Source organism: Pseudomonas sp. UF-293 (assembly GCF_058245595.1).
Genome location: NZ_JBSICA010000010.1, coordinates 1 through 112,381 on the forward strand (window position 1 = coordinate 1; position 112,381 = coordinate 112,381).

A 112,381-nucleotide genomic window follows, 5' to 3' on the forward strand; every position below is an offset into this window, starting at 1 on the left:
CACCGCAAAAACCTCAGGAACCCACCATGCCCGCCATCCACAAATCCCGGGTCGAAATGATTCCAAGTGTGGGAGCGAGCCTGCTCGCGAAGAGGCCATCCAACCCACCGCAAAAACCTCAGGAACCCACCATGCCCGCCATCCACAAATCCCGGGTCGAAATGATTCCAAGTGTGGGAGCGGGCTTGCTCGCGAAGAGGCCATCCAACCCACCGCAAAAACCTCAGGAACCCCACCATGCCAGCCATTCAGAAAATCCTGATCGCCAACCGCGGTGAAATCGCCTGCCGCATCCAGCGCACGGCCCAGGCGCTGGGTTATCGCACCGTCGCCGTTTTCAGCGACGCCGACGCCGGTGCGCTGCACGTGCAAATGGCCGACCAAGCCGTGCACATCGGCCCGGCACCAGTGCAACAGTCCTACCTCAACATTCCGGCGATTCTCGACGCCGCCCGCCGCAGCGGTGCCGACGCCATTCACCCCGGCTACGGCTTCCTCTCGGAAAACGCCGATTTCGCCCGCGCTTGCGCCGCAGCCGGGCTGATCTTCATCGGCCCCAGTGTCGAAGCCATCGAGCTGATGGGCAGCAAACGTCTATCGAAGATCGCCATGCTTGACGCCGGGGTTCCATGCATTGCCGGCTATCAAGGCGCAGCGCAGGACGACGCGACCCTATTGGCCGAAGCCGAGCGCATCGGTTATCCGCTGATGATCAAGGCCAGCGCCGGTGGCGGTGGACGCGGCATGCGCCTGGTGCACGAGGCCAGCGAACTGGCGGCGCAACTGCGCACCGCGCGGTCCGAAGCAATGAACGGTTTCGGCAGTGACGAGCTGATCCTCGAACAGGCGCTGATCGAACCGCGCCACGTCGAAGTGCAGCTGTTCGGCGACCAGCACGGCAATCTGGTCTATCTCGGCGAACGCGATTGCTCGATCCAGCGCCGCCATCAGAAAGTCATCGAAGAAGCACCGTGCCCGGTGATGACCGCCGAGCTGCGTCAGGCCATGGGTGAGGCGGCGCTCAAGGCTGGGCGCGCGGTGGATTATGTCGGCGCCGGCACCGTGGAGTTTCTGCTCGACGCGCGCGGGCAGTTCTATTTTCTGGAGATGAACACCCGTCTGCAGGTCGAACATCCGGTGACGGAAATGATCACTGGGCAAGACCTCGTCGCCTGGCAGTTGCTGGTCGCCGAAGGCCAGCCGCTGCCACTGACCCAGGAGCAAATCCGCCTTGACGGTCATGCCATGGAAGTGCGCCTCTACGCTGAGGATCCCGCAGCGGATTTTCTCCCGCAAACCGGCCGGGTTGCCGCATGGCAGCCAGCGCTGGCGCACGGCGCGCGGATTGATCACGGCCTGTTTGAAGGTCAGTTGGTCAGCCCGTTCTACGATCCGATGCTGGGCAAACTGATCGCCCACGGTGCTACTCGTGAAGAGGCGCGGCGCAAGCTGTTGCGTGCGGTGCAGGACACCGTGCTGCTTGGCGTGCAGAGCAATCAGCGCTTGCTCGAAGGCCTGCTGCAACATCCGCAGTTCATCAGCGGCGACTTCAGCACAGCGTTCATCCAGCAACATTTCTCCAGCCATGCCAGCCTCAACACTTATGTGCCGACCACGGCGCAACTGGCGATTGCCGTGGTGTTGTTCTATCAGGCGAGCGCCCTGCCCCATCGCGCCCCTCTGAATGGTTGGCGCAACAACGCCAGCGTGCCGCTGCACTATCGGCTGGGCAGCGACGAACAGGACTGGACGCTGTCGGTGCTGGCGCGCAAAACCGGTAAATATGTCGTGCAGGTCGGCGATCGCACGCTGGAGTTGGAAATCATCGAGCACACCGCCCAATCGGTGACCATGGAGGTCGACGGCCTGCGCCAGCGCCACGCCTACCGTCTGCACGATCGGCAACTGTGGCTGTTCACCCAACCGGGCAGCCTGCGCCTGGAGGATCGAACTCATGCGCCGATCGGCAGTCAGACCAGCGTCGCCTCCGGCACCCTGAAAGCTCCGATGGACGGCGCCATTGTCGACGTGCTGGTCAGCGAAGGCAGTACGGTCAGCAAGGGTCAATTGCTGGTGGTGCTCGAGGCGATGAAAATGGAGCATCCGTTGAAGGCCGGCATTGATGGCGTGCTCAAAAGGGTGCAAGTGAAGGTTGGCGATCAGGTAAAAAATCGTCAGGTTCTGTTGCAGGTCGAGTAGTCGCCCGGACACAAGCGCGGGGTTTGACTACGCTCTGATAAATCAGAACGCGGAAATCAGGAACCCTGCGATGCCCCATTGGCTGGTCATAGATCTGGAAGCCACCACAGACGAGGGTGGCTGGCCGGTCACGGAAATGGAAATTATCGAGATCGGTGCGACCCTGGTCGACCGTGCCGGGCGCGAGCAGGATCACTTCCAGCGCTTCGTCAAACCGACCCGCCGTCCATTGCTGACGTCATTCTGTCGGGAGCTGACGCACATCACTCAAGCCAACATCGATTCGGCACAACCGCTGAGCGAGGTCTGGCCAGCCTTTGAGCGCTGGCTGGCGCAGCATCAGGCTCGCCTTGAAGGCTGGGCCAGTTGGGGCGGCTATGACCGCCAGCAGTTGCTGCAGGAATGGCAGCGCCTGAACATCAACAGTGGCCTGAGCAAAGTGCAGCACATGAACCTCAAACAGCGCTTCGCCAAAGCCCGGCGCCTGGAGCGACCGCTGGGCCTCAACGGCGCGTTGCAACTGGCGGGCATGCAGTTCAACGGCCAACAACATCGCGCGCTGGAAGATGCCCGCAACACCGCACGATTATTACCGCTGGTCCTGCCACTTTAGGCGCGTGACGGCGCGAAAAGCCTTGTGCATACTGGCCGCCCCCTTTTAAGCCCTTTTCGAGGAATCCGCCCATGTTTAAAGTCAACGAGTACTTCGACGGCACCGTCAAGTCGATCGCCTTTGGCACCGCCGAAGGTCCGGCGACCATTGGCGTCATGGCCCCGGGCGAATACGAATTCGGTACCAGCCAGCGCGAGATCATGCACGTGGTTTCCGGCGCGCTGAGCGTAAAACTGCCAGACAGCAACGACTGGGAAACCTTCGCCGCCGGCAGCCAGTTCAACGTTCCGGCCAACAGCAAATTCCAGCTGAAAGTCGCCGTCGATACTGCTTACCTGTGCGAATACCGCGGCTGATCCCGCAGTTTTCACAGCGCAAAAAAATGCCCGTGTCCAAAAGACCCGGGCATTTTTCGTTTGAGCGACAACCTATTCGAGGATTTCCACCGGCATGCCGACTTCCAGGCGGCCGTTGCCGTCGTTGACCAGATTCTGCCCGAACATCGCGCCGTCAGCGGTGCTGCGAAGTTTCTGCAACGTCGCGAACGGTTCACGATCAGCACTGCGCTCACCGGTTTGCGGGTCAACAGTGGTCATGATGCAACGCGCACACGGCTTGACCACACGGAATTCGATTTCCCCGATGCGAATACGTTTCCAGTTGTCCTCGGCGTAAGGCGCGCTGCCTTCGATGACCAGATTCGGACGGAAGCGCAGCATCTCCAGCTCTCGCCCTACCGTTTCCGAGAGCGCCAGCCGCGAGGCTTCGCCGATCAGCAGTAATGGATAACCGTCGGCGAACGCCACTTGATCGTCATCCTTGCCGAAACCCGACTGCGTGGTGCGCGCCCGCTCGAGCGGCATTTGCACCAGGCGTGTCGGCTTGCCGAGGAAGTCGCTGACAAAACGCGCGGCTAGATCACCGGCGTCCGGCACACGCAGGGTGTCGCGCCAGATCGTCACACCACGCAGCTCGGCGTCGGCAGCCGGTAGCGCGACTTCGATAGAGCCCTGTGCGGGAGCGCTGAGGGTCAGACCGCCGCCGGCATTCCATAATGCCGACAACTGACTCATCTTCGCTTCGGCACGCTGGGTCAGAAAGCGCCCGCTGGCCTCGTCCACCAGCATCCAGCGTCGGTCGCCCGCCAGCCCGAGCTTGTCCAGCTCGATGCTTTGCAGGATTTCGCCCTTGCCGGATTTCAACGGGTAACGATAAAGCGCGCTCAGACGCAGCATGGCCAGCTTCCTTGGAGGGAAAAACGCCACCCTATACGAGCTTCAATACCGAATCAAAGCCGTCATTAATGTAAAAACACTTCTGTGAGAGCGAGCCAGCTCGCGAACAGGCCGACACATTCACCATCAATGTGTCCGATCCTGCGCTTTCGCGAGCAGGCTCGCTCCCACAGGAAGCAAGATGTGCGTGCTTCAGGCCGGCACGGCGTCGAGCATCAGACGCTGGCGCACCACGTCGACCAGTTTGTCCGGCTGGAATTTGGAGAGGAAGTTGTCGCAGCCGACCTTCTTCACCATCGAGTCGTTGAAACTGCCGGACAACGAGGTGTGCAGCACGACGTAAAGGCCGCGCAGGCGCGGATCGTTGCGGATCTCCGTGGTCAGGCGATAGCCGTCCATTTCCGGCATTTCCGCGTCGGTGAAGATCATCAGCAGTTTGTCAGTCATGTGCACGCCGGTATCGGCCCAGGCCTTGAGCATGTTCAAGGCTTTCAGACCATCACTGGCAATGTGCATTTTCACCCCGAGCTGGCCGAGGGTATCGCGCAATTGCGAAAGCGCTACGTTGGAGTCGTCCACCAGCAACACTTCGCGGCCACGGGCGCGCTCCAGTACCGGGTCGTCGAGCTTCTCGCGCGAGACCTTGGCGTTGTACGGGACAATTTCAGCGAGGACTTTCTCGACGTCGATGATCTCGACCAGTTGATCGTCGACCTTGCTGATCGCGGTCAGATAATGCTGACGGCCGGCACTGGTCGGCGGCGGCAGAATGGCTTCCCAGTTCATGTTGACGATGCGGTCGACACCGCCAACGAGGAAGGCCTGCACCGAACGGTTGTATTCGGTGACGATGATCGTGCTGTTCGGCCCCGGCACCAGTGGGCGCATGCCGATTGCCTGGGACAGGTCGATCACCGGCAATGTCTGGCCGCGCAGATTGACCACGCCGCAAACAAAGGGATGACGCTGCGGCATCAGGGTCAGCTTTGGCAGTTGCAGCACTTCCTGAACCTTGAACACGTTGATCGCGAACAGCTGGCGTCCGGCCAGGCGAAACATGAGGATTTCCAGGCGATTCTCACCCACCAGTTGCGTGCGTTGGTCTACCGTGTCGAGAATGCCGGCCATCAATGACTCCTGGGCTTGTTCTGATGAATTCACTATGGGGGTTTATCGGCTGCATTCAGCTAATCTTGATTGCTGTAAAGCGCGCCGCTAAAAATGCCATAAACGGCCATTGATGTCACACTGACATCATGCTTTACTGGCAATCGTGATTTCATCTGCTAGATTCATTGCGGCGCGACCTCGGTTTGCACGTTAGGTTCCCGCGCCTAAGGGATTCCCCTAGGATCAATCAGGCCCAACCTGATATTCGCCATTTCCAATAGCCATTACTGTGACGCCATTCTCATTGCATGAACGGAGTCAGGCTATTGTGTGCGATCGCAATTCAGTGGCAACCCACCCTCTGGAACCTCTCGGTCTGTGCACCTGCACCGCCGGGCGCGATCTGCCGACGATTCACGATCGTCGCCACACCCGGCCATCCGTCAACCAACACGACGTGGTGGAGATGAACATGCCAATCGACCGTAAAGACTGGGCGCAACGCTTCCCCGAATTTCTGGTCGAGGCCGAAACGCTTCTCGCCAAGTCCGAAGAATGCCTGAGCCATCTGCAACTGATCAGCAATGACAAGGACGCCATCGACTGTATGCTCGGCACTCTGCTGAAGTTGGCAGGCCGCGCCGAAGCGTTGGCACTGGAAGCAATCTCCGAGTTTTCCCTGCATATCTACAGTCTGCTCAATTTGAAGCAGGACCACGTCGATCTGCACGAACAGGCCCTCGATGCGCTTCGCGACTGCTTGACCCTGATGGCCTGGCAGCTTGAGCTGGTCGATCACAAGACCGGGCAGTTGAGCCTTGATGAAAGTGAACAGACTGATCTGCTCGAAGCCTTCGCGGCACAAATGGGCCAGGACACATTTGAGCCGAAAATGAGCAGCAAACGTTTGCTCTCAGCCTCTCTCACGGTGCGCCAGGCTTGATGACACAGGCGACGATATTGTCGTAAATGAATAGTTCTTACCCACCAGCGACAATCCGGGTGAAATAATCAGCCCGACCAACGGTTAATTTGCAAGTGCCCCCATCAGGGTTTTCCCTGTGTGTACCCAGCGACACTTCCCGGCACATCGAAGTGACCCAAATACAGCAACTCCAACTTTTTCCAATATGGAACTTGCGTCCACGATCCAGTATTTCCTGACTGAATGGACATATATAGCGATCGCGACCAACGGTATGTTAAGTGGTATTATGCCGCCGGTTAATGGCCCGCCGGTTAATGGCACAGTGATTCCAGCGTTTGCTTGACAATATTATTGCCAGTCAATGATTGCTTAATGAATGCGGTTTGAATCAATAACATAATTGACAGTATTTCCACACAGAGATCCGCCAGCCACCGGCCGGTCTGCCCGCAGCGAACATCCATTGGCTCCATCCGTTATGTACGCCAGTCTCAAGTCACTCACCACATGGCCACCCTCGCGGGAAAATGCCCGACGCTTCACACTAGTCATGTGTGTTCTGGCGACCCTGGGCAGCCTGTTGGCTTATATTTTCTCCGCGCGCATTCCGCTGGGGTTGTTGGCTCTCGACGTCGCCGCCACCGCTTGCGTCTGGGTGCAATATCGCTTGTCGCGCAAGTCGATCAAGTTTCAGCCGCAAGAGCTGGCTGACCGTCTGTTGCAAGTGCAGGAAAATGAGCGCCATCGCCTCAGCCGTGAATTGCACGACGATATCGGACAATTGTTGACCGCCGCCAAGCTGCAAAGCGACTGGCTCAAACGTCGCCTGCCGGCAGAACTCCAGGAGCAGTGCACAATACTTTGCGACACGCTGGATGAAACCCTGAACAAAGTGCGTGACGTCTCGGCCATTCTCAATCCGCGCCAATTGACCAGCCTGGGCCTTGAAGCCAGCCTGCGTGCACACTTGCTCAAGACCCTCGCCAACACGCCGGTGAACTGGAGCCTCGACTGTCAGCAACGGCTCAATGGCATTCCCGAGGAAATGGCCGTCGCGGCGTTTCGCATCGCTCAGGAAGCCGTAACCAACATCCTGCGGCACGCACAGGCGAAAAACCTGTTGATTCAGGTACAGCGTCTGCCGCAAGGTCTGACTTTGTTGATCAGCGATGACGGTCTCGGTTTCACCCCGGCAGCCGATCCGGCCAGAGAAGGCCAACGCGGCATGGCCGGAATGGCCGAGCGCATCGAACAGTTGGGCGGCACATTGAGTGTTATAAGCGAGCCGGGCAAAGGCACAAGAATCGAAGCACTTTTCCCATGGGCGCCTCGGTCGCTCGAACGGGCCAGTACGAATAAGGTTATGCGTTGACTTGTAACTTACTTCTGGTGGATGACCACTCGCTGATCAGAGCCGGCGTGCGCGCTCTGGTACTGGATATTCCCGGTTACGCGGTAATCGGCGAAGCCAGTGATGGTTCGCAATTGCTTGAAATGGTCGAGCAACTGAGCCCGGACATCGTATTGCTGGACATCTCCATGAGAGAAACCGGTGGTCTGGAAGCGCTGCAACGCCTCAAGCGCGTGCGCCCGCAGAGCAAGGTTCTGATCCTGTCGATGCACACCGATCCGGCACTGATCATGCAGGCACTGGAGTCCGGCGCCCACGGCTACCTGCTCAAGGACACCACGGCCACCGAGCTCGAGCACGCGCTGGAGGCCCTGCGCAACAACGAACGCTACCTTAGCCCGGCCATTGCTCATACCGTGATCAACCAGGCGCTGACCCGTAACCAGAAAAGCCAGCCGGACATCGCCGACTCGCACAATTTGACGGCGCGCCAGTTAGAGATCCTCAGGCTGATCGTACGAGGCAAGTCCACACGGGAAATCGCCAACGGTCTGGGCCTGAGCGTCAAGACCGTGGAAACCCATCGCGCGCAGATCATGAAGCGCCTGCAAATCTACGACGTGGCCGGTCTGGTACTGTTCGCCGTACGTGAGCAGATCATCAGCCTGGATGACTGATCGCCGCTTGCTGGCCCAATAACGGCGAGTCCTTCGGCAGGTGCACCTGCAACGCGGCAGGTTTGGCGACAAAACGCAGACTGTCGCCTTCCAGCGGCTCGCCATCGAGATTGATGCTCAACCCTTCGGCAACCTTGATCTCGACCCACGGCAAGCGAGCCCGCACAAACATGTTATCGAGGCCGAAGCCCTCGCTCAGCAGATTCTTCAGCGTGCCGACCAGCTCCTGCGGTGCCGGCAGAATGCTGACGTCGAGCAGACCGTCGTTGACTTGCGCATCCGGACACAGCACATGACCACCGCCCGCCTGTCGACCGTTGCCGATGCCCAGCGCCAGCAGCTCACCCTGCCAATGGAAATCCGGCCCCTGCAACTCGCCGTAAGCGGCGTGCAGCTCACTGAACCGGGTCAGGCCGGTGAACAGGTACGCAGCGCCACCCAAGACCTTTTTCAGGTCTTCCGACGTATTGGCAGTGACCTGGCTGCCGAATCCGCCCGTGGCCATGTTCAGGAAAATCTGTCGGCCCACTTCGCCCAGATCGATATCCGAAGGCTCGACGTCGAGCAAATCCAGCGCCTGCGCAGGCTCCAGCGAAATACCGGCGGCGCGGGAGAAATCGTTGGCAGTGCCCAACGGTAGCAGGACAAGACTGGCTTTTTGCGGATGCTGAGCCAGCGCTTCGGCAATATCGCGCAAGGTGCCGTCGCCGCCGCCGGCAATGATCTTCGTGTAACCCGCTGCCAGCGCCTCTTCGACCAGACGCTGAGCGTCACCGGCCTCCCAGGTCACTCGGACGGCCAGCTCCCAGCCTTGCTCGCGCCTGGCTTCGACGGCGGTGCGGACATCCTCGTTGAGTGCCTGTTTGCCATGCAGGATCAGCAGTGCCCGGCGTTCACTCATAACGTCACTCCAAGAATTGAAATCGATTGAAACATCTTGACCACTGTGCGCCTTAAAAAAGCCATGGAGCTGGCAATTAATTCCTCTTCCAACAACTGGCGTCCTACACGGCGGTATTTTTTCTTACGAAACAAGAGGAATCGGCTTAATTGACCCCGCCCGCCCCTTGGGTCACCGTATGCCGGCAGCATCGACCTTCAACCCAATAACACAAGGATGTGCCGGTAATGAACGGATACCCCCCGATTTATTTTCATGAATCGAGCAATGGACAAACCAGCAGGCATGCAGTTGATACGATCAGCGGGTACTTCCATGCGCAGCAATGAAACCAAGGCACCGGTGAGTCCGGTCGCCGCTCTCGCCGAAAGCCGTGCCAGCAAAAAACCAGAATTCTGTAACAGCGCCAAGACCAGTGGAGAGTTTGATATGGAACCCCGCGTCAGCGAGCTGGAAACCCACTTCAAATACATCCGCCGCGACATGGACGAAGTACTCAATGATGTGCGGACGATAAAACATCGTCTCGCGTATTCGGCGGGTGCAACTGCTGTCATCCTGGGACTGCTGGGATGGGTGGCCAACAGCCGATTCGACCAGTTGGTGTCACTGATCAGCAACTGACCGGATCAATCGTTGCACGCGCCGCGCACACCAGCCGACGCGTGCACAGGCAAGTCCAGTCAGCCCAGGAGCTCACTGAGCGCAATGAAGTTCACTTCATCACCCTCGCTCAGCGTACGGCCCTCTCGGACTTCCACCAATCCGTCGGCCCACGCCGCGCTACGCAGCACACCCGAGCTCTGGTTGCGATAAATGATTGCTCGCCCTTGCTCCAGACGCCCGCGCAGATATTCACGTCGGTTGCCGGCCATCGGCCAGACAAAACCTGCAGGCACCGCGAACTTGAGCGGTTCGACGTCTTGCACACCCAGGCGTCGCAACAGATATGGGCGCGCGAGCAAGGCGAACGTCACCAGCGTCGACGCGGGATTTCCGGGCAGGCCGATCACCGGCACGTTGCGGAAATGGCCGAACGTCAACGGTTTCCCCGGCTTGATGGCGAGTTTCCACAAGGCCAACTCGCCTTCTTCACGCAAGGCAATGCCAAGGAAATCCGCTTCACCGACCGAGACACCGCCGGTGGACAGAATCAGATCGACATTCTGTAGCTCGCCCAGCCGGGCCCGCGTGGCGGGAAGATCATCCGGAAGGATTCCGCCATCGATGACTTCACAACCCAGACGCAGCAGCCAACTGCACAAAAGCACTCGGTTGCTGTTGTAGATCTGGCCCGGCCCCAATGCCTGACCGGGTTCAACCAGCTCGTCTCCGGTGGACAAAACAGCCACGCGTGGCTTGCGCACGACGTTGAGCCCGGCGCAGCCCAATGATGCAGCCAGGCCCTGCTCGATCGGCCCCAATCGGGTGCCTGCCTGCAGAACCAGTTCGCCGACGGTGGTTTCCTGGCCTTGCGGACGAATGTTCTGTCCAGCTTTCAAAGGCTCGAGAAAACGCACGCTTTGATCGGCCTGAACGTCGGCGTTTTCCTGCATCTCGACACAGTCGGCGCCCGGCGGCAGCGGCGCCCCGGTGAAGATGCGTGCGCAAGTGCCGGGCTCCAACGGTTGCGGCGACTGCCCGGCAAACACTTTCTGGCTGACCGGCATCGGCTCACCTTTCCAGTCAGCCAGGTTCAAGGCATAGCCGTCCATGGCACTGTTGGGCCATGGCGGCAGATCCAGTGTCGAAATCAGATCTTCAGCCAGCACCCGCCCTTCGACTTGAGCCAGCGGCAAGTGCTCGCGCTCGACAATCCGCGACGCATCAGCCATTGCCAGCAAGCGCTCCAGCGCCGTTTCGACGGGCAGCAAGCTGCCGGTCTTGCCCGGCTTACCCACGGGATTCACAAGGTGCCGCCTGCTTCAGATGGGTGACGAAGTTGCACGGTCGATGACGGGCGTCGAGTTGCTCTGCGAGGATGCCATCCCAGCCGGTGCGTACCGCATTGGTCGAACCCGGCAGGCAGCACACCAGCGTGCCGTTGGCCAGACCTGCCAGGGCACGGGACTGCACGGTTGAAGTGCCGATATCGGCCACGGAGATCTGGCGGAACAATTCGCCGAATCCGTCGACCTGTTTGTCGAGCAGGCACGCCACCGCTTCCGGTGTGCTGTCACGCCCGGTGAAGCCGGTGCCGCCGGTGATCAGCACGACCTGAACCACATCGTCGGCAATCCAGTTGGCGACTTGCGCGCGAATTTTATACAGATCATCTTTAAGCAGAACCCGCTCGGCGAGCGCATGGCCGGCCGCGATCAAGCGATCGACGAAGACCTGACCGGAGGTATCGGTTTCCAGGGTCCGGGTGTCGCTGACAGTCAGCACCGCAATATTGAGCGGCACGAAAGGTACATCAGCCTTGGCTTTCATAGGCTCTTCCAGTTGTAGGGGAAACAGCCCGGTGTTATATCACAGCGGCTCATTTTTCTGCCGCCCCTCTGGAGAGTCGTCATGCCCTTGAACAGCCCGTTGCCACCCTGCTCCGTCCTGCTTTTGGCCGGTGGACGCGGCCAACGCATGGGCGGTCAGGACAAAGGGCTCATCGAGTGGCACGGCGAGCCGTTGATAGCGCATCTGCAGCGCAAGGTACGGCCGCTGACCGACGATCTCATCATCTCGTGCAACCGCAATCGCGAGCGTTATGCCACGTTTGCCGATCAACTGGTCATGGATGACGAGGGCGACTTTCCGGGGCCGCTGGCCGGTATTCGTGCAGGACTGAAAGCGGCGCGCCATGCGCACTTGCTGGTGTTGCCGTGTGATGTGCCGCGAATCGACAAGGCGTTGCTGGAAGACATGTTGATTACTGCCGACCAGCAACGTGAAAAACCTTTAATGCTGCGCCACGGCGAGCATTGGGAACCACTGCTGTGCGTGATCCCCGTGGCGCTGTTGCGCGCATTCGAAGCAGCCTGGAATGCAGGCGAGCGCAGCCCTGGTCGGGTGATGCGCAGTCTCGACGCCATCGCATTGCAATGCCCTGAAAACGACCCGCGACTGGCCAACCTCAACACCCCCGATTTGTTACATCTGCACAACACTGTGTCAGACTGACATTATCCAAGGAACTCTCAAGCCTTGTTTACGTCTCAAGCTCAGTAACCAGAAGATTTCCCATTCGGAGACACACTCATGACTCAACGGACCCTCGCCACTTTCATGCTCGCACTGGGCCTGGCAACCCTCGCCGGTTGCTCCTCGCCGACAGTGATCACCTTGAATGACGGTCGCGAAATCCAGGCCGTCGACACCCCGAAATACGATGATGATTCGGGCTTCTACGAGTTCCAGCAGCTGGACGGCAAAGAGACCCGCATCAACAAGGATCAGGTTCGTACCGTTAAAGAGCTGTAAGGCTCCGCGTCGATACCGGATACAGAAAAGCCCGCATTGTCATGCGGGCTTTTTCATGGGCGCTCGAAAAGCGGGTTCAGCTTCACCACTGCAAAGTGATTTGACTCTCGAACTCTCGTGCCTCGCCCGTCACCGGATCAACGAAGCGCAGCCCTTGGGCGAGCAGCTTCAACGGATTGGTGTAGTCGTCCAGGACATCTTTCAATACGGTCGGATAAAACGGATCGTTGCAAATACTCGCTCCCAGCGACGTCATGTGCACACGCAACTGATGTTTCTTGCCCGTCATGGGATACAGGCCATAGCGCCACAGATCACCATTTTTCTCACGCACCTCCACCGCCGTTTCGGTGTTGCTGGCGCCGGGCCCTTCTTGCATGCGGAAGAACGGCTCGCCATCAACCAGGCGGCTCTTGTGCACCAAAGGGAAATTAAGCTCGGGCAGCGCCGGGGCAATCGCTTCGTAGCGCTTGTCGATCTGCCGGGTTGGAAACAATGACTGATAGGCCGAGCGGGTCTGCGGATTGGCCGAGAAGATCACCAGCCCTGCGGTGTGCCGATCGATGCGGTGCAGCGGCACCAGATGCGGATTGTCCAGCCGACGGATGAGCCGCCGCAGCAGGGTTTGTTCGACATACTCCCCTGCCGGCGTCACCGGCAGGAAATGTGGCTTGTCGGCCACCACCAAATGCTCATCGGCATAAAGAATCGATTCGACCACCGGAATCGGCTTCTCGTCCGGCACTTCGCGAAAGTAATGAATGCGCAAACCTTCCTTGTACGGCAAGTCCAGCGCAATCGGCTGGCCCTGCGCATCCAGCACCCGGCCGCGAACAATCCGGTCGAGCCATTGCTCCCGCCCGATGGCACTGAAGTGCTCGCAAAGGCAATCGAATACCGTCAGCCAGGAACCGGGCGGCAAGTACAACGTGCTGGCCTGATTGTGCGCAGCGGAAAATACGGGGCTGGTCATACGAAACAGAAGTCCTCAATGCAGGCCGGCATTATCCAACAGTGAGGCAAAGCCACCTAGCGCAGTTTGATCAGGCCGGAATCGATTTGAGGGCCGCCGCTTCGGTGAACTCCTTCAGCCAGCGCAACACATCGACCGCCTCCCAACGACCCGGATCGTACAAGGCGTACAGCAAACCCTGATAACCCACGACATCCAGCTGCTTGTGATAACCGGCGCGCTGAAACAACGCTTCGATCTCGGCAAAGCAGGTATTGAAATGCAGCTTGTTGAACGGCGTCTTGCCTTCCGTGACCAGCCCGTCCAGGCGCAATTCGAGGACGGCCTCGCGCACCACGTCGACCGACATCCGGTTAACGCTGCTCTTCAACTGTTCGACATTGACCACGGTTAATCCCTCTGACTCGATTGCTGTATGGACATACAGTAACCGAAGAAACCAGCGAGCGCCAACGCAAGGATGGGTTGCCGCGACCAGCGGAGGCATCCAGGCACAACCCCATCAACCTAAAAACGCCACCACCTGGTCGGCACTGAAAGGCCAGTCCAGCTCCGCGCCAGTGTCGATGCGCCGCAGTACCGGAATGCGCAGGCTGTATTTTTCAAACCACGATTCGTCTTCGGCAATGTCCACCAGTTCCACCAGCAAACCATGCTCGACGAAGGGCATCAGTTCGGCTTCAGCGACTTCACACAGATGGCACCCGAGGGTGCCGAACAGCTGACATTCTGGAGGCATGGCGGCATTACCGGAAAACAAGTGAGCCCATTCTAGGACGCCACCAAACCCTCGTCGACCCAGCGCCGCCCAAAGGGCCCAGCACTCCCGGCGCAAAATCCTGACGCAAATCATTCGGCGCAGATTGCAATTGCGCCATCCTCGCTGACTTTTTGCCTCTACGCTTCAGAGGCCAACGCCCTGACAGCGGAGTGTCCCGTGTTTGCAAATCTGTTGATCATCCTCGCCTCATCCCTGGTGGTGATTGCCCTGTTCCGGCGCCTGCGACTACCACCGGTGCTGGGTTACCTGTGCGTGGGATTGCTGGTCGGGCCGAACGCTTTCGACTGGGTCAACGAGAGCGAACATCTGCCGGATGTCGCCGAACTGGGCGTGGTGTTTCTGCTGTTCTCGCTGGGCCTGGAATTTTCCCTGTCAAAGATGATTGCGCTGCGTCAGGTGGTGTTTCGCCTCGGCAGTCAGCAAGTGCTGCTCAGCACAGCGTTGCTCGGCACACTGTTGATCGCGCTGGGCATGCCGCTGATGCCGGCACTGTTGCTCGGTGCCGGGTTATCGTTGTCATCCACGGCGATTGTAACCAAGGAGCTGGGCAGTCTCGGTGAGGTGTTCAGCAGCCACGGCCAGAATGCGGTCGGCGTACTGCTGTTTCAGGACGTGGTCGCGGTGTTGCTGCTGACGCTGGTCCCCGTGTTCGCCGGCACCAGCGAGCAGGCCTGGTACTGGGCCTTGCCGTTGACGCTGGGGAAAACCGTGCTGCTGTTCTTCGGCCTGCTGCTTGCCAGCCGCTGGTTGCTGCCACGACTGTTTCACGAAGTGGCGGCCTCGCGCTCGCCCGAGCTGTTCGTCCTGTTGGCGCTGGTGATCGTGCTGCTGACTGCCTGGCTCACACACCTGTTGGGCCTTTCGCCTGCCCTCGGCGCTTTTCTCGCCGGTATGCTGCTCGGGGAAAGCCACTACAGGCACCAGATCGAGGCCGACATCCGGCCGTTCCGCGACATCCTGCTTGGGGTGTTCTTCGTCAGCATCGGCATGCTGATCGACCTGCAATTGTTCGTCAGCCACAGCCTTTTGATCGTCGCCCTGACCCTCGGCCTGATGCTGATCAAAGGCATCGTCGTGGCGCTGCTGGTGAAATGGCGCGGCAGTGACAGCGAAACCGCATGGCGCAGCGGTCTGGCGTTGGCGCAGGGCGGCGAATTCTGCTTTGCGCTGATGGCGCAGATGCAGCAGAACAGCCTGTTGCCGGCCGAACCGGGCGCCCTGCTGCTCGCGGCGACGTTCTGTTCGATGCTGCTCACGCCACTGCTTTTGCGTGCGGCGCCGCGCATTGCCGCCGTGCTGCATCGCAAGCCTAATCAGGAGGCGCAGATCGAGCAGATCAGCGCGCTCAACGCCGACCTCGATCAGCATGTGGTGATCTGCGGCTACGGTCGCGTCGGCCAGTCCATCGGTCGTTTCATGGGCAACGCTGGCCAAGCCTATGTCGCGCTGGACAACGACCCGGTGCGGGTGCAGGAAGCCGCGTCCGGGGAAAGCGACGTGCATTACGGCGACTCGGCGCGCGGCGAGCTGCTGACTGCCGTGGGCCTGTTGCGCGCCAGGCTTTTGGTGATTGCCGTGGATCAAAGCGATGTGGCGTTGCGCATTCTTCGTGAAGCCCGCCGGCTCAATCAACAAGTGCCGATTCTGGTGCGCACCCGTGATGACAGCCAATCGGCCGAGTTGCGAGCCGCCGGCGCCACCGAGGTGGTGCCGGAGCTTCTGGAGTCGAGCCTGATGCTCGCTTCACACGCGCTGATCATGCTCGGCTTGCCCGCGCACAAAGTGCAGGAGAAGGTCGATCAAGTGCGCATCGATCGCTATCGCCTGCTCCACGGTTTCTATCCCGGAGCCAATGATGAGGAAATCTAGTCCTGACTCACCGCGCCGATCTTGTGCAGCGACAGGTCGGCGCCGTAATACTCTTGTTCCTGACTCAGGCGCAGCCCATGCAATGCCTTGATCGCGCCGTAGACGACAAAGCCGCCAACCAGCGCCACCACAACGCCGAGCGCAGTGCCGATCAACTGGCTGATCAGGCTGACGCCGCCCAGGCCACCCAGCGCGGTCTGGCCGAAGATGCCGCAGGCAATCCCGCCCCATACGCCACACAAGCCATGCAACGGCCAGACACCCAGCACATCGTCGATGCGCCATTTGACTTGCGCAGCGGTAAAGCACCAAACGAACAAGGCCCCGGCAATTGCCCCTGTCACCAGCGCACCGACCGGATGCATCAGATCGGATCCCGCGCAGATCGCCACCAGACCGGCCAGCGGGCCGTTGTGCAGAAAGCCCGGGTCATTGCGCCCGACGATCAACGCCGCGACGGTACCGCCAACCATGGCCATCAGCGAGTTGACCGCGACCAGGCCACTGACACCTTGCAGCGTCTGCGCGCTCATCACGTTGAAGCCGAACCAGCCGACAATCAGGATCCACGAGCCCAGTGCCAGAAACGGAATGCTCGACGGCGCAAACGCGACCAGACGTCCATCGCGATAGCGCCCGTTGCGCGGGCCGAGCAACAGCACTGCGGCCAACGCCAGCCAACCGCCCATGGCATGCACCACCACCGAGCCGGCGAAATCATGGAATGCCGCGCCAAACTGCGCCGTCAGCCAGCCTTGCAAGCCGAAGTTGCCGTTCCAGATCAGCCCTTCGAAAAACGGATAGATAAACGCCACGATCAGCGCCGTCGCGCACAACTGCGGGACAAAACGCGCGCGTTCGGCAATGCCGCCGGAAATGATCGCCGGGATCGCGGCAGCGAAAGTCAGCAGAAAGAAAAACTTCACCAGTCCATAGCCATGGTCAGCCGTGAGCACCGCCGCCGGTTGCATGAAGGTGACGCCATAGGAGATCCAATAGCCTATAAAGAAATAGGCCAGGGTCGAGACGGCGAAGTCGCTGAGGATTTTCGCCAGTGCATTAACCTGGTTCTTCTGCCGGACCGTGCCGACTTCCAGAAAGGCGAAACCGGCGTGCATCGCCAGTACCATCACCGCACCGATCAGGATGAACAATGTATTGGAGCTGTGAACCAGTGTATCCACAGCGCTTTGCAGATTTTCCATGAGGAGGCAGACCCAAGCTAAAAGGCACCAAAGCGGTTCATGCGGGCATTTCATGCACCAAATCAAGACTCACCAGTCATGCAACGGCAGGGTTGATGAACTGATTTGGCGCATATATCGATGTCCGGTCACGAACCACGGGCAAATGAATTAGAGTTTTTCTGCTGGGACGCCCGGCAACAGCGCACACATCCCGGGCGACGCACCACGACACAGCAAAAGTTGTACCAGGCATTTGCACTGAACCTTCGCGCAAGGCTCATACTCGAACGCTTCAAAGCCACCTACGGAGATCCACCAATGGCCAGCATCAAGGCAAAGACTGCTCAAGAAATCCTGATGAACGACTTCCAGACTCTGGTCGCCGATACCGAGCGCTTGCTCGAGCACACCAAGACCCTCGCTGGTGATCAGGCCGATGAGCTGCGAGCACAGATTCATGACAGCCTGCTGCGCGCCCGGGAAACCCTGAAAGTGACTGAAGACACGCTGCGCGAACGCGGTCAGGCGGCGGTCACCGCCACTGAAGATTATATGTCGGCCAACCCATGGCAGTCGGTGGGCATCGCTGCCGGCGTCGGCTTTCTGATCGGCCTGCTGGCCACTCGGCGCTGATCATGTCGATCGGTGAATCCGGCCCGACTGCGGGCACTGCCTCCTCCACGCGTCGCCTCGGCGCTGCCGTTCTGGGCCTGCTGCACAGCCATGTCGAGTTGTTCGGCATCGAATTGCAGGAGCAGAAATCACGCACCGTCAGCCTGTTGCTGTTCGCCGGCCTGGCGCTGGTGTTTGCCTTGCTGTTGCTCGTAGGCCTGTCGACGCTGGTGATGATCATCTTCTGGGACACTTACCGCCTGGCAGCGATCATCGGCCTGTGCGTGTTTTATACGCTGGCGTCGATCTTCTGTGGCCTGCGCCTCAAAGCGGCGATTTTCGATGAGTCCTCGCCTTTCCACGGCACGCTCGAAGAGCTGGCCAACGACCGGGAGCGCCTGTTGCCATGAGCCTGCCTGAACTTCCACACAACAGCTCGCGTCGGGAAATGCGCAAGGCTCTGATCCGCCTGCGCATGGAAATGCACCGTCAGGAAATCCGTCACGAAACCGCGCAAGTGCTGCAACCGTTGCAGCGCATGCGCGGCATGAAGCAGAACGTGCAGGACGGTTTCGGCATCAAGCACGCGCCGTTGTGGGGCGTGGCGGCGGTAACGCTGCTGGGTTTCCTCACTGGCAAAGGCTCGAAACGCAGCAGTGGTGGCGGTTTGACGCGACTGCTGCGGCTGGGCACGACGCTTGGACCGCTGATCAGACTGGTCATGCACAGCTCGGGCAAACGCTGAAGCGCCCATCTGGCTACATTCTTGCAATAGCGCCGGGATGAATCTCCTTATCGGGAGATTCAATCCCGCGTGCCTATCCGGCAAACGCGGCCAAACCAAAAACAAGATTAAGGACTTGCCGTGATCGACGGGCAACCGCTCGCCTGTTTTCAGCCTTTCATCGATACCGCCACCGGCCGCATTGCTGGTGTCGAAGCACTCGGTCGCTTGCGCCAGAGCGATGGCCAACTGACCTCGGTCGGGCCATTGTTCGCCGACCCACGGACCCCGGCCACCGCCTTGCGCCGTCTCGATCGACAGATCCGTGACCACGCCCTCAGTCGTCTGCATGAAGCCCCAGCGGACTGGTTTCTCAGCCTGAACATGTCGCCACGCTGGATCAGCCGCCTGCGCAGCGACCAAGCGCTGCCAAGTCTCAAGCAATTGGCGCGACACGAGGTTGATCCGCAGCGCATCGTTTTCGAGATCACCGAACTGGGTGGTAACAGTGAACGCCTGGCCCACGTGGTCGGGCGCTACCGCGAGGCTGGAGCAAGAATCGCCATCGATGATTTCGGCGCCGGCTATTCGCAGCTGGATCGGGTGCTGGCCCTGCAACCGGACATTCTCAAGCTCGACATGCGTCTGTTTCAGGCAGCGGCCCTCGGCGGCCCGAGCAGTGACGTGGTCAAAGCACTTGCGCAGATGGCCGAAAAAACCGGCTGCTGGATCATCGCTGAAGGCGTCGAAACCGAGGCGCAGCTGAATTTCGCGCTGGAATGCGGCTCACGCTATGTACAGGGATTTCTTTTCGCCCGGGCGCAGGAAGAGTTCTTCGCTACGGATGCCTTCGTCGCGCATTTCGCGCAATTGCGGCAACGCTACGTGAAACAGAAACTCAGCGAGCGCGGGCGGCTGATGCAAATGCGTCAGCAGCTCAGCGAGTTGATGGCGATCCTGCAGCAATGGGCGCAGGCCCGCGCACCGCTCAGTGCGTTGCCACAATTGCACGCGTTTCCCTGGCTGCTGCGCTTTTATCAGTGCGATCGGCACGGCACGCAGCTGACGCCCAACCTGGAATGGCGCCATGACGGCTGGTTCGCCGATGATCGCTATCTGGGGCACAACTGGTCGTGGCGACCGTACTTCTATCATCTGCTGGCCGAAGGCTGGGAAGAACGCCGCCTGACCCTGTCCAACACCTATCGCGATGCCACCAGCAACCAGTATTGCCTGACTGCCGGACAGTTCTTCGATAACGGTGAACGGCTGTTGTTGATCGATATCGATGCGGCAGGCCTGTAGTTCTGCTTGCAGGCGCCGGGCCGAACCGGGAAGCTAGGGCGATCAGTCACCAGACGGAGAGAATCAGCCTTGGATTGGCCTACCCTGCTCAACCGCGAACGCCTCGGCAAGCCGCTGCACAGCCCGCAAGAACTCGGCCGCAGCCCCTTTCACAAAGACCATGACCGCATCATTTTCTCCGGCGCCTTCCGCCGCCTCGGGCGCAAGACTCAAGTGCATCCGGTCACCAGCAACGATCACATTCACACCCGCCTGACCCACTCGCTGGAAGTCAGCTGCGTCGGCCGCTCGCTGGGCATGCGTGTCGGTGAAACCTTGCGCAGCGCGCTGCCAGACTGGTGCGACCCGGCCGACCTCGGCATGGTCGTGCAATCGGCCTGCCTGGCGCATGACATCGGCAACCCGCCATTCGGCCATTCCGGCGAAGACGCCATTCGCCACTGGTTTCAACAGGCCGCGGGGCGCGGCTGGCTGGACGGCATGAGCGATGCCGAGCGCGGTGACTTCCTCAATTTCGAAGGCAATGCTCAGGGCTTTCGGGTGCTGACGCAGCTGGAATATCACCAGTTCGATGGCGGCACGCGCCTGACCTACGCAACCCTGGGCACCTATCTGAAGTACCCGTGGACCGCGCGCCACGCTGACTCTCTTGGCTACAAGAAACATAAATTCGGTTGCTACCAGAGCGAACTGCCGTTGCTCGAACAGATCGCCCACAAGCTCGGCCTGCCGCAGCTCGAAGATCAGCGCTGGGCACGCCATCCACTGGTGTATCTGATGGAGGCCGCCGATGACATCTGCTACGCGTTGATCGATCTCGAAGACGGCCTGGAAATGGAGCTGCTCGAATACGCCGAAGTCGAATCGCTGCTGCTCGGTCTGGTCGGTGATGACTTGCCGGAGACCTATCGCCAGCTCGGCCCGCAGGACTCTCGGCGGCGCAAACTGGCGATCCTGCGCGGCAAAGCCATCGAGCACCTGACCAACGCGGCAGCGCGGGCATTTGTCGAACAGCAGGACGCCCTGCTCGCGGGCACGCTGCACGGCGACCTGGTCGAACACATGCACGGGCCGGCGAAGCGTTGCGTCTTGAATGCCAAGGACATCGCGCGCAAGAAGATCTTCCAGGACAAACGCAAGACGCTGCATGAGATCGGCGCCTATACCACGCTGGAGATTCTGCTCAATTCGTTCTGCGGCGCCGCACTGGAACAACACAACGGCCGCACGCCGTCGTTCAAGAGTCGGCGCATCCTCGATCTGCTCGGCAACAATGCGCCGGATCCGCAGGGCTCGCTGCACAGCTCGTTTCTGCGCATGATCGATTTCATCGCCGGCATGACCGACAGTTACGCCAGTGATATGGCACTGGAAATGACCGGGCGTTCAAGTCACTGATCGCGCCGTATCTGGCCTGCTGCTGATCGGGCCGGCCAAATACGGTGACGTTCTGCGGCCCGACTGAACCAACCTCAAATGGATTGTGCTTTCTCTCGCTGGATGCAGTCGGGCTATCGTCAAGTAATCAGATAAAACAGACAGCGTGGGTTAAACACAACTTTAAACACATGCAAATAATGGAGATCGATATTAGCCAAGGAACCAGATTCCGCTAATAGCCAGCAACGACCGCGCACTTCCTTACGTCAAACCTAATTTCAACGTAGTCCGATTCTTCATTATGCGTAGGATTAATCCGATAGCGTAGTGGAGCCCCCGGCAGTCCATGCGAGTGTTCATTCAACTGAGCTAAGGTGCGCGCTTTATTCATGCTTGCATGGGACTCTATTTATGAACTCCGTTTTTATTGTGGACGATCACCCGGTCATCCGTCTCGCCGTGCGAATGTTGCTGGAACATGAAGGCTACAAGGTCGTCGGTGAGACGGATAACGGAGTTGATGCCATGCAAATGGTCCGTGAATGCATGCCCGACCTGGTCATTCTCGATATCAGCATCCCCAAGCTGGACGGCCTGGAAGTACTGGCGCGTTTCAATAGTATGGGATCGAATTTCAAGATCCTTATTCTGACCGCACAGTGTCCTACGCTGTTCGGCATCCGTTGCATGCAATCGGGAGCATCGGGCTATGTCTGTAAACAGGAAGATTTGAGCGAACTGGTCAGCGCAATTAAAGCGGTACTTTCCGGTTACAACTATTTCCCCAGCCAGGCGCTCAATCCGGTTCGCAGTGACGATATCAGGTACACCGAGCTGGAGTTATTCAAAGCCGTCAACGATCGCGAATTAATGGTGTTGCAGTTATTTGCCCAGGGACGTACCAACAAGGAAATCGCCAAGGGCATGTTTCTGAGCAACAAGACCGTAAGCACCTACAAAAAGCGCCTGATGCAAAAACTCAAGGCCAGGTCCCTTGTAGAACTTATCGAAATGGCCAAACGCAACGCACTCGTGTGAGACCCCGCATGCCCAGCCGTTTGAAGGACTATCTAATCGCCTTGAGCGCAGGTCTGTGCCTGAGCGCCAACGCGTCTGCCATGCCGGGCGAATCAGCGGACTACGCCTTGCTCAGCCGGGCGACCGCAGCCATTCCGGTTGCCTTGCAGCCGGTCCAACGGCAGTGGCTGCAGACACGCAAAGAATTGATTCTGGGAACTTCCGCACCTGACTATCCGCCGTTCGACATGACCGTCAGCGGTACGGAGTACGAGGGACTGACCGCCGACTACGCCGGGATTATCGGCAAGGCCACCGGTTTGCCGGTTCGGGTGCAACGCTTTGCCTCACGCGACGCCGCAATCAGCGCATTGATCAATGGCCAGGTCGACTTGCTCGGCACAGCCAATGGATACGAAGCCGGTAACGCCAACCTGGCGCTCTCCATTCCCTATGCAGTCGATCAGCCGGTGCTGGTGACGCGCGAGGACGAAACCCGCTCTTTGACCGAAGGTCTGGCAGGCCTGCGCCTGAGCATGGTCTATCACTACCTGCCGCTGCCCGAGATCAGAGCGATCTATCCCAAGGCGCTGATCACCTGCTATCCGTCCTATCAGAACGCAATCAACGCGGTGGCCTTCGATCAGGCCGATGTGTTTCTCGGCGACACCCTCTCCACCCATTACATGATCAACAAGGGCTATCTCAACAATGTACGCATGGCCAACTTCGGCAAGCAGGAAGCCCATGGCTTCAGCTTCGCAGTGCGGCGCGGCAATCCACAGTTATTGGGCATTATCGACACAGTGCTTGCAGCGATCCCGCGCAGCCAGCGCGATGACATCGCCAAACGCTGGAGCGCCGGCAGCGACCTGCTGCTCACCGACAGTAAACTCCAGCTGACCGATCGTGAGGAGAACTGGCTCAAGCAGCATCCCGTCGTCAGCGTGGTGGTCAATGAAGCTTACGCACCACTGACCTTCTTCGACAGCGCCGGCAATTTCCGTGGCATCAGTGCCGACCTGCTCGAGCTGATCCGCTTGCGTACGGGCCTGCGTTTCGAAATTCAGCGCAGCCGCAACGATGCAGAAATGATCAGGCAGATCGACAACCACAAGGCCGATCTGATTGCCGCCCTGCTGCCCAGCGCCGAACGTGAAAAAAACCTGAGTTTCAGTCGCCCGTATCTGGAAAATTCCTACGTACTGCTGACCCGCAAAAGCGCCGACAGTCCGACCAATCTGGCCCAACTCAAAGGCAAGCGACTGGCGATCGCTCAAGGCAATCCTCTGGTTGCTTATCTGCACGAGAATTTTCCGGGCATCGAACTGATCGAAACGCCCGACACGTTCAGTGCCGTGTCGATGCTTGCCGAAAACCATGTCGAGGGTGCGGTGAATTCGCTGGTGATTGCCAACTACTTCATCTCTTCGCGCATCTTTGATCGGCCGTTGCAGATCACCACCACGATCGGCACCGACCAGGCCGCTTTCTCGCTGGCGACCGCCCGGGACAATACTGAACTGGCCTCGATCATCAACAAGGCACTATTGAGCATCGCCCCCGAAGAACTCGGCGTTATCAACGGTCGCTGGCGCGGGTATTCCACTGCCTCGCAAAACATCTGGCAAAACTACCAGCGCCTGTTCTATCAAGTGGTCGCCGCCGCTGCCCTGGTACTGCTATTGCTGTTGACCTGGAATGCCTACATGCGTCATCAGATCAAACAGCGCCAGGCCGCCGAACGTGCATTGAGCGACCAACTGGAATTCATGCGCTCGCTGGTCAATGGCACACCGCATCCGATCTATGTCCGTGACCGGCAGGGTCTTCTGCAAAGTTGCAACGACAGTTATCTCGAAGCGTTCAATGCCCGGCGCGAGGACATCATTGGCAAAGGTGTCATGCAGGGCACGCTGAGCAATGCCTTCGAAGCCCAGGCATTCCATGCCGATTACCAGAGAGTCATCGCCGAAGGCAATCCGTTGATACTTGACCGGCCGCTGCATATCGGCAACCGGCGCCTGACCATCTATCACTGGATTCTTCCCTATCGCGACTCCAGCGGCGCGGTCCAAGGCATCATCGGCGGCTGGATCGACATCAGCGAACGCCGCCAATTGTTCGATGAGCTGCGCGCGGCCAAGGAGCGGGCGGACGAGGCGAATCGGGCCAAGAGTACATTTCTGGCGACCATGAGCCATGAAATACGTACGCCGATGAATGCCGTGATCGGGATGCTTGAACTGACCCTCAGACGTATCGATCCGCACCATCCTGATCGCGCGTCGATCGACACCGCCTACCATTCGGCCAAGGACCTCTTGGGGTTGATCGGCGACATTCTCGACATAGCGCGCATCGAATCGGGGCGCCTTGGCCTGTGTCCGGAATGGATCAATCTGGTCGACACGGTGAATTCCGTTGCGCGCATCTTCGACGGTCTTGCCCGACAGAAGAATCTCGCCTTGCAAACTGTCTTCAACCCTCGGGATCCGGCCATAGATGTGCACCTGGACCCACTGCGCTTCAAACAAGTGCTGTCCAATCTGGTCAGCAATGCCATCAAATTCACCGAACACGGGCATGTGCGGATTACCCTGGAAATGCTCACGCCGGACGCCCCCGGACGCACCTTGATGCAGTTGACCGTGCAGGACAGCGGTACCGGTATCAGTGCCGAGGACCAACAGCGTTTGTTCGAACCTTTCGCACAGGCGGAAAACGGCAGCCGGCAAGCCAAAAACGGCGCGGGGCTTGGACTGGTCATCAGTCGTAACCTGTGCGAAATGATGGGCGGGCAGCTGCAGTTGAGCAGCCAGCCCGGCATCGGCACTCAAGTCTGCGTGTCGCTGCCACTGGACAGCCTGCCGGCGAAGATCAAAGCGCAGAAAGGCGAACCGTTGATCAAGACCGCGACAACACCATTACACGTACTGGTCGTCGACGATCATCCCGCCAATCGCCTGCTGATGTGCCAGCAACTGGAATTTCTCGGTCATCGCTTCAGCCTCGCCGAGGACGGCTGCAGCGGCCTCGAACTATGGAAGTCAGGGCATTTCGATCTGGTGATCGTCGACTGCAACATGCCTTTGATGAACGGCTATGAGATGACCCGCGCGATACGCCAACTGGAACTGCACAACCGCCGGCCGCCGTGCACCGTGCTGGGCTTCACCGCCAATGCCCAGCCTGAAGAAATCCAGCGCTGCAAACTTGCCGGCATGAACGATTGCCTGTTCAAACCCTTGAGCCTGACCCTGCTCGGGCAGTGGATCGATGAAATCACACCGAACTCCCCCGCGCCGGTATTCGACCTGCAAAGTCTGAGCGTGCTGACCGGCGGCAACCCGGCGCAGACGCGTCGCATGCTCGCGGAACTGCTTAAAAGCAGCCGTCTCGACCGCGAGGAACTGCTCACTCTGTCGCCCGAAGATGATCGCGAAGCATTGGCCGTGGTTGCGCACAAGATCAAGGGCGCGGCACGCATCGCCCAGGCCGCACGGTTGATCGAATGTTGCGACGCCCTCGAGGAAGCTTGCCAGCAAGCCTTCGCATCGCAGGAGATAGCCCGCCGCTGGGCGGCAACCAGTCAGGCAATGCTCGAACTGGAACAGGCCCTGCAGAATCAATTGACCCTGGCCGACCAAGGCACATTGAGCGAGTCTTAACTATGCTTTGGCGCTGAGCAGTGAGTTAAACATTCATGGAGAGCCTGCAATGCACAGCCCACTGCGCCCCGAGCAACGCCGGTTGCCGCTGCACGTGCACATCAGCGTCATGTTCACCTTTCTCTTGTTGCTCACGGGCGTGGTGCTGGGCCTGTTCAATTACCACCAGACCACGCAGATCATTCTGTCGAGCAGCGAGAAACTGTTTGATCGCATCGAACAGGACGTACGCAACGACTTGCAGGCGACTTATCAGCCGATCCGCAACCTGCTGAGCCTGCTGGCAGACACCCCGGCCACCCATACTGGCAATCTCGAGCAACGCCTGTCTTTGCTCAAGCCCTTCAGCCAGTCACTCAGCGACAACCCGGCACTGGCGTCGCTGTATCTGGGTTATGCCAGTGGCGACTTCTTCATGGTGCGGGCACTGCGCTCTGCGGCGATCAAAGCACAGTTGCAGGCGCCGGACGCGGCGGCATACCAGGTCTGGAGCATCGAGCACGACCCGCAAGGCGCCGTACGCTCGCAATCACTGTTCTTTGATCAGGCTCTGTCGTTGATCAGCCGGCGCGAGCATCCAGATGAAGCGTACGATCCGCGCAGCCGAAACTGGTTCAGCGAGGCCCTGCAACAGGCCGGGCAGATCACCACCGAGCCTTACGTATTCTTCTCCACCCATAACGTCGGCACCACCCTGGCCCGACGCGCCGGTGAGCATGCCGTGATCGGTGCCGACCTGACGCTGGCCGCGTTGTCGACGACGCTGAACAAACATCGGGTCACCGCGTCGACCGAAATCGCCTTGTACGATGCCGATGGCAATGCGGTGGCTTATCCCGACAGCAGTCGCCTGATCGTCGATGACCGCACCGCGCGGCTCGCCAGAGCGGCCGATCTCAGCCCGGAGCTGAGCGCGCTGCTGAGCACTGAGAACAACGACAAGCGCCTGCAGGTCAACAGTCGACAATGGATTGTTGCGCGCACGAGCATTCAGGAAGGCGGGCCGAAAGGTCTGCAATTGGCGCTGCTGGTGCCGGAAGACGAATTACTGGTGGATGCATTCCGCATGCGCTGGCAAGCAGCACTGATTACCCTGACCATCCTCTTGCTCTGCCTGCCATTGGGCTGGGTGATTTCGCGGATTCTGGTCAAGCCGCTGCACGCACTGGTCAAGGAAGCCGATGCGATCCGCAGCTTCGACTTCAATTTTCCGCTGGCGCGACGCTCCCTCGTACTGGAAGTCGATCAATTGAGTTTGTCGATGGCGCGGATGAAGGAAACCCTGGGGAGCTTCTTCCGGATCACCGACAGTCTGTGCGCTGAAACGCGATTTGCCCCGCTGCTCGAGCGCGTGCTGTTCGAAACCGTGCAGATCGCCCAGGCGCAGGCCGGTCTGATCTACCTGCGCGAAGCTGACGGTGCGCGCATGGAACCTTATGGTCTGATCATCAACGGCGTGCCCCAGGCACTGGAGGCGTTCGATATTCAGGGGCGTGACCTGCACAGGAACACTGGGCCGGCCTGGTTCGAACAACTGGTCAGCGCCAACAATGTGGTCAGCCACCTGGGCTTCGATCAGGCGGGCGACTTGCAGAAAATCCTGTTGGCCATGGAATCACCGCGCATTCATCTGATCGGTATCCGCCTGCACAACCAGCACGACGAAACCATCGGCCTGCTGATTCTGCTGGTCAATGACAGCGGCGCGCCGAGCGACCTGGAAAAGCTGCGGCCTGACCGCATCGCCTTTTTGCAAGCTGTCTCGGGCGCGGCGGCGGTCAGCATTGAAAGTCAGCGCCTGCAAGCTCGGCAGAAACAACTGCTCGACGCGTTCATCCAACTGCTCGCCAGCGCAATCGACGCCAAAAGCCCGTATACCGGCGGCCATTGCCAGCGAGTGCCGGAACTGACATTGATGCTCGCCCATGCTGCCGCCGCCAGCCAGGAACCGGCGTTCAGCGCCTATCAGCCCAGTGAAGATGACTGGGAGGCGCTGCACATCGCCGCATGGCTGCACGATTGCGGCAAGGTCACGACGCCGGAATACGTGGTCGACAAAGCCACCAAACTCGAGACCATCAACGACCGCATCCACGAAATCCGCACCCGCTTCGAAGTGCTCAAGCGTGACGTATGGATCAATTACTGGCAGACGCTGGCGAGCGGCGCAGACGAAGCGGCGCTGGCCCGCTCGCGCGACCATGAGTTGCTGACGCTGGATGAAGATTTTGCCTTTGTCGCCCGCTGCAATCTCGGTGGCGAGGCCATGGCCGAGGCCGATCTGCAACGCCTTGACCGGCTTTCCAAGCGCACCTGGATGCGCACACTCGACGATCGCCTCGGTGTGTCCTGGGAAGAAAACGGCCGTCAGGCAAAAACGCCGGCGCCTGCGTTACCCGTCAGCGAAAGGCTGCTGGCCGACAAACCCGAGCACCTGATCGAACGCAACCAGAACGAGCTGATTCCGGAAGACAACCCCTGGGGCTTCAAACTCGATGTGCCCGCGTACAAATACAACCGCGGCGAGTTGTACAACCTGAAGATCGCCCGTGGCACGCTGACCCGTGAAGAGCGCTACATCATCAACCATCACATGGTGCAGACGATCATGATGCTCAGCCACCTGCCCTTCCCCGGCCACCTCGACAGCATTGCCGAGATCGCCGGCGGCCATCACGAAAAAATGGACGGCACCGGGTATCCGAAACGGCTGAAACGCGAGGAGATGAGCCTGCCGGCGAGGATGATGGCGATTGCCGATATTTTCGAAGCGCTGACTGCCGCCGATCGCCCTTACAAGAAAGCCAAGTCGTTAAGCGAGGCGCTGGGGATCATGGCGACCATGTGCCGTGAAGCGCACATCGATGCGCCACTGTTTGGCCTGTTCATCAACGAGGGGGTGTACATGCAGTACGCAACGCGGTTTCTCGATCCCGCGCAAATCGACAGCGTGGACACGGCCAGCCTGATGCACAAGGCTGGCCTCAGCGGTTGATCAGCAGTCGGTCAGGCGCAGGAAAATCGCTGCCAACTGCTCGATGCCGGCCTGATCTTCGGCGCCGAAACGCGCCAGCTTCGGGCTGTCGAGGTCGAGCACGCCGATCAGGCGACCGTCCTTGACCAACGGCACCACCAGTTCGCTGTTGGAAGCGCTGTCGCAGGCAATGTGGCCAGGGAACGCGTGTACATCCTCGACGCGCTGGGTTTGCAGGCTGGCAGCCGCCGCGCCGCAAACACCGCGCCCGAACGGGATGCGCACGCAAGCGATCTGGCCCTGAAACGGCCCGAGCACCAGTTCTTCGTTGCGATTGAGGTAGAAACCGGCCCAGTTCAGATCATCGAGCTGGTTGAACAGGAACGCGGAAAACTGCGCGGCATTGGCGATGAAATCGCGCTCGTCCGCCAGTAGCGATTCCAGTTGCGCGGCCAACATACCGTAGCCTTCGAGGCCCTGGCCACTGTGTTGCAAATCAATCATGCCTTGTGCTCCAGCAATTTCAGTCCCACCCAGTAGCGAGCGAATTGATACGCGCAACGTCCGTTGCGATTACCGCGGCCGGTGGCCCAGCGCACGGCGAGAATGTCCAGTGCTTCGTCGCGCTGCCAGCTCAGGCCGGCCTTGGCGGCCAACTGGCCGATCCAGTGCTCGACGACGTTGAGAAAATGTTCCTGGGTAAACGGGTAGAACGACAGCCACAGACCGAAACGGTCAGACAGGGCGATCTTGTCTTCCACCGCTTCGCTCGGGTGCAGTTCGCCGTCGACGCGCTTCCAGTTTTCGTTGTCGCTTTCCTTTTCCGGCACCAGGTGGCGGCGGTTGGAAGTGGCGTACAGCAAGACGTTGTCGGGGGCCTGCTCGAGTGAACCGTCGAGCACGCTTTTCAGCACGCGATAGTCGCCTTCGCCGGACTCGAACGACAGGTCATCGCAGAACAACACGAAACGTTGCGGCAATTTGGCGACTTGCTCGACCACGCGTGGCAGGTCAGCCAAGTGATCGCGTTCGATCTCGATCAGACGCAGGCCCGCGCCAGCGTGTTCGGCAAGCAACGCACGCACCAGCGAGGACTTGCCGGTACCGCGCGAGCCCCAGAGCAAGGCGTGGTTGGCCGGCATGCCATCGAGAAATTGTTGTGTGTTGCGCCCCAACTGCTCCAGCTGACGGTCGACGCCGATCAGGTCCGACAGGCGCATGTCGAGGCTGACTTCCAGCGGCAGCAGATAACCGCTGCGCCCGTCACGCTGCCAGCGCGCGGCCAGGCAAGTGTTCCAGTCAATGACAGGGCGCGGTGCCGGCAACAGTGGTTCGATTCGCGCCAGAACCGACTCGGCGCGTTCAAGAAAAGCATTCAATCGGGAATCCACGTCTTCTCCTCGGGCACTTTCACAGTGATGATGACGATCCAGCGAACCTGCGCAGATAGAATTGCCCGAGCAAGCCTTGTTACAAGGCGATTCGGGAACCTCGGTATCCATACATGATCGACTATGCTTGAGCAGCGAAGGGAAACGGAAGTGGTTCAACACCCCATGGATATCAAATTCACCCACCGGCTGTCATACAAGCAAGCCAGGCTTACCGTGCTGGTCGGGTTCATTCTGGGCACCCTGCTCAGTCTGCTGCAGATCGGCATCGATTATGCCAGCGAAGACGCGTCCATCAACCGGGAAATCCTCGCGCTGCTGGAAATCAGCCACAATCCGGCCTCGCGCATCGCCTATAACATCGACGCCGAACTCGCGCAGGAACTCACCCTGGGTCTGCTCCGCTCGCCTGCGATCATCGCCGCGCAACTGATCGACAACAACGATACCGTGCTGGCCAATGTCAAACGTCCGGAACTGCAAAGCAATTATCGGCTGATCAGCGATTTCCTGTTCGGCGCCAAGCGTCATTTCGAAGATCGACTGTACCTCGACCACTTGCCCAACGAATCCCTCGGCGTGCTCAAACTGGAAGTCGACACCTATGCCTTTGGCAGTCGCTTCCTGCGCCGCGCCGAAGTCACCCTGCTCAACGGTTTCGCCCGTAGCCTGCTGCTGACCGGGATCCTCCTGGCGCTGTTCTACGTGATGCTGACCAAGCCGCTGGTGCGAGTCATCCGCGAGCTCAGCGGCCGCGATCCACGTAGTGCCGAGCCGACCACGCTCGAGTGCCCGGCCGGCCACGGCAACGATGAAATCGGCGTACTGGTCAAAGTTGCCAACCAGCAATTCGAAAACATCGCCACCGAAATCCAGCAACGGCGCACAGCGGAAAACCGTCTCACCGAATACCTCGCGCAACTCGAAGACATCGTCTCGGCGCGCACCGCCGAGCTGAAAGCAATCAATGCCCGCCTCAGCCAATCCAACGAAGAACTCGAAGTCGCCCGCCGCACCGCGCTGGACATGGCCGAAGCGCGTTCGGCATTTCTGGCCAACATGAGCCATGAAATCCGCACGCCACTCAATGGCTTGCTGGGGATGATCGCCCTGTCGCTGGACGGCCCGCTCAACGCTGAGCAGCAGCAACAACTGTCGATCGCTCACGACTCGGGCAAGGTGCTGGTGGAACTGCTCAACGATATTCTCGACCTGTCGAAATTCGACGCCGGGCAACTGGAGCTGGAAAACATCCCCTTCGACCTCGGTTCGCTGATCGAAGACACCGCCAACCTGCTCTCGCAGAACGCCGCGCCGAGCGTCGAGCTGACCTGTCTGATCGAGCCGCACTTCCCGGCGCTGGTGCTGGGCGACCCGACCCGGGTGCGGCAGATCGTCAGCAACCTGTTGTCCAATGCGCTGAAATTCACCCGCTTCGGTCGGGTCGATGTGCGTTTGTCGACACACAAGGGCGGCGTGCGTATCGAAGTCTGCGACACCGGCATCGGCATCGCCCAGGAAGCCCAGGTGAAAATCTTCCAGCCGTTCACTCAGGCCGGTGCTGGTATCACCCGGCAATACGGCGGCACCGGGTTGGGTCTGGCGCTGACGTACAACCTCTGCGAGGCGATGCAAGGTCGCCTGACCATCAGCTCGGAAAGCGGTTTTGGCAGCCAGTTCTGTGCCGAGCTGCCACTGCCCTCTCACACTCGCGCGCTGGTACCGGAGCCGTTACGCGGCAAGGTTCTGGCGATCACCGCTGCCAGCAGCGGTCTGGCGGAGCTGCTGAAAAGCTTTTTGCCCGTGTGGGGTCTGGAGTACATGCAACGCACCATCGACGATTCGCGGCTGGGCCTCAATCCCGACGTGGTTATCACCGATTGCCCGGAATGCCTGTTCGGTTTGCGCCCGAGCATCACTGCGCCGATCTTGCTGGTGACGGCTTACGGCAGTTTTCTGCCCAGCGAAGAAGCCGCCGCCCTCGCCCCACTGCAACAACAAGCCCGGCCGCTGGCGCGCAATGCGCTGCACCAGCATCTGCGGCGGATTCTGCAACCGGATGTCGACACCCTCAGTGAATCGCAAGCGGACGCCTCGCCTTCCGCGCGTCGTGGCAAGGTGCTGCTGGTCGAGGACAACCCCGTCAACCAGTTGGTCGCCAAAGGCATGCTCGGCAAGCTTGGCTGCGACGTGGTGGTGGCGGGCCATGGTGCCGAGGCTCTGGATCAATTGGAGTTTGCCGATTTCGATCTGGTGCTCATGGACTGCAACATGCCGGTGATGGATGGCTATGAAGCCAGTCGGCAGATTCGCCAGAGCGGGCGCTGGCCGAATCTGCCGATTGTCGCGCTGACCGCCAATGCCATGTCCGAGGAACGCGAACGTTGCCGCGCGGCCGGCATGAGCGACTATCTGGCCAAACCGTTTCGCCGCGAAGAACTCGCGGCGTTGCTCGATCAGTGGATACCGACTACGACAGCGCTTTGATCTGCCCGAGCAAGTGATCGAGGCCGGCGCGTAAATCATTGAGCCGGTCGAGATCCACACCGCTGTCGCACAGCAGGCGCGCCTTGAGCGGCCCGACCTCCTCGCGCAATGCGGCTCCGGCAGGCGTCAGGCTCAAATGCACTTCGCGTTCATCACGTGCCGAACGTCGGCGCTGGACCAGATCAATCTGCTCCAGACGCTTGAGCAACGGCGTCAACGTGCCCGAGTCCAGCGCCAGACGCTCGCCCAGGGCTTTCACCGTCGGTTGCTCCGGCGCAGCGTCCTGCCACTCCCACAGCACCAGCATCGCCAGATACTGCGGGTAGGTCAGGCCCAACTGATCGAGCATCGGCTTATAGGCGCGAGTCACCGCCCGTGAGGCCGCGTACAGCTTGAAGCACAACTGGCTGTCGAGCTTCAGCGAGTCACCCCGCTGGCTCATTTGAGCAGTGCTTCGATCTCGCCGCTCAGGTCCTGCGGCTTGGTCGTCGGCGCGAAACGCTTGACCAACTGGCCGTCCTTGCCGATCAGGAACTTGGTGAAGTTCCACTTGATGCCTTGCGAACCGAGCACGCCGGGAGCGCGCTTCTTCAATTGCACGAACAACGGATGAGCATCGGCGCCATTGACATCGATCTTCTTGAACAGCGGGAAGCTGACACCGAAATTCAGTTCGCAGAACTCACTGATGGCGCCCTCGTTGCCCGGCTCCTGCTTGCCGAACTGGTTGCAAGGAAAGCCCAGCACCACCAGCCCTTGGTCCTTGTAGGTCTGCCAGAGTTCTTCGAGGCCTTTGTATTGCGGAGTGAAGCCACACTTGCTCGCCGTGTTGACCACCAACACGGCTTTGCCGGCGTAGTCAGCCAAAGTTTTTTGCTCACCCTTGATGGTGGTGCAAGGGATATTCAGCAGGTTGTCGCTCATGGGTCGGCTCCGCAATCATCAGGAAGTCGCAAACATAACGAGCAATTGAATTGTGTGCAATTCAATTAACCAAAACAAAGGCGACAAAACCTGTCGCCTTGTTCGTTACTCGCGGGGCTCGAGATCCAGGCACACCGAGTTGATGCAATAACGCAGCCCGGTCGGCGGCGGGCCATCCGGGAACACGTGCCCCAGATGCGCATCGCAGCGCGCGCACTTCACTTCAGTGCGGATCATGCCGTGGCTGGTGTCGCGAATTTCGGTCATCGCGCTTTCGCCGATCGGCGCATAGAAGCTCGGCCAGCCGCAGCCAGAGTCGAATTTGGTGTTGGAATCGAACAGCGGCTCGTTGCAGCAGACGCAGTGGTAGACACCGTCGGTTTTGGTGTCGTTGTATTTGCCCGAGAACGGGCGCTCGGTGGCACTCAGACGGCAGACGTTGTACTGCTCGGGGTCGAGCATGGCCTTCCACTCTTCCAGGGTTTTCTGCAACTTTTCCATCATCACACCTCAGCAGCTGAAAAAGCCCGATCTGTACCTTTTCCACGGATCGGGCGGCACGTATGATTGCGCCTCGTCACGCGCCAGTCTGGCAGCCAGACCGGGCGCATTCAAACGGATTCTGAGCGCAAAAGCGCCAGACCTCCGCCTGTGCGAAGACGCAGCAATCCCAGTACGGTTGTCCATTTGCCGCCTGGATCGTTCATTTTCGGGATCACATCGCCATGCAGTTCAGCAAATCGAACAAGCTCGCCAACGTCTGCTATGACATTCGCGGCCCGGTGCTCAAGCACGCCAAACGACTGGAAGAGGAAGGCCAGCGCATCCTCAAGCTGAACATCGGCAACCCGGCGCCGTTTGGTTTCGAAGCGCCGGACGAAATTCTTCAGGACGTGATCCGCAACCTCCCCACCGCGCAAGGCTACAGCGATTCCAAAGGCCTGTTCAGCGCGCGCAAGGCGGTGATGCAGTACTACCAGCAGAAGCAGGTTGAAGGCGTCGGCATCGAAGACATCTACCTGGGCAACGGTGTTTCCGAGCTGATCGTGATGTCGCTGCAGGCGTTGCTCAACAACGGCGACGAAGTGCTGGTGCCAGCCCCGGATTATCCGCTGTGGACTGCTGCCGTCAGCCTCGCCGGCGGTAACGCCGTGCACTACCTGTGCGACGAAGGCGCCGACTGGTTCCCGGATCTGGCCGACATCAAGGCCAAGATCACCCCGAACACCAAGGCCATGGTGATCATCAACCCGAACAACCCGACCGGTGCGGTGTACTCGAAGGAAGTGTTGCTGGGCATGCTGGAAATCGCCCGTGCGCACAACCTGGTGGTGTTCTCCGATGAGATCTACGACAAGATCCTGTATGACGAAGCCGTGCACATCAGCACCGCTTCGCTGGCGCCGGACCTGCTTTGCCTGACCTTCAACGGCTTGTCGAAATCCTACCGCGTGGCCGGTTTCCGCTCCGGCTGGATCGCCATCTCCGGGCCGAAACACAACGCGCAGAGCTACATCGAAGGCATCGACATGCTGGCCAACATGCGCCTGTGCGCCAACGTGCCGAGCCAGCACGCGATCCAGACCGCGCTGGGTGGCTATCAGAGCATCAACGATCTGGTCCTGCCTCAGGGTCGCCTGCTGGAACAGCGCAACCGCACCTGGGAGTTGCTCAACGATATTCCCGGGGTCAGCTGCGTGAAGCCGATGGGCGCGCTGTACGCGTTCCCGAAGATCGACCCGAAGGTGTGCCCGATCCATAACGACGAGAAATTCGTGCTTGATCTGCTGCTCTCCGAGAAGCTGCTGGTAGTGCAAGGTACGGCATTCAACTGGCCGTGGCCGGACCACTTCCGTGTGGTCACCCTGCCGCGTGTCGATGATCTGGAAATGGCCATCGGCCGTATCGGTAACTTCCTCAAGTCCTACCGCCAGTAATAAGCCACTAGTGCGCAACGGATTGCCCGTTGCGCACTGTCTGATTCAGCAACACATCTTTGTTCCGCACCTTTGCAGCCCTTCTACACTTGCGATGCGAGCCGTTAAGGCCTGTCCGACCTAATGCGCGCGGGGCGAAAGGGTGTGTCGGCTGTATCGGAATAGAGGGTGGGAATTTTCTTTTCCCTCAGGAAACTGCTGTAGGACACAGTTTGAAATAGTCACTCGGTTGAATAGCCCGGTGCCGCACCTTATATACCCCGCAGTACGCTACATCTTTAGCTTGAGGAGAGTTCTACAACCATGATGCGCATCCTGCTGTTTTTGGCCACTAACCTGGCGGTCGTGCTGATAGCCAGCATCACCCTGAGCCTGTTCGGCTTCAACGGGTTCATGGCGGCCAACGGGGTCGACCTCGACCTCAGTCAGCTGCTGGTTTTCTGTGCGGTCTTTGGTTTCGCCGGCTCGCTGTTCTCGCTGTTCATCTCCAAGTGGATGGCGAAGATGAGCACAGGCACGCAAATCATCAGCCAGCCACGCACCCGTCATGAGCAATGGCTGCTGCAAACGGTCGAGCAACTGTCCCGCGAAGCCGGGATCAAGATGCCTGAGGTCGGGATTTTCCCGGCCTACGAAGCGAATGCGTTTGCTACCGGCTGGAACAAGAACGACGCGTTGGTCGCGGTCAGCCAAGGCCTGCTCGAGCGTTTCTCGCCCGATGAAGTGAAAGCCGTACTGGCCCACGAAATCGGTCACGTCGCCAACGGTGACATGGTCACGCTGGCGCTGATCCAGGGCGTGGTGAACACCTTCGTGATGTTCTTCGCGCGGATCATCGGTAACTTCGTCGACAAGGTGATCTTCAAGAACGAAGAAGGCCAGGGCATCGCCTACTATGTGGCGACCATCTTCGCCGAACTGGTATTGGGCATCCTCGCCAGCGCGATCGTCATGTGGTTCTCGCGCAAGCGCGAATTCCGCGCCGACGAAGCCGGAGCCCGCCTGGCCGGTACCAGCGCGATGATCGGGGCGCTGCAGCGTTTGCGCGCCGAACAGGGCTTGCCGGTGCACATGCCCGACACCCTGAATGCCTTCGGCATCAACGGTGGCATCAAACAGGGCTTCGCCCGCATGTTCATGAGCCACCCGCCGCTGGAAGAGCGTATTGACGCACTGCGTCGTCGCGGTTGATTTGATCGCAATAACAAAGAAGGCCCGCAGTGATGCGGGCCTTTTTTTATCTTCAGATCATGCGTTGTCAGCAAAGTCCCATTCGCGAGCAGGCTCGCTCCCACCTTTGAAACGCATTCCCCTGTGGGAGCGAGCCTGCTCGCGAAGACGCCGGAGCTGCTAACAGAAAACCATCAGGCAGAAACCCGATAAACCCGCTCCACCAACCACTCAACCCCGCCCTGCAGAAACTTCGGGCTCTCAGCCAGAATATCTTGCTCTTCCAGTTTCTCCACCTGCCAACCCTCGCCCAGCAACCGCTGCACTTCATCATCGTTCACCGCAAACGGCGGCCCCGGAATCTGCGTCTGATCGTAATCCAGGGTGATCACCAGCCCTTTCATACCCTGCGCCAGCAACTGCTGCAGGTGCGCCACATAGCGCTGACGCATCGCTTGCGGCAAGGCAATCAGCGCGGCGCGGTCATACAATGCCGTGCAATCGGCGACATCTTCCGCCGTCAGCGCAAAAAAATCTCCGCACCACAGTTCGACGGCATCACTGCGATACACCTTGAATGCGCCCTGCTCGCTGATCTGCGGTTCAATCTTGTGCTCAACGAAAAAATCCTCGACGGCCCGTTCCGACAGCTCCACCCCGAGCACCTGATGCCTCTGCCCGGCAAGCCAAAGCAAATCCAGACTTTTCCCGCACAGCGGCACCAGCACACGCGCCGACGGTGCAATCGCCAGGTCAGACCAGTAGCGCTGCAAGTACGGATTGGCTGCGGGCTGATGAAAGCCGATCTGGTTCGAATCCCATTTCTTGTACCAAAACTCAGGCTGCATGGATCACTCCCGAAAAACCGATGAAAAACCGCAGAAACTTATATTAGATTCAGATCGATGATATGGCTGAAGATGGCTCATCTTAATCGTTCAGGAGCCCGTCCATGTTGCCCAGCCTGTTTATCTCCCACGGCTCGCCAATGCTGGCGCTGGAACCCGGTGCCAGCGGCCCGGCACTGGCGCGACTGGCCACCGAACTGCCGCGCCCCAAAGCCATCGTCATCGTCTCGGCACATTGGGAAAGTCAGGAACTGCTGGTCAGCAGCCATCCGCACCCGGACACCTGGCACGACTTCGGCGGTTTTCCCCGAGCGCTGTTTGACGTGCAATATCCGGCACCGGGCAATCCGCAGTTGGCCGCCGAAGTGGCTGAGCTGCTGAACGCCAATGACTTGCCAGCGCGGCTCGATCCGCAACGACCGTTCGATCATGGTGTTTGGGTGCCGCTGTCGTTGATGTATCCGCAGGCCGACATTCCGGTGGTGCAAGTCTCGTTGCCGAGTCGTGGCGGGCCGGCGTTGCAGACGCGGGTTGGCCGTGCGCTGGCGAGCCTGCGTGAACAAGGCGCTCTGCTGATCGGTTCCGGCAGCATTACCCACAACCTGCGCGAGCTGGACTGGCATGCCGGGCCGGAAAGCATTGAACCGTGGGCACGTGAGTTTCGTGACTGGATGATCGACAAGCTGGCCGCTGACGATGAGACGGCGCTGCATGATTATCGCCAGCAGGCGCCGAATGCGGTGCGTAGCCACCCGAGTGATGAGCATTTGTTGCCGTTGTATTTTGCTCGCGCTGCCGGCGGGGGTTTCAACGTGGCGCATCAGGGCTTTACGATGGGTGCGCTGGGTATGGATATTTATCGCTTCGGCTGACGTTATCGCTGGCAAGCCAGCTCCCACAGAGTGTTGTGTCGCCCGATAAACAGGCAAAAAAAATCCCCGAACCAGTCGGGGATTTTTTATGTGCGATCAATCAACCCAAGGGCGGATCAATCTTCGCGGTAGCGACGCAGCTTGAGCTGCTTACCGGCCACGCGAGTGTCCTTCAGTTTGGTCAGGAGCTTTTCCAGACCCTCTTCCGGCAGCTCGACGAGGCTGAAGCTGTCACGCACCTGGATGCGACCGATCGCTTCACGGGCCAGACCGCCTTCGTTGAGGATGGCGCCCAGCAGGTTTTTCGCAGCAATACCGTCACGCGCACCCAGCGCGGTACGGCAACGAGCACGGCCTTCGCCCAATGGCATTGGCGCGCGACGCTCGCGGTCACCGCGATCAGGACGATCACCGGAACGCTCAGGACGGTCGCCACGCGGTGCGTTGTTCGGCACCAGTGGACGTTCCTTCTCGATCGCCGCCAGGTTCAGTGCTTGACCGTTGGTAGCCTTGCGCAGCAGCGCAGCGGCCAGTGCACGTGGGGTGCAACCGATGTCAGCGGTCAGGCGATCAAGCAGCTCGCCGTGGGTCGATTCGGCATCACCCACCAGCGGCGACAGGCTGTTGGTCAGTTTCTTGATGCGCGCATCGAGAACTGCCTGAGCGTCCGGCAGACGTACTTCGGCAACCTTCTGCCCGGTTACACGCTCGATCACTTGCAGCATGCGGCGCTCACGCGGAGTCACCAGCAGCAGCGCACGACCTTCGCGACCGGCACGGCCGGTACGACCGATACGGTGCACGTAGGACTCTGGATCGTACGGCATGTCAACGTTGAATACGTGAGTGATACGCGGAACGTCGAGACCACGGGCAGCAACGTCTGTCGCCACAACGATGTCCAGACGGCCATCTTTCAGCGAGTCGATCACACGCTCACGCTGGTTCTGGGCGATGTCACCGTTCAACGCGGCGGCTTTGTAGCCTTTGGCGTCGAGGGCGCTGGCCAGGTCCAGAGTGGCCTGCTTGGTGCGTACGAACATGATCAATGCGTCGAAGTCTTCGACTTCCAGCAGGCTGAGCACGGCCGAGGTTTTCTGGTCAGCGTGAACCAGCAGGTGGGCCTGTTCGATCGCGGTAACGGTCTGGGTCTTGGTCTGGATCTTGACGTGTTGCGGATCGCGCAGGTGGCGTTCGGCAATGGCGCGGATCGACTGCGGCAGGGTCGCCGAGAACAAAACGGTCTGACGGGTCGCTGGCAGAGCCTTGAAGATGACTTCCAGGTCATCCATGAAGCCCAGCTTCAACATTTCGTCAGCTTCGTCGAGAACCAGATGGTTCACGGTCGACAGGACTTTCTCGTCGCGACGCAGGTGGTCGCACAGACGACCCGGAGTGGCGACAACGATCTGTGCGCCATTACGGATTGCCTTGAGTTGCGGGCCCATCGGCGCGCCGCCGTAAACGGCCACGACCGTAACGCCTGGCATTTGCTTGGCGTAGGTTTCAAAAGCGGTTGCTACTTGCAGCGCCAACTCTCGGGTTGGCGCAAGGATCAGGGCTTGCGGTTCGCGCTTGGCAGGATCGATGCGGTGCAGAATAGGCAGTGCGAACGCGGCGGTTTTACCGGTACCGGTTTGCGCCTGGCCAATCATGTCCTGGCCGGCCATGATGATCGGGATCGATTGCTGCTGAATCGCCGAAGGCTCTTCGTAGCCGGTCGCTGCGACGGCTGCAAGAATATTCGGGTTGAGATTAAAAGCGGCGAATCCGCCGGTTTCCTGGGTCATGGGTCTGCCTCTAAGTGCATCCGCAAAGACCCATGCTCCAAAGCTGCGCATGCCGTGTTGAGACTCAAGAGTCGCCCTGGCAGCTTTGTCGGCGGGGATTTGCGAAAACGAATGAATGAAGATGAATCGTCAAGGAAGAGCCCGCAATGCGGACGTGCAGCCGAAGCTGACTTCGGGAAATGCGCTACCTAAACGCGGCCCGGTTAAAGGCCGGCGCGCACTATACCGGATTTCGCCCGAAAAGGGAGCTTTTTTTGTGGCCCTTATCGGTGTGTCACCGCCGTGTAACGGGGTTTTGCGGATAATCGCGCAACGGTCTATTTTGCAAAGGCCCGGCCCTGCGGGCGATGACGCTTAAACGGTTCACCGACCTGCGGCAAAGCGCCGCGCACCCTGCCCTTCCTGCTCGAGGATTTCGTCATGAATCAGCCCTGCGCCGGCCGCGTCAGCCGAGAACGTCGTGGTCACGTGCACCTGATCGGCCTCGATCGGGCGGCCAAGCGCAACGCTTTCGATATCGACCTGCTCAACGACCTGAGCCTGGCCTACGGCGAGTTCGAAGCCGACGGCGAAGCGCGGGTCGCCGTGGTATTCGGCCACGGCGAGCACTTCACCGCCGGGCTCGATCTGGTCAATGCCAGCGCCGCACTGGCCGAAGGCTGGCAGGTTCCGAGCGGCGGTTGCGATCCCTGGGGTGTTTTCGTCGGCCCGAGAGTGAGCAAACCGGTCATCGTCGCCGCGCAGGGTTACTGCCTGACCATCGGCATCGAGCTGATGCTGGCGGCGGACATCAACCTGTGCGCGAGCAACACTCGCTTCGCGCAGATGGAAGTCCAGCGTGGGATCTTTCCTTTCGGTGGTGCGACTTTGCGTTTTCAGCAGATCGCCGGCTGGGGCAATGCGATGCGCTGGTTGCTCACCGGCGATGAGTTCGATGCCCACGATGCGTTGCATCTGGGCTTGGTGCAGGAAGTGATGGCCAGTGAGGATTTGCTGCCAAGGGCGATTGAGCTAGCCGAACGGATTGAGCGGCAGGCGCCGTTGGGTGTGCAGGCAACTTTGCTGTCGGCGCGACAGGCGCGCTATGACGGTGAGACGGCTGCAGCGCAGGCGTTACCGGCGCTGGTGAAGAAGTTGCTGGCCACGGAAGATGCCAGGGAGGGGGTGCGGTCGTTGGTGGAGCGGCGTCCGGGGATCTTCAAAGGCATCTGAAGAATCTGCTGCCTGTCAGGGCCTCTTCGCGAGCAGGCTCGCTCCCACAGGGAGAATGCATTTCAAATGTGGGAGCGAGCCTGCTCGCGAAGGGGGCGGTGCTGCCGACTTACGTCGCCGGGCGAATCGCGTTGATCAACGACTGCAACGAATAACCCAGCTGCGGCGCCAGCGCTTCGGCCCGTTGGGTCAGCGCCTGCATGTCCAGCGTCTGATCGAGATCGGCCGGGACAATCAGAATCACGTTGCCCTCCTTCACTGGCAACTCCCAGTAGTGCCGGTGATAGAGCCCGCGCAACAACGCCGCGCCCAGCGGTTTGCCGTCGTCGGTGGCCCACTGGTTGATCACCAGCCAGCCGCCCGGATTCAAGCGCTTCTGACAATCACCGAGAAAACTCCACGCCAGATGGCCGACACCGGGGCCGACATCGGTATAGAGGTCGACGAAAATCAGATCCGCCGGCTCGGCAGTCGGCAGCAACTCAAGCGCATCGCCGACGCGGATGTACAAACGCGGATCGTCATCCAGGCCGAGATATTCGATGGCCAGGCGCGGCACGTCCGGGCGCAGTTCGATGGCTTCGACGTCTTCCAGCGGCAGAAACTTCAGGCAAGCCTGGGTCAGCGTGCCCGCACCCAAACCGAGAAACAGCGCGCTCTCCGGCTGCTCGTGGCACAGCGCGCCGATCAGCATGGCGCGGGTGTAGTCGTACTCCAGCCAGCTCGGGTCGGCAGTGAACACGCAGCTCTGCTCGATCGCATCGCCGAACTCGAGGAAGCGGTAATCGGCCACTTCCAGCACGCGAATCACGCCGAACTCATCCTGTACTTCGGCGAGCAGATGCTCGACGCGCTCCTCAGTCATTTCGTCTCCTGATGGTCACCGGGCGCGGTGACGCGATGGCACCGCTGTGGGGCCGTGGCAAAGCGGCGATTGTCGGCGATGGGGCGGGAGCAGGTCACGCACTAATTGCTGCTAACATGGCGCTTCCCTGCGTACGAACTTCGAGACCGTGATGAGCCAACCGTGGAGCCCTGACAGCTGGCGCGCCCTGCCGATCCAGCAACAACCGCAATACCCCGACGCCGCGCACCTGCGCCAGGTCGAGCAGACTCTGGCCAGCTATCCGCCGCTGGTGTTCGCCGGCGAAGCGCGCGAACTGCGCCGCCAGTTCGCAGAAGTCACCCAGGGTCGCGCGTTTCTGTTGCAGGGCGGCGATTGCGCGGAAAGCTTCGCCGAATTCTCCGCCGCGAAGATCCGCGACACCTTCAAAGTGTTGCTGCAAATGGCAATCGTCATGACGTTCGCTGCCGGTTGCCCAGTGGTCAAGGTCGGGCGCATGGCCGGTCAGTTTGCCAAGCCGCGTTCGGCCAACGATGAAACCATCGGCGGCGTGACCCTGCCGGCCTACCGTGGCGACATCGTCAACGGCATCGGCTTCGACGAAAAGAGCCGCGTGCCGGATCCGGAGCGTTTGCTGCAGTCCTACCATCAGTCCACGGCGACCCTGAATCTGTTGCGCGCTTTCGCCCAGGGCGGTTTTGCCGACCTGCATCAAGTGCACAAGTGGAACCTGGATTTCATCGCCAACTCGGCGCTGGCCGAGAAGTACAGCCACCTCGCCGACCGCATCGATGAAACCCTCGCGTTCATGCGCGCCTGCGGCATGGACAGCTCGCCGCAACTGCGCGAAACCAGTTTCTTCACCGCCCACGAAGCGTTGCTGCTGAACTACGAAGAGGCCTTCGTGCGCCGCGACAGCCTGACCAACGATTACTACGATTGCTCGGCGCACATGCTGTGGATCGGCGACCGCACCCGCCAGCTCGACGGCGCGCATGTCGAATTCCTGCGCGGGGTGAACAACCCGATCGGCGTCAAGGTCGGCCCGAGCATGAACCCTGATGATCTGATCCGCCTGATCGACGTGCTCAACCCGGAAAACGATCCGGGCCGTTTGAACCTGATCGCACGGATGGGCGCGAACAAGGTTGGCGATCACCTGCCGGCACTGATCCGCGCGGTACAGCGCGAAGGCAAGCAAGTGCTGTGGAGCTCCGACCCGATGCACGGCAACACCATCAAGGCCAGCAGCGGCTACAAGACTCGCGATTTTGCGCAGATCCTTGGCGAGGTGAAGCAGTTCTTCCAGGTGCACGAAGCGGAAGGCAGCTATGCCGGCGGCATTCACATCGAGATGACCGGACAGAACGTCACCGAGTGCATCGGCGGCGCACGGCCGATTACCGAGGATGGCTTGTCCGACCGTTATCACACCCACTGCGATCCGCGGATGAATGCTGATCAGTCGCTGGAATTGGCGTTTTTGATTGCCGAGACTCTGAAGCAAGTCCGGCGCTAGACCGCGTCGCCTCCCTTCGCGAGCAGGCTCGCTCCCACATTTGCAATGCATTTCCCTGTGGGAGCGAGCCTGCTCGCGAAAGGGCCGGCTCAGGCACCCTCAATCTGCGCCAATACCCTCCGCAACCGGCCCGCACTCTCGCGCTGACAATTCAACTGCACCCGCTCAAGCCCCAACCAACCCGCCATCCGCCGCAGATTCAGCGCCAGCGCCAGCATCCCCTCCTCGTCCAGCCCTGGCTCTTCCTCGTGCACCGCATGCACCGCCAACTGCTGCGCTGCCCGTTCGGCACGCAAATCAACCCGCGCGGCGATGCGTTCGTTGTGCAAAAACGGTAGCACGTAATAGCCGTAAACCCGCTTGGGCTGCGGTGTGTAGATTTCCAGGCGATAGCGGAAATCGAACAGGCGCTCGGTGCGGCTGCGCTCCCAGATCAGCGAATCGAACGGCGACAGCAGCGCACTGGCAATGACCTTGCGCGGGATTTTGGGCTCCGGCAGGCAATAGGCAATCTGCCGCCAATCGCCGACTTCGCACATCTGCAAATGCCCTGCCTCGACCAGTTCCGCCAGACGCGGCCGCGCATCCGCAGGGCTCAGGCGAAAGTAATCACGCAGGTCTTTTTCCGTGCCGACGCCCAACGCTTGCGCCGCATGCACCAGCAAACCGCGTTGCGCCTCGGCCGCGTCCGGCTCGGGCTGCTGCAGAATCGCTGCCGGAATCACCCGCTCGGGCAAATCGTACAAGCGCTCGAAACCGCGTCGCCCCGCCACCGTCACCTCACCGGCAGCGAACAACCATTCCAACGCAAGTTTCTCGGCACTCCAATCCCACCATGGCCCGGCCTTGTCTTCGCGGGTCGACAGACTGCCCGCGCCCAGTGCGCCCCGCTCCTCTACCGAAGTCAGCACGCGGCGAATCGTGTCCTGTTGTTCGCGACCGAACTTTGCCAATTGCTGGTAGATGTCCTCGCCGCGTCTGGCGCGCTGCATGCGCCAGCGCAGCAACGGAAACATCGACAGAGGCAGCAACGACGCCTCATGGCCCCAGTATTCGAACAGCGTGCGCCGACGCCCCGAACTCCAGGCAGCCTGGTCGAGCAAGTCGGAAGGATAGGGACCGAGACGGGAAAACAGCGGCAGGTAGTGCGAGCGCACCACGGCATTGACGGAATCGATTTGCAGCAGACCCAGCCGTTCGATCAGCCGGTTCAGATGATTGGCGTTGACGTTCGGCGGCTGGCGCCCGTTGAACCCTTGGGCAGCCAGCGCCAGACGTCGCGCCTGTTTGAGGGAAAAGGACACTGTCGCGGGCATTTATTCCTCCATGTCTGCTCGCAACCTACCTCACCTGAAAGGGGTTTGTGTAGCGATGGCCTCATCATTTATGCATCGGGTCGTCCCAGAACGGCCGCACGGTTTCGTGTTCGACATCGGCGCGGCTGATGCCGATGTCTTTCAACGCCTCATCGCTCAGACCGGCGAGCATTTCCCGCTCGCGGTGCAGCTCATACCAACGGCTGAATTTGTGCAGCAGATCGGACACGATATGGCCATGGCCGGCCAGCTGTTCTTCGTTCACATACTCTCTTTGACCTTTCATCGTCTTGCCTCCTTTTGTGGATGGCTCAAGTCTCGCGCCGGCGCTAAGATCAATCCAACGAATGTTTCTGATGGCATGCATCACGGAGATTCATCAATTGTCCGCCTACCCCAGTATCGATACCGATGTCCTGCGCACCTTCGTCGCGATTGCCGATCAGGGCGGTTTCACCCGTGCTGGCGAGATGGTCAACCGTACCCAGTCGGCGGTGAGCATGCAGATGAAACGCCTGGAAGAAGACGTGTTGCAGCGCCAACTGTTCGAGCGCGATGGCCGTCAGGTGCGGCTGACGGCTGAGGGCCAGGTGCTGCTCGGTTACGCGCGACGCATACTCAAACTGCACAGTGAGGTGTTCAACACCCTGCGCGAACCGCACATGGTCGGCACCGTGCGCATTGGTACGCCGGATGATTATGTGATGCGTTTTCTGCCGGGGATCCTGTCGCGGTTCGCGCAGTTCTATCCGCTGATCCAGATCGAGGTGCATTGCGAATCAAGCAAACAGTTGCTGCAACGCACCGATCTGGATTTGTCGATCGTCACCCGTGAACCGGGCAACGAGATCGGCCAGTTGCTGCGCAAGGAGCGCTTTGTCTGGGCCGAGGCGCAGAATTTCAGCGCTCACGAACAGACGCCGCTGCCCTTGGCGATGTTCAACAGTGATTGTTTCTGCCGCTTGTGGGCGTGCAATGCGCTGGACGCGATGGGCCGCGATTACCGCATCGCCTACAACAGCAGCAGCCTGTCGGCGCTGATGGCCGTGGTCAGCGCGGGGCTGGCGATCACCGCGCAACTGGAGAGCCTGATCACCCCGGACATGCGCATCCTCGGCGCCGCTGAAGATCTGCCGCTGTTGCCCGAGGCGAGCATCATGCTGATCCGCAATCTGAATAATCCGTCGCCGATCACCGAGTGCCTGGCCGAGCACATCGTCGAGGGCTTCAAACTTTAAACGCGAGCATCACCGCACACAGCACCAGGAACCCGCAGAACAGCCCACGCAGAATTTTTTCCGGCATGGCGTGGGCCACTTTCACGCCCCAACTAATGCTGAGCAGACCACCGACCGCCAGAGGCAGGCCGATCATCCAGTCTACTTCGTGGTGTACGGCGTAAGTCACCAGTGTGACCCCGGTGCTCGGTAGGGCCAGCGCCAGCGACAATCCCTGAGCGACCACTTGGCTGGTACCGAACAGGCTGGTCAGTACCGGTGTGGCCACCACTGCGCCGCCGACGCCGAACAAACCGCCCATGGTTCCCGAGGCGGCGCCGAGCACGCCCAGCCACGGCCACGAATAGCGCATCTCGGCAGTCGGCGCTGGGCGCGGGCCGAACATCTTCAACAGGTTGTAAGCCGACAGCGCCACCAGAAAGGCAACAAAGCCGATGCGCATGGTCTGCGCATCGATGCCCACCGCCCAGATCGAGCCGAGCCAGGCAAAGCAGAAACCCATCACCGCCAGCGGCAGTGCGTGGCGCAATTCGATGCGAATGCGCTGGTGATAACGCCACAGCGCCAGCATCACGTTCGGTACGACCATCACCAGCGCCGTGCCTTGGGCGATCTGTTGATCAAGCCCAAACCACACGCCGAGCAACGGAATCGCAATCAAGCCACCGCCAATGCCAAAGATCCCGCCCAATGTGCCAAGGGCAGCGCCGAACAGCAGGTACAACAGAAAATCCATCACAACGGTAATCCTCTAACGACAGGCAACCAATGCTACGCACTCGCGCCTAGCGGGGAAACGCACAGCAACGCACAATGGCTGTGCCGATTTTGCACAAGCGTGGTTTCGCATGAATCCCAATCAATTGACCGATCAGCTCGGTCTGTTCCTCGATGTGCTGGAGAGTGGCAGCTTTTCTGCCGCTTCGCGCCGTCATCCGCTGACACCTTCCGCCGTGGCGCGACGCATCGACAGCCTGGAAAGTGCTGTTGGCAGCCAGCTGTTCGTACGCAGCACCCACGCCGTGCTGCCGACTTCGGCCGGACTGGCCTTTGCCGAACGGGCGCGGCGGATCATCGCCGAGTTGCAACTGGCGCGCGCCGAGGCGGTGTCGTTGAGCAGTGCACCGGAAGGCCTGATCCGCCTCGATGCGCCGGCAGCCTTCGGGCGGCGACATCTGGCGCCGGTGATTGCCGACTTTCTCTTGCTGTATCCGGGATTGGATGTGCAGATGCATCTGATCGACAGCTTCAGCGACATGGCCGGCAGCAGCTTGGGCAAGGTCGATCTGGTGCTGCGCACCGGGCAGTTGGCTGATTCGCGCCTGGTCGCCACGCCTCTGGCGAGCATGGTCCGCGTGGCCTGCGCCAGCCCTGACTATCTCAAGCAGCGTGGCGTGCCTGAGCACCCGGCGCAGTTGAGTGAACACGACGGGCTCGACTGGGAAGGCCTTGCGCCGCCCTTTGCCTGGAAATTCGAAGTGGACGGACAAATGCAACTGCACCGGCCATCGCGGGTGCGCCTGAGCGCCAACAATGCCGAAGCCCTGGCGTGTGGCGCGGCGGCGGGTCTGGGCGTCGCACACTTGCCAACCTGGCTGGCCAGCGAATACCTGCTGCGTGGCGAACTGGTGCCGCTGTTTTGTGAAAATGGCCTGCCGCCGCCGGAGTCCACCGGCATTTACGCGCTGCGCATGGAACAGCAGGTCCATTCGCGCAGTCGGTTGTTGCTGGAATACCTGAAAAGCCGCTTCAGCCCGGTGCCGCCGTGGGATCTGGCGTTGCAACGGCAATTCGCCCGGCACTGACACCGGACATATTTATCTGGCGCCTTAAAGATTCGAGCGCTAGATTAAAAAACGATCAACGATCAAGGCTTTGACATGACTTCCGAAAGCGACAACTGCGACGACCTTCTCCTCGACAATCAGGCGTGCTTCGCCCTGCACTCGACCTCGCTGATGATGACCAAGGTCTACAAGCCGCTGTTGCAGGCGCTGGGCCTGACCTATCCGCAGTATCTGGCGATGATGGTGTTGTGGGAGAAGGACGGTCTGACTGTCGGAGAAATCAGCGCACGCCTGCTGACCGATCCGGGCTCCCTGACGCCATTGCTCAAACGCCTGGAAGCCGAAGGCCTGCTCAGCCGCACCCGCAGTCGTGAAGATGAGCGGGTGGTGATTGTCGAACTGACCGCAGCGGGCCGCGCCTTGCGCGACAAGGCACAGAGCGTGCCGCAGTGCATTCTTGGCGCCAGTGGTTTCACCCTGGAGCGTCTGCAGAAGTTGCAGGCCGAGCTGCAAGCGCTGCGCGGACATCTGCAAGACAGCCTGAATTAAGCCCCACCACATCCCCCCTGTGGGAGCGAGCCTGCTCGCGAAAGCGGTGCGTCAGTCGAAGCGGATGTCGCCTGAAACGGCGCCTTCGCGAGCAAGCCCGCTCCCACACTGATTTCAACGCCAACAAAAAATATTTTTCACGCCTGAATTTCCTCGCCAAGCGCTCTAAATCAAGCCTCACGCTCCCCTTCCATACCCTGCCTTTAAGTAAAACGCGCTTCTTTTCGAAAACTTATCTTGCGCACTAAACATTAGCGCTATACATTCTCTTCACACCTACTTAGCGCGCAAACAATTAGCGCACAAAACCACAACCAATGAGGCTCACACCATGCAAACTCTCTACACCGCAATCGCAACTTCCACTGGCGGCCGTGACGGTCGTGCGATCTCCAGCGACAACGTACTCGACGTCAAACTGGCCACCCCGAAAGAACTCGGCGGTGCTGGCGGCGCGGCGACCAACCCTGAGCAACTGTTCGCTGCCGGTTACTCGGCCTGCTTCATCGGCGCACTGAAATTCGTCGCCAGCCAGACCAAGCGCAAGATTCCTGACGACGCGTCGATCACCGCCCATGTCGGCATCGGCCAGATCCCTGGCGGTTTCGGTCTGGACATCGATTTGCACATCAGCCTGCCGGGTCTGGAACAAGCCGACGCGCAGTCGCTGGTCGACGCCGCTCACCAGGTCTGCCCGTACTCCAACGCCACCCGTGGCAACGTCGATGTGCGCCTGCACGTGACCGTGTAATCACTCAAGCCCCCGGCCCGAACAAGGAAAATGAACATGAACACTTTCAGCAAAGTCTTGACCGGTACCCTTCTCGCCCTGTCGGTGCACAGCGCTTTTGCCGGTGACGTCGAACACAACACCCAGGCATTCCTCGATGCGCTGAATTCAGGCAGCGGCAAGCCTATCGAGCAGCTGTCGCCCAAGGATGCTCGCGCCGTGCTGGTCGGCGCGCAGTCCGGGGTCAAACTGACGCTGCCCAAAGCCGATGTCAGCGAGAAGACCATCCAGGTCGATGGTCAACCGCTGAGCCTGACCATCGTCCGGCCGGCCGGGGCCAAGGGTGAGCTGCCAGTGTTCATGTTCTTCCACGGCGGCGGCTGGGTGCTGGGGGACTTCCCGACTCACGAACGTCTGGTGCGCGATCTCGTGGTCGGTTCGGGGGCAGCGGCGGTCTTCGTCAATTACACGCCTTCGCCGGAAGCGCATTACCCGGTGGCGATCAACCAGGCCTACGCTGCGACCAAATGGGTGGCGGAACACGGTAAAGAGATCAATGTCGACGGCAAGCGCCTGGCCGTGGCCGGCAACAGCGTCGGCGGCAACATGGCCGCAGTGGTAGCGCTGATGGCCAAGGACAAAGGCACCCCGGCGATCAAATTCCAGGTGTTGCTGTGGCCGGTGACCGATGCCAACTTCGACACCGGTTCGTACAACCAGTACGCCGAAGGGCACTTCCTCACCCGCAACATGATGAAGTGGTTCTGGGACAACTACACCACCGACGCCAGGCAGCGCAACGAGATCTACGCCTCACCACTGCGCGCCACCACCGCGCAACTCAAAGGTCTGCCGCCTGCACTGGTGCAGACTGCCAGCGCCGACGTGTTGCGTGACGAAGGCGAAGCCTATGCGCGCAAACTCGATGAGGCCGGGGTTCCGGTAACGTCGGTGCGCTACAACGGCATGATCCACGATTACGGTTTGCTCAACGTGGTCAGCCAGGTACCGGCGGTGCGTTCGGCGATGTTGCAGGCGTCTGAAGAACTGAAGCAACACTTGAAATAACCACAGTCCCATTGTGGGAGCAAACCTGCTCGCCAAAGCGTCCAGTCAGACAGCGCTTGATTGAATGACACACCGCATTTGCGAGCAGGCTCGCTCCCTCATCGGATCGGTGTGAAACGCAAAACGCAGGCACAAAAAAACCCGACTCAATGGTCGGGTTTTTTCTTTCCGCAAAAAGCAGTGCTTATTTGGCACGGCCTTTGTAGGAACCGCCTTCGCGGGTATCGATCTCGATCATGTCGCCGATTTCGATGAAGTCGGCAACCGACAGCTCGGTACCGTTCTTCAGTTTGGCAGGCTTCATCACCTTGCCGGAAGTGTCACCGCGAGCGGAACCTTCGGTGTAGTCAACCTGACGCACGATGGTGGTCGGCAGTTCTACGGAAACCAGACGCTCTTCGAAGAATACGGCTTCGCAAACGTCGGTCATGCCTTCTTCAACGAAAGGCAGAACGCTTTCGATGTCTTCGGCGTTCAGTTCGTACATGGTGTAGTCAGTGGTGTCCATGAACGTGTAGGTGTCACCGCTGATGAACGACAGGGTGGCTTCTTTACGATCCAGGATCACGTCGTCCAGTTTGTCGTCCGCACCGTAAACGGTTTCGGTCTTGTAACCGGTCAGCAGGTTCTTCAGCTTGGTCTTCATGATCGCGCTGTTACGGCCCGACTTGGTGAATTCAGCTTTCTGAACCAGCCAAGGATCGTTGTCGATACGGATCACGGTACCGGGTTTGAGTTCTTTACCAGTTTTCATTGCGAATATCCGAATTTGGATGGGATTTACAAAAATCTAGGCCGCGTATCATATCCAATTTACATAAAACTGTACCAGCGCCGTGGCAAGATCAGCCTGCAAGGCCTGTTCCAGACACCATGCTTCGGCGTTCTCCTCGAGTTCAGGCCAATGATTTCGCACCGCCAGCCAGTGCTCGCCGATCGGTTGCCCGGCGCTCCACGCTCGCCACAGACCGTTCATCGCCTGCGCCGCAGCGGGCGAAAGGCCGTGAGTGTAGAGCGCAAGAAAAGCATCGAGCTTGTCCAGATGGATGTCGTCGTCCTGCTGATAGATGTGCCACAGCATCGGCCGCCCCGCCCATTGCGCGCGAACGAACGAGTCTTCACCGCGCACCGCGTTGAAATCGCAGCACCACAGCAGATGGTCGTATTGGTCCTGACGGACGAACGGCAGCACTTGCACGGTCAGTGACTCGCGCACGTGAATCGCGCCGACCGTCAGGGTTTCCACCTCCAGCCAGCGCGCCACATCGCCGAGAATCCGCCCTTCGGGCACCAGCAGGTGAATCGGCCGTGCATCGGCCGCCAGCACATCCAGCCAACTGGCCAACCCGGGGTTTTCATAAGCAAACAGCGAGATCAGTTGCGCGTTCGGAGCAGGATCGATACCCAAGGCTTGCAGGAAATGTCGCTGGGCCGGCCGATCCTGCTGAAACTGCCGACGCTGTTCGAGCAGTCCGCGTTCGCGCAGCAGGCCTCCGGTGCCCGGCTTGAAGCCCGGAAAGAAGAAGAACTTCTGCACCGATTTGTATTTCACCGACGGCAAGCCGTGGCAACCGGTGACCCAGTCTTCGGCGCTGAGATAATCGAGGTTGAGCCACAGTGGTGGCGTTTCACGCACGGCCATGCTGTCCATGTAGTCGGCGGGCAACTGACAGGCGAAGGCGGCGATGACGACATCGGCAGCGTCGGCGTGCAGCCATTCGCTCGGCCACTGACGCACCTCGACCCCCTGCTGCCACTGCTGCGCAAGATCGATATCGATCTCTGGGCAAATGCGCTCGAACGCGCGCAGATCATCCACCCACAGGCGCACCGGCAAGGCATGTTCGGCCACCAGTTGCCGGGCCAGGCGCCAGGTCACACCGATGTCGCCATAATTGTCGACTACGGTGCAGAAAATATCCCAGCGGGGTTTCGCTTCAGGCATGCCGTTCTCCCGTTGGCAAAAAACCTCGATTGTCCGCATAAATGCGCTCGCGCAGAAGAGCCGACGGCGATTAATCTTCGTGCGACAATCGCCACTTGCCCGCAACCATCCGCCAGGAGGCCGCCATGCCCTATCGCCCGAATTCGCGTCGTCCATTGCCTGTTCAGCTTAGCGCGCTGCAACTGACCGGCAGCATTGCGCTGGGCCTGTGGCTGGGCTTCCTCGCCATTGCGCTGACCTGCTGGCTGTTTTCGCGCTTCATCTTCCCCGAGCAACTGGCCCAGGTGGCTCAAGCGGTGCAGCAATCGGCCAATCCGCCAGCAACCATCCAGCCACAGCCAGACGTTGCGCCGCCGCCAACGCCAATGTTCCAACAGTACGAAGAAAACCTGCGCAAGAATGAACAGCAAGCCCGACTGGATCAGGCGCGCGCCAATTCGCGCAATGCGTCCAATCCGAAATGCCAGTTCTGGCTGCAGCAGGACCAGACCGCGCCGACCGAAAAGAGCCGCGCCAACGTTTTGCAATTCTGCGATTGATCATGAACAAACACAGCGTCCACCAATTGATTCTCGACAAGCTGCGCATCGACCTCGACATCGCCGAACGCGCCGCGCAAACCGCTTACGAAACCGCGACCCACGAAGAAAATATCGCCGAAAACAAGTACGACACGCTGGGGCTGGAAGCGTCGTATCTGGCGGCGGGTCAGGCGAAACGGGTCGAGGAGATTCGTCAGTCACTGGCGCTGTGCCAGAACCTGACGTTGCGTGCCTACGATGAAAATCGCGGCATCGAAGTCGGCGCCCTGCTCGGTCTGGAGGACGAAAAGGGTCGCGAGCAATGGCTGTTTCTGGCGCCGGATGCGGCGGGACTGAAAGTCGACGTGGTGGGTCAGCCGATCACCGTCATCACCCCGCGCTCGCCGCTGGGCAAAAGCCTGCTGGGCAAGTTCACGGGCGATGAGGTGGAGATTCTGGTGGCGGGCACCCGGCAACAGTTTGCTGTCACCGAGGTGCTCTGAAGCGGGAGCTTAGTGAACGGGCAGTTCAACGCCGTCGAACAGCTCTTCCAGCTCTTGCTTGTTGTGGCACTGAATGGCCTTCGCCATGACTTCGCGGGTCAGGTGCGGGGCGAATTTCTCGATGAAGTCGCACATGAAGCCACGCAGGAAAGTGCCGCGACGGAAACCGATCTTGGTGATGCTCGACTCGAACAGCTCGCTGGCATCCAGCACCACCAGGTCGTTATCGAGTTTGGTATCGACCGCCATTTTAGCGACGATGCCCACGCCCAGACCCAGACGCACGTAAGTTTTGATCACGTCGGCGTCAGCAGCGGTGAACACCACTTTGGGCGTCAGGCCGCGATGGCTGAAGGCTTCGTCGAGCTTGGAGCGGCCGGTGAAACCGAACACGTAGGTAACGATCGGGTATTCGGCCAGCGCTTCGAGGGTCAGCTTCGGCAGCTTGGTCAGCGGGTGGCCGTGGGGTACGACCACGCAGCGGTTCCAGCGGTAGCACGGCATCATCACCAGATCACCGAACAGCTCCAGCGCTTCAGTGGCAATGGCGAAATCGACGGTGCCGTCAGCGGCCATTTCGGCGATCTGCATCGGCGAGCCCTGATGCATGTGCAGCGCCACGTCCGGGTATTGCTTGATGAAATTGCTGATCACCGGCGGCAGCGCATAACGAGCCTGGGTGTGAGTGGTGGCGATCGACAGGGTGCCCTTTTTCTCGTTGGAGAATTCCTGGGCGATCTGCTTGATGCTTTCAACCTTGCGCAGGATTTCACCGGCGGTGGTGATGATGCGCTCGCCGGCCGGGGTGACGCGGGTCAGGTGCTTGCCGCTGCGGGCAAAGACTTCGACGCCCAGTTCGTCTTCCAGCAGGCGGATCTGCTTACTGATACCCGGTTGCGAGGTGTACAGGCTTTGAGCGGTAGCGGAAACGTTGAGGTCGTGGTGCGCCACTTCCCAGATGTAGCGCAGTTGTTGAAGCTTCATATCAATCCCTCAAAGCAGGTAGACGCCACGGGCATCAGCGACGGTATATAACTATATTAATGGTTTGAATAATAAATCTAGAACTTTTTTATCAAAACGCCATTATTCCTGGTTCAGCGATCCTCACGCCGCCGGCGCTCCATCAAGGGCACCAGATAAACCGGCACCTTGGCCAATTGCAGGACCCGCGCCGCCGTGCGCCCCAACGGTGTTTCCGCGCCGACGCCATGGCTGTGACTGCCGACGATCAGCAGATCGACCGAAAGCTTGTGCACCTGATCGAGAATCACCTGCGACGGATCGCCCTGCAGCACGCGCACCGCGCGAATGCGCTGCAGATCCTGCTCACCGTCGTCCCCCAGTTCTTCGCGAAAGCTGTCGAGCACCCGTTGCTCGATATTGGCGATGACTGTTTTCAGACCCTGACTATGAAATTCGTTCAATGCCTGTTCGTCGAGATAGCTTTGCAGCACCGACTCGGCAAACAGCCCCATGGGCTCCACCGCGTGTACTACATACAGATCGGCATTGAAGGTGCGCGCCAACGCCAGAGCATGCTGCATCACGAACGGTGCGTACAGACCGAGGTCGGTGGCATACAGCATTGAGCGAATCATCGGGACCTCCTCGCAAGCCAACGATGGCGGAGATTGATTCAGCTTAGCAGTGCCTTGGCGAGTACGACGTGCGACGCAACGTCCTGAATAAAAAGGCTCTAGATCGACGGTTCGTTGCTGATGCCATGGGGCACGTGGCCGGTCGCGACCACTTCGCGCGCCAGTTCGCAATGGCCGGTCTGGTCATCGAAGAACACGTCAGCGGCGAAGGCTTCGAGGAACGCCGATTTGGTCAGGCCACCGAGAAACAATGACTCGTCGAGACGGATATCCCATTCGCGCAGTGTGCGGATGACCCGCTCATGCGCCGGTGCCGAACGCGCAGTGACCAGCGCGGTGCGGATCGGGCAGTCGTCATCGGGAAACTCGCGCTGCAACAGATTGAGCGCAGCGAGGAAGCCTTTGAACGGGCCGCCACGCAATGGCTCACGCGCCGACTCGCGCTCCTTTGCCTGAAACGCTTCCAGCCCTCCGGATTGATAGACGCGCTCGGACTCGTCGGAAAAAATCACCGCATCGCCGTCAAAGGCAATGCGCAATTCATCGCTGGCCGCGCGGCTCGCGCCACCCGACAGAATCGTTGCAGCGGCGAACCCGGCGTCCAGTGCTGCACGCACGTCTTCGGCGTGAGTCGAGAGAAACAGGTCGCAGCCAAACGCTTTCAGATACGGATACGGACTGCGCCCGCCGACGAACGCCGCGCGAGAAATCGCCAGGCCGTAATGATGAATCGAGTTGAACACCCGCAGCCCGGTGTCGGCGCTGTTACGGGAAACCAGAATCACCTCGACCCGCGCACGGCCGAGACGGCTGTTCAGGCTCAGGAGTTTTTCCACCAGCGGGAACGCATCGCCCGGCGCGAGGATTTCGTCTTCGTGCTCGATCTGATATTGCCGATACGCTTCTACGCCGCTCGACAGGTAGACCTTGTGGCTTTCGCTCAGGTCGAACAAGGCGCGCGAGGAAATCGCCAGCACCAGTTTGTCATCGATGTTATTGGCCATGCCTTCCCCCCAGAACAACCGACTTATCTATTGCGTCGGTCGATAAACCCCAAATGGCGATACAACGCCTCAATGCGCGGCAACTCGCACCCCGCCGCTTTCGCTGCCGCCAGTGGCCGGGCGTAGATCGCCTGCAGTTCCAGCGGACGCTTGTGTGCAAAGTCGTGGTACATGCTCGGCCAGTAGTCGGGCATTTTTTCCGTCATGGTGAACAGGTACTCGGCATATCCGGGCGGGATCTCGTAACCACAGGCCTTGGCACCCTGCACCACTTCGGCCATCAATGCCTGAATCGACACGCGGCTGTCGGCGTCGCTCATCAGCGCTTCAGTACCCGCGCCAAGCAATACTGAGAGTCCGTTGTAGGGAATGTTCCACACCAGTTTCTGCCAACGTGCCTGATGCAGGTTGGCCATCGCTTGAGAGTCGATGCCGGCGGCACGGAACAGCCCGGCGCCCTCCTCGACAATCGCCATGCGCGCTACTTCATCGATGGCCGAGCCGCTGTGGTAGCCGACATTGACCGCGCCAAGGGCCTGATGGGTAATCTGCCCCGGGCCTTCGCGATGCACGCAGATCAGGCACAGACCACCGAGCAGATGCAGCGAATCCGGCAACAGCGGCCGCAGGCTGTCTTCGACATCCAGACCGTTTTGCAGCAACAGCACTTTTGCATCGGGTTTAGCGGCTTGAATGATCGCCGGGGCCAGACCGGCATTACTGGTGGTCTTGGTGCCGACCAGCAGCCAGTCACACGGCGGCATGTCTTCGGCGGCGCTATAGGCATTGGCCGGATGCAGCGTCATCGGGCCGTGCACCGCACTGTTGATCTGCAAACCGCGCTCAGCCACTGCGGAAAATTCGCTGCGCAACAAGAAATGCACATCGAAACCGGCACGCGCCAGCATCACCCCGTAAAACCCACCGATCGCACCGGTACCGATAATCCCCACCACCGGTTTGCTGACTGTCTCGCTCATGGCAACTCCTCTGCAGTACGTCCCAGCGCCTGCGCCACTGCCTGGTTGAGTTCCTCAACCGTCAGGCGTGCGTGCACCGCACCAAAGAACTCGCCGTCGCGCACCACAAACAGCGCCGGCAAATGAAACACCTGATAACGCTCGACCAGGCCGCCGTTGTTGCCGGCGTCGATCCAGCACAGCCGATCGATCGTCAGCGGCATGCCCGGCAACACCTCACGGGCATAGCGACAACTGGCGCAGCCGACGCTGGTGAAGATAACCAGAGAAACCCCGCGCATCGCCAGCAGCCGCTGGTCGGCGTCGAAGTCGGTCAGCTCGGATTCGACCACTATACTGGGAGAAACAATGTCAGATGGCCGACACAGGGAGTCTGTGCTCATGGGACGTTTCATTCCTCATCCGGACGAAGTGCCGGTTGAATTGACGTTACTCAAGCCTGAATGCATTTCCAGACAACAGCTGCACACTATCAGCCTCGGCGGCATCGCTTGCAATTACCACCGCGCCTGGCGCCATGGCACTGCGCTGCAAGTGCGCATGCCGACGCTGAATGCCGACTTCTGCTATCCGGGCTATGTGGCCTGGTGTCTGCGCCGTAAAAAGGGCTATCTGGTGGGCATTGCCTTCACTGACGAACAGACCCTGTTCAGCGCGCGAATGGGTGAGCAGGTGTGTCAGATCGAACGCTATTCACGCATGCAGGATAGCCACGATGACTTGCAGGATATTCAGGCGCTGGCCCTGCAATGGGTCGAGGAGCATGCCGAAGAGTTCTCCCACGACAACCTGCGCAAGGCTTTTGCGCAGCCAGCGCTGGACTAAAGCACGGTTTGCCCATTGTCGAGCCGCCTCTGACGCGCTAAGGTTCGGCTCCCCCGACGCGCTAAATCTGCTGTGCTCCGCCGCGCGGGGATCGCTGGCGGCCGGCACCCGTGACCTGACGAGTAAACGATGGCTGATTTACCGATCAACGACCTAAACGTCGCCTCTAACGAGACCCTGATCACTCCCGATCAGCTCAAGCGTGATATCCCCCTGAGCGACGCTGCCCTGCGCACCGTCACCAAGGGCCGCGAAGTCATTCGCAACATTCTCGATGGCACCGACCACCGTCTGTTCGTCGTGATTGGCCCGTGCTCGATTCACGACATCAAGGCTGCCCACGAATACGCCGATCGCCTCAAGGTGCTCGCCGAGGAAGTCTCCGACACCCTCTACCTGGTCATGCGCGTGTATTTCGAAAAGCCGCGTACCACTGTCGGCTGGAAAGGTCTGATCAACGATCCGTATCTGGACGACTCGTTCAAGATCCAGGATGGTCTGCACATCGGTCGTCAGTTGCTGCTCGACCTGGCCGAGAAAGGCCTGCCGACCGCGACCGAAGCCCTCGACCCGATCTCTCCGCAGTATCTGCAGGATCTGATCAGCTGGTCGGCCATTGGCGCACGCACCACCGAATCGCAGACTCACCGCGAAATGGCTTCCGGCCTGTCTTCGGCCGTCGGCTTCAAGAACGGCACCGATGGCGGCCTGACCGTGGCGATCAACGCCTTGCAGTCGGTGTCCAGCCCGCACCGTTTCCTCGGCATCAACCAGGAGGGTGGCGTGTCGATCGTCACCACCAAAGGCAACGCCTACGGTCACGTGGTGCTGCGCGGCGGCAATGGCAAGCCTAACTATGATTCGGTCAGCGTGGCCCTGTGCGAGCAGGCGCTGAACAAGGCGAAGATCAAGCCGAACATCATGGTCGATTGCAGCCACGCCAACTCCAACAAGGACCCGGCCCTGCAACCGCTGGTGATGGAAAACGTCGCCAACCAGATCCTCGAAGGCAACCAGTCGATCATCGGCCTGATGGTCGAAAGCCATCTGAACTGGGGCTGCCAGGCAATTCCGAAAGACCTCGCCGACCTGCAATACGGCGTGTCGATCACCGATGCCTGCATCGATTGGTCCGCTACCGAAAACACCTTGCGCAGCATGCACGCCAAGCTCAAGGACGTATTGCCGAAGCGTCAGCGCACGTAAGCTGCGTTTTGCGCGCATAAAAAAACGCCGGACATTGTCCGGCGTTTTCGTGTGTGCGGTTCAGATCTTCGCGGCGCGACGCTGATGGCGTTCCATGTAGCGCTCGACGTAGGAGCATGACGGAATCACCGTGTAGCCCATTTCTTCAGCGTATTGCAGCGCGCGTTCGGTCAGCGCTGCGGCAATCCCACGGCCGCGCAGGGCATTGGGCACGAAGGTGCGATAGATATCCAGGGTCTGCTTGCCCAGATCCATGTAGGTCAGGTAAGCACGATGACCGTCCACAGTGGTCTCGAATTGATGACCAGCCTGGTCATGGTGGATGGACAACGCCTCGCTCATCACTACTCCTCGCGGGTCTTGGATTGTGACCCCTACCTTACCGATGTTTTCCCGGCGAAGGAACATCTACGCCACCCCGTGTCTGATGGACACCGAGAAGAGCCACACCGATCTCGCGCAATCTGACACCTGCTGAATAGTAGGCTCCATTGGCGAAAATGCTCAAGGTACGCTCGTCATCGGACGGTTTGCGTTCAAGGGCTTCGATGCTCGCATGTTCGGTCGCAAGACAATCTTTGCGTGCCGCTTGCCTGTACATTGCCGGGAATGTTGAGACTTAAGACGTGCAACCTTTTTTAAAGTCACCTGAACATCAACAAAGATACGCGAAGCGCTTCGCAGAACCTGAACAAAAGTGTGGACGAATTCATTTAGAAAGACTTTAGCCAAAGTCGCAAAAACAGCGCGCGAGGGCGGGAACTTTTTTCGTTTGAGTCGCTCACGCCGGGGCTTGCAGCTGGATATTTTTTATACAGCGCAGTTAAAAGTTGCTCGAAAAAGAATCAACGCCTACAATTTTTTTTGCTTCTTGCGCTACGTCAGTTTACTTACTACAAGTAATGGGTAGTATGTACGCCGGCTATTTCCTCAATCGTGAGGAGACAGCCACTTAATTTGAAAGTCCTTGAAGGGGAACACGATGAACAACGTTCTGAAATTCTCTGCTCTGGCTCTGGCCGCAGTTCTGGCTACCGGTTGCAGCAGCGCATCGAAAGAAACCGAAGCACGTCTGACCGCTACTGAAGACGCAGCTGCTCGCTCCCAGGCTCGTGCAGACGAAGCTTACCGTAAAGCTGATGAAGCTCTGGCTGCTGCTCAAAAAGCACAACAGACTGCTGACGAAGCTAACGAGCGTGCTCTGCGCATGCTGGAAAAAGCTAGCCGCAAGTAATAATCCCTCGGGATTGTTATCGAGCCGATCCGGTTTTCCGGGTCGGCTTTTTTGTGCCCGGTGCTTTTCTTCGGGCACTAAAAAACCCGCCGGCGCTGCTCGCATCGGCGGGTCTCCTGTCAGCGCTTACTGTTGCAGATCGATCGGCGCACTGCTGACCATCGGCGCCGAAGTATTCGGCACGGCGATCTCTACCGGCAGGCCGTCTTCGGCCGCAACCACATCACGCACCACATCCCAGTTCATGCGCAGGTTGCTGGTGATGTCTTCACGCTTGAGCATCGCGTTGATCACCGCCGTGTGCTTGTCTACCACCGACGGATTGCCCTTGTCGTCGAGCGGCGTGTGCGCTTCCAGATAGACCTTGCCGCCACTGCGACCGAACTTGTACGGGTCGTTGATGATGCGCACCGAGGTGCCCACCGGGACCATGTCGGCCATTTCCAGCACGTTGTTGTTGAACATGCGGAAGCAGCCGTGGCTGGTGCGCATGCCGATGCCGAACTTCTTGTTCGAACCGTGGATCAGGTAGCCCGGTGTGCCGAGGGTGAACTTGAACGGCCCCAGCGGGTTGTCAGGACCGGCCGGCACCACATTCGGCAGCGGATCACCGTCAGCGGCGTGTTCGGCCTTGATCGAAGCCGGAGGCGTCCACGTCGGGTTCGGTGTCTTGGCGATGATCGACGTGTGCGCGATCGGCGAGCCCCAACCCTCGCGGCCGATACCCAGCGGGAAGGTGTACACCACGTCGCGGCCTTTCGGGTAGTAATAGAGACGGTATTCGGCCAGGTTGATGACGATGCCTTCGCGCGGGCCCGGCGGCAGGATGAAGCGCGTCGGCAGGACGATCTCGGTACCGGCGCCCGGCAGCCAGGCATCGATGCCCGGATTGGCCGCAACCATTTCCGAATAGCCCAGATCGTAGGTAGTGCCCAGGTCGGCGAAGGTGTCTTCGTACTTGGCTTTGATCACCTGCACCTGGCCGACGATGTCCTCGCCGGGCGGTGGCAGGGGAAGCTCCAATGCAGCAACGGGACCGGCCACACACAGGGCGGCAAGTGACAGGCAGCGGGTGACGGCAGGAAAGCGCGGCAACATCCGGAAAATCCTTCGCATGATCATCAAGGGTATAAGGGCGCGATTGTACACTGCGGCCTGGGGATTCGGGAGGTCACGCAATTGCAGGCGACAGAGTGCCTTCAAGGTGGCAGCGAGCCTGCTCGCGAAAGCAGTGTGTCAGCGACCATAAATGTCGATTGATAAAACCCCTTCGCGAGCAGGCTCGCTCCCACACTTTGATCTTGAGCGCTCAGAGTTCGAATCGCAGCTCAGGCCAGATCGGCGACGTACCGCGCTTCTGCGACTCGAGAATCGCCCGGCACAGCGAGCACAGGCGCTGATCCTGGAACACCCGCCGATCGACGTTCGACCAGCGCGGTTGCGCCGGCAACAGACTGCCGCAGAGCGTGCGGTCAGCCGAGCCACCGAGTTCCAGCTGACGCGTCACCAGATGCACCCGCACTTCCTGGCAGGCGAACAGGTCCAGCTGCTCGTCAGGCTCGATCAGTTGGTAGGCAAACAGGGACCAGGCAGGACGCGGCATCGGGGGCTCCAAATTAGGGGGCGCCACATTAGCCGAAAGCCTGCCTCTAGAAAAGCCTCATAACAGCGGTTTTAGCGTCGGCCAGACATTTTCCAGCAACTTGCCCTGAGCTCCGGCAGCCGGGTGAAGACCATCCGCCTGCATCAGGTCCGGATGACCACCGACACCTTCGAGAAAAAACGGCACCAGCGGGATGTTTTTCTCTTCGGCGAGCTTGCCATAAACCTCGGCGAACGAATCGGTGTAACGCTTGCCATAGTTGGGCGGCAGCTGCATGCCGAGCAGCAGCACTTTTGCGCCGCTCTGGCGTGAGCTGTCGATCATCGAGGCAAGATTTTGTTGCAATTGTGTTGGCGGCATCCCGCGCAGGCCGTCGTTACCACCCAACTCGAGGATTACCAGCTCCGGCTTATGCTCTGCAAGCAGCGCCGGCAGCCGCGCCTGGCCTCCGGCGCTGGTGTCGCCACTTATAGAGGCGTTGACCACTTTATCGTCAAAACCCTCCTGTTTGAGCCGCTGCTCGAGCAGCGACACCCACCCCAGACGGGTATCCAGGCCGAAACCGGCGCTGATACTATCGCCAACGATCAGGACAGTACCCGCCGCTGCGTTCTGGGCCATGCACATCAAGGCCAGGCCAGCACTCAAAAACCATACACGCATCGGATTCTCCATGGGCGCAAGCATTCTCACCGCGAAGAACCTCAGCAAAGTGGTCCCTAGCGCGGAAGGTGAACTGACTATCCTGCACGAACTCAGCCTGGAACTGAACAAGGGCGACAGCCTGGCCATCGTCGGCGCGTCCGGTTCCGGCAAATCCACCCTCCTCGGCCTGCTCGCCGGCCTCGACCTGCCGAGCAGCGGCGAAGTCACCCTCGCTGGCCAGGGCCTGAGCAATCTCGATGAAGACCAGCGTGCACGAATCCGCGCCGAGCACGTGGGGTTTGTCTTCCAGTCGTTTCAGTTGCTCGACAGCCTCAATGCTCTGGAAAACGTCATGCTGCCGCTTGAACTCGACGGCCGCAAAGATGCCCGCGAGCGCGCTACGCAATTGCTCCAGCGCGTCGGTCTCGGCCAGCGCCTGACCCACTCGCCGCGCCAGCTCTCCGGCGGTGAACAGCAACGTGTAGCCATCGCCCGCGCCTTCGCTGCCGAACCGGACGTGCTGTTCGCTGACGAGCCGACCGGCAACCTCGACAGCCACACCGGCGAGCGCATCAGCGACTTGCTGTTCGAGCTGAACAAGGAACGCGGCACCACCCTGGTGCTAGTGACCCACGACGAACGCCTGGCCCATCGCTGCCGGCGCCTGATCCGTCTTGAAGCCGGGCTGCTGGTCGCCCCTCTGGAGCCTTGATGGCACGTCTGCCGCTGTTGCGTCTGTTCAGCCTTGCCCTGCGCCAGCTCATGCGCGATGCCCGCGCCGGCGAGCTGCGCGTGTTGTTCTTTGCGCTGGTGGTGGCCGTCGCGGCGAGCACCGCAATCGGCTATTTCGGCGCCCGCCTCAATGGCGCAATGATGCTGCGCGCTACCGAGTTTCTTGGCGCTGATCTGGTACTGGAAGGCAGCTCGCCAGCCCGCGAGGAGCAAATCCGCAGCGGCACGGAACTGCGCCTCAATCATGCGCAAGTGGTGGAGTTCTCCAGTGTCATTGCCACTGACAACGGCATTCAGTTGTCCAGCATCAAAGCCGTCGATCGTGCCTATCCATTGCGTGGCGAGCTGAAAAGCGCGCCCGCACCCTTTGCCCAGGAAGAAATCGGCGGCGAACCGCAACCCGGTGAAGCCTGGGTCGAGGCGCGCCTGTTGGCCGCGCTGGATCTGAAAATCGGCGCCAGCATCGATGTCGGCATGAAGACCTTGAAGCTGACCCGCGTGCTGACCTACGAGCCGGATCGCGCCGGCAACTTCTACAGCCTGACGCCAAGGGTGCTGATCAACCTCGATGACCTCGCCGCCACCGGCGTGGTGCAACCGGGCAGCCGAGTGAGTTATCGCGAACTCTGGCGCGGCGAACCGCAGGCGCTGGAAACCTATCGCGAGCTGATCAAACCGGGCCTTGCTGCAAACCAGAGAATTCAGGATGCCCGTGACGGTAACCGGCAAATCGGCGGTGCGCTGGGCAAGGCTGAACGTTATCTGAATATGGCCAGCCTGGTAGCGGTGTTGTTGGCCGGGGTAGCAGTGGCATTGTCGGCCAACCGTTTCGCCAGTCGGCGTTTCGACGCCAGTGCCTTGCTGCGCTGCCTCGGCTTATCGCGCCGGGAAACCATGGTGCTGTTCAGCCTGCAACTGACTGTGCTTGGACTGGTGGCGGCAGTCAGCGGCGCCCTGCTCGGATGGCTGGCGCAGCTGGGTCTGTTCGCGTTGCTGCATGATTTGCTACCAAGTGACGTGCCACCGGGAGGCCTGTTTCCGGCGATGGCCGGGATTGGCACAGGACTGGTGGCGCTAGCCGGTTTTGCCTTGCCGCCATTGGCTGCACTGGGTCGCGTGCCACCGCTGCGAGTGTTGCGCCGCGACATGCTGCCGATTCCCTCGAGTACGTGGATGGTCTATGGCGCGGCGTTGGGTGCGCTGGGCCTGATCATGTGGCGTCTGAGCCTCGACCTGCTGCTGACCTTCGCCCTGCTCGGCGGCGGTGTGGTCGCCGCGCTGGTGCTGGGCGGCCTGCTCTTGTTGCTGCTGCAAAGCCTGCGCCGCCTGCTGGCCCGCGCCTCGTTGCCATGGCGGTTGGGCCTGGGCCAGTTGTTGCGCCATCCATTGGCAGCGGCCGGGCAGTCGCTGGCGTTCGGTCTGATCCTGTTGTCGATGGCGCTGATCGCCTTGCTGCGCGGCGAACTGCTCGACACCTGGCAGAACCAGTTGCCGAAAAATGCGCCGAACTACTTCGCGCTGAATATCCTCCCGGCGGACAAACAGGCCTTCGCCGATCACCTGATCAAGGTGTCGGCGCAAGCGGCGCCGTTGTATCCGGTGGTGCCGGGTCGGTTGATCAGCATCAATGGCGAAGCGGTACAACAGATCGTCAGCAAGGACTCGGCCGGTGACCGCGCCATCCAGCGTGACCTGAGCCTGACCTGGGCGGCGGATCTGCCGGCCGGTAACAAGCTCACCGCCGGCTCGTGGTGGAGCGGCCAGCCGTCCGACGACGTGCCGGGGGTTTCGGTGGAAGGCAAGGTTGCCGAAAGCCTGAAACTCAAACTCGGCGATCACATGGTGTTCAGTGTCGGCGGGGTCAACCGGGAAGCGAAGGTCACCAGCCTGCGCGAGATCAACTGGGACAACTTCCAGCCGAACTTCTTCATGATCTTCCAGCCCGGCACCTTGAAGGATCTGCCGGCGACCTACCTGACCAGTTTCTACCTGGCGCCGGGGCATGATCAGCAGATCGTCGAGCTGTCGCGGACCTTCCCGGCGGTGACCATCCTGCAGGTCGAAGCGTTGCTCGAACAGCTGCGCAGCATCCTCGCTCAGGTCACCCTGGCGGTGGAATATGTGTTGTTGTTTGTTCTGGCTGCGGGGATGGCAGTGCTGTTCTCCGGCCTGCAAGCGACGCTGGATGAACGCATTCGTCAGGGTGCGCTGTTACGCGCGCTGGGCGCCGAGCGGCAGTTGCTGATCAAGGCGCGGCGGATCGAATTCGGTTTGTTGGGCGCGGTCAGCGGCTTGCTCGCGGCGATCGGTTCGGAAGTGGTGAGTCTGGTGCTGTACCGCTTCGCCTTTGACCTGCCATGGCATCCGCATCCGTGGTTGCTGGTGCTACCGCTGATTGGCGCCGCGTTGATCGGTGGCGCCGGCGTATTCGGCACGCGTCGGGCACTGAACGCCAGCCCGCTGACAGTGTTGCGCGAGGGTTGATAGACTCACGCGGTCTTAATCACAAGAAGTCGCCATGAGCCGTTATCGCCCTCCCCGCACCGCCGGCACCGCGCTGATCACCCCCGAGGGTGAAGCGCGGATGCGCGCCGAATTCCATGAGTTGTGGCATGTGCGTCGCCCGCAGGTCACTCAGGCTGTGAGTGAAGCGGCGGCCCAGGGCGATCGTTCGGAAAACGCCGAATACACCTACGGCAAGAAGATGCTGCGCGAAATCGACAGCCGTGTGCGCTTTCTCACCAAACGCCTGGAAGCGCTGAAGGTGGTCAGCGAAAAACCCAGCGATCCGAACAAGGTCTATTTCGGCGCCTGGGTCACCATCGAAGACGAAGACGGCAAGCAATCGCGCTACCGCATCGTCGGCCCCGATGAACTGGACCTCAAACTCGGCTTGATCAGCATCGACTCGCCGCTGGCCCGCGCCTTGATCGGCAAGGCACTGGACGCGGAAGTGCGGGTGCAGACGCCGACCGGCGAGCAGTTCGTTTACATCGTCGCGATTGAATATCCGTAAGACCGATCAGCGCCGAGTGATCAGGCCCTGCCGCGCTACGCGGGTCAGCTGCTTGATCATTTCCGGCGCATCTTCTGCGCTCGGCGCTTGAATCACCGCCAGATCAAAGCTGTCAGTGGCGAAACGCGCCAGCGACTCGCCGTCATCGACAAACTGGATCAGGAACGCGGCAGGACCGCCGCTGCGACGTGGCCAGCCATCGAGATAACGCAACAGCGTCGGCTGATGTTTGCCGCCAAGAAGGATTTTCGGGTTGCGCTGGGTGACATGTGCCGTGATCGGCGCGGGACGTGCTGGAGGGCGTAGTGCGTTCATCGTGTCGTGTCTCTGCCTCAAAAGTCTGCATGGCAGGTGAGAGGCAACACCGAACCAGCGCTTTAGCGGTATTTCGAAGCCCTGTTCCGGCTTCTGACGGTAACTGTAGAAGTCACCTGGCGCCCCGCAAGTAGCTGTTTAAATCGGCGCATGGGCAACATCCTAGAGAACGTGACCGACCAGTGTCAAGAATCCCCCGCAACAAAAAAAGGCCCGCGCAATGCGGGCCTTTGCCTTGAGCCAGAGCCTTCAACCGGCGATGGCGCGATCCGCCGAGAGCTTGCCGGCACCTTCGATCAGTACCGCGATGCTGCCGGCCAGCAGAGCCAGAGCGAACTCGTAACCGTTGTTGGCCATGAACAGACCGTTGCCGATGTGCACCGAGAAAATCGCCACCAGCGAGAGGAACGCCAGACCAAGTGCCGCCGGGCGTACCAACAGGCCGATGATCAGCGCCAGACCGGCGAAGAACTCGGTACCACCGGCCAGCGAGGCCATCAGATAGCCCGGGGTCAGGCCAATGCTTTCCATCCATTGCGCGGTGCCGGCCAGGCCGTAACCACCGAACAGACCAAAGAGTTTCTGCGAACCGTGGGCGGCGAAGATCACGCCGACAGCAATGCGCAGGACAGTCAGGCCGTAACCGGCGCGGGTGAACAGAACCTTGTTGATCAGAGAGCTCATGGTGCATTCCTTGTTGTGCAGAAGTGTTTGTGTGTTTGGGTTGGTCGCTATATTAATCAGTTTATTTCATGTTTAAAGCGCAAAAATTTCGCCATAACAATCGGATTATTAGATTATTTACGTGTGACCACTTTCTGCTGCCGGGGCTCGAGCGACTCACGCTCCCGGTCGAATGCCAGGTAATACTTGTTCACGCTATTAACATAGCTGACGGCGCCCATCCCCACTTGCTCCATGGCAATGCGCTCGACCTGAAAGAACCACTGGTTGGGATTGAGACCACGGCGGCGGGCTTCGGCGCGCATGCCCTGCACGCGCTCGGGGCCGATGTTGTAAGCGGCGAGGGTGAACGCCATGCGCTCACGCTCGTTGAGTTTCGGGCTGTTGAAGAATTTGCGGCGGATCATCGCCAGGTACTTGGCGCCGGCCTGCACATTCGCATCGAGATTCTGGATATTGCTCACGCCGACCCGCTGCGCGGCAGACGGGGTGATCTGCATCAGCCCGGTCGGGCCGCTGCCGCTGCGGGCATTGGGCTGCAGACGCGATTCCTTGAACGCCAGCGCCGCCAGGTTAAGCCAGTCCATGTTCTGCGCGTCGGCGTGCTTTTGCAGGGTCGGACGGAGTTTTTCCAGCCGCTGGCGATCGCCTTTGGCCAGCGGATTGTGCACTTGATAGAGACGGCGATAAATGCGCAGGAACGCGGCGTCTTCGTCCGACGGCTTCTTGTAGCCGGTGAGGAAGCGATCGATGCTCGCGCGCAACATCGACGCATCGCGCCGGACAAACCAATGTTCTTCGCCCGGCTCGCCGAGGCTCAGTTGCCGATCGAGGCGCAGCTTCGGCAGGATTTTGCCCCAACGCTCGGCAATCGGTTGCTCGACAATGGTCAGGTGGAAAATCCCGCCCTGAACCATCTCCAGCACATCTTCGACCGCCAGCGTCGGATCGACCCACTCGATGTTGATCGGCGCCAGTTTGTGCAGTGCGAGCTTCTGGTTGAGCTGACTGACCACCTCCCCCGCCGCACTGCCAGTGGGCAGCGCCAGGGTTTTGCCGGACAGTTGCTCGACCTTGGTGTACCGCCGCTGGCCCTTGATGCCGACCAGCACCAGCGGCACGTTGCTGGCAATCGGCTCACTGCTGGCGACCGCGTAGCCCGATGGCAGATCGAGCAATTCACCGGGCGCGACGATATCGCCTTCGCCGCGCTGCAAGGCGCCGAGCAATTGATCCTTGGCTTTGGGAATGATCTTAAGGGTGACTTCCTGGCCGTCACGAGCATGGCCATTGAGGTATTGCTCGAACGCGCGCAGTCGGTGGTACTCGACACCGATGGCCTGACCCTGAACTTCGCCGGAGCTGTTGCGGCTCTGGTTGACCAACACCCGCAACACGCGGCTGCTGCGAATGTCCGAGAGGTCGCGAACCTTGCTCGCCGGCACGGCTTGCAACGGCCCGGGCAGGCGCGCGGCCGCCGTCATCGGCAGCAGCAACGCAGCACACAACAGCAGCAGAACCGAGGGACGATGCATCCACTCTCCGAAAAGAATACGGGGCGATTCGTCGCAAAAGAGACGACATCACCGACGAAAACAGAGCGCTTTGAGCGCTGATAAAGTGCGTGAGACTGGCACAGTGATGGCATTGTCGCCACCCCGGAGTCCGCCGCGGCCTCAACAGACAGCCATAAGTCTTTGTAGTTCTTGGCTTTTCTTATAAATCTACAGCTCTGATATGCTTTCCGGCCTTCGGCCCGAGGTAGCACCATGCAACTCATCGATATCGGCGTCAACCTGACCAACCCCAGTTTCGCCGACAAACACCAGGCTGTGCTCGACCGCGCTTATGCCGCAGGCGTTTGCCAATTGGTGCTGACCGGCACCAGCGTCGAGGGTAGCGAGCAGGCTCTGGAACTCTGCCAGCAACTGGATGAAAGCGGCCAACGGCTGTTCGCCACCGCCGGTATTCACCCCCATTCGGCCAGCGACTGGAACGCTGACAGTGCTCGTCGCCTGCGCAGTCTGCTGAACGAATCCAATGTCGTCGCGGTGGGCGAATGCGGGCTGGATTTCAACCGCGATTTCTCCCCGCGCCCGCAACAGGAAAAGGTTCTCGAAGAACATCTGGCGCTGGCCGTCGAGCTGCAGTTGCCGGTGTTCCTGCATGAGCGCGATGCCAGCCAGCGCCTGCTGGAGATCCTCAAGGACTTCCGCGATCAACTGCCGGCGGCGGTGGTGCATTGCTTCACTGGCGAGCAGAAAGCCCTGTTCAGCTACCTCGATCTGGATCTGCACATCGGCATCACCGGCTGGATCTGCGACGAACGCCGTGGCACGCATCTGCATCCGCTGGTCAAAGAGATCAAAGCGGGACGGCTGATGCTGGAAAGCGACGCGCCGTATCTGCTCCCGCGTACGCTGCGGCCGAAACCGAAAAACGGCCGTAACGAGCCGGCGTATCTGAGCGAAGTGCTGCGCGAGGTGGCGTTGCACCGTGGCGAGACCGAGGAAGCGCTGGCCGCGCATACAACCGCGTGTGCCCGGGCGTTTTTTAATCTTCCGATGTTGGTGTAAAACGCAAAAGATCGCAGCCTTCGGCAGCTCCTACATTGGCACGGCGTACATTCTGTAGGAGCTGCCGAAGGCTGCGATCTTTTGATCTGTTGATCCGCATCAAAAAATGGTTTTCTGCATAGCGGCACAATAATGGCACCTTGCCAAAACTGTTTCCGCTATCAGAGAAGACCTCCATGGGTGCCTGGCTTAGCAACATCTCGCTGAAATACAAATTCTGGGCGGTCAACGCGGTCGCCTTTGTTACCACCCTGCTGTTGGTTTTGTACGCCGTACATCTCGAACAGCAGGCCCGCAGCCACGCCGCGCAAGCCTCCGCTCAGGCGCAGGCGCAGTTGCTCAAGGCCTGGCCGTCCGGGCAAGCGCTGCCCAAATCCGCTCAAGTGCTGACCTTCAAGCGCGGTGAAGCGCCGCGTCTCAATGATCAACCGCTGCTGGAAATCAGCGGCAGCAACGGCTGGAACGCCATCAATGAAATGCCCCTGTTCGGCGACAACCCGTTGATCGGCGCCGAAGTGTTCAGCCGTGGCGACGGCGAGCAAGTCGCGGTCATCGCCTATGCTCCGAGCCTGAGCCAGGTGTTCAGCGAGCGTTTTGCCAACTATGCGCTGGCGGTCTTCGTCCTGATGCTGGCGATGCTTGGCGCTTCGCAACTGCTGATCCGCTTTCTGCTCAGCCAGCTCAACACGTTGAAAGACGTAATGCTGCACGTTGAAAAAACCGGCGACCTTTCCGCTCGTGTGCCGCTGGTAGGCAAGGACGAAGTCGGGCAGATGGCCAATGCCTTCAACGCCATGCAGGCCGGTTATCAGCGCGTCGTGACGACCGTTGCCAACACCGCGCGACAACTGGATGACGGTGCTGCGCGGCTGGCCTCGAGCATGAACGATGTGCGCCACGGCATGCTCGGTCAGCAAAGCGAAACCGATCAGGCTGCCACCGCGATCAACGAAATGACCGCCACCGTTTATCACATCGCGCAACACGCCGGCGCCACGCGCGATCTGTCGAAAACCGCCGACGGCCTCGCCGGCAGCGGCCAGCAAGTAGTCGCGCGGGTGCAGCAGTCGATTGCCGGGCTGTCCAACGGCGTGCAGCAGACGGCAGAAATGATTCAACGTCTGGCCGAGGACAGCCAGAAGATCAACGGCGTGGTCAGCGTGATTCACAGCATTGCCGAACAGACCAATCTGCTCGCGCTCAATGCCGCGATCGAAGCGGCGCGCGCCGGGGAGATGGGTCGCGGCTTTGCCGTGGTCGCCGATGAAGTGCGCAACCTCGCCAAGCGCGTGCAGGCGTCCACCGACGAGATCACCGGCATGATCGCCGCGCTGCAGGCCGGCACCCGCGATGCGGTGGATTTCATGCAGGAGAGTTCGTACAAGGCCGACGACTGCGTGCAGCAGGCGCAGGAGGCTGGCGCGGCCTTGGCGGAAATTACCGGGGCGGTGGCGCAGATGCGCGAAAGCAACACGCAGATTGCCGTGGCCGCGGAACAGCAGAGCCAGGTTGCCGAAGAGATGAATCGCGCCGTGGTGAGTATTCGTGATGTGACTGAGAACACCGTGCAGCAGACAGTGGATTCGGCGACGACCAGTAACGAGTTGGCGACGTTGGCCGGGGAACTGAACAAGGCGATAGGTCAGTTGAAACTCTGATGGCCTCTTCGCGGGCAAGCCCGCTCCCACAGGGATTTTCTACAATCAACAATTGTGCGTACACCGAGCACACTGTGGGAGCGGGCTTGCCCGCGATGGCGTCCGCTCAGGCGACATCAAATTTTGCCATTGCCGCTATCAACTCAATAGCCAACCTTGATTCGCCGCCCTCCGCGCCCGGGCCTATTCTTCAAGCATGTGTTCAACATGGATCGAGGAGTAGCAAACATGGGCAAACGTCACCCCAACCTTCCCGCGTGGCAATGGCGCGCCTACCCGGGCAATCATCAGCATCCGACCAATCTGGTTCTGCACCTGATTGCCGTGCCGCTGTTCATCGTGGCGTTTCTGTTGATCGTGTCGGGGGTGTTCAGCCTGAGTCTGGCCAGCGTCGCCATCGGTGTGATCGGGATTGTCGCGGCGCTGGGTCTGCAGCGCCACGGCCACAGCCTGGAGGCGCAAGCCTCCGAGCCGTTCAGTGATCGCAAAGATGCCGTGTCACGTTTGCTGGTCGAGCAATTTCTGACCTTTCCGCGGTTCATTCTCAGCGGTGGCTGGTGGCGCGCCTGGCGTGAGCGCCACCGTCGGCATTGAGTCAGGCGAAGATCGTCACGGTCTGCCGACTCATGGCAATCAACTCGCCCTTCGCACTCCACAACTTCGCGGCGACATGGCCGTAGCCGTCGGCTGCGTACTCGATGTCGGCCAGGTATTGGCACCAATCCAGCGTGCTCAAGTCGTGTAATGGCTGCACGAATTCGATGGTCCAGGTCAGCGTGCTACCCGGTGCCGGTTTCTTCAGATACGGCAACAGCGCCGGAGGCCAGGCATCCACCAGCGCCAGCAGATGCGCCTCGTTGACCGGCTCCTCTTTGACATCCCCACGCAACCGCACCCAGCCGCCCATCAAGCGCGAGGCCGTGCCGGAAAACGGAATGCCGCCGACGCTCCAGCGCATGGCTAGATGACGCATGAATTCCGGGGTCACGCCTTTGATGTAGGGCAATTCCTGGCATTCGTCACAGTGTTTCATGGTTGGCGCCGGGTAGGCTTCGACGGCGACTTCCGAGGCGCGCGAGGCACCGAAGCTGCCCTGAATGATCGTCACCACCTGACCATTCTGCATGGCGCGGCCCAATACCTGGCTGACCGCTTTGCCTTCACGCAGCACGTCGACTTCGAAAGTCACCGGCACTTGCGGCTCGACCGGGCCGACAAAGGTAATCGCCAGCGATCGCACCGGGCGCCCCGACGGCACCCTGGCGCGCATGGCTTCAAATTGCAGCGCGGCCACCAGTCCGCCAAAACTGGACCGGCCCTGCCCCCATTCGGCGGGGATAGTCACTTCAGGTTGATGGCGGACAGCATCGAGTAGATCGCAAAAGCGCATGGCAACCTCGGAAAGCGTAAATGGAATGCGCGGATCTTAACCAGCCCCGGGCGGCGGCGCAGCGTCTATTCCGGTCAAATGGGCTGACAGATAGGCCTTGGCACTTTTCGATTTCGCCGCAAAACCCTTGTAGGAGCTGTCGAGTGAAACGAGGCTGCGATCTTTTGATCTGTTTGCAAATCAAAATCAAAAGATCGCAGCCTTCGGCAGCTCCTACAGAGGGACGCGTAAGCTTCAGGATTTGAAACACGTCGCGCTGAGTTTTTCCAGCACTTGATCGGCCTTCAGCTCTGCCTTGATCAACCCTGCCTGCCAAGTGGCCACGCACGGTTGCAGATCGGCCTCCTGTTCGGCGCGGGCCAGCCATTGCCAGCAATCGTGCCAATCGCCGAGTGCGCCTTGCGCGGACTTCAGGCGTTTGTATGCCGGTTTCGGTAGGCGATCGAGTTCTGGATAGGCTTCGATGCCATAGCGCACGCGCTTGATCAGCAGGCGCAGACGATGGCGGTCATGGGCGGGATCGTGCAGCGCCGCGTCGAGCTTCTGCCATTGTTTGCCCAGGCGTTTTTCGATGCGCTTGTCCAGATCCTTGAGCAAGCCCTGACGCTGGGAAGCACGGAGGAAACGCGGGAAGGCGTCGAGGATCATCAGCAACGAAGCCAATTCCGCACTCGCTGCCAGCGCCGGATACGCCTCGGCCATTTGCGCCAGACGCCGCTGCGCAGCCTCAGGCTGGTCATGCTCGAGCAGATACGCCGCCAGCACTTCGCGATCACGCCACGGTGTGGTCAGATCGCCCACCGCCGAAGCCGCCGCCTCCAGTTGCTCGACACCCGGCAAGCCACGCAACGGCCGCAACAGACTGCGCAAGCGCCGCACCGTGGTGCGCAAATCGTGCAACGCCTCGGAATCGGTCCGCGCAGCCAACCGCGCCTGACACGCCAGCAGTCGCACATCCAGGCTCAACACATGAGCCACCAAGCGATCGATCATGGGGGTCTACTCCGTAGACAGCTACAGGCTTCTAGCTACAAGCTTCAAGTTGAACGCGTTTGCTTCAAGGCTTGCCGCTTGCAGCTTGAAACTTGCAGCTGCTTTTTTAACGTCCTGCGCGGGATTCGCGAATGTAGAAGCGGGCTTTTTCGGCTTTTTTGCTGCAGCCTTCGAAGCCTTCGAATTGTTGCTGGGTCTTGGCGGCGGTCAGCAGCGACAGCGCTTTGGAATAGCTGACGGTGCCGGCGAAGCCTTCAGCCTTGGCCAGATCCAGCTCGTGCCAGGCCGCGTCGAGTTGGCTGCCGCAGCTGTCGCGGTACGCGGTTTTGCCGGCGCAACCGGCCAGAACCAGAGCCATCAAGGGTACACAGATCCAGGCTTTCATCAATCACACCTCAAGGTAGGTCAACAGTCGTGCAGGTAAGACGGTCAAGCGGCGAAAAAGTGCCTCGCCAGCCGGGCAAATCCCGTGGCGCAGAGCATAGCGCTGAAGCGTGCGAAGCGAGTGAAAAACGACGTCACTGACTCGCGCAACGACCTTGGCGATTGAGGCGCTTGGCCGATGCGTGCATTGTGCAGGCTTGTCCGGAGGAAGTTTGATGAAAAAGCGTGTCGCACTGGTGCTGGGCTCAGGTGGCGCCCGGGGCTATGCCCATATCGGCGTTATCGAAGAAATTGAAAAACGCGGCTACGACATCGCCTGCATTGCCGGTTGTTCGATGGGCGCGGTGGTCGGCGGGATCTATGCCGCCGGCAAACTGGATGAGTACCGTCGCTGGATCGAAAGCCTTGATTACCTCGACGTGCTGCGTCTGGTCGACGTGAGTTTCCGTCTCGGCGCGATTCGTGGTGAAAAGGTCTTCGGGCAGATTCGCAAGATCGTCGGCGAGATCAACATCGAAGACCTGCGAATCCCCTACACCGCCGTCGCCGCCGACCTGACCAACCAGCAGGAAATCTGGTTTCAGGAAGGCTGCCTGCATCAGGCCATGCGCGCCTCGGCGGCGATTCCCAGTCTGTTTACCCCGGTGATGCAGGGCAACCGCATGCTGGTCGATGGCGGCATTCTCAATCCGTTGCCGATCGTTCCGGTGGTATCGAGCCATTGCGACCTGATCATCGCGGTCAACCTCAACGCCACCAATCAGCGCCAGTACAAATTGCCGGTGATCGAGCGGCCAGCGGCGTTTCGTTCGCGCTTCGACAGCCTGATCAAATCCATGGGGTCGAAGTTGCCGTTCCGCCGTAAACAGGCCGAGCAATTGTTGAAGCTCGAACAGGAAGCCCTGCGCGCCGAGGCAGCGGAGATCAATCCGTGGCTTGAGGGCGTCGAGCCGGAAAGCCAGCAACCGGCCGCCGCCCCGGAACGCGAAGGCGCGCCGAAATCCGCTACCGGTTCGTTCATCATCGATAACGTCGGGCCGGCGTCGCTGCTGGATCTGATCAACCAGAGTTTCGAGGTGATGCAGACCTCACTGGCGCAGTACAAGATCGCCGGGTATCCGCCGGACATCCTGATCAACGTGCCGAAGCGGGTGTGCCGGTTTTTCGAGTTCTACAAGGCGCCGGAATTGATCGCGCTGGGTCGGGAAATTGCCAGTGATACGCTGGATCGGTATGAGCAGGAGCAGGGTTGATCTGATGCGGACTTTTCAGAGTATTTGATGGCCTCTTCGCGAGCAGGCTCGCTCCCACATTTGAAATGCATTCCCCTGTGGGAGCGAGCCTGCTCGCGAAGGCGTCAGCTCAGCCAGCTTCACTCAACAAACGATACCCAACCCCCGCCTCAGTCACGATAAACCGTGGCCGGGTCGGGTCGTCCGCCAGTTTCTGCCGCAGATGCCCGACCACGATGCGCAGGTAATGACTGTCCTCGGTGTGCGTCGGCCCCCAGATATCCTTGAGCAATTGCTGCTGGGTGATCACCCGCCCCGGATGCCGCGCCAGTTGCGCCAGTACCGCGTATTCCTTGCGGGTCAGGGCAACTTCGACGCCGTCGAGCATCACCCGCCGATACGCCAGATCCACAGTCAACGGGCCGAAACTCAGCGCCGCCGGTTGCGCCTCCCCCGCCGGTGCCTGGCGCAACAACGCGCGAACCCGGGCGAGAAACTCCTGAATGCCGAACGGTTTGGTCACATAGTCATTGGCGCCGCCATCCAGCGCTTCGACTTTCTGCCCTTCACTGGCGCGCACCGACAGCACCAGCACGGGCGTGGTCGCCCATTCGCGCAATTCGCGCAGGACCTGCTGCCCGTCCATGTCCGGCAACCCGAGGTCGAGCACCACCAGGTCCGGTTTGCTCAGCGCGGCTTGCGCCAGGCCTTCAGCGCCGGTGCCCGCTTCGAGCACTTTGTAGCCTTGTGAAGCGAGGCTGATGCGCAGGAATTTGCGGATCTGCGGTTCGTCGTCGATGACCAAAATGGTCGCGGTCTGGCTCATGAATTCACATCAACACAAAAGAGTGGCAAGAGAGTAGCGCAGTCGACTTCAAGCTTCACCGTCCATTCCCGGTTGCGCCTGCAACGGCAGGTGCAAGGTGATACAGGTGCCGCGCCCGTCGATGCCGTCAGCCACAGAAATACGCCCACCGTGGGCGCCGACCATGCCCTGACAGATCGCCAGTCCCAAACCCGTGCCCTGCCCGCCGCGATCACCGCGCGCGGCGGTGTAGAACATATCGAAAATCTTCGCGCGCTCTTCTTCGGGAATCCCCGGACCTTCATCGCTCACCGCGAAAAAAATCTCCTGTTCATCGGCACCGGCGCGCAGTTGCAGGCGACCGTGGCTGGGCGAAAATCGCGCGGCGTTCTCCAGCACATTGACCAGCGCCTGTTCGATCAGCGCCGCGTGCACATACAGCAGCGGCAACTCGGCCGGCACTTCGGTGCTGACGTGCAGCGGCGCCAGCACCGCGCGCAGGCGATTGAGCGAACTGCCGACAATGTCCGCCGGCGACACCCAGTCCCGCGCCAGCTTCAGGGCGCCGTGGCCGAGGCGAGTCATGTCGAGCAGGTTCTGGATGTAGCGGTCGAGGCGTTCGGCTTCATCGCGGGTGCCTTCGAGCAACTCGCGGCGATCCTCCAGCGGGATCGCTTCGCCGAGCGCTAAAAGGCTGTCGATGCTACCGCGCATGGCCGTCAGCGGCGTGCGCAAATCGTGGGATACCGAGGCCAGCAAGGCGCTGCGCAACTGTTCGGTTTCGCCGTGCAGACGCGCCGCTTCGAGGTCATCCGCTAACTGCGCGCGTGCCAGGGCTTGCGCCAGCGGCTGGCTCAACGCGGTGAGCAAACGTCGACGCTGACCGCTCAAGCTCTGGCCTTCCTTGGCGCAAACACCGAGCAACGCCAGCGGCCCGTCCTCGACCGACAATGGCCACCACCACCAACGTCCCAGCGGCAAGGTGCCGGTGCCCTTGCCCGCCGGTTGATCGTGTTGCCAGGCCCAATCGGCGGCGGCGCGTTCGGCCTCGGTGAATTGCAGCGGCCCGCCGGTTTCGACTTTCCAGCCGCCCTGGCCGTCGCGGTTGAGCAGGCACAATTGCACATCGCTCCAACCTTCGAGGTGCTGCGCGGCGGCGCTGATCACGGCCTGGCGGTCGGTCGCGGCGGTGAGTTTGCGCGACAGGTCGAGCAGTTCGCTGGTTTCTTCCTGGGTATCGCGCAAGGCCTGCAACTGCCGCCGCTGACGCGCCGCAAGGTTGCCGGTGAGCGCCGCCATCAACAGGAAGAACAGCAGCGTCAGCACGTCTTCTTCGCGCTGAATGCTGAAAGAAAAATTCGGCGGGATGAACAGAAAATCGTAGGTGAGGAACGACAGCGCCGCACAGGCCAGCGCCGGGCCGAGGCTGCTGCGCACCGCCACCAGCAACACCGCCGCGAGAAACACCAGCGAGATGTTCGGCAGCGGCAACACGCTCGACACCGCCCAGGCCAACGCGCTGGCCAACAACGTCGCCACCAGCGCCAGCGCGTAGTCGAACCACACCAGCGTGACTGAATTGCGCGGGCGCGGTTGATGCTGTTCGTGGTCACTGTCGAGCACGTTGATTTCCAGACCGTGAGCCTGACGCAGCAGGCGCGCCGCCAGGCCACCGCCGAACAATCGACGGCGCAAACGTGGCCGCGACTGGCCGACCAACAACAGACTTGCGCGGCGTTCGGCGGCGTGTTGAATCAGGGTTTTCGCCACTTCGCCAGCGCGCAACAGCACCACTTCGCCACCGAGGCGTTCGGCCAGTTGCTGGGCGCTTTGCAAACGCAACCGCGATTGCTCGTCACGGGCACTGCCGTTGTCGACATGCACCAGACTCCACGGCAGATGCCGGCGCTGGGCGACGCGGCTGGCGTGACGCACCAGCCGTTCGGCCTGCGCATCGCCATCGATGCCGACCAACAAACGCCCGCGCACCGCCGGCGCGGCCTGGCCGAGTTGGCGATAGCCCTGGGCGAGATCGTTGTCGACCTGCGCGGCGGCGGTCTGCATAGCCAGTTCGCGCAGTGCGGTGAGATTGGTCTGGGTGAAAAAGGCGTCGATCGCAGCGCGGGCCTGTTCCGGCACGTAGACCTTGCCCTCGCGCAGACGCTCAAGCAATTCACGTGGCGGCAGGTCGATCAGCAGCAGCTCGAAAGCTTCCTGCAACACCCAGTCCGGCAGGGTTTCGCGCACCTGTACGCCGGTGATGCCGCGCACCTGATCGTTAAGGCTTTCCAGATGCTGGACGTTGACCGTGGTGAACACGTCGATGCCGGCGGCGAGCAGTTCCTGAATGTCTTGCCAGCGCTTGGCGTGGCGACTGCCGGGGGCGTTGCTGTGGGCCAGTTCATCCACCAGCACAAGCTTCGGTTCGGCCGCGAGCAAGCCGTCGAGGTCCATTTCTTCAAGCAGCACACCACGGTATTCGCTGCGCACCAGCGGTTGCTGCGGCAGGCCGCCGAGCAGGGCTTCGGTTTCGGCGCGGCCGTGGGTTTCGACCACGCCGGCAAGGACTTTCACGCCCTGACGCAGTTGCGTGTGCGCGGCCTGGAGCATGGCGTAGGTCTTGCCGACCCCGGGGGCGGCACCGAGGAAAACCTTGAGCCGGCCACGGCCATCGCGGGGCAGGTCTGCTAACAATGCGTCGGCGCGGCCGGAGTCGCTCATGCTGGGGATGCTCTCTTTCTTCTGATGTTTATGCGGTGATTTTCAGGGCGCCTTCGCGAGCAGGCTCGCTCCCACATGGATATGCATTCCAAAGGTGGGAGCGAGCCTGCTCGCGAATGGTCGCGCCGCCGATTACAGGTTTTGCAGTGCCAGATTCAGCTCCAGCACATTCACCACCGGCGGCCCCACCAGCGGTTGTTCGATGTGCTTATCGAGCAATTGCTGCAAGGTCGACACCGGCAGATTGCGCGCTGCCGCGACACGCGCCAGTTGATAGGCAATTGCCGCCGGAGGCAAGTGCGGATCGAGACCGCTGGCGGAGGTGGTCAGCAAGGCCAGGGGCACCGGCCCCTGCCCAACGACTTGTTGTTTTTGCGCATCTTCGATTACGCGGGTCGCCAGGGCCGGATTGCTCGGCGCGAGGTTGCTGGCGCCGCTGGCGACCGTGGCAAAAGCCCCGGCGGACGGGCGCGGGTGGAACCAGTTGTCGCCGCTGAAATCCTGAGCAATCAGCGCCGAGCCGCGGACTTTGCCGTCGGCGTCGTGAATCAGGCTGCCGTTGGCCTGAGCCGGGAAAGCGACCTGGGCGATGCCAGTCACTGCCAGCGGATAGGCGACGCCGGTGATCAGGGTCATCAGCGCCAACAGGGTCAGAGCTGGGCGTATCATTGTGGACATTGCAGAATCCTCGATTCAGAAACCGGTACTGTGTTGAGTCAGATAAGCAGTGGCGCATTCTTCGCGAGCAGGCTCGCTCCCACAGAGCAATGCAATTACAGGTGGGGCGAGCCTGCTGGCGAAAGCGTTACACCAGATGCAACGCCGTAAGCAGCATGTCGATCACCTTGATTCCCACGAACGGCACGACAATCCCGCCGACGCCATAGATCAGCAGATTGCGCCGCAGCAACGCCGCCGCACTCGCCGCCTGCACGCGCACGCCGCGCAATGCCAGTGGAATCAGCACAACGATGATCAGTGCGTTGAACACGATCGCCGAGAGAATCGCGCTCTGCGGACTGCTCAAGTGCATGATGTTCAACACGCCCAACTGCGGGTAAATCGAGGCGAACAGCGCCGGCAGAATCGCGAAGTATTTGGCGATGTCGTTGGCGATGGAAAAGGTCGTCAGTGCGCCACGGGTCACCAGCAATTCCTTGCCGATCTGCACCACGTCGAGCAGCTTGGTCGGGTCGCTGTCGAGGTCGACCATGTTCGCCGCCTCGCGCGCCGCTTGCGTGCCGTCGTTCATCGCCATGCCGACGTCTGCCTGGGCCAGCGCCGGGGCGTCGTTGGCGCCGTCGCCGCACATGGCGACCAGGCGCCCGTCGTTCTGCTCGTGACGAATCCGCGCGAGTTTTTTCTCCGGCGTGGCTTCGGCAAGCACATCATCGACGCCCGCTTCAGCGGCGATCGCAGCAGCGGTCAGCGGGTTGTCGCCGGTAACCATCACCGTACGAATCCCCAGTTTGCGCAACTCGGCAAAACGCTCGCGAATGCCTGGTTTGACCACGTCCTTGAGATGGATCGCGCCAAGCAGCTTGCCGTCAGCGCAGACCAGCAACGGCGTGCCGCCGCTCTGGGCAATCTTGTCGATCTCGCGCGCCAGCGCCGGGGAAAGATCGGTGCGCTGCTGACCGAGAAACGCCAGCAGCGAATCCACCGCGCCTTTGCGATACACGCGGCCCTGATAATCGACGCCGGACAAGCGGGTTTCCGCGCTGAACGGCACGGCGGTCAGGGTTTCCGGGGCCGGCTCCGGTTGTGGATGCAGGCCACGGAGGAACTCGACAATCGATTTGCCTTCAGCGGTTTCGTCGGCCAGCGAAGCGAACAACGCGCCTTCGGCCAACTCACGACCGGTTACACCCGGAGCGGCGTACACCGCGCTGCAGCGACGGTTGCCGAAAGTGATGGTGCCGGTCTTGTCGAGCAACAGCACGTGCACATCACCCGCCGCTTCCACCGCGCGGCCGGATTTGGCGATGACGTTGAGACGCACCAGCCGATCCATCCCGGCGATACCGATGGCCGACAGCAGACCGCCGATGGTGGTCGGGATCAGCGTGACCAATAACGCGACAAGGAACACCAGCGGCAGGCTGCCATTGGCGAAATGCGCGAACGGTTGCAGGGTGACGACCACCAGCAGAAAGATCAGGGTCAGGCCGATCAGCAGGATATCCAGCGCGACTTCGTTGGGGGTCTTCTGGCGCTTGGCGCCTTCGACCAACGCGATCATGCGGTCGAGGGTCGATTCACCGGGGTTCGCGGTGATCTTCACCAGCAGCCAGTCGGACACCAGCCGCGTGTTGCCGGTGACAGCGGAACGGTCGCCGCCGGACTCGCGGATCACCGGCGCCGATTCGCCAGTGATCGCCGCTTCGTTGACTGCCGCGATACCTTCGATGACTTCGCCGTCCCCGGGGATCATCTCCCCTGCTTCGACACGCACCACATCGCCCTTGCGCAGATTGGCGGCGGGGACAATCTTGAAGCTGCCATCAGCCTGACGGCAACGGGCGCTGAGGCCTTCGCTGCCGGCCTTGAGGCTGTCGGCGCGAGCCTTGCCACGACCTTCGGCCAAGGCCTCGGCGAAGTTGGCGAACAGCACGGTGAACCACAGCCACAGGGCGATTTGTGCGGCGACGAAGGTCGGCACATCGGCATTCGGAAGGAAGCACAGCACGGTGGTGAAAATCGCCGTCAGTTCGACCACCAACATCACTGGCGAACGCGCCAATTGCCGAGGGTCGAGCTTGACGAAGGCTTGCACCAGCGCCGGGCGCCACAGGGCCGAGATCGCGGTTTTGGCTGACTCCGGTGCCTTGATGGCAGCCGGTTTGATAGCGGGCATATTCATCATGGACTCCTTAGAAGCCTAGGCTCAGATGTTCGGCAATCGGACCGAGCGCCAGGGTCGGTAGAAAGGTCAGGCCGCCCACCAGCAAAATGGTCACGGTCAACAGGGTCACGAACAGCGGGCCGTGAGTCGGAAAGCTGTTCTGGCCAACCGGTGCGCTTTTCTTCATCGCCAGGCTACCGGCCAGTGCCAGCACCGGCAGGATGTAGCCGAAGCGGCCGATCAACATGCCCAGGCCCAGCATCAGGTTGTGAAACGGCGTGTTCGCGCTGAGGCCACCGAACGCCGAGCCGTTGTTGGCGCTGGCCGAGGTGTAGGCATAGAGCAACTGACTGAAACCGTGCGGACCGGGGTTGCTGATGGTTGCCGCAGCGCTGGGAACCGTGGCGGCAATTGCGCCGAGCACCAGCACGCCGATCGGCATCACCAGCAGCGTCACCACCAGCAATTGCACCTCGCGGGCCTGGAGTTTTTTGCCGAGGTATTCCGGCGTACGACCGATCATCAGACCGGCGAGGAACACCGCGATCAGCACGTTGAGCAACATGCCGTAGAGCCCGGCGCCGACACCGCCGAAGATCACTTCGCCGACCATCATGTTGACCAGCGCAACCATGCCGCTCAGCGGGTTGAGGCTGTCGTGCATGCCGTTGACCGAACCGTTCGAGGCCGCCGTGGTAGTCACCGACCACAGCACCGTCGCGGTGGTACCGAAGCGCGCTTCCTTGCCTTCCAGCGGCGCGGTCTGCTCGACGGCGGCGTTGTTCAGGGTCGGATTCGGCTGATACTCGGCCCACAACGATGTCGCACCGCCGATCAGGAACAACGCCAACATGCAGGCGATGATCGCCCGGCTCTGGCGCAGATCCTTAACGTAATGGCCAAAGGTGAATACCAGCGCCACGGGAATCAGGATGATCGAAGCGACTTCGAACAGGTTGCTCCACGCGGTCGGGTTCTCGAACGGATGCGCCGAGTTCACCCCGAAGAAACCACCACCGTTGGTGCCCAGTTGCTTGATCGCAATCTGGCTGGCGGCCGGGCCGAGCGGGATCACCTGATCGACGCCTTGCAGGGTCACGGCATTTACGTACTGGGCGAAGGTTTGCGGCACGCCCTGCCAGACCAGATACAGCGCCAGCAGCAGGCACAGCGGCAGCAGGCCATAGAGAGTGGCGCGGGTCATGTCGACCCAGAAGTTGCCGAGGGTCTGCACCGATTTGCGCCCGCTGCCACGGCACAGCGCGACCAGCACGGCCAAGCCGGTGGCGGCGCTGACGAAGTTCTGCACGGTGAGACCGACCATCTGGCTCAGATAGCTGAGAGTCGCTTCGCCGCTGTAGGACTGCCAGTTGGTGTTGGTCATGAAACTGACCGCGGTATTGAACGCCTGGGTCCATTCCTGGCCAGGCAGGTTTTGCGGGTTCAGCGGCAAGTGATCCTGAAACAACAGGATCGCGAACAGCAGCAGGAAACCGGCGAGGTTGAAAGCCAGCAGTGCCAGCGTGTACTTCTGCCAGCTCTGCTCCGCCTGCGCATCGACCCCGGCAAGACGATAGCAACCGCGCTCGACCGGGCCGAGAATCGGTGTCAGCCAGGTGCGCTGGCCTTCCATCACTTTGTAGTAGAAGCGCCCGAGGAACGGCGCCGGCAGCAAGACCAACGCAAAAAACCCGAGGATCAGCCAATAGTCATAACTGTGCATAGCCGCTCCTAGTTCCGGTCCGCGCGCAACAGCGCAACCAACAGATAAATGAACAGCCCCACTGCCAACAGCAGTGACACCCCGTCCAGAACGCTCATGGAAGATCTCCGTGTAACGGCGTATTGCCGTGTGTGCAGCGATTGTCGGGAAGGAGGCTGTAAAGGAACGAGAGCGAGGGGTGTGGCGGGGCATAAAGAAAGCGTAAAGAGTGGGTTTATGCGGGCTTTACAGGTGGGTTTTGCGTTGTATGGGCGGGCCTATTCGCGAGCAGGCTCGCTCCCACAGGTGTAGGCGTTGTTTGGGCGAGCGCATTTCAAAATGTGGGAGCGGGCTTGCCCGCGAAGGCGGCAGCACAACCAACATCGCACCCGGCCGAGCTGATTCTTGTGCTGTTCGAACAGCCTCTTCGCGGGCAAGCCCGGCTCCCACATGTGTCATGGTATCCGAACGAACGCATTCCAACGGTGGGAGCGGGCTTGCCCGCGAAGGCGGCAGCACAATCAACATCGCACCCAACTGGCGCACCTTTCCTGCATATTTAGCGTGAATCATCCCCTCTGCGACAGTTTTCAACTTATTACGACTTGTTTCACGGCGATGGCACGCCCACTGCACACGCCCTCCCCTGAGCTTTCCAAACCGTTCAGGGAGCAAGCGCATGAACACACAACTCAAACCCACGCTGGGCACGTTGCATCTGTGGGGCATTGCCGTGGGGCTGGTGATTTCCGGGGAGTATTTCGGCTGGAGTTACGGCTGGGGCGTGGCAGGTACGCTGGGTTTTCTCGTGACTTCATTCATGGTCGCGACCATGTACACCTGCTTCATCTTCAGTTTCACCGAACTGACCACCGCTATTCCCCATGCCGGCGGGCCGTTTGCCTATAGCCGCCGCGCGTTTGGCGAAAAAGGCGGATTGATCGCCGGACTGGCCACGCTGATCGAATTCGTCTTCGCCCCGCCGGCGATTGCCCTGGCGATTGGCGCTTATCTGAATGTGCAATTCCCGGCACTGGACCCGAAACACGCGGCGGTCGGCGCGTACATCATGTTCATGGGCCTGAACATTCTCGGAGTGAAACTGGCCGCGACGTTCGAGCTGATCGTCTGCGTGCTGGCGGTGGCTGAGTTGCTGGTGTTCATGGGCGTGGTCGCGCCGGCGTTCAGCTTCAGCAACTTCGCGCTGAATGGCTGGGCCGGTTCCGACGTCTTCGGCGCGCCGGCAATTGCCGGCATGTTCGCGGCAATTCCATTTGCAATCTGGTTCTTCCTCGCCATCGAAGGCGCCGCCATGGCCGCCGAAGAAGCCAAGGACCCGAAACGCACGATCCCGAAAGCCTACATCAGCGGCATCCTGACCCTGGTGCTGCTGGCCATGGGCGTGATGTTCTTCGCTGGCGGTGTCGGCGACTGGCGCACCTTGTCCAACATCAACGACCCACTGCCGCAGGCGATGAAAACCGTGGTCGGCGACAACTCCGGCTGGCTGCACATGCTGGTGTGGATCGGTCTGTTCGGCCTGGTCGCGAGTTTCCACGGCATCATCCTCGGTTACTCACGCCAATTCTTCGCCCTCGCCCGCGCCGGTTACCTGCCTGCCTCATTGGCAAAACTGTCGCGTTTCCAGACCCCGCACCGCGCAATCATCGCTGGCGGCCTAATCGGCATCGCCGCGATCTACAGCGACGGCCTGATCAATCTCGGCGGCATGACGCTCACCGCCGCGATGATCACCATGGCCGTGTTCGGCGCGATCGTGATGTACATCATGAGCATGCTCAGCCTGTTCAAACTGCGTAAATCGGAACCGAATCTGGAACGCACCTTTCGCGCGCCGTGCTATCCGCTGGTGCCCCTGATTGCACTGATATTGGCCGTGGTTTGCCTGGTAGCGATGGCGTGGTTCAACACGCTGATCGGCTTGATCTTCCTCGGCTTCATGGCGGTCGGGTTCTGCTACTTCATGCTGACCGGGCAACTGCGCGCCGATGCGCCAGCGGATGCCATGCTCACAGGCCTGTAACGACCCGTACCCCGTAGGAGCTGACGAGTGAAACGAGGCTGCGATCTTTGCTTTTCATGATCAAAAGATCGCAGCCTTCAGCAGCTCACAGGAATTTCGGATGCACCGGGAGCAAGCGGCCTAGAATGGAACCACTGCGAAGTCGTTTCGCTCAAAGGTGGTATGCAGCATCGCACGGCGAAATCCTCGCCCGTCGAGCTGCCATTAAGGAGAGCCGTTATGCCCTGGTATGCCTGGTTGATTCTGGTCGTTGCGATCGGCTCGATTGTTGGCGGATTGATGATGTTGCGCGACACCGCCAACAAGGTCGAACTGACCGATGAAGAACGCAAGCGCGTTGCGCAGCGCAATGCTGAAGCGGATGCCAAGGACGCACAGGACCGCTGATACGAACCCCGCCGCAATGGCGGGGTTTGTTTTTCCAGGGCAATCGGACTTAATCGCAGGCTTTTTAGATTTTAGAAGTACAGTCACCATTTAATCTTCCGTGGTTAAGATGGCAGCATCGTCGCGGAGAGCTCCACATGCGTTACTCGCCAGATCACAAAGCCCAGACCCATCAGCGCATCATCAAGGAAGCTTCCGCCCGATTTCGCAAGGACGGTATCGGCGCCACCGGCCTGCAGCCTTTGATGAAAGCCCTGGGCTTGACCCATGGCGGTTTCTACTCGCACTTCAAATCCAAGGAAGAGCTGGTCGAAAAAGCCCTGCAAGAGGCCGGCGAGCAAGTCGCGGGCCTGTGCGAAGAGATCTTCGCGCAGGAAAACCCGCTGCAAGTCTTTATCGACACCTACCTGTCGGAGTGGCATCAGACCTCGCCCCACGAAGGCTGCCCGCTGCTGACCATTTCCTCCGAGCTGGGCCTGCGCGGCCAGCCAAGCCCCACCAGTGACGAAGTTCTCAACGCTCGCCTCGGACAAATTCAGGGCACGCTCGAAGGCGAGAACAGCACCGATCGAAGCATTGTCATCATGGCGACCCTGGCCGGTGCACTGCTGCTGTCACGCAGCGTCGCAGATGCCGACTTCGCCCAGCGCATCCTCGACGTCACCCGTGAGCATCTCAAGCAATCGAGCGATTAAGCTTCCCAGCGCTTGAACAACACGCTCGCATTGACCCCGCCAAAACCGAAGCCGTTGGACAAGGCATATTCGATCGACATGGAGCGCGCCTCGCCATGCACGATGTCTACCCCTTCGCTCGCCGGATCCGGGTTTTCGAAGTTGAGCGTTGGTGGCACTACCTGATCCCGAATCGCCAGGAGCGTGAAAATCGCCTCCAGCCCGCCGGCCGCGCCGAGCAAATGACCGGTAGCGGATTTGGTCGACGTTACGGCTATCTTGTTCTGCGTGCCAAACAACGCCTTGATCGCCGCCAACTCGCCCAAATCGCCAACCGGCGTCGACGTCGCATGTGCGTTGAGATGCTGCACCTGCTCCGGCTTTACACCGCCCTGAGCCAGTGCCAATTGCATCGCCCGGCGTGCGCCGCTGCCGTCTTCCGGACCGGCGGTCAGGTGATAGGCGTCGGCGGTGGTGCCGTAACCGACCAGTTCGGCCAGCGGCTTCGCACCGCGTGCAAGCGCATGCTCCAGCGACTCGATGACCAATAGACCGGCGCCCTCGCCCATCACGAAACCATCGCGCCCACTGTCGAAGGGACGCGAAGCTTTTTCCGGGGTGTCGTTGTAGCCGCTGGACAGCGCCCGCGCCGCCGCGAAACCGGCGAGACTGACGCGATCGATCGAAGCTTCCGCACCGCCACATACGGCGATGTCCGCCTCACCTGCGCGAATCAACCGCGCTGCGTCGCCGATCGCCTGCACCCCGGCGGCACATGCGGTAACCGGAGCACCCAATGGCCCTTTGAGGCCGTGCTGGATCGACACATGACCGGCCGCGAGATTGACCAGAAACGATGGAATGGTGAACGGCGACAAACGCCGAGGACCACGGCTGTCGGTGGTACGCACCGCATCGGCAATCGCACCGAAACCACCGACACCCGAGCCGATGATTGTTGCGGTCCGCTCCTGGCTTTCAGCGTCGGCTGGATGCCAGCCGGCCTGCTCCAGCGCCTGCCGCGCCGCTTCCATGGCGAACATGATGAAGCGATCCATCTTCTTCTGTTCCTTGGGCGGCGTGGCGCGATCCGGATCAAACCCGGCCTCAGCATCCTCCTCCACCGTCGGCACACTGCCGCCGACCCAGGTCGGCAGATCAGCCACAACCGCATCGGGCAGGTTGCGCAACCCGGAACGACCGGCCAGCAAACGCTGCCAGACGATTTCAACATCACTGCCCAAAGGTGAAACCAGGCCCATGCCCGTGACGACGACTCGACGTTGGTTCATACCATGGTTACCCCTTATCAATTCAAAATTCGACGTGCATCGGTGTGCTGCGATTCGGCTGCTGAATCAGTCCCGAGCGAAATTATTATAGGCATAATCAAACCACAATATGATAGCCGTAATTTTCAGCGTTCAGGCATCCACCAGATCGGCACTCAATAAAAAGGCCGGTCAATGACCGGCCTCTCGGCGTTGAACTGTCAGCTTAGTTCACTTCCAGCTTGTCGCGGTTGCGATCCAGAATCGCCTTACCAATCCCCTTCACTTCCAGCAACTCATCCACCGACGCGAACGGACCATTTGTATCCCGATACGCAACAATCGCCTGCGCCTTCGCCTCCCCCACACCCGCCAACTCCTTCTGCAACGTTGCCGCATCCGCGCCATTGAGATCGACCTTCGCGCTTGCCGAGGGCGCAGCCGCATCCATCAGCAAAGGCGCCTTTGTTGTCTCGGTGGGCGCTACAGGGGCAGCAATCGCAGCAATCGAGGCGCTGGTGAGGAAAGCAAAGATCAGCGAGTAGAAATAACCGGTACGCATAAGTGACGCTCCATCATCGTTTTAGAAAGCAGCTTTTCCCAAGCTGCTCTCCAAACGTAGGTCATGACGGAGGGAAGTCAAAAATGCGAGCGTTACAGGATGTGAAACAATCAGGGCTCAAGACGACGTTGCTGGTAGATCCAGTCGACGATTTCGCCATCTGGGGTGTAGCCGGAGACGGTTTCGCGCAGGAGCTGGCGGACGCGGGTGTAGTCGTCGGCCTCCACGGCTTTCAGCAGTTCATCCAAGCGGGCTTTCAGAACGTCCCACGGAAGGTGATCTTCATTTGCGCTCATGATCATCGGATGCGACGTGGCTGCGACGTTATCCCCGATCAACAATTCCTCGTACAGCTTCTCGCCTGGACGCAAACCGGTGAACTCGATGGAGATGTCGCCCTGCGGGTTGCGCTCCGATCGGATACTCAGTCCGGACAGGTGAATCATCTTTTCCGCCAGCTCAACGATCCGCACCGGCTCGCCCATATCCAGCACGAAGACGTCGCCGCCCTGCCCCATTGAGCCAGCCTGGATGACCAGTTGCGCAGCTTCTGGGATGGTCATGAAGTAGCGGGTGATCTTGGGATGCGTGACCGTCAGCGGTCCGCCCGATTTGATCTGGCTGTGGAACAACGGAATCACCGACCCCGACGATCCGAGTACATTACCGAAACGCACCATGGTGAAGCGCGTCTTGTTGACTCGGGAGACATTGGAACGATCCCCAAACAATACGGGGGCAATCTCACGACTCAAAGCCTGAAGGGTCAACTCGGCCAGACGCTTTGTGCTGCCCATGACGTTGGTAGGACGGACGGCCTTGTCGGTCGAGATCAATACAAAGTTGGCAACACCTGACTGAAGCGCGGCCTGAGCCGTATTTAGGGTACCAATGACGTTATTGAGCAAGCCTTCTGCAATATTGTGCTCGACTATCGGCACGTGCTTGTAAGCGGCCGCGTGATAGACGGTGTCCACCCGCCAAGCCTTCATAACGTCAAGAAGTTTGTCCTGATGGCGGATAGAGCCGAGAATCGGGAGCAGTTTGACTGAAACCGACTCCCGAATACCCCGTTGCTCCAACTCAGAAAGAATGCTGTAAAGGTTAAACTCACTATGTTCAAACAACAGGAGCGTCGTGGGCCTCAATAAAAAAATCTGTCGACAAAGTTCTGAACCGATCGACCCGCCAGCCCCCGTCACCAAAACCGTCTTGCCTTTAATACAGAGTTCAAGCAAGTCATGTTGTGCGGGCACCGCATCCCGACCCAGCAAGTCAGCAATGTCGACTTCTTGGATATCTTCAACTTTTACACGGCCGCTGGCCAGGTCGGTAAAATTGGGCACGCTACGCACGTGCAGCGGAAAGCCCTCAAGGAAATTAAGAATCTCCCGTCGTCTGGCTCGCGTAGAAGAAGGGAGCGCGAGTAAGATTTCCTGCGCACCTGTCACCTCGATCATCTGCTGGATATGTTTCGGCTTATAAACCTGCAAGCCCGAAATTGACCGATCCGCAATACCGGGGTCGTCATCGATGAACGCTACAGGACGCATCACTCGCCCCATGCGCAGCGCAGCGACCAACTGGTTGCCCGCCACACCCGCACCGTAAATCGCTACCTTAGTCAGACCATCGTCGCGATTGGCGAAAGGCACATGTTGCGCAGCCGTGAACCAATCGCCCATGAAATATTGACGCATGCATAGGCGCAAGCCGCCGATGATGACGAGGCTGAGCCACCAATAATTAAAAATGATGGAACGCGGGACGACAGCCTCATGGTTGCTGTACCAATAAACTACTAGCGCGAGGATCAATGACGAAAGACTTACGGCTTTTATGATAGCGACCAAAGCGTCATTGCCAAAATATCGCATCACAGCTCGATACATGCCGAATCGTATAAAGAGAGGAATAGCGATGAGAGGTGCACAGATAAACAACCAGAGGTGCACTTTTATAGGGTTGACCATCTCGTCGATTCCAAGACGCACGATAAATGCCATCCAGAGCGCTGCCCAGACGAGGGCAATATCCGTCAGCACCTGAATCAGTCGCTTCTGTCGGCGCGGCAACGCCAACAAATATCCGCGTAGCTTTTCCATATTCGCTCGCCCCAAGGTAACCTACTCCGTTCGTGGAACCGACTGGCACATTGTACGAAGTAAAAGATCTACATTACAGAACAAACGCTAGCAAAACCTCATCAACGAATCGACGCAAGCTCTGACTCGTGTAAAAGCGGCACAATTCTTGAGCTGTTGAGATGCGCGTAAATCGCAGCGAAGGATAATGAGCTGCTTGCGAAGCGACGTCCAAGCAGACATCCCGCGCGCAGAAAGCCCTAGTTCAGGTTCAATTTTCTTGCTCAGGAATCCAAAACCTGCCGATGCGACACGGGCCGGACGGCTTGCGCAAGTCGACGGGCTTCGGTTACAGAAATACGTTTCTGCCTTAGCATCGGCTCGCGTCCTGGCCGATTGAGCCCCAAGAGAATCGGCAGCGCAGCATCGGGATAAGCCACGTCTATTGAATGAGGGTTCAAGGATCACCTCCCGGTTATGACTTGCGCATTGGAAAAGCGCCGAGACTGAATTGATGCTGGCTAATGATCAGCTTGAAGTCATGTCGCGGACCGTGGGCGACTTCGCCCACCATCGTTAGACAGTATGAACTCGGCGGCACCATTCTGCCGTCGTCACGCGCCCCCTGAGCAGCAATCATCCGAAAAACCAGCAAAGCTCACCAGGTTGCAGCCCCTCAATGAACAGTTGAAACCACTCCCTAAGAACCGATATTGCTCACTTGGAGATCAATTGCTCTATTGGATTTTAAAAAATCGATATCTGAATCGATCAATCGGGCGCTCAATGAAAAGCACTACCACTGCCGAGGCGAGCGTGACAGCGAAAAATAACGAAACGGCGGGCGCATACTGTAGATCAAGCGCCCAAACAATGAGCAGCGCTATGGGCATGTGCAGGATGTAAATCGGATATGAAAGATCGCCGAAGAATTTATCAAATTTGTTTGACTTAGTTAGCTCGAAAAGAGTAGGAATAGCCAATGACAGCGTCACATAAAGCCAACCATAATTGTTTGGCAGGGCAATAAAAGACAACAAATAGGCAGGTACTAGATACTTTATGGCTTCGGGTAAGGTTCTGCTCTTAGCGCATTGGCTGAGTCTATACCCCAGCATACCAAGACCAAAATATATAAACAGATTAGAATAAAACAAGTCAACCCTGAATCGAGTGACTAAGTCTGGATTGATAAACTTCACATACAGGCACGCTATTATACTCATCGACAAGACAATAAGCGAAGTTCTCAAACTTCTCACTATGAACGGTGCCAAGATATAAAACATAACCTCTACCGATAGCGACCAAGAAGGAAAGTTCAGTATGTACGATGAGCCATTGTGATGAGGATCTATACCATACTCTGAGAATATTGTTCGACCATCGATAACACTCAAATGAACCAACAAGTCATTCCCGATCATGGTTGCATTTGAGAAAATCGCTAAATACTTTAGCGCGGCTGGAAGCTCAAGTATCCAATGTGCAACTGCTTGTAATTTCCCTGTCGGTATAAGAAATAGAAGGGATATTAAATAGGCGGGCCAGAGCCTGAGCAATCGACCGATGTAAAAGGTGGAATTCTGGCTTGGATCTCTGTAGCGGTTATTTAGCCCTAGAGATATATAGAACCCAGACATCAGAAAAAACATGTTAATTGCTATCTGGGAGTCTAGAAACAGGCTATTTACAAATCGTAAAGACTCTGTCGTTAGAGGGTAGTGAAAAATCAATACAGATATAGCGAGGTAAAGCCTAATTAATCCCATTTTTTTTCTTGTAATTAACGTATTTCCTTTATCTTAGAAATTGTGGGCGTTGGTGTCGAGCGTAAGATCGCAAGCGCCCAAAAGGGTCAAGAGCAGGCGTTTGATGTCTTCCACTTCCAAGGGCCTTCGGTGGACATTTTGGCTCCTACAGTTTAGGAAGCGACGAACCACAAAAGCTTGTCGCCCCGTGGGCCCATACCGTGATTTGGCACTACTGTGGCTTTAATGGACCATGAGAATCGTGAAAAGATGGCACCCGCGACTTTTGCGTCCGACACGCAAGGAGACCTCGGTGAACGGGGGCCACGACGATTGCGGGTAGGCATCCAGTTGCTGGGGACAGCCACGGGTGAGATTTTGGCGGTTAGCTTCCGTCGTCTCGACTGATCACTAAGTTAAGCACAGGCCATCGCGAATTTGGCTGTGGCGGTGGACAACCAGTTCTCTCAACCGACCGGCGGGGGGATCGCACGTTCTCGTTCCGCTCGACGGGGGTAGCAAGTCCCTGCATCAATTTCTTCAAAGCCGACGGGCTTTCGACGTTAGAGAACTCGAGTCTGCTGCAACTGCCTGCGTCATGGCGGATGATGGGAAAACAGCATCCGCCATCAATCTCGCGGTTGGATAGTGGTTTATGGGTTACTATTATTTCACCTGATCCAAGCTGTAACGAGCACATTAACGTGGTCGCACTACCGAGCTCAACTGCTGGCTATATCAAGTATATTGGCATAACCCAAAGCAAAACTTTATAAAGGCGCCTCAATACTCGGCTGCGTACCTCGTCTACTCTTGACTAGCTCCAGCATCAGGCCTGCTACAATTATCGCCCCTAACAGCGCGGTCGATCGCAATGTAACGCGAAAGATTTGTAATATTCTCATTTAAGGATTTAATTTGAACAGTTAGAAAGAAAATGAATAACGAGCCTATTGCAAACCACAGGTAAAGAAGCAAATCCGCCCCACGACCAACCCCAAAAAATTCAGCTACTACTGTTGAATGATCAGGTAGAAGTACAAAATATATTGAGCAGCAAGAAAAGAATACCACTACCCAAGGGATAATGCGAACACGCTGCCGTTGGATAATTGCACATACGATTAAAAAAACAAAAAATAAAACAAGGAGAATTTTCATTGGAATCACCGGATAAACTTTGAGGATAACTGTTCAAGCAAAATCGAGAACGAATTAGATAATTTTTGCCCCTTGGCGACTGAGTATTCCGTATACGTAATGGTCACTGGGAACTCTTTAACAACCAAGCGGCAAGAGCCAATAATGTCAATTATTTCAGAGGCGTGCGACATTCTATTCTGTCTGATTTTAATCTGCTTAGCTGCATTTACCGTGAAGACTCTTAACCCGTTATGTGCATCAGTCAACCAGACTCCACTGACAATACCGGTGAAAAAAGCAGCGCACTTCAGGAAAAATCGCCGAAACTTGGTAATCCCTACTGCGTTACCAAGAAAGCGAGAGCCCAAAACGACATCAATACTGCCGGTTTTAATTAAATTGAGCATGCCGATAACATCTTGAATTGAGTGCTGCCCATCAGCATCGAACGTCACAACATATTTGGCGTCGTTTTTTATAGCAAACTCTATCCCTGTTTGCAAAGCGGCGCCCTGCCCGAGATTAATCGGGTGCGCAATGCACCAAGCACCAGTTTTTTTGAGTTCAATAGATGTGTCATCTGATGAGCCGTCGTCGACAACAACAACGTTCTCAAAAACCAGACGAACCTCTTCAACGACACGCGCGATAACGCTCGCTTCATTATATGCTGCGATTACAATCCAAACTTCTTTCATAAGTCAATCACCCGAAACACCAACAAGAATAACTCCGACCAATATGAAAAAAACACCGGAAATATGAAACCAGTTAATTTTTTCACCCCAAAGCCACCACCCCAAGAACACCATAATTGCGATTGAAAGAGAAACAAATGGGTATGCGTACGATATAGATATTGACCGTAGGAGCCAAATCCAGTAGATCGTCAGGAGGCCATAAATACCTATAGCCAGAAAAAACTCAAAACTCATCAATAGTGCGCCGCCAATGGCGTAAATACTACCATGAGTTGAAATGGCAATTGCGACTCTTTTGAAGAGAACCTGACCAAGCACCATTCCAAATACATATATTAAGAGAAAAAGTATGTCTCTCATAACGAAACCTCTCATTTTGAAACTAATTTGGCACTACAGGTTTTAACGCCGCTAGGTACAACCTTATATAAGGTACCATTCGGAACATCAAAAAACTTAGAAAATTGGTTCCAGAACAAGTATGGCATTTTATCTATATATATATAATTTACAGTGCATAGCTTCCGTGCGAAGAGATGCTGTCGGTAGTCCAGGTTAATTCCACGCTCCAGATTATTGTTATGATAGATATCATAGCCCGCGGAATACGCAACAAATTTCAATGGCATTGCTTTCATTCTGAATACAAAATAGCCTAGAGTTATATTCTGGTCATTTACATACCAAACAAGATCTGTTTCATTTGCGTATTTTTTAAGAGTTTCAGCTTTCAAGCGATACTCTTCGTTTACCATAACGGGAGGTCTTTTATCAGACACAAAAACTGAGGTCAACGAGGGACTTACAACCGCACTAAACGAAACTACCGAGACGACAAAAAGAGCAATTGCTAATTTCGAAATATGATTCCGCACCATTATAAACTGCATAAAAAAAGTTGCAAACAACGTGACCATCAAATATCTTGCAAATGAATATGGATCTAATCCCCAAGGCGTTACAGCAGCAATATAAGCCAAAAACAACGTATAACTTAAATTGGTCGACACCAGAAGACCGACTGCCAACAGCTTATTACGCAAAGAACTAGAGCTTCCATAAACAAAAATTGCGCTCAAAGCGAATATAGCTGCGATAAAAACCCACACAGGCGCTGACTTAAAATCATAACCCGTCAAATAAAAAGGTTCGATAAATCCTGCATGTATGAATTTATTACTCAAGACTATTAATAAGCCGCTCCATAAGTTTGCGAAAACTCCATCCCCGACCGTTAATTTAGAAACATCAACAACGCCGATCGACAAATCATAGACACTAACATAAATGGCCCAGCTAAAATATGAAATAAATATTAAACCAGCCAAGCACAGAGCGCGCGGCAATACATGAGCAGGTTTCTCCTCACATAGAAAAACCCTTACAGCAGTGAAATACATCAAAACAAAAAGAGAGAATATTAAACCAACATGCTTCATTAACACTAATGACACACACAACACAACAACAACCTTGAACGCATCTGAACTTTTCTCATGCGCATACTTTAAAGCACATAAAAAAAAGATCGCCTGCAACGGATCAACATACAAGGTCGAAACAAGCGATTGAAAAAAAATCAAATACGCAAAAAAAACGGCGATAGCGGTTGCTAGAAATCTGTATTTGGACTCCGAATATGCAACTGTATATAAACCAGACAATGCCATAACCCAAGACAGGAAATATGACGCGCTTAATCCGGTGCCGTGAAGCAAAATCTCTCCAAAGTACCGAAACAGTGATATTCCGGGAATATAGTTTGGAAAGAGAAGCACGCCGGATTCGGTCGGGATGTTCTTCTGAGCATTTAGATATTCAATCTGAGCCCCCCAGTGCGAAAACTCGTCCCAAGTCCAATACTCAGCACCCCAGGATGCGAAAAATGCGATAGCGAAGATGACTGACAATTCGACACCGGTTCGAATGACAATCCACTTATTATCTTCTTCATACATTAAGTTCCATAACGCGAACCCACACCCTAGAGCCCCTATAACATTTACAAAAATAATGCCGAGGGAAAGAATCTGCAGACAGGCAAATAAATAAAGCGAAATCATAATTCCGGAGCAGGCACAAATATACTCTGCTCGATTACATCCTGCGCGAGAGGCACCGGCGATTGAAAAAGAAGCCAATGACACCCAGCCAAAGACAACCAACCACATCAATAATAAATCGATCACTTCAAAACCCACTAAATTCATAGAATGAGCGAAACGTTAGGCCGAGAGCCATGGGTAGCGCCTTGAATCTCACACCAGAGAATTCAAAATACAGATGACAACGCCTTGTGTTCTGATTAGAAGGCCTCGTGGCGGCGTTGAGCGAGCAGTAGTGTACATTCCTGAACTCCGTCAATCCAGCCTGAAGGATGAGGATAGTTCACGCCTTTGCACGTCAACCTGAGCCATCCCTGAAAAAGACTTCCAGACTCCGTGTAATACCCGACCCGCAATGACCAAACGATTAGGCTCGATGGCATCGGGCCCCTCACCGGTGTCGAGTATGCCGCTTAAAATAACCAAACTCGTCGCGAACGTATCCTGAACCAGATGGGTCCGATCGCGATTTGGGCAGGGTTGACTTTCTTAATCTAGCCACATTGCCTAAAGGGGATTTTCGGAATTCGAGGGCTGTATGTTGGCGACAGATGATTACGATTTGAGCATTGGGTCGTACCCATGGCGGATGGACTCAATAAACAGAATCAAGAACGCAGCATCCGGGATCACGTGACGGCTTTCAATATGGTTGATGGAACGCATACGTTTTAAAGGCGGCAAAAACGTGATGAGAAAACTCGGCAAGAAGGCTCATGAATGCTACTGTAGCACTCCCCATCTTATGCCATATCCGCAGCACCGTGCGAGCTAAACTCGCAACATACCAGACTATGCACTACGCCTGATAGAAACCGGGAAACGAAAAAGGACACTTGCGTGTCCCTTCATGTTCTATTTCGATGAAAATCAATCACCTTGTGTCATCGTCCACGATTACCCAGCAATCTTCAGGATATGGGCATTAGCACTGCTCAGCGCCATATTGTATGCATCATGCAGCAGCGCATGGCGCTCAGCTCGTACGTCCGCATTCGCCGGAGTGCGGAACAAGGATGTAGTCTTTTCCACAAATTTAAACTTTCCTTCATAGCCATAGCGCAACCACAAATTCCAGTCTTCCAATTGATCCAGTTCAAGATCAAAACCTCCCCAGCGAGCGTAAAGGCTTTTCTTGAAAAGAATCGATTGTATTGGAATGAAATTGTGACGCTTCATCACTTCGTAATCCCAAACCTGCCGAAAAACGGAAGGCGTATAGAGCAATTCCTCGACGTAAGAAGACTTGTCTTCACTAACGTTGGTAGTGACCTCGAAAGCCAGGCTATAGGCTGCGTCGAGAGAACTATCTGCATTCAGGCACTGCATCAGAATTTCGACATGGTCGGCGAACAACAAGTCGTCGTCATCCAGGAACATCAAATATTCGCCTGACGCAGCTGCCATTCCGGCATTACCCACGCCTGACCGTCCGATTTTTTCATTCATCAAAAATCTGACGTCCACCGTTGAAGGGGCAAACGCTGACAATGTCTCAACCAACGATTTCTGGGTATCACCGCCGTCTTCGGCGATGAGCAACTCGATATTCGGATACGTCTGATTGAAAACGCTTTGCATTGCCTGCTTGAGGAAAGCACCGCGTCCACGATAAGTACGTGTAATGATTGTCACCCGTGGAAGTACCTTGGAATGATCAATTGCCTGAACTTCCCAGAATGCCCCATCTCGGATGAGCTCATAGTCATAACCGCGGAGGGGAAACTTAGCATTGGCATCGCCGCGCCCTCCCAAAAAGTGCGGAATATTCCGGAGCAGCTTCGGAACATTTTTCAGCAGGAGTTTTTTCGAGCCGGTGAATTGCGACGGGTAGATAAACAACCCGGCATACAACACGAAAGCCATTATTCGATCCGACCACGAGCCGTACCGCAGGCGAATGTATGCATTACCAAGTACGCTACCCGTGAATTGCAAGGGCTTTATTTCCCCGGCCTCCTCGTAAGTGTAATGAATAACGGTCGCAGACGGCAGGTATTTAAGTGAATAACCGAAGGAACGAAGCCGATAAGAAAACTCCACGTCCTCACCGTACATGAAAATGGCATGGTCGTATCCGCCGCACCGCTCGTAGGCTTCCCGCTTCAAAAGAACGCAAGCGTGCGATGACCAATTGGTTTCCAATGTGACGGGGTCATAATACTTCGGATGTTCATAAGGAATCTGCCGAAACTCCCAACTCGCCGCAGAGGTATCTGCGTCATTCATCGCAGCGTGAACAGCTTTTTCAATCGAATCCGGTAGAAACTCCAGATCCAGATTTACAACCAGGCAAAAGCTGGAGCGTCCCGCTCTGATAGCTCGATCATGACCTGCGCCGAAGCCATTATTAGCCTGTTGAATAACTTCTACACTGGCGAATTTACTGGAATTAGTTTCGAAGTAGCGCTCAAAGAGTTCTAACGTGTTATCCGCAGAACCATTATCCACTACCTTCAAGTGTATCTTGGAAAGCGGAAAATTTTGTGAGACGAGCGTTGTGAGAAAATTCTCTACCCAGCGAGAGCTGTTGTATGAGACAACTGAAATATCAATTTCTGGCAATATTTCTACGGTCTGATCTGGACGAAAATTTGCACTTTCCAGGAAGCGCCGATTAGATAAGTCAGCCAAAGCATGCGCATTATTCTTGGAAATAGATTTATCCTGTACAACTCGCATTATCTTCAGTTTGGCAGATTGATAAATTGACCATACAGTCCTTAGCGCGGAAAACTTCAAATATATTGTACGAGCAAACTGCATAATGATCGCCACATCTCGACGCATAATCGCCCGACATAGATCACTTATGCGAGACATGTATCGACGATAATTACGCAGAGGCGTCGTTATGGCCCATGAATTACTGGCCAGCATTTCCTCGATTTGACGATTGCGCTCTTCCAGTTCTAGGGTAAGACGCTGAGATTCCGATGTATGCCGTTGGGATTCAGAAGACAGTTTCGATGTAAGTCGTTGAGATTCAACAGTCAGTTCGGAAGCAAGGCGCTCGGATGCTTGCACTGCATATTCAAGTTCATTGACCACCGCGTTTGCCAATTCGTTGGACCGAATCACCAATGCACGCGCCTTGGGATCCGACAGCACCTGTGAAAGCACAGCCACTTTGTCTACAGAAGGAATAAACGGTGCGGGCCTATCAGCAAAATCAACCGGAACACGGGCCATGCCACAGGTCAACGCTGCGCGCCGGGTGAAATTTTTCCAGCCAGCATCGTTAGCTATAAACTCGTGATCTTTGAAATGCGCGAAATACTGAGTAGGAAAAATCACTCGCCACGAAACGCTGTTTCCGAAAGCAGTCAAAAGTTCAAACTGGCCCTTAACTTCGTCTATTTCATCAGTTACCAATGCGATCACCGGCATACCGCGGGAATCATCGTAGGTCGTCAACAGCGAATTTAGAGCGACTTCACAGACATCCTCTGGATTTGCGACAAATAACCAGTACCGCGTGGCAAGCGACAGAGCGATAACTTGCTCTAGTTTGCCCTCTTGATAACGAGTAACGGCAAAGTCGCTCGATATAGTCTCCGCAACCCGATTCGGCAACACCAATTGCACACTTGTCTTGTTTTCGATCAATGACAGTCTCGAAACAAGGTCCTGTACTGCTGCAGACTCAACAGACTCAGGGATAATCAACGTCAGTGACAAATCCTTAGCCAGGAGCCGGGAATCTGCTTCGTTGGCGACTCGCTCATCAGGTACGTAAGCTCTAACAAACTGGTACACGTCACAGCTTGGATCCAGCAGCGTTTTAAGCTGGCGCAAGTCATGGCCAAGCCCCCCATCCCTATTGAGAAGAACAGACGGTTGGTTTACGAATTGCTCGGTGAATTCCAGATGATAGTCATTGGCGGCAACTTGTTTCCACCCATTCTTTCGAGTCACAACCGATAAGTTGTCCTCGGTATACACAACGGTGTGGGTCTTGTCCAACAGGCCGGTGTTCAGATAGTTGAACGACCCCGCTAGCATCTTGACTGACACGTCTACATGAGACGAGTTGGGAACCGATAGAACCAATGATACTTTCTGCTCGGGCTTGAAAGAGTCCTTGATTCGGCTTAATAAACCACAGTCGTAATCCAGATGCTCGATGACGTCCAACATCGAAATGGTAATAACTGAGTAATTCTCACAAAGCGTTTTGAACTGAGCGATTGCCTGATCCCACTCGCTCAGGTTCAACTCATACGCCTCAACGCCGTTACTATGAAGCGCTCTGACACTTTCGGCATTTGCATCAAAGCCGACATAACGAGCACCTAGCTTTTCAATTTGTCGTGCGATAGCGGCGTAACCACAACCCAAGTCAAGATGGATGGCCCCGGTACATGTAAGATCTTTTATGAGGCTGACAGCGCTCGCGTAGACACTGACGGGTTCATAAGAGAATTCATATTTGTTATCCATTAGCTTGTAACTCAATGTCAATCATTGGAATGCCAACCAAACCCGTTGACACGCTGGTGCTGTGAGATTTAAAAGCAATAGCGTCATGCACCCAGCTATGGATGACGTGATTGTCTTGCGTGCCGTTCGCTATCGCGACACCAATCGTGTAATCACCTGAAGGCATAATTGGCATTCTGAACTTGAAGCTGGCAGTGAAATCTCTGCCACCGCAGACCTTTACCGAGTTCTCGACGAACGTCAGATAAGTGTTCTCACCGAACAAATGTTGGCCGTTCTTGTCTTTCACCAAAAAGCCGACGATCGGTTGATCGAGATCGATTTCCGCATGTGCTTTTACCACTAGCACAACTAATTCCCCACCGACAAACCAAGACACTGGTCCGCCTCCATCATCGGTGAGATAGACATCCACAACATGCGCCTTGCTCAGGCCGAATTTCTCGCCATCGCCCTTGAATCTGAAAATTTCGAGATCGTTTCTTATCGAGGAATGATTAATAAAATCCTGTCGGACGTCGCGGAAATCCTGCATTACTGGGGTGGAATGCACTTTCGGAGGAATCTCTAATGAAACGGAGCCAGAGGAAGCGTAATACTCGGCAAGGTAAGCCTGGCAAACAGACTTGGAGTCGCTGTAGGCCTTGCGATCACCGGCCTGGAGCCACACCGCCCGCTCACAAAGACTCATGACACTGCTAGTATCGTGGGTGACGAAAAGAATGGTGCCGCGCTTCTTGAATTCAGCCAGAAAGCGCATGCACTTTTGAGTGAAGAAGATGTCGCCGACAGCCAAGGCTTCATCGATAACCAGAATATCTGCATCAACATTGGCGATGACCGCGAATGCCAAGCGTACATACATGCCACTCGAATATGTTTTTACCGGTTGCTCGATAAACTCGCCGATTTCGGCAAATTCCAATATCGCTTCGTAGCGTTCGTCAATTTCGCTTTTCGTCAAGCCGAGAATCCCGGCATTCATGTAGACGTTTTCACGTCCGCTGAACTCTGGATTAAATCCCGACCCGAGCTCAAGCAGCGCGGCAATGCGCCCTGCGGTTTTTACACTGCCTTGGGTTGGCTGCAGTGTTCCACATATCATTTGTAACAGCGTCGATTTACCACTGCCGTTACGACCGATAATGCCCACGGTTTCGCCTTTTTTCACTTCGAACGAAACATTTCTTAATGCCCAGAACTCTCGGAAGTACTGCTTCTGTGCTCTACCTGCGGCACGCCGAATAGGAGGCATAACAAATTGCTTCAGGCGATCCCGAGGCTGGTCGTATATTTGATAGCACTTACTCAGATTCTCGACCTTGATAGAAATCTCAGAGGACATCAGCGAACCCCTTGCGTGTCTTCTGGAACCAGGCGAAGCCCAACCACGCGATGATTAAAGTAATGATCAGATAGATACCGAGGATCTTGAAATCGGGAATATTTCCCCAGAACAGCACGTCTCGTGTCTGTTCGATGACAGGCGTCAACGGGTTCAGATAGAGCAAGCCTCTGTAGCGCTCCGGCAGTGCAGTGACAGGATAGAAAATTGGAGATAGGAACATCAGAGTACTGGTCACGATGCCAACAAATTGCGCCGCGTCACGCAGGTACACGCCTAATGATGCGAGCGCCCAGCTGACACCCATGACGAAGAAAATCAATGGCAGCAAGACTAAGGGCAAATACAGCACTGTAAGGTGAGGTACACCAAAGAAAATAATGTAAGCCAACATCCACACGCTCAGACTGATCGCACCATGAAAAAGGGCCGACCCCATATTCACCCAAGGCAAAACTTCAAGGGGAAATACCACTTTCTTTACGTAGTTTGGATTACCAAGGATAACACCGGGTGCTCGGTTTACACACTCCGCGAATAGACTGAAAACCATTAATCCCGAGAACAATATGAGAGCAAACTCCGTCTTCGAGTCGCTACCACTTCCCCAGCGCGCCTTGAAAATAACGCTGAAAAAGAACGTATATACTAGCAACATGAACAGCGGATTGAGGAATGACCAAATAATCCCCATGAACGATCCGCGGTAGCGACCAAGAACATCACGCTGTACAAACGACTTGATCAGGTTTCTATGCCGCCATAAGCTCGCGATAAGCTCCGTCGGTGTTGCTGAGAAATTTTGCATCAAATACTCACTCCGTGATTCGCAGACGGGCAACCGTTAAAAAATCCATAACATGGCTACCATGCGCCCCACCCGTGTCGTTGAGCTCAGATCTGGTGAGGAGCTGAACACGTTGCGATTCCGAGAATGTCATACTGAACACTGCGTGCTCGAGTCCCCGTAAAAATCGCCCATTTCCCGAAAACATCATAAAACTCTCCGCGCGTACCATCTTTCACAACACCGCATGCGCCCTGCTCGGTCATCAAACATTCTGGTTAATTGTTTTCACTCGCCCTTCAACATCCACGGAGGCAGCCCCGTGATCATCTGGGGACTTGCCGGCGAAGCGACTCTTATCCTTTGGCTTGAACTTCAAGATACGTTTTTCAATCAGGTGCCATGAGCAGTAGCCGAGTAACAGAGTGATCAGCACGGTGACAAACAAGTACATGCCGTAAGAGATGTTCGGATACTTCAGCAATACGAACTGTTGCACAGGGAACGCGTATATATAGACACCATAAGAGCAGTCACCCACTTTGTTGATCAGTGTTCCCAACGAGCTGCTGGACAGACCGTAGGCCAAAACTACATAGGGCAAGGTAAGCCACAAGACGATGGTGGAGATCGGGGCGTAAGGGGCCAACAAGATAGTCGCGACAACCATTACGCAAACGCCGGAGAGATTGAACCAACGCTCGAGTCGCCATTTTGCGTAGCAACCGCCGATCAGAAAGTAGATACCAGTTAGGAAAATCTGGCGCACATCAGTGCCGTAGACAACCTTCATGGAAGCATCGCGCCAAACCCAGAACACAACAGCCATTGCGAACAGCGCCGTCGCCACAGCATAGACCCAGCGGCTACTGCGAAAAAACAGCCCTAGCGCCATAACGACTAAATACATGAAGAACTCGACAGGCAGGCTCCACAACGAACCGTTTACAGCGTTGGCTACCCTGGCTTGCTCAAGCACACCGGGCAGGTAAAACACCGGGTTAAGGATGATGTTTTTCAGATAAGGCCAGAACTGCGGGTGAGCAAAGTATTCTCTGGTCGTTAATGTTGTAAACATCGGCCCCAGAATAAACATGCTGATCAGCACAACCACGATCAGCGCTGGAAAAATCCGCAGTGATCGCTTAATTAGAAAGTTGGCGGCTGAAGGCGTGAAATCCCAGCTCTTGACGATCAGATAACCGCTGATTATGAAGAAGATGTCGATACCCAGGCCCCCGTAGGAGGTCAATCCCAGAAATCCGGCAGGTGGATTGCCATAGAAGGCGAACGAGTGTGCGTAAAGAACCATCAACGCAGCAATCAGCCGAAGCAGGTTTAAATTATTATCCTTATGCTGCATTTAGTACTGCTCCAACACTTATTAACTGATCAACATGAAATTGACTGGATTGTCACGAAAGGCACTGAAAAGGGATTTATAAGTCGACCATCAGGATGCATGACGCCTGCGCTTTCGTTGCCTCCCCGTACGGGGTCGCGAATCATAGCATTATCCGATACAAGCTCCCACGCCCGGCCTGGCCTCACGAGATTGGCGGCTTTTCCCGAGTGCCGGCCTTGAATCGAATAGCCAACCAGAACAGCGGGATATAAGCGGCGATCAGCCCGGCCACTCCTGGCACAACGCCCAACGCCACCACGACCGCCCACGGCATCAACCAGCAGAGGTTCAATCCGGTTACCGCCAGGGTGACTGCCTTATGGCTTTTAAAGTGTCGCGCCGCGTATTGATAGGCATGACTGCGATGGGCCTGATAGACCTTTTCACCGTTGAGCAGTCGCCTGCACAGAGTCAAGGTTGCATCAACCACGAATGCGCCAAGAAGAATGACCCAGCTCCACAACAGCTCTGGTAAACGGGTTGCCGCATCCAGCGACAGAATCCCGAGGGCAATGCCCAAAAAACCGCTGCCGGCATCCCCCATGAAGATTCGTGCGGGTGGGTAGTTCCAGCACATAAAACCACCAACCGCCGCACTCATCGCCAGCACGCCCCAGATTGGCTCGACTTCGCCGATCAACGCGTAAACCAGTGCAATGCCCAAGCACACACACAGCGCCTCGGCACTCGCCAGCCCGTCAATGCCATCCATAAAATTATAGAGATTGAGCATCCAAACCAGATAAACCGCCGCAATTGCATGGCCCATCCAACCCAGATCAATGGTGCCGTTCAACACCGCAATAGGAGCCAGCCCACCCAACCAGAACAGAGCCCAAATCGCCGCAAGAAAATGTCCGAGCAACCGCCATCTTGCAGCGATGTGCCCATGATCGTCGGCAAAGCCGATCAGTGCAACCAGCAACCCACTGCCTGACATGGCGGCCAGCGCAGCATGATCCATCAACCCCAGCCAGCCGAAAATGGGTAGGGCCAAGAGGAAGCCGAAGACAATAGCCACTCCCCCCCCTCGAGGGGTCGCTACCGAGTGCGAACTGCGCTCATTGGGAATATCCATCAGACTTTTGGACAACGCGTAATGTCGCATCCCCCAAGTCGACACCCAAGACAGCAGGAAAATGGCAAGAAGCAACAAACCACCAATAATCATTTATGCCTATCCAAAAAATGGCCTGCTGTACGACGCATGGCAATGTCCACATCAATCGGCGGCACCCAGCCCAGCATCTCGCGGTTTTTACTGATATCCACCTGCAACGATTCACAGACTCGCTGAGCCACAGCGCGCTTGCCCACGGCGGCTGCACAGACCAGCAGCAGCAACGAAGGAACAGGCAGCAAGCGCGCCTTTTTCCCTAAGGCCGAAGCCAATCGACGCAGCAGGCCAGGTGTCGAAAAATCACTGCCGTCGCTAACCAGAAAGGTTTGCCCAGCCGCAGCCGGGTGACCGAGACAGGTCTCGATCAACGAGACCAGATTGCCAAGCGCGACCATGCTGCGTTGGTTGCGAATGCCGCCTAAGGGCAGAACCATTCCCCTGTCGAGCCAGTTGAGCAGACTGAGAAAATTGGCCTTTACTCCGGGGCCATAAACCAGTGGCGGGCGAATGATCACAATCTCCATTCCGGTTTCACTGCCAAGCAACCGCAACGCGTGCTCCGCTTCGAGCTTGGAAATCCCATAAGGATCCTGCGGTTCCGGTATATCCTGCGCCGTGAAAGGACGTCCGGGAGGCGTGCTCTCACCATTGACCTTGATTGAGCTGATGAAAACGAAACGCTTGACCCCGGCTTGGGCAGCCGAGCGGGCCAATTGCAGGGTGCCATCGACATTTATGCGACGAAATTCGGCCAATGCATCGTCCGCAGTTTCTTGCATGACATGTACTCTGGCAGCCGCATGTACGACGATGTGTATACCGACCAACTGCGCAGGCGAGGTTGCTCCCAGTTCAAATCGCACAATAGGACACAAACCGAGTAGACGCGTACCGCCACGCACAGCCGCTACCGGCGCAAACTTTCGCCCTAGCAGCAAGTGCATTACCAGCGCCTCGCCGACAAATCCGCTCGCCCCGGTCACCCAGACTCTTGGCGCGCTCATTGTGCGGATTTCCCGGCAAGGGCTGTCGCCCAGCAGATGAGGAAAAACAACACACGATCCCTGATCCGGCGACGACAGCGCCAAGCCGAAAACGAAAGCCTGATCAATTGCCAACGACGCAGTGGTAGCCACGAGCCGACGAAGGGGTCGCCAGCTTGCCCCGTCAGGCGTGCGATCAACGCAACCTGGGTGAACCACCAGCCATCGTGAATGGTTTTATAACGGGCAATCATCGTATTGAGGCCAGTGTTCGCCCCAACCTGGTTACGTTCGTGTTGTCGATATTCCATCGAAGGATGGGGATCGATATACCAGCGAAAGCAGTGGCTGCGAGCGAAGGCGTAACAATACCAATCGTGCAGGCTGACTTTTTGCAACTCACTCCATTGCATCAACATCGAATGTTTCATCGCCCGCACCAGCGGTGCACTCAGCACATAGGTACAACCCGGGCCGGCCGCTTCGAAAAGGAAATCCCAGCGCGTCTGAGGTTGCGCCTTGTTGAGCAACTGAGCCCTGCCGTTTTCCCAGAACGCGGTGACATTGCTAGAGTACGCATCCACGCCACGCTCTCGCATCAAGGAGATCGCCCGCTCAAGTTTGTCCTCATGCCAGACATCATCCTGATCGGCGAAGGAGACATAGTCATACTCTTGCAAGTCCACGTCGCGGATCAGCCGGAAAAAATTGCGCGATGCCCCGCCGAACCGAATACCCGCCGGTAACAGAAAGAGATTAGTATGTCGGGCGGCGCAATCTGCGCACCATACCTCCGTACCATCGTCAGAGGCATCAACACTGATGTAAATGGTGATCTGCACCGCGGATTGAGCGAGGATTGAAGCCAGTTGCTCTTCAATCCATTGCATTCCGTTGTAGGCAGCCAGCAAAACTGCAACCCGGGGAGTTGTTACTGGCATTCCATTCCTGCTTGCACGGTTCTGAGAAAGTGAACGGGACAACGGATCTCAGCGAGTGCTGGAATCCAGGAGTTTCTGCAGATACTGTCCATAACCGGTTTTCTTCAGGCTGTCGGCCTGCTTGGCCAGCTGTTCGGCGTCAATCCATCCGCTATTGAAAGCAATCTCTTCCAGGCACGCAACTTTCAAGCCTTGGCGCTGCTCGATGGTGTGGACGAAGTGACTGGCCTCCAGCAAGGAATCGTGCGTGCCAGTATCAAGCCATGCGAAACCACGACCCAGCATTTCAACATTCAGTGATTTCTGTCCAAGATAGGCACGATTGACGTCAGTGATCTCAAGCTCTCCACGCTCTGAAGGTTGAATGCCCTTGGCAATCCGAACCACCTGATTGTCGTAGAAATACAGGCCAGTTACCGCGTAGCTGGATTTCGGCTTCAGCGGCTTCTCTTCGATGCTCAGCGCACGGCCGGAGGCATCGAACTCGACAACACCAAAACGTTCCGGATCGGAAACGTGATAACCGAATACCGTTGCGCCTCGCTGCTGGTTGGTCGCTGAACGCAGATTGTCGGAGAAATGCTGACCGTAAAAAATGTTATCGCCCAGTATCAAACAGCAAGGATCATTGCCGATGAATTCTTCGCCAATGATAAAAGCCTGCGCCAAGCCATCGGGACTTGGCTGTTCGGCATAAGTCAATTTGATGCCATACAGACTTCCGTCCCCCAGAAGCTTGCGGAAACAAGGCAAGTCTTCAGGGGTAGAAATAATCAGAATCTCGCGCATCCCGGCGAGCATCAGCACTGACAACGGATAAAAGATCATCGGCTTGTCGTAGATCGGCAGCATCTGCTTCGACACGCCGAGAGTCAGCGGGTGCAGACGCGTACCTGAGCCGCCGGCGAGGATGATACCTTTACGATTTGTCGTGGTCATTTGTTCAAAACTTCCCTAAGCATTCGGGTTACACCACTTTGCCAATCCGGCAAGTGTAGAGAAAAATTGTCGCGCAGCTTCTGAGTATTCAAACGTGAGTTCAGTGGGCGACGCGCAGGAGTAGGATAGGCAGTAGTCTCGATAGGATTGACTGTTGTCACAGCCAATTCCTCGCCTTGGGATTTTGCGAAGTCAACGACATGACTGGCATAGCCATGCCAGGACACTTCACCGGCAGCGGCTAGATGATAGAGACCGGCCAGCTCTGGACGCCTCAGAACTTGCTGGATAGCCAACACCGTTACATCAGCAATCAGATCAGCCCCTGTCGGCGCTCCGATCTGATCCGCAATCACGCTCAACGCTTCGCGATCTTTCGCTAAGCGCAGCATGGTCTTCGCAAAGTTGTTGCCGCGAGCTCCGTAAACCCAGCTAGTACGGAAGATCAGATACTTACAACCCGACGCGATAATTGCCTGCTCGCCGGCGAGCTTGCTGGCGCCGTAATGGTTCACCGGCGCAACAGCGTCTGTCTCCTGCCATGGCATGACGCCATGGCCATTGAAAACATAATCGGTCGAGTAGTGAACCAGCCATGCGTCCAGCGATGCGGCTTCTTCCGCCATCACGCCACTCGCAAAACCGTTCACGCGATCCGCCAACTCCGTTTCCGACTCGGCCTTGTCAACCGCTGTATAGGCAGCGGCATTAACAATAACGTCGGGCTTCACCTGACGAATTGTTGCGCGCAAGGCTTCTAGATTGGACAGATCACCACAGAGGCCATCGACAAGATGACGATCAAGAGAGACGAGGTCGCCAAGCGGAGCCAGGGAACGTTGCAGCTCCCAGCCCACCTGACCGTTCTTTCCTAGAAGCAGGATCTTCATGCTTTGCTCGAGCGATCCGCATAGTTCTGATCAATCCACTGCTGGTAGCTACCGCTCTTCACGTGCTCTACCCACTCGGTGTTAGTCAGATACCACTCGACAGTCTTGCGAATGCCAGTCTCGAAAGTCTCTTCCGGTGTCCAGCCCAGTTCACGCTGAATCTTGCTCGCATCGATTGCATAACGCACGTCATGCCCAGGACGATCCTGAACATAGGTAATCAAGCTGGCATGAGGACGATGAGCAGAATCAGGACGCAATTCATCGAGCAACGCGCACAGGGCATGCACTACTTCGATGTTTTGTTTTTCGTTATGACCGCCGATGTTGTAAGTCTCACCGATCACACCTTCGGTCACGACTTTGTACAACGCACGGGCATGGTCTTCGACGTACAGCCAGTCACGAACCTGGTTGCCTTTGCCGTACACCGGTAGCGGCTTGCCTTCCAGTGCATTGAGGATGATCAGCGGGATCAGCTTCTCTGGGAAGTGGCAAGGGCCGTAGTTGTTTGAGCAGTTGGTAACCAGTGTCGGCAGGCCATAAGTGCGGGCCCAGGCACGGACCAGATGGTCGGAGCTGGCCTTGCTTGCCGAGTATGGCGAGCTTGGCTGGTAAGGCGTGGTTTCGGTGAAGAGGTCTTCCGGACCTTCGAGGTCTCCGTAAACTTCGTCGGTCGAAATGTGGTGGAAACGGAAGTTGGCTTTGCGCGTGTCATCCAGCGCAGCCCAGTAGTGACGCGCGGCTTCGAGCAGCGTGTAGGTGCCGATGATGTTGGTCTGGATAAACTCGGACGGGCCGGAGATCGAGCGGTCAACGTGGGATTCTGCGGCCAGGTGCATGATTGCATCAGGTTGGTGTTCACGCAGAACGCGGTCGATCTGATCACGATCGCAGATATCGACGCGCTCGAAGGCATAACGCGAATTCTGGCTGACTTCTGCCAGGGACTCCAGATTGCCAGCGTATGTCAGCTTATCGACGTTAACGACCGCATCGGAAGTATTGGAGATGATGTGACGGACGACTGCCGAGCCAATGAAGCCGGCGCCGCCGGTAACTAGAATTTTCACGCGAAACGATACCCTTGAGCTGCGGACAGCGCTGCCAGCGAGCGCGGTCTAATCCATGAATGCAGAGGCCACTATCAGTTGGCATCCGTCAGAGTCAGTCTGAATCGACATGCAATACGGCACGATCGAACAAGGGACGCATTTTACAGCTTAATGATGCTTTTACTAATGGATAAAGACAGGCTGAGGCGCAATTTCGACAGATGCCGTGCGCCTGTCGCCTTTAGACCAGTCGCTTGCGTGCAGCTCTGGACGAGCGTCCAAGAAACCAGCCCAAAATTGGACCGATGAGCATGCCGATCAGCAACGCCAACACTGCAATAACCGACACCGGCAGTTGTGGGCCGGCAAAACCCAGAAACAAAAGCGAAACCGATTGCTGGTTTTCCAGCACAAACGCCAGAACTACCAGAACCATCAGCAGAAGAAAAATGCCAAGCAGTATGCGTTTGAGGTTACGCATTCACGCCCCCTTGAATTTGAATAGCGAAGATCAAGCGCCCTCCTCCTCTTCCTCATTCACGCGGTCACGCAATTCTTTACCCGGCTTGAAGTGCGGAACGAATTTACCGTCCAGACTTACCGACTGGCCGGTCTTTGGATTGCGGCCGACGCGCGGTGCGCGGTAGTGCAGGGAGAAGCTGCCGAAACCACGGATCTCGATACGATCACCGGTGGCGAGGCACTGAGACATTTGTTCAAGCATGGTCTTGATGGCCAGCTCCACATCTTTGGATGAGAGTAGCCCTTGATGGGTGACAATTCGTTCGATCAACTCCGACTTCGTCATATTTTTCCCTTCTTTTTCAAGCAGCTAGATCAGCGCTTGAAGGTTTTAGCATGCCCGGAAGATTTTGAACAGCCCAGGGATTGACATATCTTTCCCTGCGTCAAAACGCCCATTTTCAGGGCATCGCATTGGCGCGTCGGATCACTACGAGCCTAACGACACATCACCAGCATGGTCCGGGTTACGAAGCCCGCCGGATTAAAGCCAAACGGGTATTCGTCTTCATCTTTGGCATCGTCAGAACGGGTGATGACCTTGTAGCCCTTGCCTTTGCACTCCTTCGCTGCACGCTTCTGGCACTTTTCCCAACCGGACCCCAAGCCGGAGCAATCGACCTCGATACCACTGACGCCGCGCACCGCATGGGTTTTCGCACTGGTGGTGCAACCTGCCAACACCAAGACCACTGCAACAACAAGTAACTTGTTCATCCACTTCCTTATGCCAGGCAAGCCCGACGACTAATGCTCAAGACCAAGCTTAGTCGCGAATAGGCGATTGATCCGATTAAAGAAACAGACCCGCAGGCGTCAGCATTGGTTTCATGCACGCACGTACAAAGACCAAATCGCAGACACAAAAAAGGGCGACCGAAGTCGCCCTTTTTCATGATCAAGCAGAACTCAGTTCTGTTTGGCCATTGCTTGACGCAGCAGTGCCGCCATAGTGGTGTCAGCTGCTTCGCCTTCCGGAGCGGTTTTCAGGCTCTGGATGGCTTCTTTCTCTTCAGCATCGTCTTTCGACTTGATCGAGAGCTGGATTACGCGGCTCTTGCGATCAACGCTGATGATCTTGGCTTCAACTTCCTGGCCTTCTTTCAGAACGTTGCGCGCGTCTTCAACGCGGTCACGGCTGATTTCGGAGGCTTTCAGGGTAGCTTCGATGTCGTCGGCCAGAACGATGATGGCGCCTTTGGCGTCAACTTCTTTCACGGTACCGGTCACGATAGCGCCCTTGTCGTTAACCGAGACGTACTCGGAGAACGGATCGCTTTCCAGTTGCTTGATGCCCAGGGAGATGCGCTCGCGCTCTGGGTCAACCGACAGGATGACGGTATCCAGCTCGTCGCCCTTCTTGAAACGACGCACGGCTTCTTCGCCCACTTCGTTCCAGGAGATGTCGGACAGGTGAACCAGACCGTCGATGCCGCCGTCCAGACCAATGAAGATACCGAAATCGGTGATCGACTTGATGGTGCCGGAGATCTTGTCGCCCTT

109 protein-coding genes and 1 pseudogene (1 of these 110 cut by a window edge) are annotated in these 112,381 nt (G+C 58.2%); 45 read left to right on the plus strand and 65 right to left on the minus strand.

The features are described from left to right. The 4 genes and pseudogenes from AC4IHP_RS13170 to ppnP form a co-directional block, all read left to right on the plus strand. Positions 1-278 (plus strand): annotated as a pseudogene (locus AC4IHP_RS13170) (hypothetical protein); the annotation flags it as partial. Beyond that, positions 238-2,199 (plus strand): acetyl/propionyl/methylcrotonyl-CoA carboxylase subunit alpha, encoded by a 1,962-nt coding sequence (locus tag AC4IHP_RS13175; RefSeq protein WP_490831870.1) that lies wholly within the window; start codon positions 238-240, stop codon positions 2,197-2,199. The pseudogene AC4IHP_RS13170 and the gene AC4IHP_RS13175, both read left to right, overlap by 41 nt. A 70-nt stretch (positions 2,200-2,269) precedes the next feature. Beyond that, entirely contained in the window at positions 2,270-2,812 is a 543-nt protein-coding gene (locus AC4IHP_RS13180; protein WP_460120500.1) for a 3'-5' exonuclease, read from the plus strand. Between the two features lie 71 nt (positions 2,813-2,883). Further along, a complete protein-coding gene (gene ppnP, locus AC4IHP_RS13185) occupies positions 2,884-3,168 on the plus strand; it encodes a pyrimidine/purine nucleoside phosphorylase (RefSeq protein ID WP_490831871.1) in 285 nt (94 codons plus the stop codon). A gap of 72 nt (positions 3,169-3,240) precedes the next feature. Here the strand turns inward: ppnP and AC4IHP_RS13190 are convergent, their stop codons facing one another. Together AC4IHP_RS13190 and AC4IHP_RS13195 are read right to left on the minus strand one after the other, a co-directional pair. Next, on the minus strand, positions 3,241-4,047 hold the full coding sequence (locus AC4IHP_RS13190) for an MOSC domain-containing protein (RefSeq protein WP_490831872.1): 807 nt from the start codon (positions 4,045-4,047) through the stop codon (positions 3,241-3,243). A 192-nt stretch (positions 4,048-4,239) separates the two neighbouring features. Continuing rightward, positions 4,240-5,175 (minus strand): chemotaxis protein CheV, encoded by a 936-nt coding sequence (locus tag AC4IHP_RS13195; RefSeq protein WP_016770829.1) that lies wholly within the window; start codon positions 5,173-5,175, stop codon positions 4,240-4,242. A gap of 454 nt (positions 5,176-5,629) precedes the next feature. Here AC4IHP_RS13195 and AC4IHP_RS13200 point away from each other — a divergent pair, with 454 nt between their 5' ends. From AC4IHP_RS13200 to AC4IHP_RS13210, 3 genes are all read left to right on the plus strand, one after another. Continuing rightward, complete coding sequence (locus tag AC4IHP_RS13200; protein ID WP_490831949.1) at positions 5,630-6,100, plus strand: hypothetical protein; 471 nt, start codon at positions 5,630-5,632, stop codon at positions 6,098-6,100. Positions 6,101-6,563: 463 nt separating this feature from the next. Then, positions 6,564-7,457 (plus strand): sensor histidine kinase, encoded by an 894-nt coding sequence (locus AC4IHP_RS13205; protein WP_490831950.1) that lies wholly within the window; start codon positions 6,564-6,566, stop codon positions 7,455-7,457. Next, the gene (locus tag AC4IHP_RS13210) at positions 7,454-8,113 is read left to right on the plus strand and encodes a response regulator (RefSeq protein ID WP_041478445.1); all 660 of its coding nucleotides are present in this window, start codon (positions 7,454-7,456) and stop codon (positions 8,111-8,113) included. The genes AC4IHP_RS13205 and AC4IHP_RS13210 overlap by 4 nt, the downstream gene beginning before the upstream one ends. Here AC4IHP_RS13210 and yegS read toward each other — a convergent pair. Beyond that, complete coding sequence (gene yegS, locus AC4IHP_RS13215) at positions 8,097-9,014, minus strand: lipid kinase YegS (protein ID WP_490831873.1); 918 nt, start codon at positions 9,012-9,014, stop codon at positions 8,097-8,099. The genes AC4IHP_RS13210 and yegS overlap by 17 nt on opposite strands. A gap of 315 nt (positions 9,015-9,329) precedes the next feature. Between yegS and AC4IHP_RS13220 the strand changes: the two genes are divergently transcribed. Beyond that, a complete protein-coding gene (locus AC4IHP_RS13220; protein ID WP_460125423.1) occupies positions 9,330-9,638 on the plus strand; it encodes a hypothetical protein in 309 nt (102 codons plus the stop codon). A gap of 59 nt (positions 9,639-9,697) precedes the next feature. Here the strand turns inward: AC4IHP_RS13220 and AC4IHP_RS13225 are convergent, their stop codons facing one another. Together AC4IHP_RS13225 and moaB are read right to left on the minus strand one after the other, a co-directional pair. Then, positions 9,698-10,924 carry a molybdopterin molybdotransferase MoeA gene (locus AC4IHP_RS13225; protein WP_490831874.1) on the minus strand — a complete coding sequence of 409 codons (1,227 nt, stop codon included), beginning with the start codon at positions 10,922-10,924 and terminating at the stop codon, positions 9,698-9,700. Further along, complete coding sequence (gene moaB / locus AC4IHP_RS13230) at positions 10,908-11,447, minus strand: molybdenum cofactor biosynthesis protein B (protein WP_016770598.1); 540 nt, start codon at positions 11,445-11,447, stop codon at positions 10,908-10,910. Before moaB ends, AC4IHP_RS13225 begins: the two co-directional genes overlap by 17 nt. Positions 11,448-11,528: 81 nt before the next feature. Here moaB and mobA point away from each other — a divergent pair, with 81 nt between their 5' ends. Both mobA and AC4IHP_RS13240 read left to right on the plus strand, forming a co-directional pair. Further along, complete coding sequence (gene mobA, locus AC4IHP_RS13235; protein WP_490831875.1) at positions 11,529-12,131, plus strand: molybdenum cofactor guanylyltransferase MobA; 603 nt, start codon at positions 11,529-11,531, stop codon at positions 12,129-12,131. Between the two features lie 78 nt (positions 12,132-12,209). After that, positions 12,210-12,431 carry a YgdI/YgdR family lipoprotein gene (locus AC4IHP_RS13240; RefSeq protein ID WP_016770600.1) on the plus strand — a complete coding sequence of 74 codons (222 nt, stop codon included), beginning with the start codon at positions 12,210-12,212 and terminating at the stop codon, positions 12,429-12,431. Positions 12,432-12,513: 82 nt separating this feature from the next. On the opposite strand, the gene AC4IHP_RS13245 is transcribed toward AC4IHP_RS13240, so the two are convergent. The 3 genes from AC4IHP_RS13245 to AC4IHP_RS13255 all read right to left on the minus strand — a co-directional run bounded on the left by AC4IHP_RS13245 (position 12,514) and on the right by AC4IHP_RS13255 (position 14,143). After that, on the minus strand, positions 12,514-13,404 hold the full coding sequence (locus tag AC4IHP_RS13245) for a pseudouridine synthase (RefSeq protein WP_490831876.1): 891 nt from the start codon (positions 13,402-13,404) through the stop codon (positions 12,514-12,516). Between the two features lie 70 nt (positions 13,405-13,474). Further along, entirely contained in the window at positions 13,475-13,792 is a 318-nt protein-coding gene (locus AC4IHP_RS13250) for a hypothetical protein (RefSeq protein WP_016770837.1), read from the minus strand. Positions 13,793-13,906: 114 nt separating this feature from the next. Continuing rightward, complete coding sequence (locus tag AC4IHP_RS13255; RefSeq protein WP_039759867.1) at positions 13,907-14,143, minus strand: glutaredoxin family protein; 237 nt, start codon at positions 14,141-14,143, stop codon at positions 13,907-13,909. Positions 14,144-14,341: 198 nt separating this feature from the next. Here AC4IHP_RS13255 and AC4IHP_RS13260 point away from each other — a divergent pair, with 198 nt between their 5' ends. Beyond that, the gene (locus AC4IHP_RS13260; RefSeq protein ID WP_460120519.1) at positions 14,342-16,054 is read left to right on the plus strand and encodes a cation:proton antiporter; all 1,713 of its coding nucleotides are present in this window, start codon (positions 14,342-14,344) and stop codon (positions 16,052-16,054) included. On the opposite strand, the gene AC4IHP_RS13265 is transcribed toward AC4IHP_RS13260, so the two are convergent. Beyond that, positions 16,051-17,259 carry an ammonium transporter gene (locus tag AC4IHP_RS13265; RefSeq protein ID WP_460120521.1) on the minus strand — a complete coding sequence of 403 codons (1,209 nt, stop codon included), beginning with the start codon at positions 17,257-17,259 and terminating at the stop codon, positions 16,051-16,053. The two genes, AC4IHP_RS13260 and AC4IHP_RS13265, sit on opposite strands and share 4 nt — an antisense overlap. Before the next feature lie 300 nt (positions 17,260-17,559). On the opposite strand from AC4IHP_RS13265, the gene AC4IHP_RS13270 reads away from it, so the two are divergent. The 8 genes from AC4IHP_RS13270 to AC4IHP_RS13305 all read left to right on the plus strand — a co-directional run bounded on the left by AC4IHP_RS13270 (position 17,560) and on the right by AC4IHP_RS13305 (position 28,945). Then, positions 17,560-17,874: an ElaB/YgaM/YqjD family protein gene (locus tag AC4IHP_RS13270; protein ID WP_490831877.1), complete on the plus strand. Its 315-nt coding sequence runs from the start codon at positions 17,560-17,562 to the stop codon at positions 17,872-17,874. A 2-nt stretch (positions 17,875-17,876) separates the two neighbouring features. Beyond that, on the plus strand, positions 17,877-18,263 hold the full coding sequence (locus tag AC4IHP_RS13275) for a phage holin family protein (RefSeq protein WP_008079909.1): 387 nt from the start codon (positions 17,877-17,879) through the stop codon (positions 18,261-18,263). Next, positions 18,260-18,598 carry a hypothetical protein gene (locus AC4IHP_RS13280; protein WP_016770844.1) on the plus strand — a complete coding sequence of 113 codons (339 nt, stop codon included), beginning with the start codon at positions 18,260-18,262 and terminating at the stop codon, positions 18,596-18,598. Before AC4IHP_RS13275 ends, AC4IHP_RS13280 begins: the two co-directional genes overlap by 4 nt. A 120-nt stretch (positions 18,599-18,718) precedes the next feature. Continuing rightward, positions 18,719-19,882, plus strand: coding sequence for an EAL domain-containing protein (locus AC4IHP_RS13285; protein ID WP_490831878.1), 1,164 nt, complete (start codon positions 18,719-18,721; stop codon positions 19,880-19,882). Positions 19,883-19,951: 69 nt separating this feature from the next. Beyond that, on the plus strand, positions 19,952-21,280 hold the full coding sequence (locus AC4IHP_RS13290) for a deoxyguanosinetriphosphate triphosphohydrolase (protein ID WP_150742504.1): 1,329 nt from the start codon (positions 19,952-19,954) through the stop codon (positions 21,278-21,280). 393 nt (positions 21,281-21,673) lie between these two features. After that, positions 21,674-22,300, plus strand: a complete 627-nt coding sequence (locus AC4IHP_RS13295) for a response regulator (RefSeq protein ID WP_460120525.1) — start codon at positions 21,674-21,676, stop codon at positions 22,298-22,300. Between the two features lie 8 nt (positions 22,301-22,308). Continuing rightward, complete coding sequence (locus AC4IHP_RS13300; protein WP_490831879.1) at positions 22,309-25,950, plus strand: transporter substrate-binding domain-containing protein; 3,642 nt, start codon at positions 22,309-22,311, stop codon at positions 25,948-25,950. 49 nt (positions 25,951-25,999) lie between these two features. After that, complete coding sequence (locus AC4IHP_RS13305; RefSeq protein WP_490831880.1) at positions 26,000-28,945, plus strand: HD domain-containing phosphohydrolase; 2,946 nt, start codon at positions 26,000-26,002, stop codon at positions 28,943-28,945. Here the strand turns inward: AC4IHP_RS13305 and AC4IHP_RS13310 are convergent, their stop codons facing one another. Both AC4IHP_RS13310 and AC4IHP_RS13315 read right to left on the minus strand, forming a co-directional pair. Continuing rightward, the gene (locus AC4IHP_RS13310) at positions 28,946-29,428 is read right to left on the minus strand and encodes a GAF domain-containing protein (protein ID WP_039759879.1); all 483 of its coding nucleotides are present in this window, start codon (positions 29,426-29,428) and stop codon (positions 28,946-28,948) included. After that, positions 29,425-30,315, minus strand: coding sequence for an ATP-binding protein (locus tag AC4IHP_RS13315; RefSeq protein WP_041478431.1), 891 nt, complete (start codon positions 30,313-30,315; stop codon positions 29,425-29,427). The genes AC4IHP_RS13310 and AC4IHP_RS13315 overlap by 4 nt, the downstream gene beginning before the upstream one ends. 165 nt (positions 30,316-30,480) lie before the next feature. Between AC4IHP_RS13315 and AC4IHP_RS13320 the strand changes: the two genes are divergently transcribed. Continuing rightward, on the plus strand, positions 30,481-32,802 hold the full coding sequence (locus AC4IHP_RS13320; protein ID WP_490831881.1) for a hybrid sensor histidine kinase/response regulator: 2,322 nt from the start codon (positions 30,481-30,483) through the stop codon (positions 32,800-32,802). On the opposite strand, the gene AC4IHP_RS13325 is transcribed toward AC4IHP_RS13320, so the two are convergent. The 3 genes from AC4IHP_RS13325 to msrB all read right to left on the minus strand — a co-directional run bounded on the left by AC4IHP_RS13325 (position 32,786) and on the right by msrB (position 34,227). Next, positions 32,786-33,244 (minus strand): MarR family winged helix-turn-helix transcriptional regulator, encoded by a 459-nt coding sequence (locus AC4IHP_RS13325; protein WP_490831882.1) that lies wholly within the window; start codon positions 33,242-33,244, stop codon positions 32,786-32,788. The genes AC4IHP_RS13320 and AC4IHP_RS13325 overlap by 17 nt on opposite strands. Next, positions 33,241-33,726 (minus strand): glutathione peroxidase, encoded by a 486-nt coding sequence (locus AC4IHP_RS13330; protein ID WP_490831883.1) that lies wholly within the window; start codon positions 33,724-33,726, stop codon positions 33,241-33,243. The genes AC4IHP_RS13325 and AC4IHP_RS13330 overlap by 4 nt, the downstream gene beginning before the upstream one ends. 105 nt (positions 33,727-33,831) lie before the next feature. Next, positions 33,832-34,227: a peptide-methionine (R)-S-oxide reductase MsrB gene (gene msrB / locus AC4IHP_RS13335; RefSeq protein WP_460120537.1), complete on the minus strand. Its 396-nt coding sequence runs from the start codon at positions 34,225-34,227 to the stop codon at positions 33,832-33,834. Between the two features lie 224 nt (positions 34,228-34,451). Here msrB and AC4IHP_RS13340 point away from each other — a divergent pair, with 224 nt between their 5' ends. Continuing rightward, the gene (locus AC4IHP_RS13340; protein ID WP_490831884.1) at positions 34,452-35,663 is read left to right on the plus strand and encodes a pyridoxal phosphate-dependent aminotransferase; all 1,212 of its coding nucleotides are present in this window, start codon (positions 34,452-34,454) and stop codon (positions 35,661-35,663) included. A 303-nt stretch (positions 35,664-35,966) separates the two neighbouring features. After that, on the plus strand, positions 35,967-36,854 hold the full coding sequence (htpX, locus tag AC4IHP_RS13345) for a protease HtpX (protein ID WP_007908619.1): 888 nt from the start codon (positions 35,967-35,969) through the stop codon (positions 36,852-36,854). A gap of 173 nt (positions 36,855-37,027) precedes the next feature. On the opposite strand, the gene AC4IHP_RS13350 is transcribed toward htpX, so the two are convergent. Then, complete coding sequence (locus AC4IHP_RS13350) at positions 37,028-37,681, minus strand: thiopurine S-methyltransferase (protein WP_490831885.1); 654 nt, start codon at positions 37,679-37,681, stop codon at positions 37,028-37,030. A 104-nt stretch (positions 37,682-37,785) separates the two neighbouring features. Here AC4IHP_RS13350 and AC4IHP_RS13355 point away from each other — a divergent pair, with 104 nt between their 5' ends. Next, positions 37,786-38,553 carry a DODA-type extradiol aromatic ring-opening family dioxygenase gene (locus AC4IHP_RS13355; RefSeq protein WP_490831886.1) on the plus strand — a complete coding sequence of 256 codons (768 nt, stop codon included), beginning with the start codon at positions 37,786-37,788 and terminating at the stop codon, positions 38,551-38,553. A gap of 116 nt (positions 38,554-38,669) precedes the next feature. Here the strand turns inward: AC4IHP_RS13355 and AC4IHP_RS13360 are convergent, their stop codons facing one another. Next, on the minus strand, positions 38,670-40,343 hold the full coding sequence (locus tag AC4IHP_RS13360; protein ID WP_039759894.1) for a DEAD/DEAH box helicase: 1,674 nt from the start codon (positions 40,341-40,343) through the stop codon (positions 38,670-38,672). A gap of 420 nt (positions 40,344-40,763) precedes the next feature. Between AC4IHP_RS13360 and AC4IHP_RS13365 the strand changes: the two genes are divergently transcribed. After that, positions 40,764-41,555, plus strand: a complete 792-nt coding sequence (locus AC4IHP_RS13365; RefSeq protein WP_490831887.1) for a crotonase/enoyl-CoA hydratase family protein — start codon at positions 40,764-40,766, stop codon at positions 41,553-41,555. 109 nt (positions 41,556-41,664) lie between these two features. Here the strand turns inward: AC4IHP_RS13365 and AC4IHP_RS13370 are convergent, their stop codons facing one another. Beyond that, positions 41,665-42,420, minus strand: a complete 756-nt coding sequence (locus AC4IHP_RS13370) for a spermidine synthase (protein ID WP_217878617.1) — start codon at positions 42,418-42,420, stop codon at positions 41,665-41,667. A 151-nt stretch (positions 42,421-42,571) separates the two neighbouring features. On the opposite strand from AC4IHP_RS13370, the gene AC4IHP_RS13375 reads away from it, so the two are divergent. Further along, the gene (locus AC4IHP_RS13375) at positions 42,572-43,918 is read left to right on the plus strand and encodes a class II 3-deoxy-7-phosphoheptulonate synthase (RefSeq protein ID WP_490831888.1); all 1,347 of its coding nucleotides are present in this window, start codon (positions 42,572-42,574) and stop codon (positions 43,916-43,918) included. Positions 43,919-44,007: 89 nt separating this feature from the next. Here the strand turns inward: AC4IHP_RS13375 and AC4IHP_RS13380 are convergent, their stop codons facing one another. Both AC4IHP_RS13380 and AC4IHP_RS13385 read right to left on the minus strand, forming a co-directional pair. Further along, entirely contained in the window at positions 44,008-45,234 is a 1,227-nt protein-coding gene (locus tag AC4IHP_RS13380; protein WP_490831889.1) for a winged helix-turn-helix domain-containing protein, read from the minus strand. A 64-nt stretch (positions 45,235-45,298) separates the two neighbouring features. Beyond that, positions 45,299-45,520, minus strand: a complete 222-nt coding sequence (locus AC4IHP_RS13385; RefSeq protein WP_460120553.1) for a DUF1127 domain-containing protein — start codon at positions 45,518-45,520, stop codon at positions 45,299-45,301. A 97-nt stretch (positions 45,521-45,617) separates the two neighbouring features. On the opposite strand from AC4IHP_RS13385, the gene AC4IHP_RS13390 reads away from it, so the two are divergent. Beyond that, positions 45,618-46,472 (plus strand): LysR substrate-binding domain-containing protein, encoded by an 855-nt coding sequence (locus AC4IHP_RS13390; RefSeq protein ID WP_172667885.1) that lies wholly within the window; start codon positions 45,618-45,620, stop codon positions 46,470-46,472. On the opposite strand, the gene AC4IHP_RS13395 is transcribed toward AC4IHP_RS13390, so the two are convergent. Further along, positions 46,462-47,208: a sulfite exporter TauE/SafE family protein gene (locus tag AC4IHP_RS13395; protein ID WP_460120556.1), complete on the minus strand. Its 747-nt coding sequence runs from the start codon at positions 47,206-47,208 to the stop codon at positions 46,462-46,464. The genes AC4IHP_RS13390 and AC4IHP_RS13395 overlap by 11 nt on opposite strands. 112 nt (positions 47,209-47,320) lie before the next feature. On the opposite strand from AC4IHP_RS13395, the gene AC4IHP_RS13400 reads away from it, so the two are divergent. From AC4IHP_RS13400 to AC4IHP_RS13415, 4 genes are all read left to right on the plus strand, one after another. Next, positions 47,321-48,277, plus strand: a complete 957-nt coding sequence (locus tag AC4IHP_RS13400; protein WP_490831890.1) for a LysR family transcriptional regulator — start codon at positions 47,321-47,323, stop codon at positions 48,275-48,277. Positions 48,278-48,352: 75 nt separating this feature from the next. Beyond that, on the plus strand, positions 48,353-48,808 hold the full coding sequence (locus AC4IHP_RS13405) for a MarR family winged helix-turn-helix transcriptional regulator (protein ID WP_460120559.1): 456 nt from the start codon (positions 48,353-48,355) through the stop codon (positions 48,806-48,808). 331 nt (positions 48,809-49,139) lie between these two features. Next, positions 49,140-49,559 carry an organic hydroperoxide resistance protein gene (locus AC4IHP_RS13410; RefSeq protein ID WP_007940002.1) on the plus strand — a complete coding sequence of 140 codons (420 nt, stop codon included), beginning with the start codon at positions 49,140-49,142 and terminating at the stop codon, positions 49,557-49,559. 36 nt (positions 49,560-49,595) lie between these two features. Further along, positions 49,596-50,606, plus strand: a complete 1,011-nt coding sequence (locus AC4IHP_RS13415; protein WP_460120561.1) for an alpha/beta hydrolase — start codon at positions 49,596-49,598, stop codon at positions 50,604-50,606. A gap of 184 nt (positions 50,607-50,790) precedes the next feature. Here AC4IHP_RS13415 and AC4IHP_RS13420 read toward each other — a convergent pair whose 3' ends face one another. Further along, positions 50,791-51,360, minus strand: a complete 570-nt coding sequence (locus tag AC4IHP_RS13420; RefSeq protein WP_003226785.1) for an elongation factor P — start codon at positions 51,358-51,360, stop codon at positions 50,791-50,793. Between the two features lie 48 nt (positions 51,361-51,408). Next, positions 51,409-52,551, minus strand: a complete 1,143-nt coding sequence (gene earP, locus AC4IHP_RS13425; RefSeq protein WP_490831891.1) for an elongation factor P maturation arginine rhamnosyltransferase EarP — start codon at positions 52,549-52,551, stop codon at positions 51,409-51,411. Between the two features lie 125 nt (positions 52,552-52,676). On the opposite strand from earP, the gene AC4IHP_RS13430 reads away from it, so the two are divergent. Together AC4IHP_RS13430 and AC4IHP_RS13435 are read left to right on the plus strand one after the other, a co-directional pair. Further along, complete coding sequence (locus AC4IHP_RS13430; protein ID WP_490831892.1) at positions 52,677-53,090, plus strand: hypothetical protein; 414 nt, start codon at positions 52,677-52,679, stop codon at positions 53,088-53,090. A 2-nt stretch (positions 53,091-53,092) separates the two neighbouring features. After that, on the plus strand, positions 53,093-53,575 hold the full coding sequence (locus tag AC4IHP_RS13435; RefSeq protein ID WP_490831893.1) for a GreA/GreB family elongation factor: 483 nt from the start codon (positions 53,093-53,095) through the stop codon (positions 53,573-53,575). 9 nt (positions 53,576-53,584) lie between these two features. Here the strand turns inward: AC4IHP_RS13435 and cysB are convergent, their stop codons facing one another. The 5 genes from cysB to AC4IHP_RS13460 all read right to left on the minus strand — a co-directional run bounded on the left by cysB (position 53,585) and on the right by AC4IHP_RS13460 (position 57,543). Beyond that, positions 53,585-54,559 (minus strand): HTH-type transcriptional regulator CysB, encoded by a 975-nt coding sequence (cysB, locus tag AC4IHP_RS13440; protein ID WP_016770873.1) that lies wholly within the window; start codon positions 54,557-54,559, stop codon positions 53,585-53,587. Between the two features lie 113 nt (positions 54,560-54,672). Then, the gene (locus AC4IHP_RS13445; protein ID WP_016770874.1) at positions 54,673-55,176 is read right to left on the minus strand and encodes a universal stress protein; all 504 of its coding nucleotides are present in this window, start codon (positions 55,174-55,176) and stop codon (positions 54,673-54,675) included. Between the two features lie 98 nt (positions 55,177-55,274). Then, positions 55,275-56,180 (minus strand): 5'-nucleotidase, encoded by a 906-nt coding sequence (locus tag AC4IHP_RS13450; protein ID WP_039759920.1) that lies wholly within the window; start codon positions 56,178-56,180, stop codon positions 55,275-55,277. Positions 56,181-56,203: 23 nt separating this feature from the next. Beyond that, positions 56,204-57,160 (minus strand): putative 2-dehydropantoate 2-reductase, encoded by a 957-nt coding sequence (locus AC4IHP_RS13455; RefSeq protein ID WP_490831894.1) that lies wholly within the window; start codon positions 57,158-57,160, stop codon positions 56,204-56,206. Then, the gene (locus tag AC4IHP_RS13460) at positions 57,157-57,543 is read right to left on the minus strand and encodes a thioredoxin family protein (RefSeq protein WP_490831895.1); all 387 of its coding nucleotides are present in this window, start codon (positions 57,541-57,543) and stop codon (positions 57,157-57,159) included. The genes AC4IHP_RS13455 and AC4IHP_RS13460 overlap by 4 nt, the downstream gene beginning before the upstream one ends. Between AC4IHP_RS13460 and AC4IHP_RS13465 the strand changes: the two genes are divergently transcribed. Together AC4IHP_RS13465 and AC4IHP_RS13470 are read left to right on the plus strand one after the other, a co-directional pair. Further along, entirely contained in the window at positions 57,542-57,985 is a 444-nt protein-coding gene (locus tag AC4IHP_RS13465; protein ID WP_039759926.1) for a PilZ domain-containing protein, read from the plus strand. The genes AC4IHP_RS13460 and AC4IHP_RS13465 overlap by 2 nt on opposite strands. 129 nt (positions 57,986-58,114) lie before the next feature. Continuing rightward, positions 58,115-59,191, plus strand: a complete 1,077-nt coding sequence (locus tag AC4IHP_RS13470) for a 3-deoxy-7-phosphoheptulonate synthase (protein WP_016770878.1) — start codon at positions 58,115-58,117, stop codon at positions 59,189-59,191. A gap of 60 nt (positions 59,192-59,251) precedes the next feature. Here AC4IHP_RS13470 and AC4IHP_RS13475 read toward each other — a convergent pair whose 3' ends face one another. Next, positions 59,252-59,533, minus strand: a complete 282-nt coding sequence (locus AC4IHP_RS13475) for a GNAT family N-acetyltransferase (RefSeq protein ID WP_016770879.1) — start codon at positions 59,531-59,533, stop codon at positions 59,252-59,254. A 640-nt stretch (positions 59,534-60,173) separates the two neighbouring features. Between AC4IHP_RS13475 and oprI the strand changes: the two genes are divergently transcribed. Beyond that, complete coding sequence (gene oprI / locus AC4IHP_RS13480; protein ID WP_003183784.1) at positions 60,174-60,425, plus strand: outer membrane lipoprotei OprI; 252 nt, start codon at positions 60,174-60,176, stop codon at positions 60,423-60,425. Positions 60,426-60,551: 126 nt separating this feature from the next. Here the strand turns inward: oprI and AC4IHP_RS13485 are convergent, their stop codons facing one another. The 3 genes from AC4IHP_RS13485 to AC4IHP_RS13495 form a co-directional block, all read right to left on the minus strand. Next, on the minus strand, positions 60,552-61,523 hold the full coding sequence (locus AC4IHP_RS13485) for a L,D-transpeptidase family protein (protein ID WP_490831896.1): 972 nt from the start codon (positions 61,521-61,523) through the stop codon (positions 60,552-60,554). A 211-nt stretch (positions 61,524-61,734) separates the two neighbouring features. Continuing rightward, positions 61,735-62,028 carry a hypothetical protein gene (locus tag AC4IHP_RS13490; RefSeq protein WP_039759936.1) on the minus strand — a complete coding sequence of 98 codons (294 nt, stop codon included), beginning with the start codon at positions 62,026-62,028 and terminating at the stop codon, positions 61,735-61,737. A 57-nt stretch (positions 62,029-62,085) separates the two neighbouring features. Beyond that, entirely contained in the window at positions 62,086-62,691 is a 606-nt protein-coding gene (locus AC4IHP_RS13495) for an arylesterase (protein WP_161984070.1), read from the minus strand. 10 nt (positions 62,692-62,701) lie between these two features. Between AC4IHP_RS13495 and AC4IHP_RS13500 the strand changes: the two genes are divergently transcribed. From AC4IHP_RS13500 to greB, 3 genes are read left to right on the plus strand one after another with little or no spacing between them, the layout of a single operon-like run. Then, positions 62,702-63,385 carry an ABC transporter ATP-binding protein gene (locus AC4IHP_RS13500; RefSeq protein WP_016770883.1) on the plus strand — a complete coding sequence of 228 codons (684 nt, stop codon included), beginning with the start codon at positions 62,702-62,704 and terminating at the stop codon, positions 63,383-63,385. Next, positions 63,385-65,889 carry an ABC transporter permease gene (locus AC4IHP_RS13505; protein ID WP_490831897.1) on the plus strand — a complete coding sequence of 835 codons (2,505 nt, stop codon included), beginning with the start codon at positions 63,385-63,387 and terminating at the stop codon, positions 65,887-65,889. Before AC4IHP_RS13500 ends, AC4IHP_RS13505 begins: the two co-directional genes overlap by 1 nt. 34 nt (positions 65,890-65,923) lie before the next feature. Further along, positions 65,924-66,421 carry a transcription elongation factor GreB gene (greB, locus tag AC4IHP_RS13510; protein WP_016770885.1) on the plus strand — a complete coding sequence of 166 codons (498 nt, stop codon included), beginning with the start codon at positions 65,924-65,926 and terminating at the stop codon, positions 66,419-66,421. 6 nt (positions 66,422-66,427) lie between these two features. On the opposite strand, the gene AC4IHP_RS13515 is transcribed toward greB, so the two are convergent. The 3 genes from AC4IHP_RS13515 to AC4IHP_RS13525 form a co-directional block, all read right to left on the minus strand. Continuing rightward, entirely contained in the window at positions 66,428-66,736 is a 309-nt protein-coding gene (locus AC4IHP_RS13515) for a hypothetical protein (protein WP_041478394.1), read from the minus strand. Between the two features lie 249 nt (positions 66,737-66,985). Next, the gene (locus AC4IHP_RS13520) at positions 66,986-67,420 is read right to left on the minus strand and encodes a DoxX family protein (protein ID WP_039759946.1); all 435 of its coding nucleotides are present in this window, start codon (positions 67,418-67,420) and stop codon (positions 66,986-66,988) included. 113 nt (positions 67,421-67,533) lie between these two features. Beyond that, positions 67,534-68,955 carry an MltF family protein gene (locus tag AC4IHP_RS13525; protein WP_490831898.1) on the minus strand — a complete coding sequence of 474 codons (1,422 nt, stop codon included), beginning with the start codon at positions 68,953-68,955 and terminating at the stop codon, positions 67,534-67,536. Positions 68,956-69,189: 234 nt separating this feature from the next. Here AC4IHP_RS13525 and AC4IHP_RS13530 point away from each other — a divergent pair, with 234 nt between their 5' ends. The 3 genes from AC4IHP_RS13530 to AC4IHP_RS13540 all read left to right on the plus strand — a co-directional run bounded on the left by AC4IHP_RS13530 (position 69,190) and on the right by AC4IHP_RS13540 (position 72,248). Then, the gene (locus AC4IHP_RS13530) at positions 69,190-69,996 is read left to right on the plus strand and encodes a TatD family hydrolase (protein ID WP_490831899.1); all 807 of its coding nucleotides are present in this window, start codon (positions 69,190-69,192) and stop codon (positions 69,994-69,996) included. A 176-nt stretch (positions 69,997-70,172) separates the two neighbouring features. Next, complete coding sequence (locus AC4IHP_RS13535; RefSeq protein ID WP_490831900.1) at positions 70,173-71,654, plus strand: methyl-accepting chemotaxis protein; 1,482 nt, start codon at positions 70,173-70,175, stop codon at positions 71,652-71,654. Positions 71,655-71,882: 228 nt separating this feature from the next. Next, the gene (locus tag AC4IHP_RS13540) at positions 71,883-72,248 is read left to right on the plus strand and encodes a DUF962 domain-containing protein (RefSeq protein ID WP_201230886.1); all 366 of its coding nucleotides are present in this window, start codon (positions 71,883-71,885) and stop codon (positions 72,246-72,248) included. A gap of 1 nt (position 72,249) precedes the next feature. On the opposite strand, the gene AC4IHP_RS13545 is transcribed toward AC4IHP_RS13540, so the two are convergent. From AC4IHP_RS13545 to AC4IHP_RS13555, 3 genes are all read right to left on the minus strand, one after another. Beyond that, positions 72,250-73,044, minus strand: a complete 795-nt coding sequence (locus AC4IHP_RS13545; protein WP_490831901.1) for an acyl-CoA thioesterase — start codon at positions 73,042-73,044, stop codon at positions 72,250-72,252. A gap of 234 nt (positions 73,045-73,278) precedes the next feature. Beyond that, a complete protein-coding gene (locus AC4IHP_RS13550; protein ID WP_490831902.1) occupies positions 73,279-74,037 on the minus strand; it encodes a CHAD domain-containing protein in 759 nt (252 codons plus the stop codon). 106 nt (positions 74,038-74,143) lie between these two features. Continuing rightward, on the minus strand, positions 74,144-74,422 hold the full coding sequence (locus tag AC4IHP_RS13555) for a hypothetical protein (RefSeq protein ID WP_016770894.1): 279 nt from the start codon (positions 74,420-74,422) through the stop codon (positions 74,144-74,146). 214 nt (positions 74,423-74,636) lie between these two features. On the opposite strand from AC4IHP_RS13555, the gene AC4IHP_RS13560 reads away from it, so the two are divergent. After that, complete coding sequence (locus tag AC4IHP_RS13560) at positions 74,637-75,674, plus strand: patatin-like phospholipase family protein (protein ID WP_039759961.1); 1,038 nt, start codon at positions 74,637-74,639, stop codon at positions 75,672-75,674. Positions 75,675-75,783: 109 nt separating this feature from the next. Here the strand turns inward: AC4IHP_RS13560 and AC4IHP_RS13565 are convergent, their stop codons facing one another. The 6 genes from AC4IHP_RS13565 to kdpF all read right to left on the minus strand — a co-directional run bounded on the left by AC4IHP_RS13565 (position 75,784) and on the right by kdpF (position 83,845). Beyond that, the gene (locus AC4IHP_RS13565) at positions 75,784-76,479 is read right to left on the minus strand and encodes a response regulator (protein WP_460120588.1); all 696 of its coding nucleotides are present in this window, start codon (positions 76,477-76,479) and stop codon (positions 75,784-75,786) included. Between the two features lie 48 nt (positions 76,480-76,527). Next, entirely contained in the window at positions 76,528-79,179 is a 2,652-nt protein-coding gene (locus AC4IHP_RS13570) for a DUF4118 domain-containing protein (protein WP_490831903.1), read from the minus strand. A 132-nt stretch (positions 79,180-79,311) separates the two neighbouring features. Then, positions 79,312-79,857 carry a potassium-transporting ATPase subunit KdpC gene (gene kdpC / locus AC4IHP_RS13575; RefSeq protein ID WP_460120592.1) on the minus strand — a complete coding sequence of 182 codons (546 nt, stop codon included), beginning with the start codon at positions 79,855-79,857 and terminating at the stop codon, positions 79,312-79,314. 127 nt (positions 79,858-79,984) lie between these two features. Further along, positions 79,985-82,042: a potassium-transporting ATPase subunit KdpB gene (gene kdpB, locus AC4IHP_RS13580; RefSeq protein WP_490831904.1), complete on the minus strand. Its 2,058-nt coding sequence runs from the start codon at positions 82,040-82,042 to the stop codon at positions 79,985-79,987. Between the two features lie 10 nt (positions 82,043-82,052). Further along, positions 82,053-83,747, minus strand: a complete 1,695-nt coding sequence (kdpA, locus tag AC4IHP_RS13585) for a potassium-transporting ATPase subunit KdpA (RefSeq protein WP_490831905.1) — start codon at positions 83,745-83,747, stop codon at positions 82,053-82,055. Positions 83,748-83,755: 8 nt separating this feature from the next. Next, the gene (kdpF, locus tag AC4IHP_RS13590; protein WP_007899818.1) at positions 83,756-83,845 is read right to left on the minus strand and encodes a K(+)-transporting ATPase subunit F; all 90 of its coding nucleotides are present in this window, start codon (positions 83,843-83,845) and stop codon (positions 83,756-83,758) included. Between the two features lie 560 nt (positions 83,846-84,405). Between kdpF and eat the strand changes: the two genes are divergently transcribed. The 3 genes from eat (at position 84,406) to AC4IHP_RS13605 (ending at position 86,852) form a co-directional block, all read left to right on the plus strand. Then, a complete protein-coding gene (eat, locus tag AC4IHP_RS13595) occupies positions 84,406-85,770 on the plus strand; it encodes an ethanolamine permease (protein WP_490831906.1) in 1,365 nt (454 codons plus the stop codon). 219 nt (positions 85,771-85,989) lie between these two features. Beyond that, complete coding sequence (locus tag AC4IHP_RS13600; protein ID WP_016770901.1) at positions 85,990-86,157, plus strand: DUF2897 family protein; 168 nt, start codon at positions 85,990-85,992, stop codon at positions 86,155-86,157. A gap of 137 nt (positions 86,158-86,294) precedes the next feature. Further along, on the plus strand, positions 86,295-86,852 hold the full coding sequence (locus AC4IHP_RS13605; RefSeq protein WP_490831907.1) for a TetR/AcrR family transcriptional regulator: 558 nt from the start codon (positions 86,295-86,297) through the stop codon (positions 86,850-86,852). Here AC4IHP_RS13605 and fabF read toward each other — a convergent pair. The 22 genes from fabF to rpsA all read right to left on the minus strand — a co-directional run. After that, complete coding sequence (fabF, locus tag AC4IHP_RS13610) at positions 86,849-88,123, minus strand: beta-ketoacyl-ACP synthase II (protein ID WP_490831908.1); 1,275 nt, start codon at positions 88,121-88,123, stop codon at positions 86,849-86,851. The two genes, AC4IHP_RS13605 and fabF, sit on opposite strands and share 4 nt — an antisense overlap. 205 nt (positions 88,124-88,328) lie before the next feature. Beyond that, positions 88,329-88,664 carry a ComEA family DNA-binding protein gene (locus AC4IHP_RS13615; protein WP_122603623.1) on the minus strand — a complete coding sequence of 112 codons (336 nt, stop codon included), beginning with the start codon at positions 88,662-88,664 and terminating at the stop codon, positions 88,329-88,331. Positions 88,665-88,774: 110 nt separating this feature from the next. Next, on the minus strand, positions 88,775-90,769 hold the full coding sequence (locus AC4IHP_RS13620; protein ID WP_490831909.1) for a polysaccharide biosynthesis protein: 1,995 nt from the start codon (positions 90,767-90,769) through the stop codon (positions 88,775-88,777). Positions 90,770-91,485: 716 nt separating this feature from the next. Continuing rightward, positions 91,486-92,520, minus strand: coding sequence for an acyltransferase family protein (locus AC4IHP_RS13625; protein WP_490831910.1), 1,035 nt, complete (start codon positions 92,518-92,520; stop codon positions 91,486-91,488). Between the two features lie 786 nt (positions 92,521-93,306). Further along, the gene (locus AC4IHP_RS13630; protein WP_082530308.1) at positions 93,307-93,660 is read right to left on the minus strand and encodes a DUF2304 domain-containing protein; all 354 of its coding nucleotides are present in this window, start codon (positions 93,658-93,660) and stop codon (positions 93,307-93,309) included. 5 nt (positions 93,661-93,665) lie between these two features. Beyond that, the gene (locus AC4IHP_RS13635; protein ID WP_490831911.1) at positions 93,666-94,340 is read right to left on the minus strand and encodes a glycosyltransferase family 2 protein; all 675 of its coding nucleotides are present in this window, start codon (positions 94,338-94,340) and stop codon (positions 93,666-93,668) included. A gap of 3 nt (positions 94,341-94,343) precedes the next feature. Continuing rightward, positions 94,344-94,703: an EamA family transporter gene (locus AC4IHP_RS13640; protein ID WP_056788385.1), complete on the minus strand. Its 360-nt coding sequence runs from the start codon at positions 94,701-94,703 to the stop codon at positions 94,344-94,346. Positions 94,704-94,714: 11 nt separating this feature from the next. Beyond that, a complete protein-coding gene (locus AC4IHP_RS13645) occupies positions 94,715-96,553 on the minus strand; it encodes a hypothetical protein (RefSeq protein WP_490831912.1) in 1,839 nt (612 codons plus the stop codon). Positions 96,554-97,345: 792 nt separating this feature from the next. Further along, positions 97,346-100,891 (minus strand): glycosyltransferase, encoded by a 3,546-nt coding sequence (locus AC4IHP_RS13650; RefSeq protein WP_490831913.1) that lies wholly within the window; start codon positions 100,889-100,891, stop codon positions 97,346-97,348. After that, positions 100,884-102,236: an ABC transporter ATP-binding protein gene (locus tag AC4IHP_RS13655; RefSeq protein ID WP_406226923.1), complete on the minus strand. Its 1,353-nt coding sequence runs from the start codon at positions 102,234-102,236 to the stop codon at positions 100,884-100,886. The genes AC4IHP_RS13650 and AC4IHP_RS13655 overlap by 8 nt, the downstream gene beginning before the upstream one ends. Then, entirely contained in the window at positions 102,226-103,044 is an 819-nt protein-coding gene (locus AC4IHP_RS13660; RefSeq protein WP_490831914.1) for an ABC transporter permease, read from the minus strand. Before AC4IHP_RS13660 ends, AC4IHP_RS13655 begins: the two co-directional genes overlap by 11 nt. Before the next feature lie 244 nt (positions 103,045-103,288). After that, a complete protein-coding gene (locus AC4IHP_RS13665) occupies positions 103,289-104,386 on the minus strand; it encodes an acyltransferase family protein (RefSeq protein ID WP_490831915.1) in 1,098 nt (365 codons plus the stop codon). 184 nt (positions 104,387-104,570) lie between these two features. Next, complete coding sequence (locus tag AC4IHP_RS13670; protein ID WP_181424948.1) at positions 104,571-105,599, minus strand: MraY family glycosyltransferase; 1,029 nt, start codon at positions 105,597-105,599, stop codon at positions 104,571-104,573. After that, positions 105,596-106,552, minus strand: coding sequence for an NAD-dependent epimerase/dehydratase family protein (locus AC4IHP_RS13675; protein ID WP_110601595.1), 957 nt, complete (start codon positions 106,550-106,552; stop codon positions 105,596-105,598). The genes AC4IHP_RS13670 and AC4IHP_RS13675 overlap by 4 nt, the downstream gene beginning before the upstream one ends. After that, on the minus strand, positions 106,549-107,472 hold the full coding sequence (locus AC4IHP_RS13680; RefSeq protein WP_490831916.1) for a glycosyltransferase: 924 nt from the start codon (positions 107,470-107,472) through the stop codon (positions 106,549-106,551). The genes AC4IHP_RS13675 and AC4IHP_RS13680 overlap by 4 nt, the downstream gene beginning before the upstream one ends. A 48-nt stretch (positions 107,473-107,520) precedes the next feature. Further along, entirely contained in the window at positions 107,521-108,411 is an 891-nt protein-coding gene (gene rfbA, locus AC4IHP_RS13685) for a glucose-1-phosphate thymidylyltransferase RfbA (RefSeq protein WP_490831917.1), read from the minus strand. After that, positions 108,408-109,301 carry a dTDP-4-dehydrorhamnose reductase gene (gene rfbD / locus AC4IHP_RS13690; protein ID WP_490831918.1) on the minus strand — a complete coding sequence of 298 codons (894 nt, stop codon included), beginning with the start codon at positions 109,299-109,301 and terminating at the stop codon, positions 108,408-108,410. Before rfbD ends, rfbA begins: the two co-directional genes overlap by 4 nt. After that, positions 109,298-110,374 (minus strand): dTDP-glucose 4,6-dehydratase, encoded by a 1,077-nt coding sequence (rfbB, locus tag AC4IHP_RS13695; RefSeq protein WP_490831919.1) that lies wholly within the window; start codon positions 110,372-110,374, stop codon positions 109,298-109,300. The genes rfbD and rfbB overlap by 4 nt, the downstream gene beginning before the upstream one ends. A gap of 223 nt (positions 110,375-110,597) precedes the next feature. Next, entirely contained in the window at positions 110,598-110,837 is a 240-nt protein-coding gene (locus AC4IHP_RS13700) for a LapA family protein (protein ID WP_490831920.1), read from the minus strand. Between the two features lie 30 nt (positions 110,838-110,867). After that, on the minus strand, positions 110,868-111,164 hold the full coding sequence (gene ihfB, locus AC4IHP_RS13705) for an integration host factor subunit beta (protein WP_007950920.1): 297 nt from the start codon (positions 111,162-111,164) through the stop codon (positions 110,868-110,870). A 152-nt stretch (positions 111,165-111,316) separates the two neighbouring features. Further along, positions 111,317-111,595 (minus strand): hypothetical protein, encoded by a 279-nt coding sequence (locus AC4IHP_RS13710; RefSeq protein ID WP_490831921.1) that lies wholly within the window; start codon positions 111,593-111,595, stop codon positions 111,317-111,319. 192 nt (positions 111,596-111,787) lie between these two features. After that, on the minus strand, positions 111,788-112,381 hold the 3' portion of the coding sequence (gene rpsA, locus AC4IHP_RS13715) for a 30S ribosomal protein S1 (RefSeq protein ID WP_460120635.1). Its footprint extends 1,092 nt past the window's final position; only the last 594 of its 1,686 coding nucleotides appear in the window; the start codon falls outside the window, past its right edge; its stop codon occupies positions 111,788-111,790.

Excerpts from the sequence above, each read along its gene's own strand:
- AC4IHP_RS13175 (WP_490831870.1), top strand. The coding sequence starts at position 238 with ATGCCAGCCATTCAGAAAATCCTGATCGCCAACCGCGGTGAAATCGCC.
- AC4IHP_RS13180 (WP_460120500.1), top strand. The coding sequence starts at position 2,270 with ATGCCCCATTGGCTGGTCATAGATCTGGAAGCCACCACAGACGAGGGT.
- ppnP (WP_490831871.1), top strand. The coding sequence starts at position 2,884 with ATGTTTAAAGTCAACGAGTACTTCGACGGCACCGTCAAGTCGATCGCC.
- AC4IHP_RS13190 (WP_490831872.1), bottom strand. The coding sequence starts at position 4,047 with ATGCTGCGTCTGAGCGCGCTTTATCGTTACCCGTTGAAATCCGGCAAG.
- AC4IHP_RS13195 (WP_016770829.1), bottom strand. The coding sequence starts at position 5,175 with ATGGCCGGCATTCTCGACACGGTAGACCAACGCACGCAACTGGTGGGT.
- AC4IHP_RS13200 (WP_490831949.1), top strand. The coding sequence starts at position 5,630 with ATGCCAATCGACCGTAAAGACTGGGCGCAACGCTTCCCCGAATTTCTG.
- AC4IHP_RS13205 (WP_490831950.1), top strand. The coding sequence starts at position 6,564 with ATGTACGCCAGTCTCAAGTCACTCACCACATGGCCACCCTCGCGGGAA.
- yegS (WP_490831873.1), bottom strand. The coding sequence starts at position 9,014 with ATGAGTGAACGCCGGGCACTGCTGATCCTGCATGGCAAACAGGCACTC.
- AC4IHP_RS13220 (WP_460125423.1), top strand. The coding sequence starts at position 9,330 with ATGCGCAGCAATGAAACCAAGGCACCGGTGAGTCCGGTCGCCGCTCTC.
- moaB (WP_016770598.1), bottom strand. The coding sequence starts at position 11,447 with ATGAAAGCCAAGGCTGATGTACCTTTCGTGCCGCTCAATATTGCGGTG.
- mobA (WP_490831875.1), top strand. The coding sequence starts at position 11,529 with ATGCCCTTGAACAGCCCGTTGCCACCCTGCTCCGTCCTGCTTTTGGCC.
- AC4IHP_RS13240 (WP_016770600.1), top strand. The coding sequence starts at position 12,210 with ATGACTCAACGGACCCTCGCCACTTTCATGCTCGCACTGGGCCTGGCA.
- AC4IHP_RS13245 (WP_490831876.1), bottom strand. The coding sequence starts at position 13,404 with ATGACCAGCCCCGTATTTTCCGCTGCGCACAATCAGGCCAGCACGTTG.
- AC4IHP_RS13255 (WP_039759867.1), bottom strand. The coding sequence starts at position 14,143 with ATGCCTCCAGAATGTCAGCTGTTCGGCACCCTCGGGTGCCATCTGTGT.
- AC4IHP_RS13265 (WP_460120521.1), bottom strand. The coding sequence starts at position 17,259 with ATGGAAAATCTGCAAAGCGCTGTGGATACACTGGTTCACAGCTCCAAT.
- AC4IHP_RS13270 (WP_490831877.1), top strand. The coding sequence starts at position 17,560 with ATGGCCAGCATCAAGGCAAAGACTGCTCAAGAAATCCTGATGAACGAC.
- AC4IHP_RS13275 (WP_008079909.1), top strand. The coding sequence starts at position 17,877 with ATGTCGATCGGTGAATCCGGCCCGACTGCGGGCACTGCCTCCTCCACG.
- AC4IHP_RS13280 (WP_016770844.1), top strand. The coding sequence starts at position 18,260 with ATGAGCCTGCCTGAACTTCCACACAACAGCTCGCGTCGGGAAATGCGC.
- AC4IHP_RS13295 (WP_460120525.1), top strand. The coding sequence starts at position 21,674 with ATGAACTCCGTTTTTATTGTGGACGATCACCCGGTCATCCGTCTCGCC.
- AC4IHP_RS13300 (WP_490831879.1), top strand. The coding sequence starts at position 22,309 with ATGCCCAGCCGTTTGAAGGACTATCTAATCGCCTTGAGCGCAGGTCTG.
- AC4IHP_RS13305 (WP_490831880.1), top strand. The coding sequence starts at position 26,000 with ATGCACAGCCCACTGCGCCCCGAGCAACGCCGGTTGCCGCTGCACGTG.
- AC4IHP_RS13310 (WP_039759879.1), bottom strand. The coding sequence starts at position 29,428 with ATGATTGATTTGCAACACAGTGGCCAGGGCCTCGAAGGCTACGGTATG.
- AC4IHP_RS13320 (WP_490831881.1), top strand. The coding sequence starts at position 30,481 with ATGGATATCAAATTCACCCACCGGCTGTCATACAAGCAAGCCAGGCTT.
- AC4IHP_RS13325 (WP_490831882.1), bottom strand. The coding sequence starts at position 33,244 with ATGAGCCAGCGGGGTGACTCGCTGAAGCTCGACAGCCAGTTGTGCTTC.
- AC4IHP_RS13330 (WP_490831883.1), bottom strand. The coding sequence starts at position 33,726 with ATGAGCGACAACCTGCTGAATATCCCTTGCACCACCATCAAGGGTGAG.
- msrB (WP_460120537.1), bottom strand. The coding sequence starts at position 34,227 with ATGGAAAAGTTGCAGAAAACCCTGGAAGAGTGGAAGGCCATGCTCGAC.
- AC4IHP_RS13340 (WP_490831884.1), top strand. The coding sequence starts at position 34,452 with ATGCAGTTCAGCAAATCGAACAAGCTCGCCAACGTCTGCTATGACATT.
- htpX (WP_007908619.1), top strand. The coding sequence starts at position 35,967 with ATGATGCGCATCCTGCTGTTTTTGGCCACTAACCTGGCGGTCGTGCTG.
- AC4IHP_RS13350 (WP_490831885.1), bottom strand. The coding sequence starts at position 37,681 with ATGCAGCCTGAGTTTTGGTACAAGAAATGGGATTCGAACCAGATCGGC.
- AC4IHP_RS13355 (WP_490831886.1), top strand. The coding sequence starts at position 37,786 with ATGTTGCCCAGCCTGTTTATCTCCCACGGCTCGCCAATGCTGGCGCTG.
- AC4IHP_RS13360 (WP_039759894.1), bottom strand. The coding sequence starts at position 40,343 with ATGACCCAGGAAACCGGCGGATTCGCCGCTTTTAATCTCAACCCGAAT.
- AC4IHP_RS13365 (WP_490831887.1), top strand. The coding sequence starts at position 40,764 with ATGAATCAGCCCTGCGCCGGCCGCGTCAGCCGAGAACGTCGTGGTCAC.
- AC4IHP_RS13370 (WP_217878617.1), bottom strand. The coding sequence starts at position 42,420 with ATGACTGAGGAGCGCGTCGAGCATCTGCTCGCCGAAGTACAGGATGAG.
- AC4IHP_RS13375 (WP_490831888.1), top strand. The coding sequence starts at position 42,572 with ATGAGCCAACCGTGGAGCCCTGACAGCTGGCGCGCCCTGCCGATCCAG.
- AC4IHP_RS13380 (WP_490831889.1), bottom strand. The coding sequence starts at position 45,234 with ATGCCCGCGACAGTGTCCTTTTCCCTCAAACAGGCGCGACGTCTGGCG.
- AC4IHP_RS13385 (WP_460120553.1), bottom strand. The coding sequence starts at position 45,520 with ATGAAAGGTCAAAGAGAGTATGTGAACGAAGAACAGCTGGCCGGCCAT.
- AC4IHP_RS13395 (WP_460120556.1), bottom strand. The coding sequence starts at position 47,208 with ATGGATTTTCTGTTGTACCTGCTGTTCGGCGCTGCCCTTGGCACATTG.
- AC4IHP_RS13400 (WP_490831890.1), top strand. The coding sequence starts at position 47,321 with ATGAATCCCAATCAATTGACCGATCAGCTCGGTCTGTTCCTCGATGTG.
- AC4IHP_RS13405 (WP_460120559.1), top strand. The coding sequence starts at position 48,353 with ATGACTTCCGAAAGCGACAACTGCGACGACCTTCTCCTCGACAATCAG.
- AC4IHP_RS13410 (WP_007940002.1), top strand. The coding sequence starts at position 49,140 with ATGCAAACTCTCTACACCGCAATCGCAACTTCCACTGGCGGCCGTGAC.
- AC4IHP_RS13415 (WP_460120561.1), top strand. The coding sequence starts at position 49,596 with ATGAACACTTTCAGCAAAGTCTTGACCGGTACCCTTCTCGCCCTGTCG.
- AC4IHP_RS13420 (WP_003226785.1), bottom strand. The coding sequence starts at position 51,360 with ATGAAAACTGGTAAAGAACTCAAACCCGGTACCGTGATCCGTATCGAC.
- earP (WP_490831891.1), bottom strand. The coding sequence starts at position 52,551 with ATGCCTGAAGCGAAACCCCGCTGGGATATTTTCTGCACCGTAGTCGAC.
- AC4IHP_RS13430 (WP_490831892.1), top strand. The coding sequence starts at position 52,677 with ATGCCCTATCGCCCGAATTCGCGTCGTCCATTGCCTGTTCAGCTTAGC.
- AC4IHP_RS13435 (WP_490831893.1), top strand. The coding sequence starts at position 53,093 with ATGAACAAACACAGCGTCCACCAATTGATTCTCGACAAGCTGCGCATC.
- cysB (WP_016770873.1), bottom strand. The coding sequence starts at position 54,559 with ATGAAGCTTCAACAACTGCGCTACATCTGGGAAGTGGCGCACCACGAC.
- AC4IHP_RS13445 (WP_016770874.1), bottom strand. The coding sequence starts at position 55,176 with ATGATTCGCTCAATGCTGTATGCCACCGACCTCGGTCTGTACGCACCG.
- AC4IHP_RS13450 (WP_039759920.1), bottom strand. The coding sequence starts at position 56,180 with ATGGCCAATAACATCGATGACAAACTGGTGCTGGCGATTTCCTCGCGC.
- AC4IHP_RS13455 (WP_490831894.1), bottom strand. The coding sequence starts at position 57,160 with ATGAGCGAGACAGTCAGCAAACCGGTGGTGGGGATTATCGGTACCGGT.
- AC4IHP_RS13465 (WP_039759926.1), top strand. The coding sequence starts at position 57,542 with ATGGGACGTTTCATTCCTCATCCGGACGAAGTGCCGGTTGAATTGACG.
- AC4IHP_RS13460 (WP_490831895.1), bottom strand. The coding sequence starts at position 57,543 with ATGAGCACAGACTCCCTGTGTCGGCCATCTGACATTGTTTCTCCCAGT.
- AC4IHP_RS13470 (WP_016770878.1), top strand. The coding sequence starts at position 58,115 with ATGGCTGATTTACCGATCAACGACCTAAACGTCGCCTCTAACGAGACC.
- AC4IHP_RS13475 (WP_016770879.1), bottom strand. The coding sequence starts at position 59,533 with ATGAGCGAGGCGTTGTCCATCCACCATGACCAGGCTGGTCATCAATTC.
- oprI (WP_003183784.1), top strand. The coding sequence starts at position 60,174 with ATGAACAACGTTCTGAAATTCTCTGCTCTGGCTCTGGCCGCAGTTCTG.
- AC4IHP_RS13485 (WP_490831896.1), bottom strand. The coding sequence starts at position 61,523 with ATGTTGCCGCGCTTTCCTGCCGTCACCCGCTGCCTGTCACTTGCCGCC.
- AC4IHP_RS13490 (WP_039759936.1), bottom strand. The coding sequence starts at position 62,028 with ATGCCGCGTCCTGCCTGGTCCCTGTTTGCCTACCAACTGATCGAGCCT.
- AC4IHP_RS13495 (WP_161984070.1), bottom strand. The coding sequence starts at position 62,691 with ATGCGTGTATGGTTTTTGAGTGCTGGCCTGGCCTTGATGTGCATGGCC.
- AC4IHP_RS13500 (WP_016770883.1), top strand. The coding sequence starts at position 62,702 with ATGGGCGCAAGCATTCTCACCGCGAAGAACCTCAGCAAAGTGGTCCCT.
- AC4IHP_RS13505 (WP_490831897.1), top strand. The coding sequence starts at position 63,385 with ATGGCACGTCTGCCGCTGTTGCGTCTGTTCAGCCTTGCCCTGCGCCAG.
- greB (WP_016770885.1), top strand. The coding sequence starts at position 65,924 with ATGAGCCGTTATCGCCCTCCCCGCACCGCCGGCACCGCGCTGATCACC.
- AC4IHP_RS13515 (WP_041478394.1), bottom strand. The coding sequence starts at position 66,736 with ATGAACGCACTACGCCCTCCAGCACGTCCCGCGCCGATCACGGCACAT.
- AC4IHP_RS13520 (WP_039759946.1), bottom strand. The coding sequence starts at position 67,420 with ATGAGCTCTCTGATCAACAAGGTTCTGTTCACCCGCGCCGGTTACGGC.
- AC4IHP_RS13525 (WP_490831898.1), bottom strand. The coding sequence starts at position 68,955 with ATGCATCGTCCCTCGGTTCTGCTGCTGTTGTGTGCTGCGTTGCTGCTG.
- AC4IHP_RS13530 (WP_490831899.1), top strand. The coding sequence starts at position 69,190 with ATGCAACTCATCGATATCGGCGTCAACCTGACCAACCCCAGTTTCGCC.
- AC4IHP_RS13535 (WP_490831900.1), top strand. The coding sequence starts at position 70,173 with ATGGGTGCCTGGCTTAGCAACATCTCGCTGAAATACAAATTCTGGGCG.
- AC4IHP_RS13540 (WP_201230886.1), top strand. The coding sequence starts at position 71,883 with ATGGGCAAACGTCACCCCAACCTTCCCGCGTGGCAATGGCGCGCCTAC.
- AC4IHP_RS13545 (WP_490831901.1), bottom strand. The coding sequence starts at position 73,044 with ATGCGCTTTTGCGATCTACTCGATGCTGTCCGCCATCAACCTGAAGTG.
- AC4IHP_RS13550 (WP_490831902.1), bottom strand. The coding sequence starts at position 74,037 with ATGATCGATCGCTTGGTGGCTCATGTGTTGAGCCTGGATGTGCGACTG.
- AC4IHP_RS13555 (WP_016770894.1), bottom strand. The coding sequence starts at position 74,422 with ATGAAAGCCTGGATCTGTGTACCCTTGATGGCTCTGGTTCTGGCCGGT.
- AC4IHP_RS13560 (WP_039759961.1), top strand. The coding sequence starts at position 74,637 with ATGAAAAAGCGTGTCGCACTGGTGCTGGGCTCAGGTGGCGCCCGGGGC.
- AC4IHP_RS13565 (WP_460120588.1), bottom strand. The coding sequence starts at position 76,479 with ATGAGCCAGACCGCGACCATTTTGGTCATCGACGACGAACCGCAGATC.
- AC4IHP_RS13570 (WP_490831903.1), bottom strand. The coding sequence starts at position 79,179 with ATGAGCGACTCCGGCCGCGCCGACGCATTGTTAGCAGACCTGCCCCGC.
- kdpC (WP_460120592.1), bottom strand. The coding sequence starts at position 79,857 with ATGTCCACAATGATACGCCCAGCTCTGACCCTGTTGGCGCTGATGACC.
- kdpB (WP_490831904.1), bottom strand. The coding sequence starts at position 82,042 with ATGAATATGCCCGCTATCAAACCGGCTGCCATCAAGGCACCGGAGTCA.
- kdpA (WP_490831905.1), bottom strand. The coding sequence starts at position 83,747 with ATGCACAGTTATGACTATTGGCTGATCCTCGGGTTTTTTGCGTTGGTC.
- kdpF (WP_007899818.1), bottom strand. The coding sequence starts at position 83,845 with ATGAGCGTTCTGGACGGGGTGTCACTGCTGTTGGCAGTGGGGCTGTTC.
- eat (WP_490831906.1), top strand. The coding sequence starts at position 84,406 with ATGAACACACAACTCAAACCCACGCTGGGCACGTTGCATCTGTGGGGC.
- AC4IHP_RS13600 (WP_016770901.1), top strand. The coding sequence starts at position 85,990 with ATGCCCTGGTATGCCTGGTTGATTCTGGTCGTTGCGATCGGCTCGATT.
- AC4IHP_RS13605 (WP_490831907.1), top strand. The coding sequence starts at position 86,295 with ATGCGTTACTCGCCAGATCACAAAGCCCAGACCCATCAGCGCATCATC.
- fabF (WP_490831908.1), bottom strand. The coding sequence starts at position 88,123 with ATGAACCAACGTCGAGTCGTCGTCACGGGCATGGGCCTGGTTTCACCT.
- AC4IHP_RS13615 (WP_122603623.1), bottom strand. The coding sequence starts at position 88,664 with ATGCGTACCGGTTATTTCTACTCGCTGATCTTTGCTTTCCTCACCAGC.
- AC4IHP_RS13620 (WP_490831909.1), bottom strand. The coding sequence starts at position 90,769 with ATGGAAAAGCTACGCGGATATTTGTTGGCGTTGCCGCGCCGACAGAAG.
- AC4IHP_RS13625 (WP_490831910.1), bottom strand. The coding sequence starts at position 92,520 with ATGGGATTAATTAGGCTTTACCTCGCTATATCTGTATTGATTTTTCAC.
- AC4IHP_RS13630 (WP_082530308.1), bottom strand. The coding sequence starts at position 93,660 with ATGAAAATTCTCCTTGTTTTATTTTTTGTTTTTTTAATCGTATGTGCA.
- AC4IHP_RS13635 (WP_490831911.1), bottom strand. The coding sequence starts at position 94,340 with ATGAAAGAAGTTTGGATTGTAATCGCAGCATATAATGAAGCGAGCGTT.
- AC4IHP_RS13640 (WP_056788385.1), bottom strand. The coding sequence starts at position 94,703 with ATGAGAGACATACTTTTTCTCTTAATATATGTATTTGGAATGGTGCTT.
- AC4IHP_RS13645 (WP_490831912.1), bottom strand. The coding sequence starts at position 96,553 with ATGAATTTAGTGGGTTTTGAAGTGATCGATTTATTATTGATGTGGTTG.
- AC4IHP_RS13650 (WP_490831913.1), bottom strand. The coding sequence starts at position 100,891 with ATGGATAACAAATATGAATTCTCTTATGAACCCGTCAGTGTCTACGCG.
- AC4IHP_RS13655 (WP_406226923.1), bottom strand. The coding sequence starts at position 102,236 with ATGTCCTCTGAGATTTCTATCAAGGTCGAGAATCTGAGTAAGTGCTAT.
- AC4IHP_RS13660 (WP_490831914.1), bottom strand. The coding sequence starts at position 103,044 with ATGCAAAATTTCTCAGCAACACCGACGGAGCTTATCGCGAGCTTATGG.
- AC4IHP_RS13665 (WP_490831915.1), bottom strand. The coding sequence starts at position 104,386 with ATGCAGCATAAGGATAATAATTTAAACCTGCTTCGGCTGATTGCTGCG.
- AC4IHP_RS13670 (WP_181424948.1), bottom strand. The coding sequence starts at position 105,599 with ATGATTATTGGTGGTTTGTTGCTTCTTGCCATTTTCCTGCTGTCTTGG.
- AC4IHP_RS13675 (WP_110601595.1), bottom strand. The coding sequence starts at position 106,552 with ATGAGCGCGCCAAGAGTCTGGGTGACCGGGGCGAGCGGATTTGTCGGC.
- AC4IHP_RS13680 (WP_490831916.1), bottom strand. The coding sequence starts at position 107,472 with ATGCCAGTAACAACTCCCCGGGTTGCAGTTTTGCTGGCTGCCTACAAC.
- rfbA (WP_490831917.1), bottom strand. The coding sequence starts at position 108,411 with ATGACCACGACAAATCGTAAAGGTATCATCCTCGCCGGCGGCTCAGGT.
- rfbD (WP_490831918.1), bottom strand. The coding sequence starts at position 109,301 with ATGAAGATCCTGCTTCTAGGAAAGAACGGTCAGGTGGGCTGGGAGCTG.
- AC4IHP_RS13700 (WP_490831920.1), bottom strand. The coding sequence starts at position 110,837 with ATGCGTAACCTCAAACGCATACTGCTTGGCATTTTTCTTCTGCTGATG.
- ihfB (WP_007950920.1), bottom strand. The coding sequence starts at position 111,164 with ATGACGAAGTCGGAGTTGATCGAACGAATTGTCACCCATCAAGGGCTA.
- AC4IHP_RS13710 (WP_490831921.1), bottom strand. The coding sequence starts at position 111,595 with ATGAACAAGTTACTTGTTGTTGCAGTGGTCTTGGTGTTGGCAGGTTGC.